Origin of the sequence: Paraburkholderia susongensis (assembly GCF_900177725.1) — a bacterium.
GTDB classification, from domain to species: Bacteria; Pseudomonadota; Gammaproteobacteria; order Burkholderiales; family Burkholderiaceae; genus Paraburkholderia; species Paraburkholderia susongensis.
On sequence record NZ_FXAT01000013.1, the window covers coordinates 1 to 114,806 of the forward strand.

103 protein-coding genes and 2 pseudogenes (1 of these 105 running past the window's edge) are annotated in these 114,806 nt (G+C 62.9%); 48 read left to right on the plus strand and 57 right to left on the minus strand.

Annotated elements, in window-relative coordinates:
* The 4 genes from dctP to garD all read right to left on the minus strand — a co-directional run.
* On the minus strand, positions 1 to 383 hold a 383-nt coding region (gene dctP, locus B9Z01_RS27860; protein WP_167387580.1), incomplete at its 3' end, for a TRAP transporter substrate-binding protein DctP.
* Between the two features lie 608 nt (positions 384 to 991).
* Positions 992 to 1,945 (minus strand): SMP-30/gluconolactonase/LRE family protein, encoded by a 954-nt coding sequence (locus B9Z01_RS27865; protein ID WP_085488791.1) that lies wholly within the window; start codon positions 1,943 to 1,945, stop codon positions 992 to 994.
* The gene (locus B9Z01_RS27870; protein ID WP_085488792.1) at positions 1,945 to 2,796 is read right to left on the minus strand and encodes an NAD-dependent epimerase/dehydratase family protein; all 852 of its coding nucleotides are present in this window, start codon (positions 2,794 to 2,796) and stop codon (positions 1,945 to 1,947) included. Before B9Z01_RS27870 ends, B9Z01_RS27865 begins: the two co-directional genes overlap by 1 nt.
* A 99-nt stretch (positions 2,797 to 2,895) precedes the next feature.
* Positions 2,896 to 4,485 (minus strand): galactarate dehydratase, encoded by a 1,590-nt coding sequence (gene garD, locus B9Z01_RS27875; protein ID WP_085488793.1) that lies wholly within the window; start codon positions 4,483 to 4,485, stop codon positions 2,896 to 2,898.
* A gap of 257 nt (positions 4,486 to 4,742) precedes the next feature.
* On the opposite strand from garD, the gene kdgD reads away from it, so the two are divergent.
* The 3 genes from kdgD (at position 4,743) to B9Z01_RS27890 (ending at position 8,226) form a co-directional block, all read left to right on the plus strand.
* Complete coding sequence (kdgD, locus tag B9Z01_RS27880; RefSeq protein ID WP_085488794.1) at positions 4,743 to 5,660, plus strand: 5-dehydro-4-deoxyglucarate dehydratase; 918 nt, start codon at positions 4,743 to 4,745, stop codon at positions 5,658 to 5,660.
* 196 nt (positions 5,661 to 5,856) lie between these two features.
* Complete coding sequence (locus B9Z01_RS27885; RefSeq protein WP_085488795.1) at positions 5,857 to 7,215, plus strand: MFS transporter; 1,359 nt, start codon at positions 5,857 to 5,859, stop codon at positions 7,213 to 7,215.
* Between the two features lie 267 nt (positions 7,216 to 7,482).
* On the plus strand, positions 7,483 to 8,226 hold the full coding sequence (locus tag B9Z01_RS27890; RefSeq protein WP_085488796.1) for a FadR/GntR family transcriptional regulator: 744 nt from the start codon (positions 7,483 to 7,485) through the stop codon (positions 8,224 to 8,226).
* Positions 8,227 to 8,397: 171 nt separating this feature from the next.
* Here B9Z01_RS27890 and B9Z01_RS27895 read toward each other — a convergent pair whose 3' ends face one another.
* Complete coding sequence (locus B9Z01_RS27895) at positions 8,398 to 9,981, minus strand: aldehyde dehydrogenase (NADP(+)) (RefSeq protein ID WP_085488797.1); 1,584 nt, start codon at positions 9,979 to 9,981, stop codon at positions 8,398 to 8,400.
* Positions 9,982 to 10,258: 277 nt separating this feature from the next.
* Here B9Z01_RS27895 and garL point away from each other — a divergent pair, with 277 nt between their 5' ends.
* The 6 genes from garL (at position 10,259) to B9Z01_RS35935 (ending at position 14,924) form a co-directional block, all read left to right on the plus strand.
* A complete protein-coding gene (gene garL, locus B9Z01_RS27900; RefSeq protein WP_085488798.1) occupies positions 10,259 to 11,059 on the plus strand; it encodes a 2-dehydro-3-deoxyglucarate aldolase in 801 nt (266 codons plus the stop codon).
* Positions 11,056 to 11,985 carry a 2-hydroxy-3-oxopropionate reductase gene (locus B9Z01_RS27905; RefSeq protein WP_275937529.1) on the plus strand — a complete coding sequence of 310 codons (930 nt, stop codon included), beginning with the start codon at positions 11,056 to 11,058 and terminating at the stop codon, positions 11,983 to 11,985. Before garL ends, B9Z01_RS27905 begins: the two co-directional genes overlap by 4 nt.
* Before the next feature lie 214 nt (positions 11,986 to 12,199).
* Complete coding sequence (gene tnpA / locus B9Z01_RS27910) at positions 12,200 to 12,550, plus strand: IS66-like element accessory protein TnpA (protein WP_085488800.1); 351 nt, start codon at positions 12,200 to 12,202, stop codon at positions 12,548 to 12,550.
* 21 nt (positions 12,551 to 12,571) lie between these two features.
* Entirely contained in the window at positions 12,572 to 12,895 is a 324-nt protein-coding gene (gene tnpB / locus B9Z01_RS27915; RefSeq protein WP_420814731.1) for an IS66 family insertion sequence element accessory protein TnpB, read from the plus strand.
* A 29-nt stretch (positions 12,896 to 12,924) separates the two neighbouring features.
* Positions 12,925 to 14,565, plus strand: coding sequence for an IS66 family transposase (tnpC, locus tag B9Z01_RS27920; protein ID WP_085488801.1), 1,641 nt, complete (start codon positions 12,925 to 12,927; stop codon positions 14,563 to 14,565).
* A complete protein-coding gene (locus tag B9Z01_RS35935) occupies positions 14,562 to 14,924 on the plus strand; it encodes a hypothetical protein (protein ID WP_208626257.1) in 363 nt (120 codons plus the stop codon). Before tnpC ends, B9Z01_RS35935 begins: the two co-directional genes overlap by 4 nt.
* A gap of 120 nt (positions 14,925 to 15,044) precedes the next feature.
* Here B9Z01_RS35935 and B9Z01_RS35720 read toward each other — a convergent pair whose 3' ends face one another.
* From B9Z01_RS35720 to B9Z01_RS27965, 9 genes and pseudogenes are all read right to left on the minus strand, one after another.
* Positions 15,045 to 15,200 (minus strand): hypothetical protein, encoded by a 156-nt coding sequence (locus tag B9Z01_RS35720; protein WP_158608233.1) that lies wholly within the window; start codon positions 15,198 to 15,200, stop codon positions 15,045 to 15,047.
* 399 nt (positions 15,201 to 15,599) lie between these two features.
* On the minus strand, positions 15,600 to 16,169 hold the full coding sequence (locus tag B9Z01_RS27930) for a transposase (protein ID WP_143809086.1): 570 nt from the start codon (positions 16,167 to 16,169) through the stop codon (positions 15,600 to 15,602).
* A 215-nt stretch (positions 16,170 to 16,384) separates the two neighbouring features.
* Positions 16,385 to 16,672, minus strand: a complete 288-nt coding sequence (locus tag B9Z01_RS27935; protein WP_085488802.1) for a contact-dependent growth inhibition system immunity protein — start codon at positions 16,670 to 16,672, stop codon at positions 16,385 to 16,387.
* Positions 16,673 to 16,703: 31 nt separating this feature from the next.
* The gene (locus B9Z01_RS27940; RefSeq protein ID WP_085488803.1) at positions 16,704 to 16,994 is read right to left on the minus strand and encodes a contact-dependent growth inhibition system immunity protein; all 291 of its coding nucleotides are present in this window, start codon (positions 16,992 to 16,994) and stop codon (positions 16,704 to 16,706) included.
* Positions 16,995 to 17,025: 31 nt separating this feature from the next.
* Positions 17,026 to 17,316 (minus strand): contact-dependent growth inhibition system immunity protein, encoded by a 291-nt coding sequence (locus B9Z01_RS27945; protein ID WP_085488804.1) that lies wholly within the window; start codon positions 17,314 to 17,316, stop codon positions 17,026 to 17,028.
* Between the two features lie 6 nt (positions 17,317 to 17,322).
* Positions 17,323 to 18,159: an RNase A-like domain-containing protein gene (locus tag B9Z01_RS27950; protein WP_085488805.1), complete on the minus strand. Its 837-nt coding sequence runs from the start codon at positions 18,157 to 18,159 to the stop codon at positions 17,323 to 17,325.
* Between the two features lie 325 nt (positions 18,160 to 18,484).
* Positions 18,485 to 18,757, minus strand: a pseudogene (locus B9Z01_RS27955) (MFS transporter); the annotation flags it as partial.
* Between the two features lie 10 nt (positions 18,758 to 18,767).
* Complete coding sequence (locus B9Z01_RS27960; protein WP_085488806.1) at positions 18,768 to 19,574, minus strand: NAD-dependent epimerase/dehydratase family protein; 807 nt, start codon at positions 19,572 to 19,574, stop codon at positions 18,768 to 18,770.
* 426 nt (positions 19,575 to 20,000) lie between these two features.
* Positions 20,001 to 20,822 (minus strand): alpha/beta fold hydrolase, encoded by an 822-nt coding sequence (locus tag B9Z01_RS27965; RefSeq protein ID WP_085488807.1) that lies wholly within the window; start codon positions 20,820 to 20,822, stop codon positions 20,001 to 20,003.
* 551 nt (positions 20,823 to 21,373) lie between these two features.
* Between B9Z01_RS27965 and B9Z01_RS27970 the strand changes: the two genes are divergently transcribed.
* The 4 genes from B9Z01_RS27970 (at position 21,374) to B9Z01_RS27985 (ending at position 25,127) form a co-directional block, all read left to right on the plus strand.
* Positions 21,374 to 22,810, plus strand: a complete 1,437-nt coding sequence (locus tag B9Z01_RS27970; RefSeq protein ID WP_085488808.1) for a cytochrome ubiquinol oxidase subunit I — start codon at positions 21,374 to 21,376, stop codon at positions 22,808 to 22,810.
* Between the two features lie 23 nt (positions 22,811 to 22,833).
* Positions 22,834 to 23,838 (plus strand): cytochrome d ubiquinol oxidase subunit II, encoded by a 1,005-nt coding sequence (cydB, locus tag B9Z01_RS27975; RefSeq protein WP_085488809.1) that lies wholly within the window; start codon positions 22,834 to 22,836, stop codon positions 23,836 to 23,838.
* Positions 23,813 to 23,992 carry a hypothetical protein gene (locus B9Z01_RS27980; protein ID WP_085488810.1) on the plus strand — a complete coding sequence of 60 codons (180 nt, stop codon included), beginning with the start codon at positions 23,813 to 23,815 and terminating at the stop codon, positions 23,990 to 23,992. Before cydB ends, B9Z01_RS27980 begins: the two co-directional genes overlap by 26 nt.
* A 334-nt stretch (positions 23,993 to 24,326) precedes the next feature.
* Positions 24,327 to 25,127 (plus strand): response regulator transcription factor, encoded by an 801-nt coding sequence (locus B9Z01_RS27985; RefSeq protein ID WP_085488811.1) that lies wholly within the window; start codon positions 24,327 to 24,329, stop codon positions 25,125 to 25,127.
* Here the strand turns inward: B9Z01_RS27985 and B9Z01_RS27990 are convergent.
* Positions 25,093 to 27,039 carry an ATP-binding response regulator gene (locus tag B9Z01_RS27990; RefSeq protein WP_085488812.1) on the minus strand — a complete coding sequence of 649 codons (1,947 nt, stop codon included), beginning with the start codon at positions 27,037 to 27,039 and terminating at the stop codon, positions 25,093 to 25,095. The two genes, B9Z01_RS27985 and B9Z01_RS27990, sit on opposite strands and share 35 nt — an antisense overlap.
* Positions 27,040 to 27,304: 265 nt before the next feature.
* On the opposite strand from B9Z01_RS27990, the gene B9Z01_RS27995 reads away from it, so the two are divergent.
* From B9Z01_RS27995 to B9Z01_RS28005, 3 genes are all read left to right on the plus strand, one after another.
* Positions 27,305 to 28,096: a hypothetical protein gene (locus B9Z01_RS27995; RefSeq protein ID WP_085488813.1), complete on the plus strand. Its 792-nt coding sequence runs from the start codon at positions 27,305 to 27,307 to the stop codon at positions 28,094 to 28,096.
* A gap of 227 nt (positions 28,097 to 28,323) precedes the next feature.
* The gene (locus B9Z01_RS28000; RefSeq protein WP_085488945.1) at positions 28,324 to 31,740 is read left to right on the plus strand and encodes an alpha/beta fold hydrolase; all 3,417 of its coding nucleotides are present in this window, start codon (positions 28,324 to 28,326) and stop codon (positions 31,738 to 31,740) included.
* A gap of 255 nt (positions 31,741 to 31,995) precedes the next feature.
* The gene (locus tag B9Z01_RS28005; RefSeq protein ID WP_085488814.1) at positions 31,996 to 32,778 is read left to right on the plus strand and encodes a substrate-binding domain-containing protein; all 783 of its coding nucleotides are present in this window, start codon (positions 31,996 to 31,998) and stop codon (positions 32,776 to 32,778) included.
* Positions 32,779 to 32,921: 143 nt separating this feature from the next.
* Here the strand turns inward: B9Z01_RS28005 and B9Z01_RS28010 are convergent, their stop codons facing one another.
* Positions 32,922 to 34,358: an FAD-binding oxidoreductase gene (locus B9Z01_RS28010; RefSeq protein WP_085488946.1), complete on the minus strand. Its 1,437-nt coding sequence runs from the start codon at positions 34,356 to 34,358 to the stop codon at positions 32,922 to 32,924.
* Positions 34,359 to 34,378: 20 nt separating this feature from the next.
* Positions 34,379 to 35,353, minus strand: coding sequence for an isopenicillin N synthase family dioxygenase (locus B9Z01_RS28015; RefSeq protein ID WP_085488815.1), 975 nt, complete (start codon positions 35,351 to 35,353; stop codon positions 34,379 to 34,381).
* 301 nt (positions 35,354 to 35,654) lie between these two features.
* Between B9Z01_RS28015 and B9Z01_RS28020 the strand changes: the two genes are divergently transcribed.
* The 5 genes from B9Z01_RS28020 (at position 35,655) to hutC (B9Z01_RS28040) (ending at position 39,629) form a co-directional block, all read left to right on the plus strand.
* Positions 35,655 to 36,482 (plus strand): transporter substrate-binding domain-containing protein, encoded by an 828-nt coding sequence (locus B9Z01_RS28020; protein ID WP_085488816.1) that lies wholly within the window; start codon positions 35,655 to 35,657, stop codon positions 36,480 to 36,482.
* A 95-nt stretch (positions 36,483 to 36,577) separates the two neighbouring features.
* Positions 36,578 to 37,228 (plus strand): amino acid ABC transporter permease, encoded by a 651-nt coding sequence (locus B9Z01_RS28025; protein ID WP_085488817.1) that lies wholly within the window; start codon positions 36,578 to 36,580, stop codon positions 37,226 to 37,228.
* Between the two features lie 25 nt (positions 37,229 to 37,253).
* On the plus strand, positions 37,254 to 37,916 hold the full coding sequence (locus B9Z01_RS28030; RefSeq protein WP_085488818.1) for an amino acid ABC transporter permease: 663 nt from the start codon (positions 37,254 to 37,256) through the stop codon (positions 37,914 to 37,916).
* Positions 37,917 to 37,929: 13 nt separating this feature from the next.
* Complete coding sequence (locus tag B9Z01_RS28035) at positions 37,930 to 38,817, plus strand: amino acid ABC transporter ATP-binding protein (RefSeq protein WP_085488819.1); 888 nt, start codon at positions 37,930 to 37,932, stop codon at positions 38,815 to 38,817.
* A complete protein-coding gene (hutC, locus tag B9Z01_RS28040; protein WP_085488820.1) occupies positions 38,814 to 39,629 on the plus strand; it encodes a histidine utilization repressor in 816 nt (271 codons plus the stop codon). The genes B9Z01_RS28035 and hutC (B9Z01_RS28040) overlap by 4 nt, the downstream gene beginning before the upstream one ends.
* A 13-nt stretch (positions 39,630 to 39,642) precedes the next feature.
* Here hutC (B9Z01_RS28040) and hutC (B9Z01_RS28045) read toward each other — a convergent pair whose 3' ends face one another.
* The 4 genes from hutC (B9Z01_RS28045) to B9Z01_RS28060 form a co-directional block, all read right to left on the minus strand.
* Positions 39,643 to 40,446, minus strand: a complete 804-nt coding sequence (gene hutC / locus B9Z01_RS28045; RefSeq protein ID WP_085488821.1) for a histidine utilization repressor — start codon at positions 40,444 to 40,446, stop codon at positions 39,643 to 39,645.
* Between the two features lie 152 nt (positions 40,447 to 40,598).
* The gene (locus B9Z01_RS28050; protein WP_085488822.1) at positions 40,599 to 41,279 is read right to left on the minus strand and encodes a methyltransferase family protein; all 681 of its coding nucleotides are present in this window, start codon (positions 41,277 to 41,279) and stop codon (positions 40,599 to 40,601) included.
* A gap of 77 nt (positions 41,280 to 41,356) precedes the next feature.
* Positions 41,357 to 42,193 (minus strand): arylamine N-acetyltransferase family protein, encoded by an 837-nt coding sequence (locus B9Z01_RS28055; protein WP_085488823.1) that lies wholly within the window; start codon positions 42,191 to 42,193, stop codon positions 41,357 to 41,359.
* A gap of 292 nt (positions 42,194 to 42,485) precedes the next feature.
* Entirely contained in the window at positions 42,486 to 43,217 is a 732-nt protein-coding gene (locus B9Z01_RS28060) for a hypothetical protein (RefSeq protein WP_085488824.1), read from the minus strand.
* Positions 43,218 to 43,550: 333 nt separating this feature from the next.
* On the opposite strand from B9Z01_RS28060, the gene B9Z01_RS28065 reads away from it, so the two are divergent.
* The 6 genes from B9Z01_RS28065 to B9Z01_RS28090 all read left to right on the plus strand — a co-directional run bounded on the left by B9Z01_RS28065 (position 43,551) and on the right by B9Z01_RS28090 (position 51,573).
* Positions 43,551 to 45,080, plus strand: coding sequence for a carbohydrate porin (locus B9Z01_RS28065; protein ID WP_085488825.1), 1,530 nt, complete (start codon positions 43,551 to 43,553; stop codon positions 45,078 to 45,080).
* A gap of 133 nt (positions 45,081 to 45,213) precedes the next feature.
* Positions 45,214 to 46,365 (plus strand): NHL repeat-containing protein, encoded by a 1,152-nt coding sequence (locus B9Z01_RS28070; protein ID WP_143809087.1) that lies wholly within the window; start codon positions 45,214 to 45,216, stop codon positions 46,363 to 46,365.
* A 51-nt stretch (positions 46,366 to 46,416) separates the two neighbouring features.
* The gene (gene efeB / locus B9Z01_RS28075) at positions 46,417 to 47,727 is read left to right on the plus strand and encodes an iron uptake transporter deferrochelatase/peroxidase subunit (protein ID WP_085488827.1); all 1,311 of its coding nucleotides are present in this window, start codon (positions 46,417 to 46,419) and stop codon (positions 47,725 to 47,727) included.
* Between the two features lie 113 nt (positions 47,728 to 47,840).
* Entirely contained in the window at positions 47,841 to 48,872 is a 1,032-nt protein-coding gene (locus tag B9Z01_RS28080; protein ID WP_085488947.1) for an iron ABC transporter substrate-binding protein, read from the plus strand.
* Positions 48,873 to 50,477: an ABC transporter permease gene (locus B9Z01_RS28085; RefSeq protein WP_085488828.1), complete on the plus strand. Its 1,605-nt coding sequence runs from the start codon at positions 48,873 to 48,875 to the stop codon at positions 50,475 to 50,477.
* Positions 50,478 to 50,517: 40 nt separating this feature from the next.
* On the plus strand, positions 50,518 to 51,573 hold the full coding sequence (locus B9Z01_RS28090; RefSeq protein WP_085488829.1) for an ABC transporter ATP-binding protein: 1,056 nt from the start codon (positions 50,518 to 50,520) through the stop codon (positions 51,571 to 51,573).
* A gap of 21 nt (positions 51,574 to 51,594) precedes the next feature.
* Here the strand turns inward: B9Z01_RS28090 and B9Z01_RS28095 are convergent, their stop codons facing one another.
* Entirely contained in the window at positions 51,595 to 52,452 is an 858-nt protein-coding gene (locus B9Z01_RS28095) for a LysR family transcriptional regulator (RefSeq protein WP_085488830.1), read from the minus strand.
* A 102-nt stretch (positions 52,453 to 52,554) separates the two neighbouring features.
* Here B9Z01_RS28095 and B9Z01_RS28100 point away from each other — a divergent pair, with 102 nt between their 5' ends.
* A complete protein-coding gene (locus tag B9Z01_RS28100) occupies positions 52,555 to 53,499 on the plus strand; it encodes a DMT family transporter (RefSeq protein ID WP_085488831.1) in 945 nt (314 codons plus the stop codon).
* A 148-nt stretch (positions 53,500 to 53,647) separates the two neighbouring features.
* Here the strand turns inward: B9Z01_RS28100 and B9Z01_RS28105 are convergent, their stop codons facing one another.
* The 12 genes from B9Z01_RS28105 to B9Z01_RS28160 form a co-directional block, all read right to left on the minus strand.
* On the minus strand, positions 53,648 to 54,235 hold the full coding sequence (locus B9Z01_RS28105) for a PqiC family protein (RefSeq protein ID WP_085488832.1): 588 nt from the start codon (positions 54,233 to 54,235) through the stop codon (positions 53,648 to 53,650).
* A complete protein-coding gene (locus B9Z01_RS28110; RefSeq protein ID WP_085488833.1) occupies positions 54,235 to 55,857 on the minus strand; it encodes a PqiB family protein in 1,623 nt (540 codons plus the stop codon). Before B9Z01_RS28110 ends, B9Z01_RS28105 begins: the two co-directional genes overlap by 1 nt.
* The gene (locus tag B9Z01_RS28115; protein ID WP_085488834.1) at positions 55,838 to 57,115 is read right to left on the minus strand and encodes a paraquat-inducible protein A; all 1,278 of its coding nucleotides are present in this window, start codon (positions 57,113 to 57,115) and stop codon (positions 55,838 to 55,840) included. The genes B9Z01_RS28110 and B9Z01_RS28115 overlap by 20 nt, the downstream gene beginning before the upstream one ends.
* Positions 57,112 to 58,596 carry an efflux transporter outer membrane subunit gene (locus B9Z01_RS28120; protein ID WP_085488835.1) on the minus strand — a complete coding sequence of 495 codons (1,485 nt, stop codon included), beginning with the start codon at positions 58,594 to 58,596 and terminating at the stop codon, positions 57,112 to 57,114. The genes B9Z01_RS28115 and B9Z01_RS28120 overlap by 4 nt, the downstream gene beginning before the upstream one ends.
* A gap of 1 nt (position 58,597) precedes the next feature.
* On the minus strand, positions 58,598 to 61,831 hold the full coding sequence (locus B9Z01_RS28125; protein ID WP_085488836.1) for an efflux RND transporter permease subunit: 3,234 nt from the start codon (positions 61,829 to 61,831) through the stop codon (positions 58,598 to 58,600).
* Between the two features lie 12 nt (positions 61,832 to 61,843).
* Positions 61,844 to 63,094, minus strand: a complete 1,251-nt coding sequence (locus B9Z01_RS28130; protein ID WP_085488837.1) for an efflux RND transporter periplasmic adaptor subunit — start codon at positions 63,092 to 63,094, stop codon at positions 61,844 to 61,846.
* 117 nt (positions 63,095 to 63,211) lie between these two features.
* Positions 63,212 to 63,685 (minus strand): glycine zipper family protein, encoded by a 474-nt coding sequence (locus tag B9Z01_RS28135; RefSeq protein WP_085488948.1) that lies wholly within the window; start codon positions 63,683 to 63,685, stop codon positions 63,212 to 63,214.
* A 400-nt stretch (positions 63,686 to 64,085) separates the two neighbouring features.
* A complete protein-coding gene (locus B9Z01_RS28140) occupies positions 64,086 to 64,466 on the minus strand; it encodes a response regulator transcription factor (RefSeq protein WP_085488838.1) in 381 nt (126 codons plus the stop codon).
* A gap of 155 nt (positions 64,467 to 64,621) precedes the next feature.
* Positions 64,622 to 65,257: a response regulator transcription factor gene (locus B9Z01_RS28145; RefSeq protein WP_085488839.1), complete on the minus strand. Its 636-nt coding sequence runs from the start codon at positions 65,255 to 65,257 to the stop codon at positions 64,622 to 64,624.
* Positions 65,258 to 65,262: 5 nt separating this feature from the next.
* Complete coding sequence (locus tag B9Z01_RS28150; protein ID WP_143809088.1) at positions 65,263 to 66,846, minus strand: sensor histidine kinase; 1,584 nt, start codon at positions 66,844 to 66,846, stop codon at positions 65,263 to 65,265.
* A 498-nt stretch (positions 66,847 to 67,344) separates the two neighbouring features.
* The gene (locus B9Z01_RS28155; RefSeq protein ID WP_085488841.1) at positions 67,345 to 67,914 is read right to left on the minus strand and encodes a cysteine dioxygenase family protein; all 570 of its coding nucleotides are present in this window, start codon (positions 67,912 to 67,914) and stop codon (positions 67,345 to 67,347) included.
* Between the two features lie 91 nt (positions 67,915 to 68,005).
* Positions 68,006 to 68,662, minus strand: a complete 657-nt coding sequence (locus tag B9Z01_RS28160) for a peroxiredoxin (protein WP_085488842.1) — start codon at positions 68,660 to 68,662, stop codon at positions 68,006 to 68,008.
* A 201-nt stretch (positions 68,663 to 68,863) separates the two neighbouring features.
* On the opposite strand from B9Z01_RS28160, the gene B9Z01_RS28165 reads away from it, so the two are divergent.
* A complete protein-coding gene (locus B9Z01_RS28165; RefSeq protein WP_085488843.1) occupies positions 68,864 to 69,481 on the plus strand; it encodes a response regulator transcription factor in 618 nt (205 codons plus the stop codon).
* Positions 69,465 to 71,207 (plus strand): ATP-binding response regulator, encoded by a 1,743-nt coding sequence (locus tag B9Z01_RS28170; protein WP_085488844.1) that lies wholly within the window; start codon positions 69,465 to 69,467, stop codon positions 71,205 to 71,207. Before B9Z01_RS28165 ends, B9Z01_RS28170 begins: the two co-directional genes overlap by 17 nt.
* A 216-nt stretch (positions 71,208 to 71,423) precedes the next feature.
* Here B9Z01_RS28170 and B9Z01_RS28175 read toward each other — a convergent pair whose 3' ends face one another.
* From B9Z01_RS28175 to B9Z01_RS28190, 4 genes are all read right to left on the minus strand, one after another.
* On the minus strand, positions 71,424 to 72,329 hold the full coding sequence (locus B9Z01_RS28175) for a sterol desaturase family protein (RefSeq protein ID WP_085488845.1): 906 nt from the start codon (positions 72,327 to 72,329) through the stop codon (positions 71,424 to 71,426).
* A gap of 109 nt (positions 72,330 to 72,438) precedes the next feature.
* Complete coding sequence (locus tag B9Z01_RS28180) at positions 72,439 to 73,143, minus strand: LytR/AlgR family response regulator transcription factor (protein WP_085488846.1); 705 nt, start codon at positions 73,141 to 73,143, stop codon at positions 72,439 to 72,441.
* Positions 73,131 to 74,213, minus strand: a complete 1,083-nt coding sequence (locus B9Z01_RS28185; protein ID WP_085488847.1) for a sensor histidine kinase — start codon at positions 74,211 to 74,213, stop codon at positions 73,131 to 73,133. Before B9Z01_RS28185 ends, B9Z01_RS28180 begins: the two co-directional genes overlap by 13 nt.
* 375 nt (positions 74,214 to 74,588) lie before the next feature.
* Positions 74,589 to 75,254, minus strand: coding sequence for an O-methyltransferase (locus tag B9Z01_RS28190; protein WP_085488848.1), 666 nt, complete (start codon positions 75,252 to 75,254; stop codon positions 74,589 to 74,591).
* Positions 75,255 to 75,553: 299 nt separating this feature from the next.
* Here B9Z01_RS28190 and B9Z01_RS28195 point away from each other — a divergent pair, with 299 nt between their 5' ends.
* Complete coding sequence (locus B9Z01_RS28195) at positions 75,554 to 75,940, plus strand: hypothetical protein (RefSeq protein WP_208626260.1); 387 nt, start codon at positions 75,554 to 75,556, stop codon at positions 75,938 to 75,940.
* Between the two features lie 153 nt (positions 75,941 to 76,093).
* Here the strand turns inward: B9Z01_RS28195 and B9Z01_RS35155 are convergent, their stop codons facing one another.
* Positions 76,094 to 76,246, minus strand: coding sequence for a hypothetical protein (locus B9Z01_RS35155; protein WP_208626262.1), 153 nt, complete (start codon positions 76,244 to 76,246; stop codon positions 76,094 to 76,096).
* A 151-nt stretch (positions 76,247 to 76,397) separates the two neighbouring features.
* Between B9Z01_RS35155 and B9Z01_RS35940 the strand changes: the two genes are divergently transcribed.
* The 4 genes from B9Z01_RS35940 to B9Z01_RS28210 all read left to right on the plus strand — a co-directional run bounded on the left by B9Z01_RS35940 (position 76,398) and on the right by B9Z01_RS28210 (position 79,346).
* Entirely contained in the window at positions 76,398 to 76,622 is a 225-nt protein-coding gene (locus B9Z01_RS35940; RefSeq protein ID WP_208626265.1) for a hypothetical protein, read from the plus strand.
* Complete coding sequence (locus B9Z01_RS28200) at positions 76,579 to 77,409, plus strand: threonine ammonia-lyase (protein ID WP_208626268.1); 831 nt, start codon at positions 76,579 to 76,581, stop codon at positions 77,407 to 77,409. The genes B9Z01_RS35940 and B9Z01_RS28200 overlap by 44 nt, the downstream gene beginning before the upstream one ends.
* A 961-nt stretch (positions 77,410 to 78,370) precedes the next feature.
* Entirely contained in the window at positions 78,371 to 78,733 is a 363-nt protein-coding gene (locus B9Z01_RS28205; protein WP_085488850.1) for a hypothetical protein, read from the plus strand.
* A gap of 196 nt (positions 78,734 to 78,929) precedes the next feature.
* The gene (locus tag B9Z01_RS28210) at positions 78,930 to 79,346 is read left to right on the plus strand and encodes a cupin domain-containing protein (protein ID WP_085488851.1); all 417 of its coding nucleotides are present in this window, start codon (positions 78,930 to 78,932) and stop codon (positions 79,344 to 79,346) included.
* Between the two features lie 692 nt (positions 79,347 to 80,038).
* Here B9Z01_RS28210 and B9Z01_RS28215 read toward each other — a convergent pair.
* A complete protein-coding gene (locus B9Z01_RS28215; RefSeq protein WP_085488852.1) occupies positions 80,039 to 81,082 on the minus strand; it encodes a GlxA family transcriptional regulator in 1,044 nt (347 codons plus the stop codon).
* A gap of 154 nt (positions 81,083 to 81,236) precedes the next feature.
* Between B9Z01_RS28215 and B9Z01_RS28220 the strand changes: the two genes are divergently transcribed.
* The 5 genes from B9Z01_RS28220 (at position 81,237) to B9Z01_RS28240 (ending at position 84,770) form a co-directional block, all read left to right on the plus strand.
* Positions 81,237 to 81,932 carry an alpha/beta fold hydrolase gene (locus B9Z01_RS28220; RefSeq protein ID WP_085488853.1) on the plus strand — a complete coding sequence of 232 codons (696 nt, stop codon included), beginning with the start codon at positions 81,237 to 81,239 and terminating at the stop codon, positions 81,930 to 81,932.
* A 79-nt stretch (positions 81,933 to 82,011) separates the two neighbouring features.
* Positions 82,012 to 82,716 carry a dienelactone hydrolase family protein gene (locus B9Z01_RS28225; RefSeq protein WP_244196175.1) on the plus strand — a complete coding sequence of 235 codons (705 nt, stop codon included), beginning with the start codon at positions 82,012 to 82,014 and terminating at the stop codon, positions 82,714 to 82,716.
* A 20-nt stretch (positions 82,717 to 82,736) separates the two neighbouring features.
* A complete protein-coding gene (locus B9Z01_RS28230; RefSeq protein ID WP_085488855.1) occupies positions 82,737 to 83,375 on the plus strand; it encodes a cysteine hydrolase family protein in 639 nt (212 codons plus the stop codon).
* Between the two features lie 5 nt (positions 83,376 to 83,380).
* Entirely contained in the window at positions 83,381 to 83,944 is a 564-nt protein-coding gene (locus B9Z01_RS28235; RefSeq protein ID WP_085488856.1) for a hypothetical protein, read from the plus strand.
* Positions 83,945 to 83,966: 22 nt separating this feature from the next.
* Positions 83,967 to 84,770: an enoyl-CoA hydratase/isomerase family protein gene (locus tag B9Z01_RS28240; protein ID WP_085488857.1), complete on the plus strand. Its 804-nt coding sequence runs from the start codon at positions 83,967 to 83,969 to the stop codon at positions 84,768 to 84,770.
* Positions 84,771 to 85,434: 664 nt separating this feature from the next.
* Here B9Z01_RS28240 and B9Z01_RS35160 read toward each other — a convergent pair.
* The 3 genes from B9Z01_RS35160 to B9Z01_RS28260 form a co-directional block, all read right to left on the minus strand.
* Positions 85,435 to 86,277, minus strand: a complete 843-nt coding sequence (locus B9Z01_RS35160) for a hypothetical protein (RefSeq protein ID WP_143809090.1) — start codon at positions 86,275 to 86,277, stop codon at positions 85,435 to 85,437.
* 1,366 nt (positions 86,278 to 87,643) lie between these two features.
* Entirely contained in the window at positions 87,644 to 87,790 is a 147-nt protein-coding gene (locus tag B9Z01_RS36710; protein ID WP_085488860.1) for a LuxR C-terminal-related transcriptional regulator, read from the minus strand.
* Between the two features lie 62 nt (positions 87,791 to 87,852).
* The gene (locus B9Z01_RS28260; RefSeq protein WP_085488861.1) at positions 87,853 to 88,854 is read right to left on the minus strand and encodes a LysR family transcriptional regulator; all 1,002 of its coding nucleotides are present in this window, start codon (positions 88,852 to 88,854) and stop codon (positions 87,853 to 87,855) included.
* A 186-nt stretch (positions 88,855 to 89,040) separates the two neighbouring features.
* Here B9Z01_RS28260 and B9Z01_RS28265 point away from each other — a divergent pair, with 186 nt between their 5' ends.
* The 5 genes and pseudogenes from B9Z01_RS28265 to B9Z01_RS28285 form a co-directional block, all read left to right on the plus strand.
* The gene (locus B9Z01_RS28265) at positions 89,041 to 90,354 is read left to right on the plus strand and encodes an MFS transporter (protein ID WP_085488862.1); all 1,314 of its coding nucleotides are present in this window, start codon (positions 89,041 to 89,043) and stop codon (positions 90,352 to 90,354) included.
* Between the two features lie 75 nt (positions 90,355 to 90,429).
* Positions 90,430 to 91,626, plus strand: coding sequence for a CaiB/BaiF CoA transferase family protein (locus B9Z01_RS28270; protein WP_085488863.1), 1,197 nt, complete (start codon positions 90,430 to 90,432; stop codon positions 91,624 to 91,626).
* Positions 91,627 to 91,639: 13 nt separating this feature from the next.
* Positions 91,640 to 92,869 carry an acyl-CoA dehydrogenase family protein gene (locus tag B9Z01_RS28275; protein WP_085488864.1) on the plus strand — a complete coding sequence of 410 codons (1,230 nt, stop codon included), beginning with the start codon at positions 91,640 to 91,642 and terminating at the stop codon, positions 92,867 to 92,869.
* Positions 92,862 to 93,956: an NAD(P)H-dependent flavin oxidoreductase gene (locus B9Z01_RS28280; protein ID WP_085488865.1), complete on the plus strand. Its 1,095-nt coding sequence runs from the start codon at positions 92,862 to 92,864 to the stop codon at positions 93,954 to 93,956. The genes B9Z01_RS28275 and B9Z01_RS28280 overlap by 8 nt, the downstream gene beginning before the upstream one ends.
* A 113-nt stretch (positions 93,957 to 94,069) precedes the next feature.
* Positions 94,070 to 94,524: pseudogene (locus tag B9Z01_RS28285) on the plus strand (IS6 family transposase); the annotation flags it as partial.
* Positions 94,525 to 94,570: 46 nt separating this feature from the next.
* On the opposite strand, the gene B9Z01_RS28290 reads toward B9Z01_RS28285, so the two are convergent.
* The 6 genes from B9Z01_RS28290 to B9Z01_RS28315 form a co-directional block, all read right to left on the minus strand.
* Positions 94,571 to 94,957, minus strand: coding sequence for a BON domain-containing protein (locus B9Z01_RS28290; RefSeq protein WP_085488866.1), 387 nt, complete (start codon positions 94,955 to 94,957; stop codon positions 94,571 to 94,573).
* A gap of 39 nt (positions 94,958 to 94,996) precedes the next feature.
* Positions 94,997 to 96,118 carry a porin gene (locus tag B9Z01_RS28295; RefSeq protein ID WP_085488867.1) on the minus strand — a complete coding sequence of 374 codons (1,122 nt, stop codon included), beginning with the start codon at positions 96,116 to 96,118 and terminating at the stop codon, positions 94,997 to 94,999.
* A 162-nt stretch (positions 96,119 to 96,280) separates the two neighbouring features.
* Complete coding sequence (locus B9Z01_RS28300; protein WP_085488868.1) at positions 96,281 to 97,570, minus strand: MFS transporter; 1,290 nt, start codon at positions 97,568 to 97,570, stop codon at positions 96,281 to 96,283.
* A gap of 118 nt (positions 97,571 to 97,688) precedes the next feature.
* Complete coding sequence (locus B9Z01_RS28305; protein ID WP_244196176.1) at positions 97,689 to 98,318, minus strand: RBBP9/YdeN family alpha/beta hydrolase; 630 nt, start codon at positions 98,316 to 98,318, stop codon at positions 97,689 to 97,691.
* A 53-nt stretch (positions 98,319 to 98,371) separates the two neighbouring features.
* Entirely contained in the window at positions 98,372 to 99,352 is a 981-nt protein-coding gene (locus B9Z01_RS28310; RefSeq protein ID WP_085488870.1) for a quinone oxidoreductase family protein, read from the minus strand.
* A gap of 103 nt (positions 99,353 to 99,455) precedes the next feature.
* Complete coding sequence (locus B9Z01_RS28315) at positions 99,456 to 100,298, minus strand: TauD/TfdA dioxygenase family protein (protein ID WP_085488871.1); 843 nt, start codon at positions 100,296 to 100,298, stop codon at positions 99,456 to 99,458.
* Between the two features lie 272 nt (positions 100,299 to 100,570).
* On the opposite strand from B9Z01_RS28315, the gene B9Z01_RS28320 reads away from it, so the two are divergent.
* Positions 100,571 to 101,605: an AraC family transcriptional regulator gene (locus B9Z01_RS28320; protein ID WP_085488872.1), complete on the plus strand. Its 1,035-nt coding sequence runs from the start codon at positions 100,571 to 100,573 to the stop codon at positions 101,603 to 101,605.
* 27 nt (positions 101,606 to 101,632) lie between these two features.
* Here B9Z01_RS28320 and B9Z01_RS28325 read toward each other — a convergent pair whose 3' ends face one another.
* The 3 genes from B9Z01_RS28325 to B9Z01_RS28335 form a co-directional block, all read right to left on the minus strand.
* Positions 101,633 to 102,847 carry a CaiB/BaiF CoA transferase family protein gene (locus B9Z01_RS28325; protein WP_085488949.1) on the minus strand — a complete coding sequence of 405 codons (1,215 nt, stop codon included), beginning with the start codon at positions 102,845 to 102,847 and terminating at the stop codon, positions 101,633 to 101,635.
* Positions 102,848 to 102,897: 50 nt separating this feature from the next.
* Positions 102,898 to 103,956, minus strand: a complete 1,059-nt coding sequence (locus tag B9Z01_RS28330) for a beta-keto acid cleavage family enzyme (protein WP_085488873.1) — start codon at positions 103,954 to 103,956, stop codon at positions 102,898 to 102,900.
* Between the two features lie 211 nt (positions 103,957 to 104,167).
* The gene (locus B9Z01_RS28335) at positions 104,168 to 105,157 is read right to left on the minus strand and encodes an AraC family transcriptional regulator (protein WP_244196177.1); all 990 of its coding nucleotides are present in this window, start codon (positions 105,155 to 105,157) and stop codon (positions 104,168 to 104,170) included.
* A gap of 129 nt (positions 105,158 to 105,286) precedes the next feature.
* On the opposite strand from B9Z01_RS28335, the gene B9Z01_RS28340 reads away from it, so the two are divergent.
* Positions 105,287 to 106,345: a beta-keto acid cleavage family enzyme gene (locus tag B9Z01_RS28340; protein ID WP_085488875.1), complete on the plus strand. Its 1,059-nt coding sequence runs from the start codon at positions 105,287 to 105,289 to the stop codon at positions 106,343 to 106,345.
* A 248-nt stretch (positions 106,346 to 106,593) separates the two neighbouring features.
* On the opposite strand, the gene B9Z01_RS28345 is transcribed toward B9Z01_RS28340, so the two are convergent.
* The 5 genes from B9Z01_RS28345 to B9Z01_RS28365 form a co-directional block, all read right to left on the minus strand.
* Positions 106,594 to 107,376, minus strand: a complete 783-nt coding sequence (locus B9Z01_RS28345) for an SDR family oxidoreductase (RefSeq protein WP_208626287.1) — start codon at positions 107,374 to 107,376, stop codon at positions 106,594 to 106,596.
* A 110-nt stretch (positions 107,377 to 107,486) separates the two neighbouring features.
* Entirely contained in the window at positions 107,487 to 108,458 is a 972-nt protein-coding gene (locus B9Z01_RS28350; RefSeq protein ID WP_085488877.1) for a quinone oxidoreductase family protein, read from the minus strand.
* Between the two features lie 153 nt (positions 108,459 to 108,611).
* The gene (locus B9Z01_RS28355) at positions 108,612 to 109,937 is read right to left on the minus strand and encodes an MFS transporter (RefSeq protein ID WP_143809092.1); all 1,326 of its coding nucleotides are present in this window, start codon (positions 109,935 to 109,937) and stop codon (positions 108,612 to 108,614) included.
* A gap of 207 nt (positions 109,938 to 110,144) precedes the next feature.
* Positions 110,145 to 110,993: a TauD/TfdA dioxygenase family protein gene (locus tag B9Z01_RS28360; protein WP_085488879.1), complete on the minus strand. Its 849-nt coding sequence runs from the start codon at positions 110,991 to 110,993 to the stop codon at positions 110,145 to 110,147.
* 18 nt (positions 110,994 to 111,011) lie between these two features.
* The gene (locus tag B9Z01_RS28365; RefSeq protein ID WP_085488880.1) at positions 111,012 to 112,076 is read right to left on the minus strand and encodes a universal stress protein; all 1,065 of its coding nucleotides are present in this window, start codon (positions 112,074 to 112,076) and stop codon (positions 111,012 to 111,014) included.
* Positions 112,077 to 112,321: 245 nt separating this feature from the next.
* On the opposite strand from B9Z01_RS28365, the gene B9Z01_RS28370 reads away from it, so the two are divergent.
* On the plus strand, positions 112,322 to 114,806 hold the 5' portion of the coding sequence (locus B9Z01_RS28370; protein WP_085488881.1) for a LuxR C-terminal-related transcriptional regulator. 218 nt of this gene lie beyond the right edge of the window; 2,485 of the gene's 2,703 nt are visible here — the first part of the coding sequence; it begins with the start codon at positions 112,322 to 112,324; its stop codon lies off the right edge, out of view.

Sequence of the window (114,806 nt, forward strand, 5' to 3'; positions counted from 1 at the left end):
CCTTCGGGGCCGTACATGACCTTGCGGAAATGGTCGATGTCGCGGAACAGGAACGGCAGCGACGGGATCATCGATTCCGGCACGATCTCGTTGAACGCCGCACCGTTGGCGCGCGCCATGTCGAGCGCGCCGATGCGCACCTGGTCGATCGTGTCGTTTTCGGAACCGAGCGAGCTGTTACCGAAAACCTTCACCGAGTCCTTGCCGTTGGTCGCCTTGCTGATTTCCTCGCCCATGTACTTCACAGCCATGTTGGTCGGATAGGTGTCGCCGTGCACGTCCGAAACGCGAAACACGCGGGCTTCAGCCGACATCGTGCTGAACGCCAGCGCCGCGGCCGCGACGATCATCGAAACACGGGAGGAGGCAAACTTCTTGTTCATCGTGACATTCCTTAAAAATTGACCATCCCATCAATTGCGGATGTGACATGGTTTTGATGCGTCTCCGGCTCCACGCTCGCCCCTTCGCAGGTTGCGGGCGCTTGCCGTACTGGCTGTGCAACCATCCCCGGCACAGGTTCTCCAGCACTCCAGTCGACAACTCGACTTCCTTACTTCAATCACGCCGGCAAACTTTCGGGCACGCATGAAGAAACGCGATGCACATCCGAAAGCCGCCGTGTTTGCACTGCAGCCCAAAATCCCTCCGAAAGCAATTTGTTTGGGCTTATATGTTGTACGACGACATATGAAGTCTATAAAAGCGGTTTTGACTTGTACAGACGGTATTTACCCGCAGACAGGAAACGACCGGTACCAATGACCGGCGCAGCATGCCGCCAAGGCCCGCGCCAGCTGGCACGGCGTCGGCATGGGAATGGAAGTATCTCGCGAGGTGTTGTTTTTTTGCAGGAGAAACACGGACGATCCATGCTCTCTACATCGCATGTTGTACGATGAGTGACAAATAAAGGGCCATAAAAATGCCCGTTAAAACAAAAGCGCCGGGAGAAAAATTTCATCCCGGCGCATGCTTCCCGCAAGCCTGATTACAGTTGGCCCGCGAATTCGGGCTCGGGCAGCCCGCTCACGCCGGGCCGCACCGCGAACACGTGGCCGTCGTGCTCGCTCGCGCCGTTGCCCGGACGGATCGACGTGACGAACAGCGTGTCGAGATGGCGGCCGCCGAATGCGCACATCGCCGGTTTCACGGCCGGCACGGCGATCTGCCGGTCGAGCTTGCCTTGCGGCGTGAAGCGCAGCAGCAGGCCGGCGTCGTTCGCGCAGATCCAGTAGCAGCCGTCGGCGTCCACCGCCGCGCCATCGGGGCGGCCCGCATAATGATGCAGATCGGCAAACACGCGCCGGTTGCGCGGCTCGCCGGACTCGACGTCGTAGTCGAACGCCCAGATCAGGCGGCGCAGTGGATGCGAGTCGGACAGATACATCGTCGTGCCGTCCGGCGACCAGCCGAGGCCGTTCTGCGTGATGAGCGCATCGACGACCGGCGCGGACAACACGCCGTTCGCGTCGAAGCGATACAGCGCGCCGTCCGCGATAGCCGCGGCCATGTCCTGCACCATCGTGCCGGCCCAGAAGCGTCCTTGCCGGTCGCAGCGACCGTCGTTGAAACGCATGCCGGCGCGCGGGAATTCGGGTGCCGCGAGCTTGCGGACCGTCGCCTTCAGCGGCTCGCCGCCCGCCGTGTCCGCAGTGTTCGCCGAGCCCGGCGCGTCGCCGAGCGTGACCGCGAAGAGCCCCGTTTCGCAACCGGCCAGCACCGTGCTGTCACGATTGAACGCGATGCAGGCGACCTGCTCCGGCAACAGCCATTCGGTGCGCTCGCCCGCTTCGACCCGCGCCCGCACGATCTTCTTCGCCGGAATGTCCACCCAGTAGAGCGCCTGCTCCGCCGCGCGCCAGACCGGGCTTTCGCCCGTCGCCGCGGGCAGCGGCCCGGCCGCTTCGAGCCGTTCCACCGTCGGGTTGGCCGTTGCGCTCATTATTTAGGCTCCCGCTTCGGCTCCATCGGCCCGGCGAGCACGAACGGGCCGCCCTGGTACAACTGGGTCGGATCGTCGAAGCGTGTGTCGGGCGCGCCGGCCGGAAACAGATGCTCGAACTGCTCGGAGCTGTCCTGCGGGCGGAAGCCGAGGAACGCGGCCTTGGTGTTGTCCACCCACGAAATGCGGTTGTTCGACACGCCGTAGACGATCGCGTGGCCGACGCGGTTGGTGAACAGCGAGCAGCGCACCAGTTCGATGAAGTCGCGATAGCTCAGGTACGTGACGAGCATGCGCGCGGACTTCGGCTGCTCGAACGACGAGCCGATCCGCAGACACACGGTCTCGAGGCCGAAGCGGTCGAAGTAGTAGCGCGACAGCGATTCGCCGAAACACTTCGTCACGCCGTACATGCCGTCCGGACGCAGCGGCGCGTCGATGCCGACGACCGAGGTCACCGGGTGGAAGCCCACCGCATGATTCGAGCTTGCGTAGATGATGCGTTTCACGCCCTGCTTCTGCGCGGCCGAGTACAGGTTGTACAGGCCGCGGATGTTCGCTTCGAGCAGATCCTCGAACGGCGCTTCGACGGAAATGCCGCCGAGATGCACCACCGCGTCCACGCCGTCGAGCAGCGCGTGCACCGCCGCTTCATCGGCGAGATTGACGACGGAGGCTTCTTCGTGCGCGGCGACTTCGCCAAGCGGCGCGATGTCGGAAACGCGCACGATATCGGCCCAGCCGGCGAGCGCACCGCGCAACTGCTTGCCGAGATTGCCCGCTGCGCCGGTGAGGAGCAGACGGTGGAAAGGTTTCTTTGCCGCGGAGCGGTCAACGTTCGAATCGGTCATGTCTTTTTTGCTTCTGTGAGTGCGATCGGATGAACTGAACAGAGATGCGCGCCGGAGCAACCGGCGCTCACCAGAACGAGGCAGAGGCCATGCGGGCGATCAGGTCACCGGGGCCGGGTTGAACAGCGTCAGCGCGTTATGCAGTTTGAGCTTCTCCGCGCAAGTCTGCCTGCGCCCGCTGGCGACTTCGAGCATCAGGCGGAACAGCTCCCAGCCCACCTCCTCGATGCTGGACTGGCCGGTCGCGATGGTGCCGGCGTTGATGTCCATCAGGTCATGCCAGCGGCGCGCGAGATCCGAGCGCGTCGCGACCTTGATGACCGGCACTTCGGCGAGGCTGTACGGCGTGCCGCGGCCGGTCGTGAACACGTGCAGCGTAATGCCCGAGGCCACCTGCAGCGTGCCGCAGATGAAATCGCTCGCCGGCGTCGCCGCGTAGATCAGGCCCTTCTGGCGCGCCTTCTCGCCCGGCGACAGCACGCCGGAGATCGCCGAGTTGCCCGACTTGATGATCGAGCCCATCGCCTTTTCGACGATGTTCGACAGGCCGCCCTTCTTGTTGCCGGGCGTCGTGTTCGCGCTGCGGTCGGCGCCGCCGCGCTTCAGGTAATCGTCGTACCACTGCATTTCGCGGATGATCGCCGCGGCGACGTCCGCATTGGCCGCGCGCGCCGTGAGCTGATCGACGCCGTCGCGCACTTCGGTGACTTCCGAGAACATCACGGTCGCGCCCGCGCGCACGAGCAGATCGGTTGCGAAGCCGACGGCCGGATTCGCGGTCAGGCCCGAGAACGCGTCGCTGCCGCCGCACTGCACGCCGATCACGAGATCGGACGCCGGGCAGGTTTCGCGGCGGCGGTTGTTCAGGCGCCTGAGATGCCCTTCGGCCATCCGCATGATCGACTCGATCATCGACTGGAAGCCGACGTGCGCTTCGTCCTGGAGCACCACGACGTCGCCGTTCTGGTCCGCCGTGACGTCGCCGATGTCGGCGACTTCGGCCACATTCGCGGCCGCCGCGATCGGAATCGTGCCCGGCGGCATCAGGCGCTCGGGCTGCAGTTTTTCGCAGCCGAGGCTCACCATCATCACCTCGCCGCCGAAGTTCGGGTTCAGCGCGATGTTGCGCACGGTGCGGATCGGCACCATCGCGTCGGGCGCGTCGATCGCGACGCCGCAGCCATACGTGTGGCCGAGGCTCACGACGTCGTCGACATTCGGGTACTTCGGCAGCAGCTCGGCCTTGATGCGCGTGACCGCATGCTGAACCACGTCTGCCACGCACTGCACGGTGGTCGTGATCGCGAGGATGTTACGCGTGCCGATCGAGCCGTCCGAGTTACGGTAGCCCTCGAACGTGTAGCCTTCGAGCGGCGGCATGTCCGGCGCTTTCGTCGTGGCGATCGGCAGATCTTCGAGCCCCGGCGGGCTCGGCATGCGGATCACGTGCTCGTTGATCCAGCTGCCCTTCGGCAGCGCCTTCAGCGCATAGCCGATCACCACGTTATAGCGGATGACCTCGTCGCCCTCGGCCAGATCGGCCAGCGCGACCTTGTGGCCCTGCGGCACACGCTCGAGCAGCCGGAGGCCATCGGCGAATACCGCGCCCTCGCCCAGGCCGCCGTCGTTGACGACGATCGCGACGTTGTCGTTGGGGTGAACGCGTATGTAGAGCGGAGTTTGTTCCATTGCATCAATCCTTAAGGCGTTATCAGCCTGCTGCACCAGCCATTCATACGTCATCCTACAACATGAAACTTTGCCTGGATGTTCCGTATTTACCCTATAGGATGCATTATGCCGTGAAAACCCCGTTGAGTTACCGGATTTGTTGTTGTACGATGACGTATAAGAAATCAATATTTCAATGAATTTCTACTTGTAGGACCTCTGGTCCTGCGAGTCGATCCGACCAATCAAAACATACTGACGCCTGGATACTCACCATGACGACACCGCAGGAACTCAAGCAGATCGTTTCCGAAGGCCTCCTCTCCTTCCCCGTTACCGACTTCGACGCACAAGGCGAATTCCGCGCCGACACCTACGCTGAGCGCCTCGAATGGCTCGCTCCGTACGGCGCCTCGGCACTGTTCGTGGCCGGCGGAACGGGCGAATTCTTCTCGCTGACGCACGACGACTACTCGAAGGTCGTGCGCACCGCCACCGAAGTCTGCAAGGGCAAGGTGCCGATTCTGGCCGGCGCGGGCGGCCCGACCCGCGTCGCGATCGCCTACGCGAAGGAAGCCGAGCGCCACGGCGCGCAAGGCATCCTGCTGATGCCGCACTATCTGACCGAAGCCAGCCAGGAAGGCATCGCCGCGCACGCTGAAGAAGTCTGCAAGGCCGTGCCGAACATGGGCGTCATCATCTACAACCGCGCGAACTCGAAGCTCAACGCCGACATGCTCGAAGGTCTGGCCGAGCGCTGCCCGAACCTGATCGGCTTCAAGGACGGCGTGGGCGAGATCGAAAATATGGTGACGATCCGCCGCCGCCTCGGCGACCGCTTCTCGTACCTCGGCGGCCTGCCGACCGCGGAAGTCTATGCAGCGGCCTACAAGGCGCTCGGCGTGCCGGTGTACTCGTCGGCGGTGTTCAACTTCATTCCGAAGACCGCGATGGACTTCTACCGCGCAATCGCGGCCGACGATCACGCCACGGTCGGCAAGCTGATCGACGAATTCTTCCTGCCGTACCTGAAGATCCGCAACCGCCGCGCGGGCTACGCAGTCAGCATCGTCAAGGCAGGCGCGAAGCTCGTCGGCCACAGCGCAGGTCCGGTGCGCGCGCCGCTCACCGATCTGACCGGCGAAGAAATGGAACAACTCGACGCGCTGATCAAGAAGCTCGGACCGCAGTAAGACTGTGGCGTCACGGTTCGCGCGAACACCGCCAGCCATACGAACGAGGACCGCATAGACGGCCCCGTTGCGAGCGCCCGGCACGGCAACGTCGCCGGGCGCTCTGCTTTTGCACGCTTTCGCATGACAGGCAGGCGGCCGATCAGCCGCCGGGCGTGCAGACCGCACGCTCGCCAGACAATTCAGGAGATGACCCATGGACATGAGCCGCCCGGCCAGTTCCGCCAAGACCGCCGACACCGCGGCACGCACCAGAGTCCGCTACGCGATCCTGCTGCTGATCTTTCTGATCACCACCCTCAACTACGCAGACCGCGCGACCCTTTCGGTCACTGGCTCCGCGATGCGCACCGCGTTCAGCCTCGACGCGATCCGCATGGGCTACATCTTCTCCGCATTCAGCTGGGCCTACGTGCTGTCGCAACTGCCGGCGGGCTGGCTGCTCGACCGCTTCGGCGCGCGGCGCGTGTACGCCGCGAGCATTTTCTCGTGGTCGCTCTTTACGCTGCTGCAAAGCTCGATCGGCCTGCTCGGCAGCGCCGGCGCGGCAGTCACCGCGCTGTTCGTACTGCGTTTCGCGATGGGCGCGGCGGAATCGCCGGCGTTCCCGGCCAATGCGAAGGTCGTCGCGAGCTGGTTCCCGACCAACGAGCGCGGCACCGCATCGGCCATTTTCAACGCTGCGCAATACTTTGCCGCGGTCGTGTTCACGCCGCTGATGGCATGGCTCACCCACGTGTTCGGCTGGCAGGCGGTCTACCTCGTGATGGGCGTGATCGGGCTGCTGCTCGCGCTCACGTGGCTGAAGTTCATGAAGAATCCCGCCGACCACCCGAGCGTGTCGCGCGCCGAACTCGACTACATCGAGCAAGGCGGCGGCCTCGTGAGCGGCGCGCGCAAGGGGCGTCCCGACGACATCGCCAGGTCCGGCGGCTGGGCGCTCGTGCGCCAGCTGCTCGGCAATCGCATGCTGCTCGGCGTCTATCTCGCGCAGTACTGCATCAACGTGCTGACCTACTTCTTCCTGACCTGGTTTCCGATCTACCTCGTGCAGGCGCGCGGCATGACGATCCTGCAGGCGGGCCTCGTCGCCTCGCTGCCGGCGATCTGCGGCTTTTCCGGCGGCGTGCTCGGCGGTGTGATCTCGGACGGGCTGATCCGGCGCGGCGCATCGCTCACGGTCGCGCGCAAGGTGCCGATCGTCGGCGGGATGCTGCTGTCGACGTGCATCATCGGCTGCAACTACGTCTCGACCGACTGGATCGTCGTCGCGCTGATGTCGCTCGCGTTTTTCGGCAAAGGTATCGGCGCGCTCGGCTGGGCCGTGGTGGCCGATACGTCGCCGCGGGAAGCGCTGGGTCTGTCGGGTGCGATCTTCAACATGTTCGGCAACGTGGCCGGCATCGTCACGCCGATCGTGATCGGCTATCTCGTCGCGCGTTCGGGCTCGTTCAACGGCGCGCTCGTGTTCGTCGGCGCCAATGCGCTGCTCACGGTGTTCAGCTACCTCGTGATCGTGAAGGACATCAAGCGCGTCGAACTGCGCGCGGCCTGAGCGGTGCAATGCGTGAACCGCATACGGTTAGCGTTGCCCGGCGTTGCGGCCGGAGTTTCGGCGATCGTTGCGGTTATCGTATTTCCGGCCGCCCGGCGCGCCGCGCACCTCGCGGTATCCGTGCCCGGAAGGCCCGTGCCGGCGGACTTCGCCGATATCTATGACTACCTCGCCGAAAACGATCCGGCGCTTATATAATCAGTCGTCAGACGACGGTATAATCAAATGCAGGGACCTCTGCAACTTTCAGATCAAGGGGCGTTTTCGATGGCTACACCACTCGCATCCGCGGCACCGCCACGACGCGCACGCAATCTTGCCGAGTTCGTCGTCAACTATGTCACCGAGCAGATTGCAGCCAACGTGCTGAAGCCCGGCGACAAACTCCCGACCGAATCGCAGCTGATGAACACGCTCAGCGTAAGCCGCACCGTGATTCGCGAGGCCATTTCACGCCTGCAGGCAGGCAAGATCATCGAGACACGGCACGGCATCGGCAGCTTCGTGCTCGAGCCGCCGCGCGAAAAGCTCGGTATCGACATGGTGCCCGCCACTACGCTGCGCGACGTGCTGTCCATTCTCGAGTTGCGCATCAGCCTCGAAACGGAATGCGCGGGTCTCGCCGCGCAACGCGCGAAGCCGGACGACCTCGCGCGCATGCGCACCGCGCTCGACGCGATCGAAGCGACGCGCCACAACGGGCTCGACAGCGTAAATGCCGACCTGCAATTCCATATCTCGGTTGCGCGCGCCACGGGCAACCGTTATTTCGTCGACATCCTCTCGCAGATGGGCAGCGCGCTGATTCCGCGCAACCGGCTCGACTCGGCCGGCATCGCGCGCGCCGACCCGGATTCGTACCTGTCGCTCGTCAATCTCGAACACGAGAGCATTCTCGAAGCGATCTCGCGGCACGACGCGGAAGGCGCACGCGCGGCGATGCGCATGCATCTGTCCAATAGCCGTGAGCGGCTGCGCCGGGCGAATGAGGCGAGCGAGGCGAATAGCTGAGTCTGCTGGGTTTGCCTGCGTTGCAGGCGAAAAAATGGCCGGGAAATCCCGGCCATTTTTTTATCCCGCTGTGATCGGCGATCGGCTGATGCCGTCTGCCCTTGCCTTGCTTCGTCTCACCTTGCTTCGTGCCCAGGCGCTCGGCCCGGGCACGGAAATCAGGCACGCAACTTAACCGCGCGTGATCTCACCATCGCGACGGCGCCACAGATCAAGCGGATTGCCATCGGCCAGCGCCTGCGGCAACAGTTCCGCCGGGAAATCCTGGTAGCACACCGGACGCAGGAAGCGGTCGATCGACGTCGTGCCGACCGAGGTCGCGCGGCTGTCCGAGGTGGCCGGGAACGGGCCGCCGTGCACCATCGCGTGACACACTTCGACGCCGGTCGGGAAGCCGTTGACCAGAATCCGGCCCGCCTTGCGCTCGAGAATCGGCACCAGCTTCTGCGCTGCCGCCACGTCGGCGCGGTCCATCTGGAGCGTGGCGGTCAGTTGGCCGGCAAAGTGCTCGGCCACCTTCAGCAGTTCCTGCTCGTCCTTGCAGCGGATGATCGTCGACGCCGGGCCGAACACTTCGTCTTCGAGCGCCGGGTTCGACAGGAATGTCTGCGCGTCGGTCACGAACAGCGCCGCGCAAGCCTGGGTCGGACCGGTTGCGGCAACGCCGCGCGCCACGACCTCGACGCCCTTCGTCGCGGCAAGCTTGCTCTCGCCGTCCTCGTACGCGCTGTAAATGCCCGCGGTCAGCATCGTCTGCGCCGGCTTCGCGGCGAGCGTTTCGGAAGCCGTGGCGACGAAGCTTTTCAGCGCATCGCTGTCGATCGCGATCGCGAGACCCGGGTTCGTGCAGAACTGGCCCGCGCCGAGCACGAGCGAGTCGACGAAACCGCGCGCGATGCTGTCGCCGCGTGCCGCCAGCGCGTTCGGCATCAGGAACACCGGGTTGATGCTGCTCATTTCGGCGTAGACCGGAATCGGCTCGGGACGCGCCGCCGCGACGCGCATCAGCGAGGTGCCGCCCGCACGCGAACCGGTGAAGCCGACTGCCTTGATCGCCGGATGCGCGACAAGCGCTTCGCCGACGGTGTTGCCCGCGCCGACGATCATCGAGAACACGCCTTCCGGCAGATCCATTTCCTGCGCGACGCGCTGGATCACGCGGCCGACCAGCTCCGACGTGCCGAGGTGCGCGCGGTGCGCCTTGACGACGACCGGGCAGCCGGCCGCGAGCGCCGCGGCGGTGTCGCCGCCCGCCACCGAAAACGCGAGCGGAAAGTTGCTCGCGCCGAACACGGCGACCGGGCCGAGCGCGATCTTCTGCATGCGCAGATCCGAGCGCGGCAGCGGCTTGCGCTCCGGCAGCGGCGAGTCGAGCGTGGCGGTGAGCCATTGGCCCGCGCGCACGACCTGCGCGAACAGCTTGAGCTGGCCTGCCGTGCGGCCGCGCTCGCCTTCCAGACGCGCCTTCGGCAGGCCCGATTCGGCCTGCGCGCGCTCGATCAGTTCGTCGCCGAGCGCGACGATGCCATCGGCGATACGCTCGAGGAATTCAGCGCGCACGGTGAGCGGCAGTTGACGATAGATGTCGAACGCCTCGCGCGCCAGTTCGCACGCCTCATCGACATTGGCAACGGTGCCGCTGCCGAACACCGGTTCGGCAATCTCGGAACCCGTGGCAGGATTGAATGCGCGCAGCGCTCTTTCGTCGCCGCGCACCGCTTTGCGGCCGATCAGCATTTCACCGGTAATAGGCATTTTTGGCTTTCCTCACATGAAGGCTTAAGATATAGGTCATCCTACAACATAGCGAGGTCCGCATGCAACCTGAAACGCTTGCCGGACAGGGATATTCGGGTTTACGTGCCCGTTACAAGAACAGGCATCGATGCTAACCTGCGACAAGACATACGACGACTTATGACTTCGCGTTTTGCCGCTTTGACGGCAGTTTTGCGGCGCTCTTACCGCGTTTTCCTGCCGTCGTCGCAGCTTTGAGCTTTTCCCGATCCATCGCAGTTCGAGGAGATACCGCATGCCCGCAGTCACGCCTTATCAGTCCCTGCCCAATAGCTTCCGCCGCGCGGTGCGCGGTGGAGAGACCCAGATCGGCTGCTGGGCGTCGCTCGCCAGCCCGATCGCCACCGAACTGCTGGGCACGGTCGGCTTCGACTGGATGCTGCTGGACGCCGAGCACGCGCCCAACGACGTGCTCACGCTGATCCCCCAGCTGATGGCGCTCAAGGACAGCGGCAGCGCGCCGGTGGTGCGGCCGCCGGCCAACGACAGCGTCGTCATCAAGCGCTTCCTCGACAGCGGCTTCTCGAATTTCCTCGTGCCGTTCGTCGACAGCGCCGACGACGCGGCTCGCGCCGTCGTCTCGACGCGTTACCCGCCGCAGGGCATCCGCGGCGTGTCGGTCGGCCATCGCGGCAACCGCTACGGCACGGTCGCCGATTACTTCGCGCTCGCCAACGAGAACATCTGCGTGATCCCGCAAATCGAAAGCCGTAAGGCGGTCGAAGCGATCGACAGTATTCTCGCGGTGGACGGCATCGACGCGGTGTTCGTCGGCCCGTCCGACCTCGCGGCCTCGTACGGCCACCTCGGCAACGCGGCGCACCCCGACGTGCAGCAGGCCATCGCGCACGTGTTCGCGCGCGCGCAGGCAGCCGGCAAATCCAGCGGCATTCTCGCGCCCGTGCAGGCGGATGCGGAGCGCTATCTGTCGATGGGCGCGCGCATCGTCGCGGTCTGCGCGGACCTCGGGCTGCTCAAGGGCGCCGCGCAATCGGTTCAGAAACACTTCATGCAGAAACAGGCGGGCGCAGCTTGAACGTCACCGCCACGACATCTCCGGAGCATTCCATGAAAAAAGCAGGCTTTATCGGACTCGGCATCATGGGCAAGCCCATGGCCGCCAACCTTCTGAAGAACGGCGTTGCGCTCGCCGCGTTCACGCGCAGCGGCGTGCCCGACGAGCTCACCCAGGCCGGCGCGCTCGCGTGCGACAGCCCTGCCGCGGTGGCCGCGCAGGCGGACGTGATCTTCGTGATGGTGCCGGACACGCCGGACGTCGAGCGCGTGCTGTTCGGCGAACAGGGGCTCGCGAGCGGACTGCGCGCGGGCCAGATCGTGGTCGACATGAGCTCGATCTCGCCGATGGCGACGCGCGATTTCGCGGCGCGCGTGCGCGAGCACGGCGCCGACTACCTCGACGCGCCGGTCTCGGGCGGCGAAGTGGGCGCGAAAGCCGGCTCCCTGACCATCATGGTCGGCGGCGAGCAGGCCACGTTCGATACCGTGAAGCCGCTCTTCGACATGATGGGCAAGAACGTCACGCTGATCGGCGCGGTCGGCGCGGGCCAGGTGTGCAAGGTCGCCAACCAGGTGATCGTCGCGGCGACCATCGAGGCGGTCGGCGAGGCGCTGCTGCTCGCGTCGAAGGCCGGCGTCGATCCGGCGCGCGTGCGTGAGGCGCTGATGGGCGGCTTCGCGTCGTCGCGCATTCTCGAAGTGCACGGCGAGCGGATGACCAAGCGCACTTTCGATCCGGGCTTCCGCATCGAGCTGCACCAGAAGGACCTGAACCTCGCGCTGTCGACCGCGCAGGCACTCGGCGTGTCGCTGCCGAACACGGCCACTTGCCAGGCGCTCTTCAACGCATGCGTCGCGCACGGCGGCAAGGCGTGGGACCACTCGGCGATGGTGCGCGCGCTCGAAGTGCTCGCGAATCACGAAATCGGGCAGAAGCCGGCGTAAATTCACGCTTCACGCGCGCTCGGGAAATTGCGCCGCTGCGTTCGCTCCTTTTTAAGGAAGGGGTGACGCAGCGGCGTTTTTGCGTGTGCGCGCGTCGCGTCGCAGATACGTATGAGCGAACGCCAGCCCCGTAAGCGTTGCTTCACCACCGTCTGTTCATAGATGCGCACAAGCGGCAACCTAGTTCCCACCAGATCAAGTGGGAATCAGAACGATGGAAACGAAGGCGGTAGGCCGACGACCTGGATCTAAGAACTACTCGAAGGCATTCCGGGCGATGGTCGTAGCGCAATCAAACGATCCGGCCCGTTCCATCGCGGATGTAGCACAGGAGCACGGTTTGAACGCCAACATGATCGCGCGCTGGCGTCGTGCTCGTGAGCCGGCTCAACCGATTCCGCAAGCTCAGCCCGCCGAGACGTTCATTCCTGTGCATTTGCCCATAGCGGCGCCGCAGACGTCGAGTATCGTCGTCGAGTGTGGCGCCGTGCGAGTCCGCTTCGATGGACCACTTGACCTGAACGCGCTCTGGACGGTACTGGCAACGTTGCGGTCGTCGTCGTGATTGGCCTGCCATCAGGCACGCGTGTCTGGCTGGCTTGCCGGTGTGACCGACATGCGGGCAGGATTCAACAGCCTCGCCGCCAAGGTGCAAACCGTGCTTGAACGGGATCCGTTCTGCGGGCACGTCTTCGTGTTTCGGGGCAAGCGCGGTGACCTGCTCAAAGTGCTGTGGTGGAGCGGCGATGGTATGTGCCTGCTGATGAAGCGGCTCGAGAAGGGGCGTTTCGTATGGCCTCAAGCCGACGGTGGCGTTATCTGCCTGAGCCCGGCGCAACTCTCGATGCTGCTGGAAGGCATCGACTGGCGGCAACCGACGAGAACGGCACGACCGACCTCGGCGTTGTAAACGTCGCCGCCGGCGCGTAAACTGCCCACATGACGCGCGCGAGCCCACTTCCCGACGATGTCGAAACGCTGAAGGCCATGCTGCTCAGCCAGGAGGCGGCGCTGCGCGAGCGCGACGCGCATGTGCTCAAACTGCAGGAAACGGTCGACTCGCAACAAGCCGCGTTGGCTTCGCGCACAGCCGAAGTCGAACACCTGAAGTTGCTCCTTGCCAAGCTCCGTCGTATGCAGTTCGGTCGCAAGTCGGAGAAGCTTGACCATCAGATCGAGCAGCTCGAGCTGCGTCTCGAAGAGCTTGAGGCCGACGAAGGCGCGGCGCCGGTCGAAATCCCGAAGACGCCGCGCGTGGCTGCGGAACAGGCACGGCGCAAGCCACTGCCTGAACATCTCCCGCGCGAGATCAGGACGCATCTGCCCGACTCTGCAGGGAAGTGCGCGCAGTGTGGTGGCCAGATGAAGTCGCTGAGCGAAGACATCGCCGAACAACTTGAGTACGTACCGGCAAGCTTCCGGGTCATCCGTCATGTGCGCCCGAAGTTCGCGTGCGTGTGTTGCGACCACATCTCCCAGGCGCCTGCGCCGAGTCGCCCTATCGAACGAGGCCTCGCTGGCCCGGGGCTGCTGGCACACGTGCTGGTCTCGAAGTTCGCAGACCACGTGCCGCTTTACCGGCAATCAGTCATATACGCGCGAGAAGGTGTCGAGCTTGATCGCTCGCTGCTGGCGAAGTGGGTCGGTCACGCGGCGACGCTGCCGCAGCCGCTCGTTGAAACACTACGTCGTCACGTGATGTCGGCGACGAAACTGCATGCCGACGACACGCCGTTTCCAGTGCTTGCACCGGGGAACGGCAAGACGAAGACCGGTCGACTGTGGGTGTACGTGCGCGATGATCGTGCGTCGGCCGATATGACGCCGCCAGCGGTGTGGTTCGCCTATACACTGGATCGCAAGGGCATCCATCCGCAGCAGCACCTCGACTCGTTCAACGGCACGCTGCAGGCAGACGCGTACGGTGGCTATCAGGCCATCTACGAAACCGGGCGCGTCACCGAAGCGGCTTGCTGGGCGCACGCTCGACGACAGTTCTACGAATTGCACGCAGCGCGCCCGAATGCGTTGAATACCGAAGCGCTCGAGCGTATCGGGGCGCTATACAGGATTGAGGAGACGATCAGGGGCAAACCGCCTGACGAGCGCCGTGCGCATCGGCAGGAGCACGCGCAGCCGCTACTCGATCAATTCCATGAGTGGCTTACAAAGATGCTGGAGACGCTCTCGCGTAAATCCGACACGAGTCGCGCAATCCTTTATGCCTTGAACCGGTGGGAAGCGCTCACACGCTATTGTGATGACGGCCAGATCGAAATCGACAACCTGCCTGTTGAGCGTGCACTGCCCGGCGTCGCAATTGGTCGCCGAAACTACCTGTTTGCCGGTGCTGATTCGGGTGGTGAACGCGCCGCTGCAATCTATAGCCTGATAGGTACAGCGAAACTCAACGGCATCGATCCCGAGACGTATCTGCGCCACGTGCTCGTGCTCATTGCGGATCACCCGATCAACCGGGTCGATGAACTATTGCCGTGGAATGTCGGCACAATGAACATATCTAACAGCCCTGCGATAGGCTTCCTGATCGACCTGTCCAACACCCGATCTGCAAGATGAAATACAAAAACATCTACTCCGCGATACACAACCTCGGGGCGAGCTTCACAAGTCTCATGAACTACATGTTGGATGGGTACGTGATCGATGATCTCGCGTCGATACATAAGCGGGGATTCGACATAGAAATTGACTGGCTATCCGGCGCACTCTCTCCTGAGTCGCTGGAATCAGCACGAATTCGGGCGTCGATTGAGACCTATCGCTCGAGCCTCGAGCGACAGTTTGCCCAACAAAACGTCAATGTCGCTTCGATTACCCAGCTTCGGTTCCACTGGCCCGTCAGTGGCCGCAAATATATGGCCGCCACGGACGACCGTGGGAAAGCCTACAAGATTTACGTGAACGAATCCAGGTAACGCATCCCACGCCGTTTCGACGACCGTCAAGACGGGGTGTGGTCACCGCTTACTTCTCTTCGAGCCAGGCGGGTTTTTCTTTGCCTGCGGGGCGCGGGCTACATACAGCGGTGGAGTCGCTCAGCCGTTCAGTTGCGACTCGACGTTCAGGACGATCCGTGCCACCGGGTTGTTGTCTGCGGATTGCGGCGCGAACTTGATCTGGGCGAAGGTGACGATACCGAGAGCGACGACCAGGAGTGCTCCAGACGCGGCGATGCGGGGAAGGTATTTCACAGGGACCTCATTTTGATGGTGTAGACAGAAACTGGGCGAAGCTGACAGGCGTGTCGAATCACCTTCAGCGGCATGTCTGTCCGCAACCCGGCAACGCCGGACGCGGTCGTCAGATCGCACTTGCCGATCGGACGGGGCTTGTGCAGTGCACTATAACACGACCGTCAGGTCGCATCTACCGATCGCACGGGCTTGTGCAGTGCACTATAAATGGTTTTTCCCCGTGCTCAGTGCGACACCCTGTCGCCAGCCGATGCTTAATTGCTTGAGCGTTTCGTGCATGAAAGCTTTCTGTAGGCCGTAACGTGCCGTCATCATATGTGGGCGATTCTCGCAGGCACGGACGATGTCGAGGTGGCCGCCTCAACAGGCACCCCGCTGGAGCCCGCTAGACCTAGGCTACATTGCGCGGCTTGGAGCTGCGCTCTGCGTCCTACTCCAGGAAGCGCTTGTAGTGCGCCTCCAGGTAGGCCGCCTTTTCTGCAGTGGGCGTTGAATCCGGCCCGCATGTCGGTGACGCCCGGCCAGCCACGCTCGGGATCCGGACGGCAGGCCAACGGCGGACGGCAGCATTAGAAGCCCCCGCACAATCTTGATCAGGGTTGCGATGGGCGTGCTAGCGCTCAGGCATAGCCGGACGTCGCCGCATTCGACCTCGTAGGTGCTGGCGCTGTCCGACGATGGGCACGCCGGCACTTCCGGTAAAGGCTCAGCTACGGCCACTGGTAGCCAGTTGAGTACAGGCGCCTCTGGCACCGGCAATTCGGGCATGCCGAAATCGCCGGCAAGATAAGGACGACGCCATTTGAACAGCAGATTGGCGTTGATGTCGTGCTCGCGAGCGATGAGCGCGGCCGACGTGCCCGGCTTGAGCGTCGCCTCGACGATCTGCCGCCTGAACTCGACAGAAAAATTGGGTCGCTTGGACCGTTTGGATTGAGGAGAGCTGTCCACTGTTGCGTCCACCATTCATTTGGTGGGCACCAAAATAGCCAAACTCAACGACGAAATCTACACGGTAATGAAGACGCGCTTACCCAGCCCCACCGCCAGCCATACCTCATGACAACAACCGGACCACAAACCAGCACGTCACCCAATTCACCAACCCCAAAAAAAGGCCGTGCGAGGCACGGCTACTTTGATACACAGGTGCACGGCCAGGTTTTGAGTAGCCGGAGAGCTTACTCGCTCAGAATGCGCTGTATCTCGTCAAGGAAAGAGGCGATGGTATAACCCCATCCCTCGGGTCGAAATCCCCGCCTGAACGGTTTGAATGCGGTATCCAGATCATTCGGGTGCTCCTGCCTGAACGCGCCTAGTTCGCGGAGCAGCTTTTCATAATGGTAAGGGCCGTCTTTCTTGTAGCACGCGACAATTTCCGGGACGGTCTCTCCAAACAGGTCAAAATCCTGGCCGAAATACGTCGTAAAAAGATGGTCCATTTCTGGATAAAGCTCGGACGAATTCATTGGTTCTCATCCAACTGAGCAGCCGGAGAGCCTACTCGCTCAGGAGGCGCTTCAATTCGTCAAAAAACGAGGCGGTTGTGTAGCCCCATAATTTGGGATCAAAATCCCGTCCATAATCCTTTTCGAACGCGGAGTCCAGGTCATTCGGATGTTCCTGCCTGAACGCGCCTAGTTCGCGGAGCAGCTTTTCATAATGGTAAGGGCTGTCTTTCTTGTAGCACGCGACAATTTCCGGGACGGTCTCTCCAAACAGGTCAAAATCCTGGCCGAAGTAAATAGCAAAAATGTGATCCATTTCTGGATAAAGCTCGGACGAATTCATCGGTTCTCATCCAACTGAGCAGCCGGAGAGCTTACTCGCTCAGGAGGCGCTTCAATTCGTCAAAAAACGAGGCGGTTGTGTAGCCCCATAATTTGGGATCAAAATCCCGCCCATAATCCTTTTCGAACGCGGAATCCAGGTCATCAGGGTGTTCGCCCCTGAACGAGTTCATTTCCTGAATCAGCTCTTGATAACGGTAAGGGCTTCCTTTCTTGTAACACGCGACAATTTCCGGGACGGTCTCTCCAAACAGGTCAAAATCCTGGCCGAAGTAAATACCAAACATACGATCCATTTCTGGATAACGCTCAGACGAATTCATTGGTTCTCATCCAACGTAGGCGGTAAGAATGTAATACGGCATGCCATTGTAGGTTTCGTATTTTAGTGTCACGAAAACCTCGTTCATCCGTGTGAGTTTGCCAGTCGCCCGCGTCACTCCGTAGCCGATATCGCCGGCAACGACTTTGTTTATTCTCACCGCCTCATCCTGATTTGGGGACTGCGCCCATGCCCTGATTTTTGCGGCATTAGCCTGCATTGTCTCCGAAATGGCGCGTTCGGCCTGCTCAAGGTTTGTAAATGAGGATACGGTTGCTCGCTTGGGTTCGCGTTCCAGCCGGTCCCTGAGCCACGCTTCGTCCTTGCCAACATGTTTCAGGAGTGTGTGTCCTCCGAGCCTTGGATTGAGCGCTTTCGCCTCATGCATTTGCAGATTGATCCGGCCCATCGTGACGCCGGCCACGCGTGCAGCCTTGACCGACCCAGCGAAGCCGAACGGCACGATCATGTCGACTGACAGGCCGATATTGTTCGCCATGTCAGGACTGACCTTCATCGCTTCGGCCAGCTTCGCTGTGCCCCGCAACGTCAACGTAGCTGTGTCATGACCCGTCCAGATCTGCCGCAAACCGGCCGCCGCCGTATCCGAACCATGCACGCCAAACGCGACACATCCCGCCTTGCTCGCCATGGTCGGTTCCGGCAACACACATAGCGCGCCCGCCCCGACCATTTCCAGCACGCCGCCGACGACCTGCAGACCGCCCCATAGCCGGTTGGAAAGCATCTCTGACTGGCTGATCGACTGGCGAGCCAGTATCGCCGCCAGTTGCGGCGCGCTCAGTGCTACACGAAATCCGTCTGACTCATTAACCTGCGCCATGCAAAATCCTCCGTATTCCTATCGAATCGGCACGCTAACAGGGAGGACACGATCGGGCTATGGGCGATGGATGAATTGTGCGAATACCTCATGAAAAGCTCTGCCTTCGGAGTGCTGCACCGACCCGACCTGGTCAATGCATCAACGCCGTCCGGTATAGGCGATGGATGAATCTCGTGCGAGTACCGTACCTGCGCCTCGACGGCGCATGTCCCGTTCTTCGACAAGCCGCTTGTCACGCGACCATGAAAAAAACGGCGCCCCAAAACGGGCGCCGCTTCTTTCCATCCACGGTTAGACTCTCCCGAGCCGACCCGCACTCGAGTTACTTCACAGCCACCGGCTCCGTGGACATCCACATCGGCTCAGGCGCCTTGTCCGAGCTTTTCGCCATCAGGCAGACCACGGCCGCGGCGATCAGGTCGAACACGGCCAGCACGACGAACAGCGGGCTGTAGCCGATCTGCGTGACGAGCACGCCGAACAGCGCAGTGAACGCCGCGGCACCCAGATAGCCGGCCATGCCCGTCGCGGTGGCGACTTCGTTCTTGCCGAACATGTCCGAGGTGATCGCGTACAGCGCGCCCGACAGTGTCTGGCACCGCCGCTCAGAGCGCCGGGTCGTCCTTGCGCGAATAGTCGATGCCGACGAAGGCGCCGCCCTGGAAGCGCTGGCCGAGCGCATCGAGAGGATTCGGGCGCGACAGGATGTCCGCGGCGTAGTCTTCGGAGTTCTGCTTCGGCTGATAGCCGAGACGCGCGGCGCCGCTGTTGTCCCACCAGCTGCGCGTGTTGGCGGACACGCCCCAGATCGTCAGGAAGCCGACGTCTTCGGCTTCGATGCAGCGGTCGAGGAAGTGCATGAAGTCCTCATGGCCGAACCACGTGCTCAGGTGGCGCTGCTCGGTCGGTCGCTCGAGGCAGCTGCCGATGCGCACGCACACGCTCTCGATGCCGTGCTTGTCCCAGTACATGCGCGCGAGCGCTTCGCCCCACACCTTGGAGAGGCCGTAGAAGCCGTCCGGGCGCAATTCGCAGTCGAGGCTCAGATGCTCGGTCACCGGGTACATGCCGATCGCGTGATTCGAGCTCGCGAACACGATGCGCTTCACGCCGTTGCGGCGCGCGCCCTCATAGACTTCGACGAGACCGCGCAGATTGTTCTCGATGATCTCGGGCAGCGGACGCTCGACGCTCGTGCCGGCGAGGTGGATCAGCACGTCCACGCCGTCGAGCAACCGATCGACGACCGCCGGGTCGCGCAGGTCGCCGTTCATCACGTCTTCGCCCGCGACGAGCGGCGTCAGCACTTTCGAGCCCGCCGCCGAACGCAACGGAACACCGCGCGCGACGAACGCAGCACGAACGACGGAGCCGAGCTGGCCGCCGGCGCCACTCAGGGCAATCTTCTTCATAGGAGTTCCTTTACTGTGCGCCGCGCGCGAGATCGAACCGGGAGACAGGGAGAACCGAGTGGAGGACGCACCGCGTCGCATAACCCACTCATGTTATACGATAACGTACTATCAACGATGGCCAAGCGGATTTCAACCAGGCATTTACCCTTAATTTCAGCGTCGCGAATTCACCGTTTCTTTATAAAACAAAGAGATACGAGTCTTATATTTATGGGATGTCGTATAACTGAAAGATGATTTTTCGTTCCATTGATGGATCTTTCGATCCGCTCACGGTGTGGGCGCACTGCAAGCAACGCGAAACAGAATTGGCAAGCCCTCGGCGTCTCGAGGTATTTCAAATGAGAAAGCGCGGGGGCGGCCGCGAGAACAGCAAGCACTCGCCGCCCTCCACCGCCCCCGCGCCGTCATTCCGCTACACCATCACGAACCGATGAATTCGAGCAGATCGGCATTGACCTTGTCGGCCTCGACCGTGCACATGCCATGCTGGCCGCCCGGATACACCTTCAGCGTCGCGTCCTTGACGATCTTCGCGGTCTGCCGGCCGGCGGCGTCGATCGGCACGATCTGATCGTCGTCGCCGTGCAGCACGAGTGTCGGCACGTCGATCTTCTTGAGGTCCTCGGTGTAGTCCACTTCGGAAAACTGCCTGATGCACTCGTAGAGTCCCTTGATCGAGCCAGCCATGCCCTGCCGCCAGAACGAATCGATCACGCCCTGCGACACCTTCGCGCCCGCCCGGTTGTAGCCGTAAAACGGCACCGCGAGATCCTTGAAGAACTGCGAGCGATCGTCGACGACGCCCTTGCGGATGCCGTCGAACACGTCGATCGGCAGGCCGAGCGGATTGTCGGCGGTCTTCAGCATCAGCGGCGGCACGGCGCCGATCAGCACGGCCTTCGCGACGCGCCCCGTGCCATGCCGGCCGATGTAATGCGCGACTTCGCCGCCGCCCGTTGAATGGCCGACGAGCGTCGCGTCCCGCAGGTCGAGATGCTCGATCAGCGCGGCGAGATCGTCGGCGTAGGTGTCCATCTCGTTGCCGTCCCACGGCTGCTCCGAGCGGCCGTGGCCGCGGCGGTCGTGCGCGATCACGCGAAAGCCCTTGCTGCCGAGAAACAGCATCTGCGCGTCCCATGCGTCGGCGGTGAGCGGCCAGCCGTGCGAAAACACGACCGGGCGGCCCTTGCCCCAGTCCTTGTAGAAAATCGCCGTACCGTCTTTCGTTTTGATCGTGCTCATCTGTGGACTCCTGTGATTGAAGTCTGCCGTCGCCGGCAGGTGGATGAAGCTGCTCCCGAAGCATGCGCGCCGTGCATGACAGAAGACCATGCGGGTACGGCCGGGTGGAGAGTGCCTGAAATGGCAAGGCGGCAACGAGCATCGTAGAAGTAAAAAAATCGCCTCGCCAGCTTATCGGCGAAGGAAGTCGGCTCGGATGGATCGATTGTCGGTTGACGATGAACGCGGCCCGCGACGAAGCCCGCCGAGCCTCGACGAAGCGTGGCGCAGCGCATTGCTGCAGCGCGGTTGATTGACGCAGATCGACGCCGCACGCGTTAAGACTCGTCGTGCGGGGCGCGCGAGGCAATTAAAAAAACTTGATGCTCATCAATAGCTTGCGATCGGAATAAACATATCCCGCATAAAACAAGGCGGTTTTTTGACGCACGTCGCATCGCAACACAATTTCTTCCGATCCCCTACTCTTGCGCCATCTGCCCAGCGCAGTGCGCACCGACACCGGTCGACGCGCGTAGTCCGCTCACGCGGCCCTCACGCACATCACGATCATGAACTCCGCAATATCGGCATTCGATCTCGCCCGCATTCAATTCGCGTTCACCGTCTCGTTTCACATCGTTTTCCCGGCGCTCAGCATCGGCCTCGCCAGTTTCATCGCCGTTCTCGAATGGCGCTGGCTGAAAACCGGCAAGGCGTACTACAAAGATCTTTGCCTGTTCTGGTCGAAGATCTTCGCAGTGGCCTTCGGCATGGGTGTCGTCTCCGGCGTCGTCATGAGCTATCAGTTCGGCACCAACTGGTCGGGCTTTTCGAGTTTCGCGGGCCCCGTCACCGGCCCGCTGCTGATGTACGAAGTGATGACCGCGTTCTTTCTCGAAGCGGGCTTTCTCGGCATCATGCTGTTCGGCTGGCAGCGCGTGAGTCCGCGCGCGCACTTCGGCGCAACGCTGATGGTCGCGATCGGCACGCTGATCTCGACCTTCTGGATTCTCGCCTCGAATAGCTGGATGCAAACGCCGCAGGGCTTCGAGGTCGTCAACGGCCGGGTCGTGCCGCTCGACTGGTTCAAGATCATCTTCAATCCGTCGTTCCCGTACCGGCTCGCGCACATGGCGCTCGCGGCGTTCATCGTCGCGGGGCTCGTGGTCGCGGCGGTCGGCGCATGGCATCTGCTGCGCGGGCGGCGCGATCCGGCCGTGAAGAAAATGTTCTCGATGGCGCTGTGGCTGCTGCTGATTCTCACGCCGATCCAGGCCTTCGTCGGCGATCAGCACGGTTTGAACACGCGCAAATATCAGCCGGCGAAGATCGCCGCGATCGAGGGTCTGTGGGACACCGAAAAAGGCGGCACCGCGCTGAACCTGTTCGGCATCCCCGACATGCAGGCGGAAACCACGCGCTATGCGGTGTCGATTCCGCACCTCGGCAGCCTGATCCTCACGCATAGCTGGGACGGCGAAATCCGCGGTCTCAAGGATTTCCCGCCGCAGGACCGCCCGAACTCGACCGTCGTGTTCTGGAGCTTCCGCATCATGGCCGGGCTCGGTGTGCTGATGATCGCGATGTCGGCCGCGGCCTGGGTGCTGCGCCGCCGCGGGCGTCTGTTCGAATCGCGGTGGTTCCAGCGCCTGTGCGTCGCAATGGGCCCGAGCGGCTTCATCACCTTGCTGGCCGGCTGGGTCACCACCGAAGCGGGCCGCCAGCCGTGGGTCGTGTACGGCGTGATGCGCACGTCGCAGGCCGTGTCGCCGCTCACCACGCAGCAGGTCGGCCTCTCGCTGATGACGTTCGTGGTCGTCTACTTCCTCGTGTTCGGCACCGGCATCTATTACATGCTCAAGCTGATGCGCGCGGGCCCCGCGCTGCCGGGCAGCACGCCGGGCGGCATGCCGCACGACAAACCGCACGGCATGCCGCAGGCGGCGCTCGCGCAGACCGCGCGCCGCCCGCTGTCCGCCGCCGATCAGATGATCGACGCCGTCTAATCCTGCAAAAAGCGAGAAAGAAAATGGACGTAACCGTCGTATGGGCCGCGATCATCGCGCTGGGCCTTTTCATGTACGTCGTGCTCGACGGCTTCGATCTGGGCATCGGCATCGTCTTCCCGTTCTTCCCCGACGAGAAGGAACGCGACCTGATGATGAACACGGTCGCGCCGGTATGGGACGGCAACGAGACCTGGCTCGTGCTCGGCGGCGCCGCGCTGTTCGCGGTGTTTCCGGTCGTCTATTCGACCGTGCTGTCGGCGCTCTATCTGCCGCTCGTCTTCATGCTCGTATGCCTGATCTTTCGCGGCGTGTCGTTCGAGATCCGCGCCAAGGCGCGCCGCACGAAGCACCTGTGGGATCTGGCGTTCATCGGCGGCTCGGCGGGCGCGGCGTTTTTCCAGGGCATCGTGCTCGGCGCGTTCCTGCAAGGCATTCCCGTCGCCGACGGCGCCTATGCCGGCGACGCGTTCGGCTGGCTCACGCCGTTCAGCCTGCTCACGGGCCTCGGGCTCGTCGCGACCTACGCGCTGCTCGGCTGCTGCTGGCTCGTCGCGAAGACCGAGGGCGATCTGCAGCGGCGCCTGCATCGCGTCGTGTGGCCGCTCACGCTCGTGCTGCTCGGCTTCATCGCGCTCGTGAGCCTGTGGACGCCGCTGATGGATGCGGGCATCGCGCAACGCTGGTTCCATGACGGGATCTTCCACCGTCTGCTGCCGGTGCCGTTCCTCGTCGCGATCTGCACGTTCTTCATGTATCGCGCGGTACGGGCGCGCCATCACAACACGCCGTTCGTGCTCGCGCTGCTGCTCGTGCTGCTCGGCTACGCGGGGCTGCTCGTGAGCCTGTGGCCGTATGCGATCCCGTCGAGCATGACGCTGTGGGAGGCCGCCGCGCCGCGCACGAGCCAGACGTTCACGCTGGCGGGCGCCGCGGTGATTCTGCCGGTCATCGTCGCGTACACGACGATGGGTTACTGGATCTTTCGAGGCAAGGTGCGCCATGACGACCCGCATCACTATCACTGAAACCGCGGGCGGCACCGCCCCGGCGCCGCGCGCGCGCAAGCTGCCGGGCTGGCTCTGGTTCGTCGCACTGTGGTGCTTTGGGGTGGCCGCGGCGATGTCGCTCGGCTTCGCCTTCAAGCTTCTGATGAATGCGACGTTGTTTGCCGTCGGATAGCGGCGCGCGTGCGCGTGTTGATCCGGCTGGCATAACCTGACGGATCGCGCGCGCGAGCGCTTCAAAAAAGGGCGGCGCGGCTCGTCTACCTAGCAAGCCGGAACCTATGCGCGGGAGACCTGCCTTAACATCACGTAGCGCATCGAACGGCGCCGGTATGCGGATCGGCCCGGCAAGCGAGATGGAAACGCGGCCCGGAATCGGTACAGAAGCGCGGCACAGAAGCGCGACACCGAAGCGCGGAATACCGGCCATGATGCGTTTCACGAGGACAGAAGCAATTCCCTGCAACAGCGGTAGCCCTCAACGGACAGGCCCGACTCGCGGAGACATCATGAAGTTTCTTGTAGCCGACGACCATGAACTGATCCGGCAAGGCGTCAAAGGCATGCTGCGCGGCTTCGATCCCGAAGCCCAGTTCGACGAAGCCGATAGCTGGGAAACGCTCGCCACCGCCGCGCGCCCCGACGCCAACCATGATCTCGCGATCGTCGACCTGCACATGCCGGGCATGAGCGGCGCGAGTTCGCTCGAAGCGCTGCTGAAGGCGAACCCGGCGCTGCCGGTCGTGGTGCTCTCCGCGGAAGAATCGCCCAACGAAATGCGCGCCGTGCTCGCGGCGGGTGCGCTCGGCTTCGTGCCGAAGCGGCAGCCGGCCAGCGTGATGCTGAAGGCGATCGAGCTGGTGCTGTCCGGCGGCGCCTATGTGCCGATGGAAGCGCTGAGTCTGCTCGGTTCGCGCGACACGCAAACGGCGGACGCATGCGCGGGGGCGGCTTCGGGTACGGCTTCGGAAGCCGCCGCGGTGGCGGGCATCGCCGCCCAGAGCGCCGCGCAAGCTACGGCTCATGCGTCAGGAGAGGGGTCCGCCGCGCGGACCGAACCGCTCACGCAGGTGCCGGCGCTGCAGCCGCATCAACAGCATCTGCTGGAGAACCTCTCGCCGCGTCAGCAGGACATCATGCGGCTCGTTCACCGCGGCTGGACCAACAAGATGATCGCGCGCGACCTCGGCGTCGCGGAAGGCACGGTCAAGGTGCATCTATCGGTGATCTTCCGGGCGCTCGGCGTGCATAACCGGTCGACGGCGATCGCGGTAATCAATGGGTGGCTCGAGGCGGGGAAGACTTTGTAGCGGCGCCACCCGTCGCAACCGTGCTGGCCGCTGCGTCCTTTTGCAGCGCTTGCATCTGGAGCGTTTGCAGCGTTTGCAGCGCGCCGCTGTCCACGCCCCCCACTAGCGCATCGTCACGCAACGCGGGCGCTCCCGCCGGCCGCCCGCGATCCAGCTCCGCCTGCTGCCACAGCATTTCCAGCGTGCGCCGCAGGCGCGCAGGCGTCACCGGCTTATGCAGCACCGGAATGCCCTGCAACGCGAGCGACGCGAGTTCCGCCGACGCCATATCGCCCGTAATCAGCAGCGTCACGACATTGCCGCGCCCTGCGCGCGCGAGCGCGCCACGCACCGCCGTCAGCGCCTGCGCGCCGGTCCGGTGATTCGCGAGCTGGTAATCGCAGAGCACCGCGTCGGGCGCGAAACCGCCTTCGAGCGCGGTGAGCGCCTCGTTCTCGTCGCGGGCGCCGCGCACGTTGCAGCCCCAGCGCGCGAGCAGAGTCGAGAGGCCTTCGAGAATCGACGGGTCGTCGTCGATGCACAGCACGTAGCGCCCCTGCGCCGCCGGCCCGCCCGCGACGGAGTCGTTCAGGCTCGCGACGATGCCGCCCGGGTCGCCTGCCTGTACCTGAAAGCGGAACACCGAGCCGCGCCCCGGCGCCGAGCGCAATTGCAGTTCGCCGCCGAGCAGGGCGACGAGCCGCTTGACGGTCGGCAGCCCGAGGCCATGCCCCTGGCGCGCGTCGCGCTGCGGATTCGCGACCTGATAGAACTCCTCGAAAATCTGCTCGTGCTCCTCCGGCGCAATGCCGATGCCCGAATCGCGCACTTCGATGAAGCCGCCCTTCGACCGCCCCGCGTGCCGCAAGCCGAGCCAGATCGCACCCTCCTCGGTGTAGCGCACCGAGTTCGACAGCAGGTTGCTCAGCACGCGCTCGAGCAGCACCGGATCGTCGTACACGACCAGCGAGGTCGGCGCGATGCGCAGCGCGAGCCCCTTCGCCGCGGCCTGCGGACGATACTGGCTGCCGACCCGCTCGAACAGCTCGGAGAGCCGGAAATGCAGCCGGATCACCTGGGTCACGCCGCTTTCGATCCGCGCGAGATCGAGCACCTGGTTGAACAACTGGTTGAGCGCCTCGACGTTGTAGACGATGTGGCCGGCCGTCTTCACATGCTGCGCGGGCGTCGCGGCCGGATCGTTGAGCGACGCCGCGAGCAGGCCGATCGCATGCAGCGGCTGGCGCAGATCGTGGCTCGCGGCCGCGAAGAAACGCGTCTTCGCGAGACTCGCCTCTTCGGCGACGTGCTTTTGCGCCGCCAGCGACTCCGCGAGGTATTGCTGATCGACGCGCGCCTGCACGACCTGGCGAAACAGCTTGCGATAACTCATCGCATAGACGTTGATCGCGCAGAAGAAGAACGCGAGGACGATCGCGAGAATCGTGCGGTCGAACGTATGCGAGCCGAAATGCAGCACGATCGACGGCAACAGCAGGAACGGAATCGAAGTGGAGAAATTCAGGAGGTCGAAGCCGTTCGACATGAAGACGCCGGCGGCGAGCGTGACGAGCATGACCGTGTGCAGCAGCGGCAGATCGGTTTGCGGACTCTGGAACGCGAACCATATCGCGAAGCCCGGCCCGCTATACAGCAAGACACCCCGCAGCGCGTGCAGATAGATCCAGTCGCGCGGCGAGACGAGCTGCGGATAGCGGCGATTGCAGATCCATAGCGCAAGGCCGGCGCAATTGGCCGCCGCATAAAAGCCGAAGCATGCGATGAAGAGCGGCGGCGACGGCACATGCGGCCAGTAGATCGCAACCAGCACCGCGATCGAAAACCAGTGCGAAAAGAACGCGATCGGGTCCTGCGCGTAAAGCACGCGCACGAGGTCTTCGTCGATGGCACGCTGGATCGGGTCGGCCCGCATTGCGCGGTCTCCTTGTCGGGCATGGCAACTTCGTTGAGGCGGCGCGGTGGGTGCGCGCCCTTCCGACCAACAGAAAGGCATCCGCCGGACGGTTTACCCGGCAGTTTACCCATCAGCTAACACTTAATCCATATAGGCGAAGGCCTTGCCGCGACCCATACTGCATTCACGTTCCAGCGCGGCATGTCACAGGTTCCATCCCACGCTTTGCGGCTCACCGCCCAAGTCCACCGCGCTCCTTGCCCCATCCATGACGGAGGTTTCCATGGGCGCAGTTCCGTGCTACGAGTTCGCCCGCCAGCTCGACGACGCCATCCTGCCCGACCTGTGGCGCAGACGCACCCGCCTGTCCGCGGACGAGATGGTGTCGATCGTCGAACTGGTCCGGCGCGCGCTGCGGACCTATCACCCGCTCGAATTGCAGGCGCTCGGCGAGGACAAGGAAGAACTGGTCGCGCAGTTCATCTACGCGAAGGTGCTGCGCCTCGCGCCCGGCCACACGGAAACGAGCGCCTGCGCCGACAGCGCGCCCTCGAACAGCTATGCAGTATGCGCGTATTTTCGCCGCTATCTGATCGACTGCCTGCGCAGCGCGGGCCATCAACGCAACGTCTCGATGGAAAACGAAGGCATGGCGCAGGAAATCGATCTGCATGCCCAGGCGCTCGAAGACCCGGTGCAAAGCGTGCTGCTGCAATACGGGCTCGACGAGCAGCGCGTGCGGCTCGCGGCTCGCGAATTCATCGACGGACTCGACGAGCCCGAGCGGATCGTGCTGGCCGGCAGCCTCGGCTGGTGCTCGGAAGGCAAAGGCGGGCTCTCGGCGGTGGCGGCTCAGCATCGGGTCCCCTCTTATCACTATCGCGCCGTCAAACTCGGCGTCACCATGAAAAAGACGGGCGGGGCCCTCGATTTTTCCAATACCAAGATCGGCCGCTGGCTGACCGATGTGCTCGGCATCGCGATCGACGTCGAGAATCGCGCGGCCATTCTGCTCGCACTGAACCTGCTCGCGGCCGAATCGAGCGATAGTGAAATGAACGAAGTGGCCGCGTGACAGGTCACCCAGGAGCGACAACCCGCGCATGAGCGGGCGGCAGGATGGACCCAAAAGCCGCCCCGACTGCCGACTCACACGTCGCACGCTACGGCTGCGCGCCCTCCACGGCGCGCTTTTTTTGCGTGCGCGCATCGCCTACGATAAAAAAGCTGCCGCCGCATGCCGTCTTTGTTCCGAAGCACGGCTTCCGTTCCCCGCATCCGATTCCAGACGAGGTGGTCCTGATGAACCGCTTATCGAGCGCGCCGACGGCGCTGCAACGGCATTACGAAGTGGTCGTGGTGGGTTCGGGCTACGGCGGCGCGATCGCCGCGAGCCGTATGGCGCGCGCGGGCCGCAGCGTATGCGTGCTCGAGCGCGGCCGCGAATTCATGGCCGGCGAATACCCGCGCACGCCGGTGCACGGCAGCGAGCAGATCCAGTACAACACCGCCGAGGCGCAGCTCGGCTCGCCGCTCGCGCTGCTCGAAGTGCACGTGAACGAGGACGTCAACGCGGTGGTCGGCTGCGGGCTCGGCGGCACCTCGCTGATCAATGCGAACGTCGCGCTCGAAGCCGACCCGCGCCTGTGGGACGACCCGCGCTGGCCGGCCGCGCTGCGCACCGACCAGGCTGGCCGCGACGCAGGCTACGCGCGCGCGCGCAAGATGTTGTCGCCGACACCGGTGCCCGACGACTTCCCAACGCTGCCGAAACTGCAGGCGCTCCAGAAATCGGCGCAGGCGCTCGGCATGGCGAACCGCTTCACCCGGCCACCGATCACGGTCACGTTTACGAAAGGTCCGAATGCGGCGGGCGTCGAGCAGCAGCCCTGCGTCGGTTGCGGCGATTGCAACTCGGGTTGCAACTACGACGCGAAGAACTCCACGCACATGAACTATCTTCCCGACGCGGTTGCGCACGGGGCACAGATTTTCACCGGCGCGGCCGTGCATTCGGTGCTGCGTGATCCGGACACGCAGCAATGGAAGGTGAACTTTCAGCTCGTGAAGCTCGGCCGCGAAAGCTACGATGCGCCCGATCTGTTCGTGCTGGCCGACATCGTCATCGTCGCGGCGGGGACGATCGGCTCCAGCGCGTTGCTGCTGCGCTCGCGCAAGGAGGGCTTGAGCACCTCGGACATGCTCGGTCAGCACTTCACCGGCAACGGCGACGTGCTCGCGTTCGCCTACAACACGAAGGACACGATCAACGGCGTCGGCTGGGGCGAGCATGTGAAAGGACAGATTCCCGAGGTTGGCCCGACCATCACCGGGCTCATCGACGTCCGCAAGAACGGTGAGAACGTCAAGGATGGCTACGTGATCGAGGAAGGCTCGCTCGCCGGGCCGGTCGGCAAAGCGCTCGTCGGCATGCTCGGCGCGGTCGCGCCCATCGAAGGCGTGGACCCGGCCGGGCCGCCCTCGCTGCGCGAGCGGCTTGCCTACGACGCGCGCGCGATCGACAGCCTGATTCGCGGCCCGTATCACGGCGCGCTCAATCACACGCAAAGCTATCTCGTGATGGCGCATGACGACGAAAGCGGCCGCGTCACGATCGACGACAAAGGCCGCGCGCGCATCGAATGGAAAAACGCGGGCCGCCAGCCGATCTTCAAGACCATCGAGAACGTGCTGATCGAGGCCACCGCGCCGCTCGGCGGCAAATACGTGCGCAATCCGATTTCAACGAAGATTCTCGGCAGACGCACCGTCACCGTGCATCCGCTCGGCGGCTGCGGCATGGGCGAGGACGCGCAGCGCGGCGTCGTCGATCATAGGGGCCGCGTATTCAGCGGCACGGCGGGCGACGCGGTACACGACGGCCTCTATGTGATGGACGGCGCCGTGATGCCGATGTCGCTCGGCGTGAATCCGCTGCTGACGATTTCCGCGCTCGCCGAGCGCAACTGCGAGCTGCTCGCGAAGGCGCACGACTGGTCGATCGATTATGCGTCGGCGGGCACGGCCGCCACGCCGCCCGCGCAGAAGATCGGCCTGCGCTTCACGGAGACGATGGTCGGCACGTACCTGCCTGCGGTGGCCGGTGAAACCGCGAAGAGCGAGATCGAATTCACGTTGACGGTGGAGTCGGACGATCTCGCCGATATGCTAAGCAATCCACAGCATCTCGCTCGCACCGCGGGCACACTGACCTGCCCCGCCCTTTCCACGCAACCGCTGACGATCACCGACGGCACGTTCAACCTGTTCATCGTCAACGCGTCGGACGTCGACGAGCGCAACATGACTTACCGCATGACGCTCAACGCGGCCGAAGGCAAGACGTACTATCTGAGCGGCAAGAAGATCATCACGCGTACGTCGCCGATCAATCTGTGGGAGCAGACCAACACGCTCTACGCGGAAATACGCGCGTCGGCCGACGACGCCGCGGCGCCGATCGGCACAGCAACGCTCGTCATCACGCCGGAGAACTTCCTCAAGCAGCAGCGCACGCTCGAAGTCACCAACACGCCCGATCTGAAAACCCGCCTCGAATGGACGCTGAAGTTCGGCAAGTTCTTCGCGGGCGTGCTGTTCACCGAATACGGCGGCGTGGCCGCGCCGCTGCAATTCTACGATCCGAACCTGCCGCCGCGCGCGAAGCGCACGCTGCGCGCGCCGCCGCCGCAGATCACGTTCTTCGACACACCCGACGGCACGACGCTCAAGCTCACGCGCTACCACGATCCGGCTTCGGGAAAAGCCGCGAGGCCGGTCCTGCTGATTCACGGCTCGGGCGTGTCGAGCCGCATCTATTCGACCGATCTGACGCCGACCAATCTCGTCGAATATCTGTGCGCATCGGGCTACGACGTCTGGCTCGTCGATCTGCGCGTGAGCATCGAGCTGCCGAGCGTGCTCGTGCCGACCAACGTCGACAAGGTCGCGCGCGAGGACATTCCCGCCGCGGTCGCGAAGATTCGCGCGCTGACCGGCGCGCCGGACATTCAGGTGCTGGGTCACTGCATGGGCGGGCTAGCGCTGAGCATGTCGCTGATGTACGAACTCGAGGGCGTGCGCTCGGCGGTTATTTCGCAGGTGTCCGCGCATCCGGTGCCGGGCACGCTGCAACGAATCAAGGCCGGGCTCCATATTCCAGACCTCATGCAGCATCTGCGCATACGCGATCTCACTGCGTATACGCAGGAGGACTCATGGCCCGAGAACCTGTACGACGAAGCGCTGCGGCTTTATCCGGTCAATCACGCGCAGGGCTGCGGCAATCCGATCTGTCATCGCGCGACGTTCCTGTACGGCCTGCTCTACGAACACGAGAAACTGGGCGAGACGCTGCATGCCAACCTGCAGGAACTGTTCGGCATTCACGACGTCGAGGTGTTCACGCATCTGGCGGCCATGGTGCGGGCCGGCAAGGTCGTCGATGCGAAAGGCCGCGACGTGTACCTGACCGGCGCCGACGGCAAGAAGGGACTGGCAGGCATGCGCCTGCCGATCGGCTTCATTCACGGCGAAAAGAACGAGACCTATCTGCCGAAGAGCACGGAGCTCACCTACGACATGCTGCGCACTGCGTTCCCCGAGCAGCCGTATGAGCGGCATCTGATTCCGGGCTACGGGCACATCGACTGCATGTTCGGCAAGAACGCGGCGGCTGATGTTTATCCGGTGATCGTGCGGTATCTGGACGCGCATTGAGGCGGTTCGCTCATTCACGGGCGCTGCGCGAACTACCGTCAATGCGCGCGCGGTGCCCGCCTTTCGCTTCGCTTCATGTCCCTTCGCTGATTGATGCGCAATGCGTCTTCCCGATGACGCGGGTTCTCCTGCCGCCGTCATTCCGGTAAGGTTCGTGTTGCGCGACACGCGGCCAGCGTCCTTGTCCACGTTCGTCACGCCTTCATTTCTCTTTCGTTCCGCCCTCATTCACTTCGCACTATCACGCTCATTCCGATGAAAAAATTCTTTCTCGCCTTGTTCGCTGCCGGACTGCTCGGCAGCACCGTCGCCGCGACGAACGTGCAGGCGGCAGAGCTTCGCGTCATGACCTCGGGCGGCTTCACGGCCGCATATAAAGAGCTCGGGCCGAAGTTCGCGGCCGCGAGCGGCAACACGCTCGATACGATACTCGGGCCGTCGATGGGTCAATCGCCCGAAGCCATTCCGAATCGGCTCGCGCGCGGCGAATCCGCGGACGTGGTAATCATGGTGGGCTACGCGCTCGACGATCTCATCAAGCAGGGCAAGGTCGTTCCCGGTTCGCGCGTGGAGCTCGCGGATTCGCGCATCGGCATGGTCGTGCGCGACGGTGCGCCGAAACCCGACATCAGCACGGTCGAAGGATTGAAAAACGCGCTGCTGCACGCGAAATCGATTGCCTACTCGGACAGCGCAAGCGGCGTCTATATTCAACGCGAGCTGTTCAAGCGGCTCGGCATCGAAGATCAGGTGAGCGCGAAAGCGAAGATGGTGCCGAAGATTCCGGTCGCCTCGGTCGTTGCGAGCGGCGAATACGAAATCGGCTTCCAGCAGGTCAGCGAACTGCTGCCGGTGAAAGGCGCGGCTTTCGTCGGCAAGATTCCCGAGTCCGTGCAATCGGTCACGCGCTTTGCCGCGGGCATTCCGGTCAACGCGCCGCATCCGCAGGAAGCGAAGGCGCTGCTCGACTATCTCGCGTCACCCGCGGTTCAGGAAACGGTTCGCTCGACCGGGCTCGATTCCGTCACCGCTCATTGATGGCTGACGTGGCGTAGATCCATGCTCAACGTCGCACTCGCAAAGTGCTAGGACGTACGCCACGTTTTCAACGCACGCGTCATTGCGCCCGGTTGGCGTATTCAGTTATCGCACCGGTTTTCGCACCGGTTGTCGCATCCGGTTCAGAACAGCTTGCCCGGATTCAGAATGCCGTGCGGATCGAGCGCGCGCTTGATCGCGGCCATCGCCGCGAGCTCGGCCGGCGAGCGCGAGATCGGCAGGAACTCGCGCTTGAGCAGGCCGATGCCATGTTCCGCCGACACCGAGCCGTGCAACGGCCCGAGCATCTCGTAGACGAACGCATAGACCGCGTGATGATCGACACCGGGAACCGAACGGCCGTCGACGGTCACGTGCAGATTCGAATCGCCGATATGCCCGAAGAAATATGACTCGTTGCCGGGCCAGCGCTGATCGAGCGCGGCGCGGCAACGCTCGACGAACGCACCGATTTCGCCGATCGGCAAGCTCACGTCGAAGTTGATCGGATCGAGCCTGACAGGAAACTCCGCCGTGCACTCGCGGATCGCCCACAGTGCACGCGCATCGGCAACCGACTGCGCGATCACCGCGTCGCGCAGCGCGCCCTCGGTGTGCGCATCGGTCAGGACTTCCGCAAAGCGTTCGCCGTCGTCGCTCGCGTCGAAGCCCGCGTGTTCGATCAGCGCATAGAGCGGATGCGCGGCATCGAACGGTGAACGCGTACCGGTCAGCTTCACGCCGAAGTCGTAGAAGTCCGGCCACATGATCTCGAATGCGCCGATATCGTTGCCGAAGCGCGTCGACAAACGGCGCAGCAAATTCACGGCCGCGTCATAGCCGTCGAGCGCGACGAGCGCCGTATGACGCGCCGCGCGCTGCGGATGCAGCCGCAACACGGCGCGCGTAATCACGCCGAGCGTGCCCTCCGAGCCGATGAACCAGTGCTTGAGGTCGTAGCCCGTGTTGTTCTTGACCATCTTGCCAAGCGACGTGAGCACGTCGCCATTCGCCAGCACCACTTCGAGCCCGAGCACCTGGTCGCGCGCGGTGCCCGACTGGATCACGCGATTGCCGCCCGCGTTGGTCGCGAGATTGCCGCCGATCTGGCACGAACCGCGCGCGCCGAGATCGAGCGCGAGTTCGAAGCCCGCGGCTGCCGCGGCTTCCTGCGCGGTTTGCAAGGTGGTGCCCGCGCGCACGGTCAGCGTGGCCGACGCGGCATCGAGTTCTTCGACGCCGGCGAGGCGTTCGAGCGACATCGCGATATCGCCGGCCCGCGCAATCGCGCCACCCGCCAGCCCGGTCATGCCGCCTTGCGGTACCACCGGCTGATGCGCCGCATGGCAGATCGCGAGCGCGCGCGACACCTCCTGCGTCGTGCGCGGCAGCAGCAGCGCGGCGGGACGCGTCGGCTCGTGACGCGTCCAGTCGGTCATTGCGCGCTCGCCGATCTGCGCGCCGACACGTACCGCGTCGTCGCCGAGCGCGGCGCGCAATGCGTCGAGTGTCGCCGCGAGCGGTGCGGTCGTGGTCGCGGTCGTGATCGTTTTATCGTCGGTGATGCCGTGATCTGTCATGCCTGTCATGCGGCGGTTCCTTACGTTGCCTTGGCGGCGAGTTTCTTCCGATAGCCCATCGAATCGTTGATGCGGCCGAGTATGTAGTCGCCCGCGGCGACCGGCTGATATTTGACGGCCGCGTCGCTCACACCGAGTTCGCGCGGATCGACGAGCGCGCCGTAGGTCGGATCGTAGAACGTCGCGATCGAATAGCGCTGGCGTCCCGACGCGTTGATGACCCGATGCAGCGTCGAGCGGAACCGGTCGTTGGTCCAGCGCGCGAGCAGATCGCCGACGTTCACGACGAAGCTGCCTTCGACCGGCGGTGCGTCGATCCACGTGTCGTTGGCGATTTCGCGCACCTGCAGGCCGCCCACCTGGTCCTGCCACAGCAGCGTGATGCAGCCGTAGTCGGTGTGCGGCGCGACGCCGAACTGATCTTCATCCGATTGCGGCGGCTGCGGCGGATAGTAGACCATCTGCGTACGCTGCATCCGCTTCGTGTAGCGCGGAGCAAAAAAATCCTCACCGACGCCAAGACTCATTGCGACCGCTCGCAACAGATCGGCGCCGCATGCGCCGATCGCCTCGTAATAGCCATACAGCGCGGGGCGCAGTTCCGGCATGAAGTCGGGCCAGTTATTCGGCCCGCGCAGCGCCTGGCCCGCGAGCACGTCGGGATCGTCTTCGGGCAGTTCGAGCCCGATGCTGAAGAACTCCTTGTAGTCGGGACGCGTGGCCTGATACATCGTCGCGTCGCCGAGCGCATTGAAACCGCGATGCCGATGATTGACCGCGGCACGCCGCTTGGTCTCGACCGGAAACGCGAAGAACCTGCGCGCGGCCTGCGCGGCTGCATCGATCGCCGCTTGCGGCACGCCGTGATTGATGACGTAGAAGAAGCCGATCGCCGTGCACGCTTCGCGAATTTCCTGTGCGACGCGCTCGAGCGCGCGCGAATCGCCCGCGCGTACGCCGGCAAGATCGATGATCGGAATGCGGGTCACGGGCATTGCTCTGCTCCCAGAAGGGCCGGTTGCACCGGATGGATCGATTGAACCCGCCGGTGCAATCGACTGGTGAAAGAGGTGGCGCGAAGCATGGCCGAAGCATCGCCGAAGTATCACGAAAGGCCGCGCATGCGCCACTTGCATTGCAGTTGTATATACCGCCAAAAGCGCGCCTGCAAGAGGCTTTTTTCGCCTCGATATAAGGGCTTTTCTCTAGCCGCGCAACTATTTATTTCTCGCCGGGAACGCGGTATATACTGCTTTGAACCGATACCCACAACACCTGTTCGCCCCGGAGAAACCCATGCGTATTCTTGCAGGCTGGAAATGTCGTCTGGTCATGCTGACGTTGTGCGCGGCAAGCGTCGCGGCCCACGCGGAAGACCAGCTCGCCAAAGTGAAGAAGGCCGGCGAACTGGTGGTCGGCACCGAAATGCAGTTCGCGCCGTTCGACTTCCTCGAAAACGGCCAGCAGTCGGGCTTCAACAAGGACCTGTTCGCGGAGGTCGGCAAGGAGCTGGGCGTGAAGGTGCGCTTCATCGACCTGCCCTGGCCGAGCGTGCTGCCCGGTCTCGAAGCGGGCAAGTTCGACATGGTGGGCGGCCCGCTGACCGTCACCAAGGCGCGCATGGAGCGCTACGCGTACACGCTGCCCGTCGCGGACGCCACCGACGCGCTGCTCAAGCGCGCGAACGATACGTCGCTCAAGCAGTCGTCGGATATCGCGGGCAAGATAGTCGGTGCGGGCAAGGGTAGCGCGCAGTTCGATCAGTTGAAGAGCTATGTGGCGACGCTGCCGAAGCCGCCTGAAATCCGCGAATACGTCGACAATAATCAGGCTTATGCGGACCTCGCCGCCGGCCGCATCGCGGCGGTCGCGAACTCGATGACCAACATCGCCTACGTCGCGAAGCAGCGCCCCGAGATGTTCGCGGTCGTGCAGCCACCGTTCGGCGCGAAGGTGTATTTCGCGTACGCGCTGCGCAAGGACGCCGACAGCAAACCGCTCGTCGATGCGTTCAATGCCGCGCTCGTGAAGATGCACAACGACGGACGCCTCGCCGCGCTGCAGAAGAAATGGTTCGGCGTGACGATGGATGCGCCGACCACGATGCCCGCGCCGAACTACTGAGCATTACCGATGCGGGCCATGCGCGCCGTGAAGGACGTCACGTCGCACGTCATGGCCTCCGCATCGCCCTTTCCGTTCCACTGACCGGGTTCGTCATGTTCAGCACGACCGTCTTCGTTCAGGGCCTGCCGCTGTTGCTGCACGCGGCGCTCGCCACCATCGCCATTTCGCTGACGGGGCTCGTGATCGGCTTCTTCGTCGCCATCGGCGTATGCTCGGCGCGGCTCTCGCAACACCGCGCCGCGCGTCTCGCGGGCGGCGCCTACGTGTTCTTCTTTCGCGGCGTGCCGATGCTCGTGCAGCTGCTGCTCGTCTACTACCTGCTGCCGTTCGCAGGCATCAACGTGTCGCCGATCGTCGCCGCGCTCAGCGCGGTGTCGCTGTGCTCGGCGTCGTATATCGCCGAGATCCTGCGCGGCGGTTTTCTGAGCATTCCGCCCGGGCATCTCGAAGCCGCGCGCATGCTCGGGCTCTCGCCGCTCGACACGCTGCGGCGCATTCTCGTGCCGCAGGCTTTCCGTTTGACGCTGCCCTCGCTCGTCAACGAAATGGTGCTGCTCATCAAGGCTTCTTCACTGATTTCGGTGGTCGGCGTCGCCGAGTTGACGCGCACCGCGCAGAACATCGCCGCGAGCACGTACCGGCCGCTCGAAGCGTATCTCGCGGCCGGGCTCATCTACTTCGTGATCTGCGGTGCGCTCGCGCTCGTCGCGCACGCCGCCGAATACCGTTTGCAGCACGCCTGAGCGCCGAACCCACACGAGCCCCGCCATGCAAGCATTCGACCCCACCGTCATCACGCACAACCTGCAGCCGATCGCCGCGGGTCTCGCGACCACGCTCGGCAGTTGGGCCGCCGGGGTCGCGATCGGTCTGCTGCTCGGCTTTCTGATCGCCGTCGCGCAACTCTTCTGCGGACGCTGGATGCGCGGTGTGCTGCGCGTCTATATCGAGCTGCTGCGCGGCACGCCGTTTCTCGTGCAACTGTTTCTGCTCTATTACGGCGGCCCCTCGATCGGCCTCACGCTCGAACCGATGACGGCCGGCGTGCTCGGCCTCGGCCTCTATGGCAGCGCGTATTTCGCCGAGGCATTCCGCTCCGGTTTCCAGTCGGTGCCGCAAGGGCACCTCGAAGCGGCGGCATGTCTCGGGCTCACGCGCTGGCAGGCGATCCTGCGCATTCAGGCGCCGCAAATGCTCGTGCTGATCGTGCCCGCGCTCACCAATCTCATCATCGTGCTGAGCAAGGAAACCGCCGTGCTGTCGATCGTCACCGTGCCCGAACTCACCTTCGTGCTGACCGGCATCGGCTCGGCCACCTTCGCTTTCGTCGAAACCCTGCTGGTGCTGTGCGTGTGCTATCTCGCGCTCGTCGAGCTGACCTCGCGCGCGGGCATGTGGGCCGAAGCCCGCCTCTCACGCTTCATGGCATGACCCCGGAGCTCCTATGAACGCCATCGCCGACATGCCCTCCTCCACGTCATCTTCATCGTCCTCTCGCGCGCCTTCGCTCGCCGCGCGGGACGCCGCGCCGCTCATCGAAGTGCGCGACCTGCGCAAACGCTTCGGCGAGGTCGAGGTGCTGCGCGGCGTCGATCTCGAGATCGCGCGCTCCGAAGTCGTCTGCATCATCGGGCCGTCGGGCTCGGGCAAAAGCACGCTGCTGCGCTGCCTCGCCGCGCTCGAAACCTACGATCAGGGCGACGTGCGCATCGAAGGCGAACTGCTCGGCTATACGGAGCGCAACGGCCGCCGCGTGCGTGCGTCGCCCGGCGAGATCAACCGCGTGCGGCGTAACGTCGGCATGGTGTTCCAGCAGTTCAACCTGTGGCCGCACATGACCGCGCTCGGCAACGTCATGGAAGCGCTCCTGCGTGTGCGGCGGCTTTCGCACGACGAAGCGCGCCGCCGCGCGGGCGCGATGCTCGAGACAGTCGGCCTCGCGCACAAGGGCGACGCCTATCCGGCGAAACTGTCGGGCGGCCAGCAGCAACGTGTCGCGATCGCCCGTGCGCTCGCGATGGAGCCGCACATCATGCTGTTCGACGAACCCACCTCGGCACTCGACCCCGAACTCGTCGGCGAAGTGCTGCAGGTGATGAAGCAGCTCGCGCGCGACGGCATGACGATGGCCGTGGTCACGCATGAAATGGGCTTTGCCGCGCAGGTCGCGGACAAGGTCGTGTTCATCGATCAGGGGCGCATCGCCGTGCAAGGCAAGCCGCGCGAAGTCTTTCACGATGCCGCGCAGCCGCGTCTGCGGCAGTTCCTGCAAAACTATTTCGACCGCAACGCGTTCTGGACGCGCGGTCCCGACGACACCGAGCCGCTATGAGTTCCATCGCGCGTCAGAAGCTACGCGGCAAGCCGTCGGCTGGAGCCACGAAGGCGATCGCGGCAGGAACCGCGCGCGCGACCGATGAGCCGCCCGCCGCGCGCTACGAACAGGTCAAGCAGCACATCCGCCAGATCATCGAATCGGGCGAGCGCCACGCGGGCGACCGCCTGCCTTCGGAACTCGATCTCGTGGCGACGCTCGGCGTATCGCGCATGACGGTCAACCGCGCGCTGCGCGAACTCGCCGATGCGGGGCTCGTCACGCGCATCTCCGGCGTCGGCACGTTCGTCGCGCAGAGCAAGCCGCAATCGACGCTGCTGATGATCGCCCATATCGGCGACGAAATCCGCTCGCGCGGTCATGCGTATCGTTGCGATATGGTGCTGTTGCAGCGCGAGTCCGCGTCGGTGACGGTGTCGAACGCGCTGGGCCTCGCGCCTGGCGCCTCGGTGTTTCACGTAATCTGCGTGCACCGTGAGAACGGCCTGCCGGTGCAGCTCGAAGATCGCTACGTGAATCCGGCTGTCGCGCCGGATTTTCTGCAACACGATTTTTCGGCGCTCAAGCCATCCGAGTATCTGCTCGAAGTCGTGCCCGCGCACAATCTCGAACACATCGTCGATGCCGCGCTGCCGACGCCCGCTGAAGCCGCGCTGCTGGAAATCCGCGTCGAGGAGCCCTGCCTCACGCTAACGCGCCGCACGTGGACGAGCGGCGTCGCGGTGACGTTCGCGCGCTTCGTGCATCCGGGCTCGCGCTATCGGCTCGGTTGCCGTTTTTCGCCGGATACGTCGCAACGGCAGGGCTGATAACAGCGCAGCGCTACACGGTCCCGGCCAGATGAAAGCGCGAGGCCGGATGCCATAGCCGCACCGAGGTCGCCACGTTCTCACCGACCCACGTGCGCCGCCACAGCAGCAGACACGGCTCGCCGATATCCATCATCAGATGCCGCCGCACGTAGGCGTCGGGTTTCTGCGCGTAGATGCGAAACTCGGCGCGCTGCACCGGGGCGAGCCGCATCATGTAGTGATTCGGCGTTTCGAGCGTGAAATCCTGCTGCAGATAATCAGGGAAGACTTTCGGATTGACGTAGCGGTCCTCGTACTGGATCGGCTCGTCCTCCTCGCTGTGCACGATGCACGAGTGATACGCGGGGCCGCTCGCGAGACCGAGCGCCTGGAGTGCATCGGCGTCGTCGCCCGGTTCGAGCGTCAGCACGCGCGCCGCATGACGATGACCGCGCGCGGCGATTTCGTCGGCGATATTGCGGATTTCCAGCACCGTCGATTCATAGCGCTGCGGCGCGACGAACGTGCCCGAGCCTTGCACGCGCGTGAGCACGCGCTCGGCGGTCAGCTCGCGCAGCGCGCGCGACACCGTCATGCGCGCGACGCCGAATTCCTTGACCAGTTCCGTTTCGGAAGGGATCAGCCCGCCCGGCTTCCAGGCGCCCTCGCTGATGCGCTCGAGCACGTAGCGCTTGATCTGCTCGTAAGCGGGCATGGCCTTGACCGGCGTGTCGCGGTCGCGCCCGGCGGGGTTCGGATTCTGGTCCAGTTTCTGATTCGGTTTCTGCCCGTCCTGTACGGCTTGTGCGCTGTGCGCCTGTGTAGTTGTTTTCACTCCAAACCTCATGGGTGGTACGCCGGTGGTACACGTTGTACACCGTGGCACGGTTCTCCGGCACCGTGCCCAATCTTATCTGGTTCGGCCGCGGGTTCGCGCGTTTTCTCGATGTGTTTCGCCCGCGCGTTGCTATCGCGAAACGCGGCGTGCTACCAGATGAACGGCACGAAGCGGAAGCGCACCCGTTCCATATAGGCCGCGTAGCCGTCGAGCTGCTCGGCGAGCAGGCGCTCCTCACGCACCGCGCGCCAGCCCATGCCGAACGCCATCAAGGGCAGCGCCGCGAGCCCCCACCATGAGCCGAGCATGAGCGGCGTGCCGATGAAGAACAGCAGCGCGGCGGCATACATCGGATGACGAACATACGCATAAGGACCGGTGTCGGCCACCTTGTGGCCGCGGCTCGCCTGAATCTTCACGACCGGCGCCGCGTAGCTGTTCGCGCGAAAGACGAAACGGCACATGAAGATGCACAAGAACACGCACAGCGAACCGAAGCTCACGAGCAGGACCGGCAGCGGCGCGGACCAGCGAAAGCGCACCGCGTCGAAGCCCATGAGGATCAGCCAGGCGCACCATACGAGCGCGACCACGGCCATGAACAGGCGATCCCAGCGGCTCTGCTGCGCCTGCACGAACGGCGCGAGCCGCTCGGCCAGCAACGCGGGATCATGACGCGCGAGCCACAGACCGAGCCATAGACTCAACACGGCCAGCTCAAGCACATACCACCACGCCGCCGGCCACGCGAGCGTGCCCGCCGCGCCGAACAGCAGCACGCCCATGCCCGCGAGCCATGCGAGCGATTGCAGGATCAGACGGGCGACCATGGCGGCACCTCCTTGGGCGGGCTGCTTATGTGGCTGCGTTACATGGCCTCATCGAGCAGTCCTGTTAAGTGGTCTCATCAAACGGCCTCGTTGCGCGTCCGCACGCGCTCGAACACGCTGGCAATGTCGAGGTCTTCGAGGTTCAAACCGAAGCGCTCGCGCAGACAGTCGGCGAGTTCGCCAGCGCTTGCGATCTGCCGCTCGATGACGATCCGGCCTTGCGCATCGCGCTCGTTCAGATGGTCGTTCAGGAGCGTGACGCGCAAGTCGGACAACACGCGACACACCATCAGGTTGTGCGCGAACACCGAATCCGGCGAGGTCGACGTGTACCAGTTCGAGGTCTCGTAATCGATCCATTCGACCGGATGCAGATCGAAGCGATAGACGCGCGCCCAGCCTTCGTCAGGCGCCTGCACTTCGAGATACAACATGTCGCGCCCGGCGTCGGCGAGGCGGAAGTTGCCGAGCGGAACCGGCTGTGCGAGGCCCGCGATCAAACGCAGCGGCGCGGTCAGCGTCACGCTGCCGAAGCCGACGTCGGCGATCCACGCGTCATCGCCGATGTCGATGCGCAGCACCATGTGCGTGCGCGGCGCAATAGTGCCGGGCTCGCGGCCCCACAGCACGCGTCCGAGCAGCGGTGTGACCTTGAAGCCGAGCTGCATCAGCACGTTCGCGAACAGCGTGTTCTGCTCGAAGCAGTAGCCGCCCCGCTTTTCGGTAACGAGCTTGCGTTCGAGCGATTCGAGGTCCAGCTTGACCGGACGGCCCGTGAGCACATTCAGGTTCTCGAACGGAATCGCCATAGGATGCAGCCGGTGAATCGCCTGCAGCACTTCCAGCGTGGCCGCGCGCGGACCCGAGTAGCCGATGCGGGAGAAGTAGTTTTCCAGATTGATGGCGTGGGACATCGGCGTGGTTCCGATAGAAAGGATGGCGGGTTCACCGCACGCGGGCCGGCGGCGCTTGCGTGCAACGCGCGAGCCCGCTTCAGCAAAACTATCTTAGCGGCTTTCGCGCGCGCCCGGCACGATGCGGCTGATCCGCAAGCAAGCCTGTTTTCGTCGCGGCGCGCAAGCTGACGGACACGGCGCCGCATGAGCGGCGGCACCTTCCTGCAGACCGCGCGACATTGCATCAACTAGCGCGGCAAATGCCACCGCGATCGCAGCGGCAATGACCGCGGCAACGACATCCCCCCAACTACATTCCCTTCAACGCCGAAGTCGCGACCGACGGCACGCTGATGCCGTGGCTCGACGCGAACTGCACGGCCGAACTCAGCGTCGACATCAGCGACTGCAACTGGCCCGGCGCCGACTGCGCGATATACGACGCGCTTTGCGCGGTCTGCGGGTTAAGGCCCGATTGCAGCAACGCGCTCGGACTCATCTGCCCCACGCTGCCGAGCCCCGACTGCAAACTCGAATACTGGCTCACGCCCTTGCCAAGCGACGACAACCCTTCGGTGAACGCTTCCTTGTTGATCGGCGTCGCCGACGCGCCGCCTCCCGCTTGACTCGAGAACGCATTGGTCAGCTTCTGCGACAACGACTGTTGCGTGCTGCCCATCTGCGTCAATTGACTCACCGACGGCGTGCCGCCGCTCAGCAGCCCAGCCGCCTGCTGCGCCTGGCCGGCCGCGCTCGTCATGCCCATCGCCGAGGCAAGGCTCGATTGACCGCTCAGCACCTGCTGGTTCGCGCCCACGTAGTTCTGCAACAACTGCGACACCCCGCCCGACGAAGCGCTCGCCGAATTGCCGCCGAGCGCATTGCTCACCGCGCCGCCGAGGCCGCCGCCTGCCGAGCCGCCGGCCGAACTGTCACCGCCGCCGATGCCGAACTGCTTCAGATTCAACTGCGCATGCGCCGCGCCGCCCGCCAACAGAGCACCGCTCGTCAGCAATGAAACCAGAAGAACGCGTCGATTCATTTCCATCTCCTTATTTTGAGCTTTCAGGTTACTCGTGCGCTTCGACATCATGCGTCCCTTTACGTTCGGTATGAGCACATTAATACAATTCATTTACACATTTATTCGTTATTAATTACAAACACATGTGTTTTAAGAGTAGTCCGTAAAGGTTGGAATTAAGGTGTCGGTAATATATATGAGAATCGTTCTTATTTTCATTGACTCTCCTGATTCGCCTGCGTACGATCTCGCCATCCGCTGCCTCGACATCCCAGGACATCACGCGAATTCGCCCGCGAGGCAGTCGCAACGTTGATTAGATCAGTCGAAACAACACCAACAAGGATCTCGATGAAGTTCGCCCAACTCAACGGACGCCGCTCTGACACGCGTCCACTTTGCGACTCCTCAACACGCGCCGGCGCAATTCATCGTACGCGTACGCGTGTGCCTTCGATGCGAAACGTCGCACTGTGCACGGCTTTCGCCTGGGCGTCGCTGACTGCCGGCGTGGCGATGGCCGAGACTAATCCCGACGCGGCCCCGGAAGCACCCGAAGCCGACCTGAAAATCCAGGCGACCCAGACCGACCAGTGGACCGGCTTCTGGAACCGCCAGCAGATGCTCGGCGACATAGGCGGTCTGCGTCCGTGGCTCGGCAAATACGGCGTGACGTTTACGCTGACCGAAACCAGCGAAGTGCTCGCGAATCTGCGCGGCGGTCTCGCACGCGGCGCTGACTACGACGGCCTCACCACCGCCACCGTACAACTCGATACGCAGAAAGCGTTCGGCCTGCCGGGCGGCCTTTTCAACGTGAGCGCGCTGCAGATTCACGGCGCGAACCTAAGCGCGAACAAGCTCGGCACGCTCAATACCGCGAGCGGCATCGAGGCCGACGACGCGACGCGTCTGTGGGAGCTCTGGTATCAGCAGTCGTTTCTCGACAAGCGTGTCGACGTGAAGATCGGCCAGCAGAGTCTCGACCAGGAATTCATCACGAGTTCGTATGCGGCGCTCTTCCTGAACACGATGTTCGGCTGGCCCGCGGTGCCTTCGTACGATCTGCCGTCCGGCGGTCCCGCCTATCCGCTCGCGGGCCTCGGCGTGCGCGTACGCGGCCAGATCACCCCTTCGTTGACCGCGCTGGCCGGCGTGTACTCGGGCGACCCGCTCGGCAACAACCCGGACAACATGAGCGGCACGAACTTCAACCTGCATAACGGCGCGTTGTGGATCGGCGAGTTGCAGTACTCGATCAACCAGCCGGCCGAGGGTCAAATGGTCGGCGCGGGCGGCGGCGGTCTGCCCGGCACCTACAAGCTCGGCCTCTGGTACAACACGAACACTTTCGCGGATCAGCGTTACGACAACACAGGCTTGTCGCTCGCGAATCCGGCGTCGACCGGGATTGCCGCGAACCATCATGGCAACTACAGCATTTACGCGGTCGCCGACCAGATGGTGTGGCGCCCGGATCCGGACGGGCCGCGCAGCCTCGGCGTGTTCGCGCGCGTGATGGGCGCGCCCGGCGACCGCAACCTCGTGAGCCTCGCGGCCAACCTCGGCATCGTGCTGAAGGCACCGTTCGCCGGCCGCGACAACGATAGCGCGGGCCTCGCGCTCACCTATATCAAGGTCGGCAATCACGTGAACGGACTCGATCAGGATACCCAGGCATTCACCGGCGGCCCGTACGGCGTGCGCACGAGCGAAACCACGCTCGAGGCGACCTATCAGTACCAGGTCAATCCGTGGTGGCAATTGCAGGCCGATGCGCAGTACACGTTCAACGCCGGCGCCGGCCAGAACCCGAGCGACCCGACGCAGCCGCTGCGCAATACGTTCGTCGTCGGCGTACGGACCAACATCAATTTCTGACGCCGTCCGCGGCTCACACATACCGCTCGCGCCTACCCAATCACACGCACTCACACGCAACCGGACCCGCACTTCCCATGCTTTCGATCCTCGCCGCAACCCCTGCTTTGTGCTCATGCACGGAGGCCCAATCGTGAACCATCCCACGCGCAAGTTTTCGCCACGCGCCGCGCGGGCTCTGATCGCCGCAGCAGCCGGCGCCGCCGCCTTCGCGACGGCCGCCAGCGCGCAGGCCGAGCCGCAAGGTTTCCTCGAAACCATCAAGCACCACACGACGCTCATCAACACCGTGCCCGAGAACGGCGACCAGAACCCGTACGCGGTCGTGGTCGCGCCGGTCAGCGCGGGCACCGTCAAGAAGGGCGACGTGCTGGTCGGCAACTTCAACAATTCGACGAATCTGCAGGGCACCGGCAGCACGATCGTCAACTATCATCCGGACACCAAACAGATGACGGTGTTCGCGACCGTGCCGCGCGACCTCAAGGAGTGTCCGGGCGGCATCGGCCTGTCCACGGCGATGACGATGCTGAAGTCGGGCTATGTGATCATCGGCAGCACGCCGAGCAACGACGGCACCACCGGCACCAAGGGCGCCGGCTGCCTGATCGTGATCGACCCGCACGGCAAGATCGCCTCGACGATCACGAGCCCGAACATCAACGACCCGTGGGGCAACATGGCGGTCGTCGACAACGGCACGAGCGCGACGCTGTTCGTCAGCAACGCGGGCTTCGGCGTGGGCGGCGCGGACGGCGATCCCCCCGTCTTCAAGCAGGCCACCGTGCTGCGGCTCGACCTCGACGTGCCGGACGGCAAACCGCCCGTCGTGAAAAAGGAAACCGTGATCGGCAGTGGCTTCGGCGCGCAGGCCGACAAGGGCGTGTTCCTCGTCGGGCCGACCGGGCTCGCGATGTCGGCCGATCAGAAACTGCTGTACGTGTCCGACGCGATCGGCAACCGCATCACCGAAATCGACGATCCGCTCACGCGCGACACGAGCGCGGGCGTCGGCCGGCAGCTGACCGCCGACGGCCTGCTGCATCGCCCGCTCGCGATGACCACCACGCCGAACGGCCACCTGCTCGTGACCAACGCGCTGAACGGCCAGGTCGTCGAAATCGATCCGGCGACCGGCAAGCAGATCTACGCGCGCTGGATCGACACCGACAAGGCGCAATCGCCGCCGGGCAACGGCGACCTCTTCGGGATCGCGATGACGCCGGAAGGCGACGGCTTCTACTACGTCGAAGACGACGTGAATACGCTCGTGCTCGCGAAGTAAGCCGCGCCGCAGCGAACCACAGCATCAACGCCTGATGAAAGTGAAGTGACCATGACAAACGATCAACCCCCACGGCCGTCCCGCCGCGGTTTTCTTAAGGCCGGAGGCGCCGCGGTCGCCGCCGGCGCGAGCCTGGGCGCCGGCCTCGCGACGTCGCAGCCCGCGCTTGCGAAGGCGCCCGCCCCCGGCACCGAGCACGATCCGCAGCTCGCCGTCGAGCCGTTCTACGGCGCGCATCAGGGCGGCATCGTCACGCCGCAGCAGAGTCACACCTACGTCGCCGCGCTCGATCTGACCACCGACAAGCGCGACGACGTGATCGCCCTCCTGCGCACGTGGACCGAGGCCGCCGCGCGCCTCACCCGGGGCGACACGGCCGCCGCGCTGCCCACGGGCGACGCCGGCGACAACCACGCCGCGCCCGATTCCGGCGACGTGCTCGGTCTCGGCCCGAACGCACTCACGATCACGTTCGGCTTCGGCCCCGGCCTCTTCACGCATGAAGGCAAGGACCGCTACGGGCTCGCCGCGCGCCGCCCCGCCGCGCTCGTCGATCTGCCGCGCTTTAACGGCGATCAGTTGATCCACGAGAAGACCGGCGGCGATCTCTTCATCCAGGCATGCGCGAACGATGCGCAGGTCGCGTTTCACGCGGTGCGGCAACTGACGCGCCGCGCCTACGGCGTCGCGACGATGCGCTGGGGCCAGGCCGGTTTCCTGTCGGGTCCGCGCGGCCAGACGCCACGCAATCTGATGGGCTTCAAGGACGGCACCAACAATCCGCCGATCGCGAATCCGCAGTCGATGAACCAGTTCGTGTGGGCTCGCGCTACCGACGACGCGCCGTGGATGGAAGGCGGCACCTACACGGTCGTGCGCCGCATCCGCATCACGCTCGAACATTGGGACAACACCGAGCTCGGCTTCCAGGAGCAGGTGTTCGGCCGACACAAGTACAGCGGCGCGCCGATCGGCAGCAAGAACGAGTTCGACGCGGTGGATCTCACCGCCGAGGACAAGGACGGCAACCCGCTGATCCCGGAGAACTCGCACGTGCGTCTGTCGAATCGGGCGAGCAACAACGGCGCGCAGATTCTGCGCCGCTCGTATTCGTACAACGAAGGCACGAACTTCTATATCGAGCGCTGGCCGCCGTGGCGTCAGGAAACCGAGTACGACGCGGGGCTCATTTTCATCGCGCACCAGAGCGACCCGCGCACCGGTTTCATTCCGATCAACGACCGGCTCGCGAAGTTCGACATGATGAACCAGTTCACGACCCATGTCGGCAGCGCGATTTTCGTGGTGCCGCCGGGTGCGAAGCCGGGTTCGTATATCGGCGCGGGGCTGTTCGAGACATGATGCAGCCGCTTATGTATCTGCCCATGCATTCGATCAGACATCCGAAGTAAATGAAATACGCCGGACGCGCACCGTCCGGCTCACTCAACGCAATCAAAACGGACTTTTGCAACATGGCTCATTCCTGGTTTGGCGCCCGCCTGCGCGCACTGAGCGGCGTGGCCGCGCTCACGTTCACCGCTTTCGCGACGATGCCGTCGGCAGCCCATGCGGCATCGATCACGCTGTACAACGCGCAACACGAGCAGGTCGTCAACCTGCTCGCGAAAGACTTCGAGAAGGAGTCGGGCATCTCGGTGAAAATCCGCAGCGGTGAAGGCCCGGCGCTCGCCGCGCAGATCGTCGCGGAAGGCGCCGCATCGCCCGCCGACGTGTACTTCACGGAGAACTCGCCGGAGCTGATGCTGCTCGAGGAAAAGGGCCTGCTCGCGAAGGTCGACGCAGCGACGCTCGGCGCAGTGCCCGCGCGCTTCAATTCGCCCAGCGGCGCGTGGGTCGCCGTGACCGCGCGTGAGAACGTGCTCGCGTACAACACGACGAAGCTGCAGCCGTCGCAACTGCCGCAGTCGCTGTTCGATCTCGCGAAGCCGGAATGGAAAGGCCGGGTCGGCATCGCGCCGAGCGACGGCGATTTCCTGCCGCTCGTGAGCGCCGTGCTCGCGCTGAAGGGCGAAGAGCAAACGCTCGCGTGGCTCAAGGGCCTCAAAGCCAACTCGCAGATTTTCGACGACGACGAAGGCGTGGTCGCCGCGGTGAATCGCGGCGCGGTCGCGACCGGCCTCATCAACAACTACTACTGGGCGCGCCTGCACGCCGAGATCGGCGATGCGAAAACCCGCAGCGCGATTTATCACTTCGGCCACGGCGATGCCGGCGCGCTCGTGAACGTATCGGGCGCGGGCGTGCTGAAGTCGGCCCACAACGCGGACGGCGCGCAGAAGTTTCTCGCGTATCTGGTCAGCGAACGCGCACAGCAGTTGATGGCGAATAGCCACGTGATGTTCGAATATCCGCTGCGCGCAGGCGTCGCGCCGGACCCGATCCTCAAGCCGTTCGCGGAACTGAGTCCGCCCGCGCTGACGATCCAGCAGCTCGGCGACGATAGCCAGGCCGGTAAGCTGCTGCGCGAGGCGGGTCTGCTGTAAATGAGCGAAACGCTGTCAGCCGGTCCGCCGGCTGTCCCCCCCGCCCCGGCGCACGCGCGTGCGCGCGCGCCGCGCGGCCTGTTCGCGGCGGCAGCACTCAGCGCCTTGCTGGTGCTGCTGCCGATTGCGTTTACGTTCTGGCGCGCCGCGAGCTTCGGTATCGGCGACGCGCTCGATCTGATCTGGCGGCCGCTCGTCGGCGAACTGCTCGTCAACACGGTGCTGATTACCGTCGCGACCACACTCGTATGCGCGGTGCTCGGCACGGCCGCCGCGTGGTTCGTCGAGCGCACAAATCTACCGGGACGCCGCGCGTGGGCCGTGCTTTGCGCCGCGCCGCTCGCGATGCCCGCCTTCATTTCGAGCTATGCGTGGGTGTCGTTGAGCGAGGACCTGCAGGACTTCAACGGCGCGCTGCTCGTGCTCACCTGCGCGTATTTCCCGCTCGTCTATCTGCCGGTCGCGGCCGCGCTGCGCGGCATGGACCCCGCGCTCGAAGAAAGTGCGCGCGCGCTCGGCTGCAACCGCTGGACGAGCTTCGTGCGCGTCGTGCTGCCGCAACTGCGCCCGGCGCTGCTCGGCGGCATGCTGCTCGTCGCGCTCAGCGTGCTGTCGGAGTTCGGCGCGTTTACGCTGCTGCGCTTTCGTACGTTCACGACGCAGATCTACGCGGAATTCCGCACCAGTTTCGACGGCGGCGGCGCATCGCTGCTCGCGTGCCTGCTGATCGTAATCTGTCTCGTCGTGCTCGCGTTCGAGTTTCGCGTGCGCGGCTCGGCGCGCTATGAGCGCGTCGATCGCGGCACCCGCCGCGCGGTGCTGCGCTACGACCTCGGCGCGTGGCGCTGGGTCGTCGTCGCGGGCTTCGCGCTGCTCGCGCTGACCACGCTCGGCGTGCCGCTCGGCATGATCGGCTTCTGGCTCACGCAGCCGGGCGCGGCCGCCGTCACACCCGCCGACGTGTCGCCCGAACTGCTACTCAATGCGACGCTTTCGTCGCTCGGCTTCGGCCTCGCCGCCGCCGCGCTGACGACGCTGCTCGTCGTGCCGCTCGCGTTTCTGCTCGTGCGCTATCCGACGCGCTTCGCGACACTCTTCGAGCGCAGCGTGTTTCTCGCGCAAGGGGTGCCGGGGCTCGTCATTGCGCTCGCGATCGTCTCGCTCGCGGTGCATGCGCTGCAGCCGCTCTATCAGAGCGCGACGCTGCTCGTCGTCGCATACGCGATCCTGTTCATGCCGGTCGCGCTCGTGAGCGTGCGCGCCGCGTTCATGCAGGCACAGCCGCGTCTCGAGGAAACCGCGCGCGCACTCGGCCTGAACTGGCCGCAGACGCTCGCGCGCGTGATCCTGCCGCTCGCCGGTCCCGGCCTCGGCGCGGCGGCGGCGATGGTGTTCATCTCGGTCGTCACGGAACTGAACGCGACGCTGCTGCTCTCGCCGCTCGATACGCAAACGCTCGCGACGCAAGTGTGGGCCGACACCTCGACGATGGCGTTCGCCGCCGCCGCGCCGTATGCGGCGCTGCTCACGGGCATCTCGCTGCTCGCGTCGGGGCTGCTGTTCGCGCTGCTCGGCCGCTCGGCATTGCTCGGCGAACGTGGTTGAGCGAGCACTGGATTTTATCTTCGGACTCCATCGGATTTTCATGAGCGAACTTCGTATCCGCGGACTGCAGAAATCGTTCGACGGCCACCCGGTGCTGCACGGCATCGATCTCTCGGTCGAGCGCGGCACACTGCTCGCGCTGCTCGGCCCCTCGGGCAGCGGCAAGACCACACTGCTGCGCCTGCTGTGCGGCTTCGAGCGCGCGGACGGCGGCAGCGTCGAGATCGACGGACGGCGCGTCGTCGGCGACAACCTGCACGTGCCCTCGGAGCAGCGCCGCATCGGCTATGTGCCGCAGGAAGGCGCGCTGTTTCCGCATCTGTCGGTCGCGGACAACATCGTGTTCGGCCTGCCGCGCACGCAGCGCCGCGCGCGGCATCGCGTCGCCGAACTGCTCGAACTGGTCGGCTTGCCCGCGCATTTCGGCGAGCGCGCGCCGCAGCAATTGTCGGGCGGACAGCAGCAGCGCGTCGCGCTCGCTCGCGCGCTCGCGCCCGCGCCGACGCTGGTGATGCTCGACGAGCCGTTCTCGTCGCTCGACGCCGCGTTGCGCGTCGAAACGCGCCAGGCGGTGGCGAGCGCGCTCGCCGCGGCCGATGCGACCGCGGTGCTGGTCACGCACGATCAGTCCGAGGCGCTGTCGCTCGGGCATGAAGTCGCGGTGCTGTGGAACGGCCGGCTGATCCAGACGGCGACGCCCGAAGCGCTGTACCGGCGGCCGGTGACGCGCGAACTCGCGTCGTTCGTCGGCGAGGCGGTGCTGTTGCCGGGCATCGCGCGGCAGGATCGCGCGAGCTGCGAACTGGGCGAACTCGCGCTCGCCGCGCCGGTCGGCAACGGTGCGGTCGACGTGATGCTGCGGCCCGAGCAGATCCGTCTGCTGCGCGCCGACGAAGCCGCGCGAGCAGATGCCGCGCATGACGCGCTCGTCACCGACGTGATCTTCCAGGGGCAAGACGCGAGCGTCGCGCTGCAATTGCAGTCCGCCACGCGGACGATGGTGCGCGCGCGCGTGCCCGGTTATCTGTGTCCGCGGCCGGGCGCGCGGGTGCGGATTGCGGTCGATGGAGAGGTGACGGCTTATCCCCGCGGTTGAGGGTTATAGCGGGGGCCGTCACTATCGCAGCGACAGATCCTGCATCATCTGCTGCGCCAGATAATCGCAGGTCGGCCGGTCCGATTTCGCGCTGCGCGCCACCACGATTTCGAGCGGCGCGATCTTCGGCAAACCCTGCGCCTCACCGAGAATCGCGAGCCGCGGCGGCACGCTGCAACGCGTGAGCGCGATCACCGACAAACCCGCATCGACGGTCGCGACGAGTCCCATCAGACTCGCGCTGCTGAACGCCGCACGATAGCGGATGCGCGCGCCATCGAGCGCGGCCAGCGTGTGCTGGCGCGCGACGCAGCCCGGTTCGTAAAGCCCCACCGGCAACGGCGACGTCTTCAGCACCGCGGTATCGACCGACGCGCCGACCCACGCCATCGGCTCGCTGCGCACGAATTCGCCACGCAGCTTGCGGTCGCGCGTGACGAACGCGAGGTCGATCTTGTTGTCGGCGAGCATCGGCGCGAGCGCGGTGCTCTGCGCGCAGACGATCTCGATCTCGACGCGCGGGTACAGATTCGCGAAGCGCCGCAACACCGGCGACAGCAGCGACGACACATAGTCGTCCGGCGCACCGAGCACGACGCGCCCGCTCACCTCGGGCCGCACGATCGCCGACCACGCCTCCTCCTGCAACGCAAGCGCGCGCCGCGCGTATTCGAGCAGCGTATTGCCGGGCCGCGTAAGCGACAGATTGCGCGTGTTGCGCACGAATAGCGTCGTGCCGAGCATCGCCTCGAGCCGCTTGATCTGCATGCTGACCGCCGCCTGCGAACGATGCACGCTCGCCGCCGCCTTCGTGAAGCTGCCCGCCTCCACGACCGCGACGAAGCTGCGCAACAGGTCGACGTCGAATTCAGGGTTCACGATTCATCAATCCAGCTTATGGAATTTCTCAATTTAATTCGTTTGTGATGAGCCCGCAAGCGGCGCAATACTCGGGCTCATTCCCTTACGGAGCCGTTTTGCATGTCCCTCAGCCAACCTCAACAAGGCGCGATCACACTCGCGAGCGGCGGATTGCTGATGGGCACGCTCGGCGTTTTCGTCGAGGAAGCGCGGCTCGACGCGCTCACGCTCGTGTTCTTTCGCTGCCTGTTCGGCTTCCTGTCGCTCGCCGCATATTGCGCGTGGAAGGGCTTCTTCACGCGCGCGCATTTCACGCGCCGCACGGTCGTGCTCGCGCTGATCTCCGGTGTGCTGATGGTCACGCAGTGGGTTGGATTCTTCGATGCGATCCATCGCACGAGCATCGCGGTCGCGACGGTCGTGTTTCATGTGCAGCCGTTCTGGGTCGTGCTGATCGGCGCGGCGCTTTTCAACGAGCGGCTCGGCGCGGACCGGCTCGGCTGGATCGCCGCCGCCTTCGTCGGGCTGGTGCTGGCGTCGGGCGTGGCCGCCAGCGGGAACCTGCAGGGTCACACGAGCTATCTGATCGGTCTTGGCGAGGCGCTGTTCGGCTCGCTGCTGTATGCGAGCGTCACGTTGATCGCGAAGAGCCTCGGCGGGTTGCGCCCGCATCTGCTGACGCTCGCGCAATGCGCGGTCGGCGTGATCTGTCTGCCGCTGATTGCACCGCTGATCGCCCCATTGACGCTCACGCATATCGGCCCGATGCAGTGGTTCTGGCTGATCGGCATGGGCGTGCTGCACACGGGGCTGGCGTATGTGCTGATTTACGGCGCGCTGCCGAAACTGAGCACGCCGGTGATCGCGGTATTGCTGTTCGTCTATCCGCTCACCGCGATCGTCGTCGATGCGCTCGTGTACGGCCGCGCGCTGTCGTTGCCGCAACTCGCGGGCATGGCGCTGATCGTCATGGCAAGTCTCGGCGTCAATCTGGGCTGGCCGCTGCTGTCGCCGCTGTTTTCGCTATTGCATCCGGGCGGCCGCGCGCGGCGTCGTGTGGAGTGAGCCTGGCACCTGCGCAACATGGGTCCGACTTGATCCATGAAGCTCACTCAGCCGCTCCTGCTGAACGCCGAACCGCAAGGCAAGCCCTATAAGCTCCGTGACCGCGATTCCATGTATCTGCGGGTGAATGCGACGCCCCCACCTCGCTTCACTTCGACAGGCTGGCCTGAATCGCCGCGGCTATATCACGGCTCACGTCTCCCAGCGCTTTGCTGTACGCCGCCGTGAGTGCCTCGTAGCCCGGGCCCGGGCTGGGCTCGCGCGCCAACGTATGGCCGTTTATCGACGGGCTGCCTTTGGGCGGGATAACTACCCAGAGCGCCTCGACCGTCGCCGCATCGCCGGGCGCCCCTTCGAACCGCTGAAGCTCGACCCGGACCCGGTACGGTGCTCCCGCATCGACTTCCTGCGGATACATGGACACGCGGGCGCCGGGCAGGAGAACCACCAGATCCGCCGCTATTACGCGCGGAATCTGGCTCTTCAACGGGTCCGCCCAGCGTGCAAACTCGTCGAGCTTCACCTGATTATCGCTGACGCGAACCACGAACTGCGGGCGGTCCACGAGATCAGGCACCGTAACCGATGTGACCACGACACCGACCGGGCGGACGGGGTAGTCGTCTTCACGCGCGGCGACCGCGCCTAACGTATAGAAGCTGGCGGTTGGCGACGTACCACAGGCGCCCAGTGCGGCGACCGTCAGCAGCAACGCCCGGGACAGGAACGTGCGCATCACTTTTTATCCTCCGGCTTGCCGCGAATCAGCGCCTCTGGATGACGCTCGAGGTAGTCAGCCAACGTACGGAAAGCCGCCGCGGTGCGTGCGAGTTCGCGCATCGTTTCGCTGGTGCTCTGGGTGAGTGGCGAGTCAGGCTGCAGCGCTGTGTTTGCGGAATTCAGTGCAGTCTGTGCCGCTGCCAGTGTGGCGCGCGCCTGGGGCAGGACCTCGGAGTCCAGCCGCTTGAGAAGCGCATCGGCGTCCAGCAGCGTCTGTTTCGTGTTGTTGCCGATCCCCTCGAACGGAATCTTGTTCAGTCTGGCCAGCAGCGACGTCACCGAATCCTGCAATGATTGCAGGCCGCCGGGCACGGTCGGAATCTCAGGCGGGGTGCCGCTCCAGTCGATTGCCGCTTTCGCTGCGTTGGGGAAGAAATCGAGCGCAACATATAACTGGCCAGTCAGGAGGTTCCCGGTCTTCAGTTGCCCACGCAAACCGTGCTCGACCAGCCAGTTCCCCAGTTCGTGGCGATCGGCGGGGGCGGCAACTCGTCCACCCTCTCCTCCATCCTTGTAGCGCGATGTGAAGCGCTCGGGGTAAAGGCGAATCTCGACCGGAATGCTGAACTTCTTTTTGACAGGATCGAAGCGCGTATAAATCGCCGCCACCTCACCCACGGTGATTCCACGGAAGTCGACGGGTGCACCGACCGACAGCCCACGCACCGATTCGGTGAAGTTAAATACATAGGTATCGACGATGCGGTCATGGCGCTTCATGGCCTCCGTGCGGTCACGGAACAGTGAGAACTCAGTACCCGCGGCGGCCTCGCTTTTCCCCGCGTTCTCCTCGGGCGTCTGGAATGCAAGCCCGCCGATGAGAATGGCCACGAGCGACTGGGTGTTGACCTTGACGCCGCTCGTATCAAGCGACACGTCGACGCCGCTCGCTTGCCAGAAGCGGGAATCATCCTTGACGTACCTGTCATAGGGCGCGTTGATGAACACGCGCAGCGTCACTCCTTTGCCATCTCCATCCAGCGCATACGACGTGACCTGTCCCACCTGCAGGCGCCTGAAAAAGATGGGAGAGCCCACATCGAGTGAGCCCATATCATCACCCTTCAATATGAATTCCCGCCCAGGCACGCCGGTGGCGATAACAGGTGGCTTCTCGAGCCCGACATAGTCGCGGCGCGACTCTTTCCCGGTTCCCACATCCATGCCGATGAAGGAACCGGACAGCAGCGTGCCAATACCTGATACCGTGCCCCCGGAAATGCGCGGGCGCACGACCCAGAAACGCGTGTCGTCGACCAGCAGGCTCGAAGCGTCCCTGGAGAGATCCGCACGCGCAATCACGCGGCTGTGGTCCGGCGACAGCACGACGCTCGTGATGGTACCGATGTCCACGTTCTTGAACTTGATCTTGGTCTTGCCTGCCTCGAGCCCTTCGCCAGTTTCGAAGCTGATCGTGATCGTCGGCCCCTTGTCGAGGACCGCCTTGACGGCAAGCCAGCCGCCGATCAGCACGGCGACGAGCGGCACCAGCCAGACCAGCTGGACGCGCCAGCGCTTGCGCGGCACGACAACGGCCTCGGGAATTTCAGGCGGAATGTTACCGGGCGGCCTGGACATGATTACTCTCCGCCCGGTCCCAGATCAGGCGCGGGTCGAACGCTAGTGCGGCAAACATGGTCAGAACGACGACCGAACCGAACGCGATGGCTGCAGGGCCTGCCTGGATGGTCGCGAGGCCCTTGAACTGCACGAGCGCGACGAGAATGGTGATGACGTAAATGTCGAGCATCGACCAGCGCCCAACCAGTTCCACCACCCGGTAGATGCGCGAGCGTTGTTGCGGTGACCAGGCCGACCCGAACTGCGTGGAGATGACGAGGAACATCAAGGCGATGATCTTGAGCATCGGCACTGCGATACTCGCGATAAACACGACCACGGCGAGCGGCCATGAGCCGGAGGTCCAGAGGTAGACCACGCCGCTCAGGATCGTATCTTTCTCGCTGCCGAACAGCGAACTGGTGTTCATGACAGGCAGCGCGTTTGCCGGGACGTACAGGACCATCGCGGCGATCAGGAACGCCCATGTGCGGCCGATACTGTTGGGCTTGCGTGCGTGAAGACGCGCGCCGCAGCGCGGGCAGGCGGCTTCGTCGCTGTGCGTGGAGGATTTCACGAGCTGCTCGCACGTGTGGCAGGTCAGCAGGCCGGAACCCATCGCTGTGGGTGCGCGTGGTGTGACTGAATCGACGGTCTCCGCGCCAGCCGCCTGCGCGGCGCGCGTGCGCTCCCAGAATTCACGCGGGTCGAACGCGCCGCTCGCCGCGGCAAGCAGCACCATGAGTGCGCCGAATGTCCACAACGCCGTGCCGGGCACGACACTGGCGATGTGGGCCAGCTTGACCAGTGCGACCAGCATGCCGAGTATCAGAACCTCGGTCATCCCCCATGGGCGGGCCAGCTGCAGAAGACGGAAGACCACGTCGAACCGGTACGGAAGCCGGCCAAAGCGAAGCGGCACCAGCAGATAAATCATCGTCGCCATCTGCAGGAGGGGCATCACGAACGTCGTGGCCAGCACGAGCCCGGCGAGCGGCCACATGCCATCGTCGTACAGCACGCGAGCGGCGCCCAGCAAGGTCGTCTGAACGAGATCGCCGTTGACATCGAGGCCGACCATCGGAAACGCGTTCCCGACGACGAACAGCACCATTGCGCTGAGCGTGAACGCCAGCGCCCGGTCGACGCTGTCCGGACGGCTGCGCGACAGCTCGGCGTTGCATCGGCGGCAGCGCAGCACGCCCCCCGGCGGCAGCGGCAGCTCGCGCTGCAACAGATCGCATTCGTGGCAGGCGATCATGGGCCTTGTCGTCATCGCGGCAGCTCCACAATAGCGTCGCCCCCCTTCCGGGAGATACTGCCCTCCTGCTGCGGAGTCTGGTGCGTCATCTGTTCTGCGGTGACCACCCAGCCGCCGCCCATCGCCTTGTAAAGCGCGATGACAGAACTGAACACTGTGCCGGTGGTCTGGGTATAGCTGAGCTGAGCGTTGAACAGACTGCGCTCGGCGTCCAGCACCTCGATGTAGCTCGTATAGCCGCCCTCATAGCGCAGCCGCGCAAACTTTGCATAGTCACGCAGAGCATCCACCTGGCGACCCAGCACCATGAGTTGCTCCCGCGATTTCTGTAATCCGACAAGCGCATCGTCGACCTCCTGAAACGCCACCTGGATCGCCTGCTGGTACTGGAACAATGCCTGTTGCTGCTGGGCTTCGGCCTGCTTGACCTGCCCGCTGATGCTGCCGGCAGTGAAGATCGGCACCGTCAGCGAGCCGGCATAGGTCCAGATCTTCGCCGGCCCTTTAAACAGATTCGAGAACTCCCCGCTTGCCGAACCAAACAGTCCAGTCAGGGAGATCGACGGAAAATAAAGCGCGCGCGCCGCACCGATCAGAGCGTTCGCGGCAACCAGGTTCTGTTCGGCCTGAAGAAGATCGGGACGCCGTTCGAGCAGATCCGAGGGCAGCCCCGCCGGCACGACAGGAATCGCGAGTTCCGACAGTTGCCGACCGCGCAGGATGTCGCCCGGGTTATGGCCCATCAGCACCGAAAGCGCGTCTTCCTGCTGGGCGATCTGCGCCTCCAGCTGCGGGATCGTCGCGGCCGATGCCTCGTATTCCGACTGGCTCTGCGCGAGCTCCATCTGCGACACGTCGCCGCCCTTGAACCGCAACGTGAACACGTTTACCGACTCCAGCCGGCTTGCGGTGGTGGCCTTTGCGATCGCAAGCTGCTGGTCGAGGCTGCGCAGATTAATGTAGGCGGTCGCCACCGACGCGACCAGAGAAAGGATCACCGCGCGGCGCCCCTCCTCGCTCGCCAGCAGGCTCGCACGCGCCGCTTCGGTTTCACGGCGCACCTTGCCGAACAGATCGATTTCCCACGACGCCGAGAGCGTCTGCTGGAAGTCGTTGAAGACCGGCGGTAGCCCCGCAGGCAGCGGTATCGGTCCAGATTGCGATTCCCGCTCGCGTCCCGCCTGGACGCCCGCGCTCACCTGCGGAAACAACCCCGCGCGGGTTGTGACGAACTGACCGAGGAACTGGTCCACACGTGCGGCCGCGATCTTGATGTCCTTGTTGTCGGCGAGCGCAGTGGCAATCAGCTCGTTCAATACGGGGTCCTGGAACTGCTCCCACCATGCGGCATTGGCAATCTCGGCGGCTTCACCGGACTCGAAACGGAACGTCGCCGGTGTCTCGACCGTCGGCCGGACGTAATTGGGACCAAGCAGACAGCCCCCCAGTCCCACAAGGACGAGTACCAGTACCGGCAGGAACACTGAGCGACGCATGTCATTCGTCCTCGCGTCTCGCGGACGGCGTGACTTTTGGCCCGCCCGGGCCCGCGTCGACACCCGCCGAAGGTCTATCGCCCGATGCACCACCGCTCGGCCCCGGGGTTTTCTTGCCGCCCGATTTCTCGGACATCGTCTCGAGCACATAGAAGAACATCGGGATGAAGAACACGGCGATCGCGGTGGCGCCGAGCATGCCGCCGATCACGCCTGTGCCGATCGAGTGCCGGCTGTTCTGCGATGCGCCGAGTGCAATCGCCAGCGGCACGCAGCCGAGAATGAACGCGAGCGACGTCATCACGATCGGGCGCAGCCGCTCCTTCGCCGCGGAGACCGCCGAGTCGTACACCGACTCGCCCGCCTCGCGGTTGATCACGGCGAACTCGAAGATCAGGATCGCGTTCTTCGCGGCGAGCGCCACCAGCATCGTCAAGCCGATCTGGAAGTACACGTCGTTTTCGAGGCCGCGCAGCATGATGGCAAGCAGCGCGCCGAACAGCGCGAAAGGCACCGCCATCAGCACGCCGATCGGCAGGCTCCACTTCTCGTATTGCGCAGCGAGAATCAGGAACACCATGACGAGACCAAATACGAACACCAGCCCCGACGTGCTGCCCGCCTTCCTCGCCTCGTACGCCTCGCCGCTCCACCCGAGGTTATAGCCCGGCGGCAACACCTCAGCGCCGAGCTCTTCGATGGTGGACAGCACCTGCCCCGAGCTGACGCCGGGCGCGCCGTTGACCGTGAGTTTCACCGCCAGGAAATTGTTGAAGCGCGTCACCAGAACGGGACCTGTGGTGTACTCCGAGGTCACCACCGACTTGAGCGGCACCATGCTGTTGGTCTGGCTGCGAACATAGATCCGGTCGAGATCCTGAGGCGTGAGCCGGTACGAGGGTTCGGCCTGCAGGATCACCTGCCACAACCGGCTCGAACGGTTGAACTGCGACACATACAGCGAGCCGAACATCGTCTGCATCGCGCTATACACGTCCTGTATCGGCACGCCCAGCGTCTCCGACTTGTCGCGGTCCACGTTGACCAGCAACTGCTGCGATGAGCCATTGAAGGTCGATGTCACGCGTTGCAGTTCAGGCCGCGTCTTGGCTTTCTCGATGAACTGGTCCACCACGCCGGCCAGTTGCGCGATCGTGGCATCACCCTGGGCCTGAATCCATACCTCCGTGCCGCCGGTCGTGCCGAGGCCTGGAATCGACGGTGGATTGACCGGGAGGATGATCCCCTCCTGGACCTTCGACAGGTTTTCATATGCGCTGATCAGCAACGCGCGCGCATTTTGCGTTCGGATGTTGGCAAACTTGTAGCGCTCATCAAAACCCTTGAGGCCGATAAAAAACGTGGCGGCGTTGTTCTTGTTCTGGCTGTCGAGCAGGCTGAACCCGTCGATGGTCGTGACGCTGCTCACGCCGTCTTGCTTCGAGAAATAGTCGATGACATGCTGGGAGACGGCCCCCGTGCGATCGAGACTCGCTGCATCCGGCATGATGACCGCGCCAAGCAGGTAGCCCTGATCCTCGGGCGGCAGAAACGACGTGGGGATCGATCTCATCATGACAACCGCAAGCGCGATCACGCCCGCAAAAAGCAGTAGCGCCACGACAAAACGTTTGATGACCAGCTGCACCATGTTCGAATAGCTGTTCGTCATCCGCTCGAACCAGCCGTCGAACCACTTGAAGAAGCCCTTCTTTTCGTGGTGTCCCGGCTTAAGCAGGATGCCGGCCAGCGCTGGCGACAGCGTGAGCGCAACCAGCCCCGAGAACACCACCGAAATAGCGATGGTGATGGCGAACTGCTTGTACAACTGTCCGGTAATGCCGCTCAGGAACGCCACCGGCACGAAAACCGCGCACATCACGAGCACGATCGCCACGACCGGCCCGGCGACTTCGTCCATCGCCCGCTTGGCTGCGTCTTTTGGACTCAGCTTGTACACGCTCATGTTCCGTTCGACGTTCTCAACCACCACAATCGCATCGTCCACTACGATGCCGATCGCCAGAACCATGCCGAACAGCGTCAGCATATTGATCGAGAAACCGAGCAGGAGCATGCCCATGAACGTGCCCATGATCGACACCGGCACCGCGAGCACCGGAATCAGCGTCGCGCGGAAGCTCTGCAGAAACACGAACACCACGATCACGACCAGCACGAGCGCTTCGAAGAAAGTGTGAACCACGTCGGAGATGGATGCGCGGGTGAAGTCCGTGGTATCCATCGCGATGTCGTAGTCGATGCCTTCCGGGAACTGCTTCTTCAACTCCGCGAGCGTGGCGCGCACCTGCTTCGACACATCGAGCGCGTTGGCGCCCGGCTGCTGGTACACCGCGAGGACCGTGGCGGGCTTGCCCTGAAACCGGCTGCGGATCGAATAATCTTTCTGGCCAAGTTCAGCCCGGCCGATGTCCTTGAGCCGCACGATCGCCGCGCCCCCGTTTTGGGCACGAATGATGATGTTGTCGAACTCCGCCGGACTGGTCAGCCGGCCCGTCGTGGTGACTGCAAACGACTGTTCGACGGGTGTGCCGGTTGGCGACTGGCCGATGCTCCCCACCGCGAACTGCTGGTTCTGGTTGGACACCGCCCTCTGCACATCCGCCGCCGTGACGCCAAGTTGCGCCATGCGATCCGGTTTCAGCCAGATGCGCATCGCGTAGTCGGGCGTGCCGAAGATACTCGACTGATTCGCGCCCGGTATGCGCTTGAGTGCATCGAGCACATAGATGTTGGTGTAGTTGGCGATATAGGTCGCGTCGAAACGGTTAGTCGGCGAATAGACGGCAATCACCATCATGAACGCCGAGGACTTCTTCTGCACCTGGATGCCCTGCGACTGCACCGAGGACGGCAATTGGGGCAAAGCCAGGTTCACGCGGTTCTGCACATCGACCTGCGCCAGCTCGGGGTTCGTGCCGATCTCGAAGAAGGCATTGAGGGTATAGTTGCCCGTCGACGAACTCGACGAGTACATGTAGATCATGTTGTCCGCGCCGTTGACCTGCTGCTCGATCGGCGCCGCCACATTGTTTGCGACCACATCCGCGCTGGCACCCGGGTAAGTAGCGGAAATCGTGATCTGCGGGGGCGTGATGTCGGGATACTGCGCGATCGGCAGACTTAGCATCGCCAATGCGCCCCCGAGCGTGATCACGATCGAGATGACCGACGCGAAAATCGGCCGGTCGATGCAGAAGCGGGAGATGTTCATATCGGCCGCCCGTCACTTCGTCACGGTCTCGCCGGACTGCCACGCTGCGAGATGCTGTGGCTCTTCTCGCGGCGCATTGGAGGCAGCCGGCTGACTGGCCGGCCTGGGCGCTCCGGTGATCTTCAGCGGCGTGTCTGCGATGACCCGGATCGCGCCATCGACCACGATGCGTTCACCGGAATGCAATCCGTCGGTGATGAACCAGTCGTCGCCATGCCACTCACCGGGTTCGACCACGCGTTGACGGGCTTTGGACTCGTTATCGACCACCCAGACGAAATGACTCTTCGCCCCCTGCAGGACCGCGCGCTGAGGCACGAGGATCGCATTCGGACGGATCGCGCCCGAGACGCGCGCCCGCACAAACTGGCCAGGACGCAGGGTACCCTGCGGGTTGGCAAACGACGCGCGCACGAGGAACGTGCCCGTCTCGGTGCTGAACGCCGGATTGGCAAAGTTGATGTGGCCGGTTGCAGGAAATACTGTGCCATCGGCCAGAACGACCGAGACCTCGAAATCGTTGTTAGGCGGAAACACGAGCTGCTTTTTTTCTATCTGGCTGCGATACCCGAGCAACTCGTTCTCGGAGACGCTGAAGTTGACCCACATCGGGTCGAGCTGATAGACAGTAGTCAGCAATCCGTTTGCGGCGGCAGTCACATAGCTGCCGTCCTGCTGTTTGGCGAAGCTCGACAGGCCGTTCAGCGGTGACTTGATTGTCGTATAGCTGAGATTGAGCTGCGCTGTCTCGACCTCGCCCTGAGCAGCGATGACGGCAGCCTCTGCCTGCTTTTCGTTGCCAGTCGCATCGTCAAGATCCTTCTGGCTCAACGCGTTCTGTTTCGCGAGCGGGATCACGCGCGCCAGATTGGCTTTCGTCACATAGAGCCTCGCCTGTTGCTGGGCAAGCTGCCCTTTTGCGGTCTGCAGCGCCGCTTCGAAGGGCTTGGGATCCATCAGAAAGAGTGTCTGCCCGGCGTGGACCAGCTGACCCTCGGTGTACACACGTCTGTCGAGAAAGCCATCGACGCGCGCACGAATCTGCACCTCCCGTGAGCTTTCCGTCTGCGCGGTGAATTCGAAGTCGACCGGCGTATCGTGCGGCTCGACTGTCATCACCGTCACTTCGACTGGTCCAGTTGACGGCAACCCGGCCGGCTTGTGACAACCAGCGCACAGCGCCAGCGTGGCACAGGCGAGCGCCAGTCCCAGATGGCCCCTTGAGAATCGTTGCAGGCAGGCATTTAGAGGCGCGCATTTCATGGCATCACCTGTCACGGCTAATTGGGCGTGCAAGCCAGACCGGACCAGCAAGGCGAGCCGGACGCGAAGCGCAGGAATTGTCTGTTCATGGGTAGCGCTCCCCGCAACGAACGATGTCTACTGGACCGTATACCCGCGGCCAGACATGCAGGCCGCCACAGCCCGGTTGAAGGTCTCCATCTGCTGGGAGACCTGCTGCTGGCCCGCCTGCTGCTGTTGGGCCGCAGCCTGGTTGTTACGGCGTTGGCGCACTCCGCCAACCATCGCCCCCGTGGCCGCGCCAATCGCCGCGCCCGTGCCCGCGTTGCCGCCTATAGCTCCACCCACGGCGCCCAGTGCGGCGCCTCCGGCAGCACCCCTAACCGTTCCTCCCTGCTGCGGCGAAGCAGCCGGTCGACCGGCCTGCTGTGCGAGTGCGGCAGGATCGACTCCTGTGTTCTGCTTTGCCCAGACCTGACACTCACCCTGGTCGGTTTGCTGACGCTGCTGACTTTGCCCCTTGGCGGGATAGAAAATCGGCTGCTGGGCGAATACCGGCCATGCCACCAGAAGGACGGCCAGTCCAGTTACGACGCGCGGCGATACTTTCATGACCCGGTCCTCCGCAAGGACACTCCGATTCAGGTGTTCACACTGATCACAGATCGAACTACCGCGCTCACTCGTGCGGATCATTCAACGTGTCAGGGGTTCATTTGCGTAATCTTCTGGCCTTGCACGCCCATGCCAGCCATCAGGCCTGACTGACCAAAAATGAACGCATAGACGTCCGACTGCATGGTGGATGGGGTCATCGTTCAGGCTGTACCCTCGTTGATGAGCTGGAGGTGCTCCGTTCAAAAATGTTCGATGCCCGGTCGCGTTGCGTCGTGGCCAGCGATGTACCTGACGCACCAATTTTTTTCCCGCGAAGTTAATATTGGTTGCCTTCTTAACCAATGACAATTGAACTTTGGTCGCATACGGCAACCGGCACGCGGGCTCCCCGTGCTTACGGCGTGCCCTGTATGGCTGCACGCACTGTCTTGATGAATAGCTCGTCGTTGAACGGCTTTGGCAGATAGGCCACCGCGCCTGCCGAGAGCGCCTGCGCCCTCATGTTTATGTCGTCATGCGCCGTGATGAATACGACAGGCAAACCGCTTCCTGCCAGACGTCGTTGCACCTCCAATCCGTTCAGACCCGGCATCTGGATGTCGAGAATCACGCAATCCGGCCGGTACGAGGGCATCGACGACAGCGTGGTCAGGAATTCCTCGCCGCTCGAGTACGACTCGGTCGTGAAACCGACGGAGCGCAACAATCGTTTGATCGCCCGGCACACCGACTCATCGTCATCGACGACGACGACAAACGGCGTGGTAGTTCCCATTTCGAATGGTCCAGAGTCGGAGATAGGCGGACACTCGCCTACCCTAAAGCACTAGACTAAGAGACGCGACCGGATCACGGTATTGGACTTTGGTCATATATGCGCGCGAGACGCGGCACCGGCCGCTTGCGCTGACAGGCAGTGCAGCCGCGGACCTAGCGGAACTGCCGGTTCTCGGCTGCGGAAAGCATGTCGATCCTGTCGAGGATGTGCACCAGCTCCGCCACCGACGTGACTTCCATCTTCGTCATGACTCGCGCACGGTGCACCTTGATCGTCTGTTCGACCGTACCGAGTTTGCCCGCTATCTGCTTGTTGAGGCGCCCTTCGGAGATCAGTGCCATGACTTCCCGTTCACGTGGTGTCAAACGATCGAAGCGGCAGCAGAGCGCATCCCGTTCGCAACGCATGGCGTAGAGCTGTCGGGCGCGCTCGAGCGCCAGCTCGATCGAACCCAGCAACTCGGCGTCGCGCACGGGTTTGGGAAGGAAATCGGACGCACCGGCCTTCATTGCGTGGACAGTCATCGAAATGTCGCCGTACCCCGTGATGAAGATGATCGGGCATGCGCCATCCAGCTCGCGTTGCAACTGAAGACCGTCGATGTCCGGCAACTGAACGTCCAGCACCAGGCACGAAGGACATGCGGCGAGGCTGGCAGTGGCCAGGAATTCGCCTGCTGAGGCAAACACCTCGACACGGTAACCTGCCGACCGTATCAATCGCGCAAGTGCGATACGTACGGAATCGTCGTCGTCGACGACGAACACCACCGGCTCAGGGTATCCCATAGCGCTTACCGCGACTCCTCGTGTCTCTGCGCGTTCCCGGTTGGCAACGTGACATAGAACGTCGCGCCTCGATCAGTATTGTTCTCGGCCCATAGCCGCCCACCGTGGAGCTCCACGATCGACCGGCTGATCGACAATCCCAGCCCGAGGCCGTGGGGCTTGGATGTATAGAACGGCTTAAAAATGTTATCCAGCTTGCCTACCGTGAGCCCATGGCCGCAGTCGCGCACGGCGATGCGCGCCATGTCGTCACGCTCCCGGCTTAGCGCAATCGATACCACACGCTCGCCCGGCGATATGGCGCTCATCGCATCGAATGCATTGAGAAGCAGGTTGAGCGTGACCTGCTGCAGCTGCACCTTGTCGGCATACACGGCGGGAAGATCGTCGCGTATATCGGTTGTCACCCGGGTCTGGCGCAGGATCGCATCGCTGTGCAGCAGGAGAACGACGTCACGGATCATGCTGGCCAGATCGAGTAACGCGAACTCCGCGTCCCCCTTCCTGACGACTGAACGAATGCGCCGGATGATCTCGCTAGCGCGATAGTCGTCCTGGACGACGTCGTCCAGGATCTCGCGGACCTCGGCCACATCGATTGGATCGGCCGACATGAACCGCAGCGCCGCCTGCACGTTACTGAGGATCGCCGTCAGCGGCTGGTTCAGTTCGTGCGCAAGCGATCCGGCGAGTTCACCCATGGTCGAAACCCGCGTCACGTGAGCGAGATCCTGCTGGTTTCGGAGCAGCGCATAGTGATCCGTCCTGTCCTCGATGAACACGAGAATCGCCCCGCTACCCTCAAAGGAAGCTCGCAGGAAACGGCATTCCCCCGGGAAGGCCGATCGGTCCTTTCGTATCCCATTGAGGCTGTGGATGGAACTGGCGGGCAGGCCATCTGACGTCGACGGAAAGCCGTCCTGATAGGCTGACTTGCCGTTGATCCACAGTTCGGGGATAAGTCGGGAAACCGGCGCTCGGATCAATTCACCGCGACCGTAGCCAAAGATTTTTTCCGAGTGCCGATTTGCCAGCAGGATCTCGCCCCGGTCGTCCAGCACCAGAATCCCGACCGGCAACCATTCCCAAAGCTCGGGAAAACAGTCCTCGAGAAACTGCTGCCCGGAGATTCCGCCTGTCAGCACGGGCCGCTGCGGCGTGCCGTCGTGGTGCTCGTGGTGCTCGTGGTGTGTATGAGACCGCTGTCGCGTGACCGTAGCCCAGTGAAAAGCCTGAACTGTGGCCACTCGGCACCTCCCCGCGAACGCCTGCCTCGCAGGTTGCCCCCGAAAGGACCGCATTTTCTCCGGACCCGGAAAGTCGTCAGGACCTCGCTCGCCATGCGAGGCGTCCGATCTACTGCGCTCCTTCAATGTTGCGAGGAAATCGGCGAACCTTGTTCTCGACCATACGGGCAACCGCCGGGCGCCGACGCCGGTCATCAAAGGCTGAGCCATCCGGGCAGGAACATCTTCCTGCCCGGATCCGCTGCCCGACGGCACAAACCGGTTCCGCCGCGCTCGCGAAGTCAGCAGCCACAGGATGATCGCTGCCTGCGCAAGGACAACTGCCGGCAAGACGATAGTCACGGCAAATATTCCGCTGGAGTGCTCAGACGGCAAGATAGCCCACTGTCACGATCCGACCTGATGTGCCAATACAAAACATACGAGAATCGTACGGTGAGCGGCTAACTGCGAAACGCTTGCTGCAACAGCGCATGACGAGCGCTGTCTGCTTCGCAGAGGATCAACAGGGTTACGCCAAACTTCGAAAAACGGTAGCCAAAAAAATACCGTTTGCGGCGACGCTATCAATTCGACAGACAATTGACCGAATCGAATCAACGCAGCGGGCTATTAACGGCGGACAGAATGAACGACAAGGTGCCGATCTATTTTCGCCAATCAAGGTCCTTCTATTCTAGGCACGCCTATCGACAAGACAACTGATTTTACTCAATTTACTCAGTCATACCGGTAAAGACGACCGGCCTCAGACTGTCCCCGGGTCTGCTCGAATCTCCATCACAATGTCTACCTGTCAGGCAAGCGAAAGGGCACTCCGACCCAACGTGGGCACTCGGGCTAGCTCTCGTTATGCGCAACGGTGATGCGGCGACGGGTGCGGGCCTCCACGTCGTACATGTTGAAGTCATTCATCGTTCTGCCATAGAGGTGCAGGCTGACTGCGCGAGAGCGCTCTTTGGGTACGCCGGTAACGTGAATGTGATCGGGATTGGGTACGAAGCTGGTCACGGAACCGCGCCGTAGCAGGACGATGCCTCCACGCACCAGGTCGATTTCTTCGTCGGCTCCGCGATCTGGTGACAGCCTTACATAGCTACGTTCCTCCAGAACGCCTTCGACCACGCCAACGACACCCCAACTTCCGTGGTCATGCACTGGCGTCCACTGACCAGGAAGCCAAACGAGCGAGTACAGCGAGAGACCTTTGTCCGGCGCCTCGTAGATGAGGTTACGGGTATAGCTCACGTCGCTGCTTCGATAGTGAAGGGGTTGCAGAAACGTACCGGCATGATCGATCAGATCGAGCATCAGCGGCGCGAGCGCGAGCACACAGTCGGCCGGGGTTGACTGTAGACGGCTTTGAGCGGTGGCCTGGCTGAAGAAGCCGTCGAGAACGTGAGAGGTCATGGTTATTTGTGGCTCCGGCCGGCTTGCGGGCGACTCGCGACGCCAGGCGGCCAACAGCGCGACCCGCGCCGTTGACTGGCCGTCATCGGCGTTATCCTGGCTGCTTCGTGGTGCGCAAGTAGGGCTTGATCGTCTTGAAACCCGGGAAAGTCTTCTCGGCTTCTTCGTTGCTGACCGCCGGTGTGATGATGACATCCTCTCCCTGCTTCCAGTTCACCGGCGTCGCCACTTTGTGCCTGGCGGTGAGCTGCATCGAATCGAGCACGCGCAGGATCTCGTCGAAATTGCGGCCGGTTGTCATCGGGTAGGTCAGCATCAGCTTGATACGCTTGTCTGGGCCAATGATGAACACCGAGCGCACCGTTGCATTGGTGGCGGCGGTGCGGCCTTCGGACGTGCCTTCTTCCTCCGCGGGCAACATGTTGTACAGCTTGGCAACGGCAAGATCGGTATCGCCGATCATCGGGTAGTTGACCTTGGCGCCCTGCGTTTCTTCGATATCGGCCACCCATTTGCCGTGGCTTTCGACTGCATCGACCGACAGGCCGATCAGCTTCGCGTTGCGGCGCGTGAACTCCGGCTCGATGCGGGCCATATAGCCCAGTTCGGTCGTGCACACCGGGGTGAAGTCCTTGGGGTGTGAGAACAGGATGGCCCATTGATCGCCGATCCAGGCGTGGAAATCAATCGTCCCCTGAGTGGTATGGGCGGTGAAGTTGGGCGCGATGTCGTTGATGCGGAGTGACATGGTAGTTTCCCCATGGAGTGCGCGGGTTTGAACGAAGCAGCCAGGCATGCGTGGTGCGGTACAGTTCAGGTGCCTGGCAGGTGCTTGCGGCAGCTGACGAAGCCTTCTCGCCAGAACCAAGGATATCGGTTACAGGCCTCTTCGGACATGGTCAAAATTGACTGATTGACTTTCTTTACACCCGGGTGGTGCAATGCCCCCATGCGTGACTTTCGTCTGTTATTAATCGATGACCATGCCTTGTTTCGGGAAGGGCTCTGCCTGGTCTTGCGCCGGCATTTTCCTGAGGCGAGCATTGTCGAAGCGATTTCCGTGACCCAGGCGATTAACCTGGTGAAGGATGCGCCTGATGTGATCCTTTTGGACATCCTGTTGCAGGGGCCGGACGGCATCGAAGGCGTAGCGATATTTCGTCAGCGCTGGCCTCGAGTGCCGGTGGTTATGTTGTCGTCGATGGCCGCTCCTGAGACTATTGCGGAAGCTCTGGAGCGCGGTGCGTTTGCATTCGTTTCGAAAGCCGACAGCAGTGGTGCAATTGTCCAGACTGTCGAGCGCGCCCTTGTGGCGACCGAACCGGGCATCGCTCGCGATAGCGCGGTTTCTTGCGCAGGCGAGAATCAGTTGATCAGGCTGACTGCCAGACAGTCGGAAGTTCTGCAGCTTTTATGCGATGGATTGCCAAACAAGGTCATTGCCAGGCGCATGTCACTATCCGAATTCACCGTGCGCGGCCATGTGCAGGCAATTTTTGGTCTGCTGGGCGTCACCAGTCGCACCCAGGCCATCGTCTCCGCGCGCAAGCATGGACTGGTCGCCTGACTTGCGAAAACTCTGGAAGTTGCCGGAGGACCGCCTGCTGGTCGAGCAGCTGCGGCTGTTGTACGGCAACGTGGGCGTGTCCGTCATCCCGGCAATCTTATTGGCGCTGTTGCTGGTTTACGCCCTGCAAAATGACGTGAACTACCGCGCCTTGATGCTCTGGTGCCCAGCCGTCATTCTTTCCAAGCTCTACGCCGCATTCGACGCTCGCAAGCGTCTGGCCGGTGTCATCGCGCCCGCTCAGGCCCGCAAGCTGGTCGTCAACCTGGTCGTCATGCATGCCGTGGATGGCGTTGCTTGGGGGGCACTGGCCTGGGTGGCCCTGGGTAGTACGACCACGACCGGAAGCATCATGGTGCTTGCGGTACTGACGGGCATATTGGGCAGTTCGATGTCCTTGCTTGCGCCGGTATTGCCCGCCTTCTTCTCATTCTCGTTGGCCGTGATACTGCTGGCGACGTCGTGGCTGTGGCTGTCGGGAGACTCGGCTTATCGGGCACTGTCACTGACAGGATTGCTATACGCGGTCAGCCTGGTTGGGCAGGCCCGTAACAGCAATGTCGCGGCGTTGGCCGCCATCAGGCTGCGCTTCGAAAATCTTGACCTGATCAGGGCCGCAGAGGACGCCAGACGCACGGCTGAATATGCAAATCTGGCCAAAACCAAGTTTCTCGCCGCCGCCAGCCACGACCTGCGCCAACCGATTCACGCGCAGGGTTTATTTCTCGATGTCCTCGCGCACAGTGGACTATCGAAGCATCAAAGTGACGTGCTGAACAGCGCCCAATCCGCCTGGCAGGCATCCAGCGACATGCTTGATGCACTGCTCGACTTTTCCCGCATCGAAGCAGGCGTGGTTCAGCCATGCCCCCTACCCTTCGATCTACAGGGCCTGTTGAACAAAGTCGAGAATGACCTGGCGCCGCTGGCCGATGCCAAAGGCCTGGTCTATCGTTCGCGCGAGACCAGCGTGACGGTGGACTCCGACGCCAGCCTGGTTGAAATGGTTTTACGCAACCTCGTCTCAAATGCGATCCGCTACACGGCGCATGGTGGCGTTCTGGTAGCGTGCCGTCGCCGGGCGCAGCATGTCCAGGTGGAGGTTTGGGACACTGGGGTGGGCATTGCCGCGGCGGATCAGCAAGATATCTTTCGCGAGTTTCATCAGCTTGGTAATCCAGAACGGGACCGCAACAAGGGGCTGGGCCTGGGCCTGGCTATCGTACAGGGCTTGTCTACCGCAATGAACCTGGAGCTCTCGCTTTCTTCGCGGCCTGGTAAAGGGAGCGTATTCAGGTTCGTCTTGCCGTTGACTGAACTGGCTTCGCCACTCCAAGCGCCAGGGCTCCTCGGTACGTTGCCCAAAGATTTGCGTGTGCTGGTGATCGACGATGACGAAGCGGTCTGTTCGGGCATGGTGCGTTTGTTGGAGAGCTGGGGATGCCAATGCCAGGCGGCAAGCTCTGTTAAGGACGCGATAGCTGCTGCACGTGTGTGTGCACCGTCGATCATCATCAGCGACTATCGACTTCGCGAACAACAGACTGGGGCACAAGTCATCAGTGCTTTGCGCGCCGCAGCAGGGATGAATCTACCGGCATTGATCATCACGGGAGATACGGCTCCCGAGCGGCTTCGCGAGGCGTCCGCAAGTGGCGACCCATTGCTGCACAAGCCTGTTAAGCCCGAACAGCTTTATCAGGCATTGATGAGACTCGTTGTTTGAATTCGGCACGCGCCTCGGCCTGGGTCAGCTTGACCAGGCGACAGGCCGCGTTGCCGGGCGTGACGTACGCGAACAGGTTGCACGGTCTGGCGGCTAGCGCGGTCTGGCAGGCGCGGTTTGCCTGGGCCGGCGAAACGCGTCCGAGGGTGGACACAGGGGCCACACGTAGTCGGCGCTCGCGAACGGCCGCTCTCAAGTAGCCAGGCGATACTATCGCTATCCCACTCCGAAGGACTGCGGGTCTGCCTGACGCCTTAGCTCTTCTGTTGTTTCTCCTTTGCCGTCTGGCTTCCAGCCGGGTGGTTTGGCTACGTAGCCGTAAATATCGCGTACAGAACGCGCGGACAGGAGGTCACGCCACAACGTGTGCCAGTGCTGGAACTCGATAGTGAGCAGGTTATAGGACGTGACTCGCCGGACCAGACCGAAGCGACATGGCACGTCGCGCATCTCTGCAATATAGGTACCAAACAGCCGATCGAACACGATCAGCACGCCGCCATAGTTTCCATCAAGGTATTCGAGGTTGGACGCATGATGCACGCGGTGTGCCGAAGGCGTGTTGAGAATCCATTCAAGCGGTCCGAGGCGTGGAATCCAGGTGACGTGCAGCCAGAACTGGTAAAGCAGGTTGAGTGAAAGCAGCAGCATCACGCTCTGGGGTGGAATGCCGAGTAGCGGCGCGGCCACGAAAAACAGCGTCGATCCAGTCAGACGGCCAGTCCAGCCGATACGGTACGCGGTGGACAGGTAGAGTTGATTCGGTGAATGGTGGACCGCGTGGGTGCACCAGAACCAACGCGTCCGGTGGGCCGCGCGGTGGTACCAGTAATAGCAGAACTCCTGAACAACGAAGCAGGCCAGCCACCCGCTCCAATGGTTCATCGGCAACGTCCAGAGCCGGTGCCGCCAGACCCAGTTCATTGCATCGCTCCAGAACACCAGTGGCAGCATCCAGCGCAACGGGTACTCACGAACGAGAAAGTCGGCCACTGACACGCTGCCTGCCTTCCAGTCATAGCCATGCCAGCCGCGTCGGACAACGAACACCAGAGCCTCGGCCATTGAAGCGACGAGGACCAGGGCATTGGCGTATTTGAGTACCGTTAGCAGCACAGGCATGGCCGGATCATCCAAAGGGTGATATCAGCCAGCGTAGTTTGGGGCTCCCGGCGTAGCAATCCGCCTGGGACGAGTTGGGTCTGCCGCGGGGCAGATTGGGTGATCCGCGCTATTGCCGCAGACGCTGCATCAGCGTTTCGCGATGCTGTCGGCTGCAGGGGACCTCGACACCACTGTGCAGCACCACTGTGGCATCGCCTTTGCCGCGCGGCCGCACAGCGAGCACTGCGGCGAGCGCCACCGCAGCGCCGCGATGCGTGCGGACAAATGCAGGGGCGAGATCATTGAGCAAAGCGGCCAGCGTGCGTCGTATCAGCAGGCTGCGTCCGGGAAGATGGATGTTGACGTAGTTGTCGGCCGCCTCCAGCCATTCGATATCCGCGCAGTGCACGACATGCGTTTGTCCCCGATCTGCGATCACCAAATGCGCCGGCATGCCAACGCTCGGACGAGCCGCACCGCGGACAGGCTCGCGCAACCGCTGCACGGTACGCGCGAGACGCTCCGGCTCGACAGGTTTCAAAAGGTAGTCGACTGCCTGGGCGTCGAAGGCCCGCAATGCATACTGATCGAACGCGGTAACAAATACCACCGCTGGAGCATTGTCCGGCAACGACGCTGCCACGTCGAAGCCGTCGATCTCAGGCATCTGTACGTCGAGGAAGATCACGTCCGGCTGCAACTGCGCAGCCAGCATCAGCGCTGTTGCACCGTCGGCGGCTTCGCCAATCACCTCGACATCGGGAGATGCCTGAAGCATACGCAGCAGCTTCCCGCGAGCAAGTGCCTCGTCGTCGACAATCAGTGCGCGCATGGCAGGCTCACCCCAACTATCAGGCCGTTTCCCGGCCGCAGTCGCAATTCAAGGCTCGCCTGCGTACCGTACAACGATTGCAGACGGCGCTCGAGGTTACCAAGACCCACACCACGCCGTTCAGGAAGACGCTGCAGATCCCCATCGTCCTCGAACTCGATCTTCAGCCGGTTCACACTACGCTTGATGCGTATTGCAATGTGCGTCAACGCGCTGCGCTTCTCGACAACATGACGGAAGCAGTTTTCCAGCAGTGGTTGAAGTCCGAGTGTGGGGACGCGGCAATCCTGTGTATTGGCGTCGACCTCCCATGAAATCCGGACGCGATCAGGGAAACGTTGAACCATGATGTCTGCATAGGCGCGCAGCAAAGTCAGCTCGTCGGCCAGTGACTGCTCTGGACGCTGACTTGCGTCGGTCGCCGCGCGCAACAGGGTCGCCAGACGGGTGAGCAGGATGTCGGCCGCGTCGGGATCAGTATGGATCAACGATGAAACGCTGTTCAGCGCGTTAAACAGAAAGTGGGGTTGCAGTTGCTGGGTCAGTTGTGCGAGTTGCGCCTGTCGCGCGAGGTTCGCCTGCTTCTCGGCGGCCAACCGCTCTTCTACCCACGCCCTGTAGGACCGGACGCCGAAAAGGATACCGCTGAACAACGCATAGAACATGACGAAACTCGTCGCTTCGTAGGCCATCACTTCGAGCCACGGTCCGTGCTGGTACCTGGAGCCCGCCAGTGCATAGATACCAAATCGCAACGCATACATTGCGGTGATATACGCGACCATTTGCAGCGGCATCGACGCCCAGGAGTGGAGAAACCATCGCAGCGGCTGGTTGAGAAGACTATCGCGCCAATCCCTACGCCTGATGTGCACTGCAATCAGCACCGTGGCAGCAAGCGCTGAGGTGCCGTTGTTGACAAGCGGCCGCCAGAACTGCAGCCTGCCTGACCACAGCGACTCCTGAATCCCAAGAGCCAGCATGAGTAGCCAGAACGTAGCCCACACCCAAAGCAGGCGTCGCCATAAGATCATCGGTTTGGGTTCGACGAAGAGATAACTAGTGTTCATTTCCCTGGCTCATTTATGCTCTGCCACGACACAGGTTTCGCCACGTGCCATATTTCGACCATGCCCAATGGCGGTTGCCTCACCCCCCCAGTCCTGGCGAACTCTGAATATGGTAATAGCAAAAACTTCTCCGGGGGCAATGCGAGACCCTGCCTCCGTGGACTATTGGCGATTGGCGATGGACAAGTATCACCGAAGTGCAATGGGTCCGGACAGACAAGTCGATCCACTGCGAAAATGCCTGTGTCAACTCTGTCGACTGTCGGATGGGATGCGGAGAAGAGACATTCGCGACGGATGACTGAGCGGCCGAAACTGACCGAACGGAGCCTGATGCGGTCGATATAGATGCCCAAACCGGTTTATCTATCTGCCTCAGACGTGGTCGTTCACGATCGCGATCATGAAGCCGTCCCACCCTTTACTGCCAACCGTTTGCAAAGCCGTGGCGGTCAGGCGAGGCTCATCGGCGATCATATCGAAGAAGCGGCGAACACCCTGCACCCGAGGGTCCACGCTGTCAGGATCAGTGATCGCTCCGTCTCGTACGACGTTGTCACCGATGATGACGGTCCCGGAACGTGACAGCCGAAGCGCCCATTCAAGATATGCAGGATTATTCTGTTTGTCCGCATCAATGAAAACGAGATCGAAGGGTTCTTCGGCAGGTAGTCTTGCCAAGCTCTCCAGCGCCGGAGCCACATGCAGTTCCACAACGTTGGCAAGCCCGGCCCCTTCAATATTTAATTGTGCCACTTTGGCGTGTGCAGCATCTGCCTCGAGCGTGACGACTTTGCCACCTTCAGGCAACGCGCGAGCGAGCCAGATGGTGCTATATCCGCCGAGTGTCCCGATTTCTAACACGCGACGCGCGCGTATCATGCGCGCGAAAATATGCAGTAGTTTCCCCTGGTTGGGCGCGACATCATGCGGCGGCAGATCGGCAGCGGTATTCGCGGAAAGTGCATTCTTCAAAGCATCATCAGAATGCACAAGCCGATCGACAATGTATTCATCGTCACTAGTCCAGGCAGCTTGCATATTTAACGCTCCCGACATGAGTTATAGAAGAAAGTCCTCTAGATTGCCGGCGCCCCCTTCAAGTGTCCCTTCATGGTCGACCCGGTCCGACAGCGAACGCATCAAACCGACCCATTAGGGACCTTCAGCTTTCTCGAGAACGGACATTCCGTCTAGATCAGCCAATGTTGTGTACTCTCACGCAGAGCAAGAGGCACATTAGTGCGCGCCCACAGGACCGACAGCGCCGCGAACGTCTGAGGCAATTGCAATCGATCGGCAACTAGGCTATCAACCCAGAAAGGAACAGTATGGGATACATGACAAGTGACGAAATTAACAAGCACGGCCGCCGCTGGGGCGTGCGAACGGATGTTCGCGATGGCACGAATTACCACTCGACCGAAAGTGAGCGTGAAAACTACATCGCAGCGCAGAATTCCAATGCACCTTTCCGCGTGGCGGCGCTCATCACCAGAGACGCGGCACTGCACAATCTGGCGCTTGATTTCATGCGCAGGGCCGACACGCTCGACGCGGCCGCCCGTGACACGTGGTTCGAAATGAACGAGCGCGGAATCAGGGAGTGCTGCGACTGGCCGATAGCCGTCGCGCATGTTCTGTCTACGCGCGAGCAAATTGAGAGTCTGGCGGAAGCCCGAGCGGCAGGCGAACGTCGGCAACGGGAACGTGAACGGAGACAGTAAGCCGACTATTGCCTGACGCGGTTGGCCGTAGCCGCCCCATCCGCGCCGCTCACTATGAAGTTTCGACCGACCGTTCCCTGGCCGGTCTCAGCCGTTCGGGTCCCAGCCTTTCGATAGCCAAACGTTGTCACCGAGACGATAGCCAGATAGCTGTCAGCCAGAGGTATAGGTCGGTTGACGACCCGACACGCCCGGTGCGTAAGGCTTTGCGCCGATAAACAGCGCCTTCAGATCGCCGTCCGGAGAATACAGGCTGAGCTGCCCGCGCTGCTTAAGGTTCTGGTTATACTCACGGGGATTGGTCACTCGGCAACCGGGTTCGCGTCGTTTGCGCGACTCGCCTGTCTTCGTTGAGGCCTTGTACGGCATGCCGTCGATTTCAACTCGTGTCCCGATTCGCCCCTTCTGCTATACCACGATTGCTCATCAAAGCCCCCTTCCGGACAAGGCCCATCTTATGCTGCCTCTCAGCGAACGATCCACAGAACACTTTAAGGCCACGCAGCCGGACACCCGACTCGATCTCGGACGCATTTTGAAAGCGAGGCAGGTGATTTCACGGGTGTTTCGCGACACGCCGCAATTCGATTGCCCCGCTCTTGGAGACCTGCTGGGCTGCGAACTCGTCATCAAACTTGATGACCGCGAACCCGATCGGATGCTTCAAGGGGCGCGGGGCTGATGTCGTGGTGTCACGTCTCGCAGGAAGCCCGGGGCCAAGGGGCGCCGTCTGCGCAAGCGCTGGCAATCTCGGGCAGGCACTCGCCTATAGTGGCCACGCACGCGGAATCGATGTCACGGTGATTGCGGGCACAAGCGCCAATGTCGCGAAAATTGACCGGATCCGTCGGCTGGGCGCGGCAGTCGAACTGGTCGAGGGAGACATCGAGAATGCGCGTGAGCGTGCCCGGGAAATCGCAGCCCATGGCGATGCGTTTCTCGTGGAGGACAGCGAAAACCTCGACACCTGTGAAGGCGCGGGCACCATCGGCCTTGAGCTCCTCGATGGGTTCGATCGCATCGATACAATCCTGCTCGCGCTTGGCGGAGGCGCTTTGGCCACCGGTGTGGGTCATGTCTTCAAGACCTTGTCACCAGCGACGGAAGTCGTATGCGTGCAGCCAATAGGTGCTCCTGCAATGGCCATGTCTTGGCGGGCACGGTCGATCGTTACCACTGAGCGCACCGATACGATCGCCGATGGCGTCGCGGGCCGGTTTCCCATTTCGGCGGTGCTTGGCGATCTGCTCGCCATCGCAGATCACGTCCCGCTGGTCAAAGAAGAGAGCATCGTAGCGGGCATGCAAATGCTCTATCGGCACGCTGCCCTTGTCGTGGAACCTTCGGCCGCCCTCGGCATCGCAGCAATCCTGGAAGACCCCTTGCGTTACCGCGGCAAGCGCGTGGCCGCAGTGATCTGCGGTTCGAATGTCCTGCCCGACTCATTTAGTGCATGGATGCAGGCTTAGGTAGTGCAACAAGGCCAAGCGGGGCGCTACTCACGCATGTCATGTTGGACTATCAGTAAGGAACATCTCCCGCAGTCTTGGGGCATTAGCACTTAGCCACTGCTCCTCCCCGGTTGTCAACGATCTACCCGCTGATGTCGAGCGGCTGAAAGTGGCCGAACACGGTCCGATAGCGACCGCCCCTGGTCGACCCATTGCCAACGATCGACTTGCTTTCGACGTAATGACCGATGCCAGGTTATTTTCAGCCGTTGGCAAGCGTGTTCTACGCAGCCGGAAGCGGGTCCCTGCCGTCACCCTTGCTCAGCAACATCCAATGCGGCAACAACAGCTGTTTCGCGCAAGGTTTGTTAAAGCCATCGCGAATGGAAGCTAAATCCAAGTTTACCGTTGGAGCGAAAACGTCAATGAAACGAGACGTTGAAGATAGTCTACGAAAAGTACCTTTGCCGCTGCCAGGCATCCTGTTTCGCGAAGCTGTCGCTTGGCAGACATCAAAGAGATATCTAAAGACTTTCGGTGAGTTCTGGTCGTAAGAATTTCAAAAGCCACGATACGATTAGCGCCGAAGAAGTGTGACTTGCCGCACAGAGAAGAAAATCGGCCGGATCATTATAGTAAGCGCGTAGCCCACCTCCCCGGACTCCTCGTGACTCGCGCCCGTGGGTCAACTACGCGGACGCCGAGTTTCAATCAACAGGACGCCCGTGCGCGTGCTCCCCATCGCGCTGCCTGTCACGCCAGCTCTTGTCGTCAATTATGCTCAAGCCGTCCCTGTGACGGCCCGAAAAAAACTATGGATTGCCGTAACACATGACCGGAGCCCTGATCGGGAGAACGACGACTGCGCAGCCATACTGAAATTTTTCGCGTATCTCGGGGTTGAGGTAACTCATGAGAAGGTGACATCTGCGATTCCATCGCGAAAGGAGACCGTTATGCTCGCCTGCAGCTGGTCCCCGTGGCTGCTGCTCTGATGTTGTCTGCGGGCGGCTTGAGCCCCGCAATGGCAGAAGACAAAGCGATGGACACGAAAGGTGACAGAGTCGAAAAGATATTGCTGGAGAACGATAAGGTGCAGGTTCGGGAGGCTACGTGGAAACCCGGACAAATCCGGGCGGTTGAAACCGTGGGCAACCGCGTCGTGCGCGTCAAGAAGGGCGGCACGCTTTTAAGAATTTACCTGTATGGCAAAACGAATGAAATCGTCTTTAAGACCGGCGACGTAAAGTGGTTTGACGAATCAAATGGATCAACCACGGCATATTCCATAAAGAATGTTGGCAAGACTGAGGTTGTGCTTTACGCGGTCGTTTTGAAATAGCTTTAAGCACGGCAGGGGTGGTTCGCAATTCGAGTAATTTTGAGTTTGGACACAGTCCCCTCGCCTCTGCCGTCGTTCGACGCCGCCAATACTCACCACGTGTCCAGGACATGTAGCGGGCACAGTCCAGAATCTCCTTTTTCAGTCTTGGCTTGGCGGCATCCGCTGGCGAGTATTATCTTGAATGGAGTAGACATTGAAAACGACTACCTGTTTGACTTTCGTAGCCCTCGCCTTGGGCTCGGCCGTCTGCCTACCTTGTGCGGCACAAGAGTCGGGAACCGTCAAGCCTCAAATACTTCTTCAGCAAATTGTCGAAGGCATGCCGAAAGGGGAAAAACAGGAGCTTCGCGTTTTGACAGCGAGTTTCAAACCCGGCGATAAAACCGTTTTTCATACGCACAGGTTTCCGGTGACTGTTTATGTGCTGGAAGGTGCCTTCACTTTAGAGATGGAAGGCATGGCGCCCGTCACCGTCACTCAAGGTCAGGCAATGGTGGAGCCGCCGCACGTTAAGATGACCGGTTATAACCGAAGCCTCAGCGAGTCCCTCCGTGTCGTTGTCTTTTACACCAGCGACCCGGACACACCGTTTCTTGATCCATTGCATTGATCTCCTCGGAAAGCACTGCGATATGTGCGGGCGCAGTCACCTCGCTTCGATTTTTCCCTTTGGCCGACCACTTGCCCGTAATCATCGACACGCGAAGGTCTACCGTTTGGGGCAGACCGGACGTTCGAATGCTCATTTAAAAGCGTGATCGGCCGATCGTTCATGGCCGAAAGCACCAGTTCCATACACGTTCCACAGATCTGACGTTGGAGTCCTCAACGGCAGCTTTCCGGCAAGGTGGGTGAACGCGTACTCCCGGCCATCGTCCGCCATTCGTCGGCGTGCGCCCAGAGACGCTCGAACGGCTATTCCGCACAGGCAGCGGACGTTCAATCCAGAGGGATGCGTTTGTATGTCAGCAGAGGATGACGAGCGAGCCCCGACTCGATCAAATTGCGATCACGACCTTTCCGATGGTCCGTCCTGATTCAACGAGTTCGTGGGCCGCCTTCATCGTTTCGACCTTCAGACCGTCCAGCCGTGTCGTCGCGATCGGCTTCACTCGCAGTCAGCGAGGCTAGCTGTTGGCCTAATGCTGGTATTGGAGCGGGATGAGCTCAGCATCCGCAATGTGAAGGAATGCTACTTCATCGATTTATATAGGCTTCCACGAGGCAAGCGCAAATTTTTGTCACTTTCTCTGTTGAAATCGATGTTGCCGGGGCCGTGCTATTGACTCGATTTTGCGGCGCCTAGGCGGTCCCAAGCGCCGCTCGACCGCCGGTTCCAAACCGGCGTCGATAATCTGTAGGTCCCAGACCGACGAATTTCTCGAAGGTTTTGCGAAAGAAGCCCGTGTCCTCATACCCCACTTTCCAGGAAATCTCCTTTATGGATAATGTCGTGAACTCCAAAAGCTCCCGCGCCTTCTGTATCTTCAGGCGTTGTGCGTATTCGGTAGGCTTGAGGCCGGTCGCCTTTTGAAAGCGGCGTAAGAAGGTTCTATGTCCCAGCTGTGCTTTGGTGGCCATTTGCTCGACCGTGACCGCTTGGGCGTGAGTCGTCTGAAGCCAGAGTTGAACGTCCAGGACAGCTTTGTCCCCATGATGCAGCGAGGGTGCGAAGTTCGCGTAGAAGCGTTGCTGGCGGCCCGCCGGGTCGGCGAGAAAAAACTGGGCGGTCTTCACCATGACCACAGGTCCAAGATAGCGATCCACCAGCCGTAGCCCTAAATCGACCCAGGCCAGGACTCCGCCGGCGGTGATGACATCCCCCAGATCGATGATGAGCTCGTCAGAATTGACGGATAGTTCTGGAAACCATTCCGCGAGTATCCGCGCATAGTTCCAATGCGTAGTAGCCGACCTGCCGTTCAACATGCCTGTGCGGGCGAGCATGAAGACTCCCCCGCATACTGCGCAGAGCAGAGTGCCTGAGGCGTGCTGCTGCGTTACCCAGTCAAGCAGATTCTCGGTTTCCTCCGTCTGGTGGTCGATATTGACGGGAGGAGCAATGATCAGGCAATCGAGTCGACTTGGCGGATCCCCGTGCGAGGAGAAAACGCACCCCGGTTGCGCCGAGTCCGGGCTTATTCTCCAATGACTAACCTCCAGCGTCGCCGGATGTCCTCCACCGAATTGTGCGCTGTAGTAGTTCCCAGCCTCGAATAGATCCGTGAGGCCGTGCGCTGCGGCGAGTCTGGCTCCCCCGTAGAGAAGTATCCCGATGCTCGTCTTTTGGGGGAGCGGCCGAATGGCAGTTTTGCCTGCCACTTTGTCACTTTTGTCTCTCGGCATTGCGGCCCTCCCTGACTATGCTGGTGGCGCCACCGTGTGATGGCTGTGAAACATCAACTTGCAAAGCAAAGTTTGCCAAGATCCTTGGGCTCCGACAAACGAATTAACGACCAGCTCAGATCAAGGCAAAAAACCGATGAGATAAGGAGGTGTCATGAAGCAGGCGGTCAGGAACGTGGTGTTGGTTCACGGTGCTTTTGCCGATGGCTCGGGCTGGGAACCTGTCTTCAACATCCTCAAGAAAGAAGGCTATACGGTCGCCATCGTTCAACATCCGGAGACGTCTTATGCCGAGGATGTGAAGTTTACGAAGGCTGTGATTGATCGGCAGCCTGGCCCTGTGGTCCTGGTGGGCCACAGCTACGGTGGAGCGGTCATCACCGAAGCCGGGAACCATCCGAAGGTGGCAGCCCTTGTCTATATCGCCGCGTTCGGTCTGGACACCGGAGAAAGCTGCGCCTCCATCGAACAGGACGTGCCGCCAGCCACTACGGGGATCAAGGCGACCGATGATGGCTACTTCTACATTGATCCAGCGGCGTTCCACGCGGACTTTGCCGCGGACCTTCCGGAAGCGCAAACCGCCTTTATGGCCGCGTCACAGGTGCTGATCTCCGCCGACTCCTTTACCCACAAGGTGACCAACCCTGCCTGGAAATCGAAGCCTGCCTGGTACATGGTGGCCACCGAGGACAGGTCCATTAACCCGGACCAGGAGCGCATGATGGCGAAGCGCATGAACGCGCAGACGATCGAAGTGAAGTCGAGTCATGTAGCTTACATGTCTCACGCCAAGGAGACCGCCCAACTCATCATCGAGGCTGCTAACAGCGTCCACGTCAACGAGTAGTTCTCGCGTTGAAGGGGATTTCAATGAACGATCGCCTCATCATCAAAGCAGGTGACGGCACACCAAAGAGGACGGTGCAATGAACAGGCAATCGATGCAGGTCGAGGTCGCCGATGGTGCCCTCAATGCCTACGTGGTGTATCCCGATCATCCGTCCGCGCCCGCGGTCGTCGTGCTTCAGGAGATCTTCGGCGTCAACGCCGATCTGCGTGCCACCTGCGAGGAGCTGGCTGGCAAGGGCTTCATCGCCGTCTCTCCGGAGCTGTTCTGGCGTGAGGCGCCAGGCCTGGACCTGCATTCCTGGAGCCCGGAAGAGTGGAAACAGGGGCTGGCGCTGTACGAACACTACGACTTCGACCGTGGCGTGCGCGATATCGCCGCTGTCGTCGCAGTGACTCGTGCCCTTCAGGGGTGTAACGGCAAGGTTGGCGTCATGGGTTTCTGCCTCGGTGGACTCATGACCTACCTGACGGCCGCGCGCAGCCACGTCGATGCCGCAGCCTGGTATTACGGCGGTCAGACCGAGCGCTTCCTGGGTGAGAGTGCCGGCCTCGCCGCGCCGATAATCATGCACGTGGGCGAAGAGGATGAGTTTGTCACCCCGGAAGCGCAGCGTAGCATCAAGGAAGCGCTCGGTAGCCGTCTCAACGTCGAATTTTTCACCTACCCCGGCTGCTACCACGCTTTCGCCCGCCATAGCGGGACGCGTTACGATGCCGCTGCCGCGTCCCTGGCCAATGGCAGAACGGAAGCATTTCTGCACCGCCATCTTGCAAACGCCTGACTCTTAACCAGGAGTGTTAAGTGACCGACCTGACGTACGCACCTGAACTGACGGGCTTACTGATCGTCGATCCTTACAACGATTTTCTATCGGAAGGCGGCAAGCTGTATCAGCTCAGCAAAGAGACGCTCATAAAGCTCGATGTTGTCGAACACATGCGCCAGATTCTGGCAGCAGCCCGGTCCCACGGCATGCAGGTATTCATCGCTCCCCACCACCGATGGCGCGAAACGGATACGTACGCGCATTGGAAAACGATGCCGCCCGTACAAGCCGACGCGGCCAATCATCGTGTATTTGCGGAGGGCACCTGGGGCGGATGCTTCCATCCGGATTTCGAACCGAAACCCGGCGACGTGGTGGCCCAGGAGCACTGGATGTCGAGTGGCTTCGCGAATACCGATCTCGACCTCCTACTGAAGAAATACGGCGTGCGTAAGGTGATCGTGGTTGGCTTGCGTGCCAATACGTGCATCGAGTCGACGGTCCGATTTGCCGCCGAACTGGGTTACGAGGTGACGCTGGTCAAGGACGCGATCGGGAGTTTCGGCTTCCCGGAAATGGACGCGTCGCTCAAATTCAACTTTCCACAGTACGCGAGCGCCATTCTTTCGACTGCGGAACTCATCGAGAAACTGACCAACGCGTCCAAGGAATAGCCGAGATGAGCGAAGCACAGAAAAGTGATGGCTTGATTGCGACGTCCGTGGTTGAAGCCACCATCCATGCGCCGATCGGAAGGATTGACCTTACCGAATGGGTGTTTACGTTGACCGATGCGGAATATCAGGCATGCTCAACGGCCCACATAGCAGGCGGATCAACCCTGCACGTAGACGGTAAACGTATGTCCGTCAATGTCGAGCACGTAGGAAATCTCATGATTCAGCACTACGTCGAGGACATTTCCGAAAGATCGCATTGCCGGCTGGTATCTGTATCCGATTCGATCGGTCCGACGATTGATGATCGGACCAAGGTGATCGTCATCTGGGAGTTCATCGCAGAAGCTGTCGATGCGATGACCACCAAGTTCATGAACCGCATCGAGCTTCATGTCGCGCCAGGTTATCTCGACGCACTCAAGAAGCGCGGAATCACGCTTGAACAGGCTCGAGCGTTCGCTGGTAAGGCGATTAGCCTGCACAACTCGGAAGAAGCTCCGCTCTACGGAAAAGATATCGAACGCAAAGCAATCGCCGGCCGATGGGATAAGTCATCAAGATGATCTGCTTATTGAAGGAGACACCATGAGCGACGTCCAAAAGAAAATCGCTGTCGACATGACAACTCAGGGACATTGGCGGGTCACGCTGAATAATCCTCCGATCAATGCCTTTACCGATGGTATGTACGACGAGTTCTACGATCTCGTCGGCGAGATCGAAACGGACCGGTCGCTCAAGGTGGTAACCATCGAGAGCGCAAATCCGGATTTCTTCATTGCCCACTACAGCACTGCCGAGCCACGCAGCCGTTTCGGAACTCCGCGCTGGATCGATGCCGCAACCCGGCTCGCGCACAGTGATGTCATCAGCATCGCCGTCATCCGCGGCAGGGCTCGCGGCGGCGGAAGCGAATTCACCTTGGCGTGCGACATTCGCTTCGCGAGCCAAGAGCGAGCTATTTTTGGTCAACCCGAGGTTGGGACTGGCCTGATCCCGGGCGGCGGCGCATTGCAACGTTTACCGCTTCTGGTCGGACGAGCGCGAGCGCTCGAAATCATTCTCGGTGCGGATGACTTCGATGCGACAACGGCAGAGCGGTACGGCTGGATCAACCGCGCCATTCCGGAAGCTCAACTCGATGCATTTGTCGACAACTTCGTCCGGCGCATTCTGTCGTTCGATAAGCAGGCGCTGAGCACCTGCAAAGCAACGATCAACCAGATTGGCTTGCCCGACGATACGCAGCTCCGGGCCACCGAAAATACTTTCTTCAAGACTTTTGGCTGGCCCGGTGCGCGCGAGCGTATGCCCAAGCTACTTGAGCGGGGTATTGGTAAGGCGGGTGAATTCGAGCTGAACCTTGGTCACCACATTGGTAATTTGTGAGTGTCGCGATCAGCCAGTGACTTTAGCCAGCAGATCGAGCAGCTGTGCCCGGTAGCGTTAGGCTTGCGGTAAAACCGGAAATTCGTGGGTGCCGTGGAGCAAAACGTCCGTGAAGCACGCTGCAGCCTGAGGTCGGCCATGGCCAACAAGCAACACTTCGCGATTGCGAATTAAATGACCGGTTCCTGAGAGGAACCGACGCCCGAGTGCCTGACCGACGGTGCGGATGAATGACTCCTTCTGGCCGACTGTGCGCGTTCAATATCCTACCCCGTAAGCCGCCGGTCAGAAACATCCGCCCGGGCCAGCGGTTGCTTTGTGGCTTCATGGCTCAGCGAGTGCAAGCGGCCAGGAACTGCCGATCGCTCATCCTAAAACCGCCATTCGAGCGGAGGGTTCGCATCTGAAGCTTGCCGGATGCCCCATGAAAGATCTCTGCAATTGCGATCGTTCGTGGTTCAACGAAAACTGATGAACACCAACGATCTCTTTCTGATTTAGCGGCTGCCGTTCTTGCGACGAAGCAGCGATCGATATGAAATGAAAAATGTTTGAAACACGACACGTGGCAAGTCGTGCGACTGGAGCGCTATACAGAGAGCTACTTGCATCGCCCAGTACTGATTCCGAGCAACGTGCTATCGAATTGTACGGAGGTCCTGTATCAAGGCAGAGGTGGACAGGATTGCACTCCGCCGATTCCGGTTGTTGATTGCTGTTGCGCCGCGTAACGTACTCTGTCGAAGTCTATTGTGCTCGGTGAGTTCTGCAATAGCGCGACCCCATCCCGATAGTGCTTCTGCGCGTCGATGCAGTCGACGGTCGCCAGTGCATTTGCCCAGCTCAATAGAGCGCTCACGCGTAACCATGTCACTGCCGCAGGCTGGGTGGAAAGGTCATATTCACGGTCAATATTGTAGGCTCGTTCGTAATAATCCTGGCCCATTTTCAACGCCGCTGGGCCCTTTCCAGAACGGATCATGTAGAAACCGAGATCGCGCAGTGCCATTGATGCATCGTTGGCCGTTTCTGCTGCCTTCAGAGCAAAATTTAGTAACTTCTCAGTCGACTCATATTGACCAAGTCCGTAAAGCCCTTCTGCGACACCGGTAAGATCCGCTGTTGTAGCACGAGTTCCAAGTTGTAGTCCGAGTTTCTCTGCCGTATGCAATGTACTGCTAATCTCATTATTTAGCAGTGCGGCGGCTTGAAATTCGTTTGCCGTGCCCTTATATTTTTCATGTATTTCCACCTGCTTAAAATTCAGATCCTGCAAAGACGCTAACGCCGAAGCCAATTGGGCCTGCTGGTCATGGATGTCGCGTATGCGGCTCTCATATGCGGAAATAATAGAAGTGGATAGTGACAAAGTAAATGCAAGCAGTGAAACGAGAAAAGGGTAATCCCGCCACCACGGTCGTTCTGGTCTGTTGGCAATTTCTTTCAGTGCAGCCCATTCTTTCTCGGTAAACGAGTTGATCTGTTGTCCAATTGGCGTCGCGGTCATCTTATGTCTCCCATCAGCCAACAAATATTGCCAAGTTTTATACAAAATTCACACACCCTGTATGCAACCGAAATTCCAAAAAATTGACGGAAACATTAAATCACTCTTATTCGAATCAGAAAGTTAACTGAAAACCACTCCTGTGGGCTTAGAATCCGCTGCATTGCATTTCCCGGCCAAGGGTCTCGTACAATTGCTGCTGCGATCTGCTGCGCTCCCAATCCATTCCTTGCCCATTGCAAACTGGTAAGCACCATCGCATGGCCCATTGAACCGATAATCAGTGGCATGTTATTCGCGAGGTCTTGGGACGCTGTGATGACATTCGCACTGTATACGTCCCCAAAGACCCTGAAAGGGTTACCTTCCGTGTCCACCCATGGACGGTTCAGGTCGGCAACGATTTGTTGAGGCTGGCCAGGTAGGTTGACTATTTCGCCCCATGTTTCTCTCACGATTTCAACTTGCGGTATGTAGTGCCCGTAATAACGGAAGACAGCCTCTATGCAGGCCGCCCAGCACCATTCGGGCATTTGCTGGATCGCTACGGGAGCGACCGACGCTGCGAGGCCCGCCTCGCACATTTGGATTCCGGGAGGCATGACCGGCCCGCAACCTACGTATGTGCGCCCAATTGTCGGCACGGCCGCTAATGATGCGCCCAACGATCTGGCCAAGAACGCTCGTCGGTTCACGGGGATTCTCCCTGATGGAAGAGAACTAACAGATACTGCAATATCACGCTCGCTTATGTGCGATTCACCACCTTCCCGGCAATTACTAGTCCTTTCCCGATCGCGCCACTACAATCAAATTCATCAGCAACAGGTGATGTCCGCGCCTCGGATTTTTCTTGATCTCAGATCAGTCGAAGTGGGTGGTCGAAAAGCAAACCCGCTCGCTCACAAACACATCCCAGAAAAGGAAGTTTGGTAGTTGGTGTCGCGAATGGGCTGCAAATAGCACCAGACTGACGAACCGCCTGACGCTATAGATTCGACTGGATGACCAAGGCAAATTCGCCGTTATATCAGAGCCACTGACGCGCGAACATGCAGTCAGTTTTGTTTGCCTCTATTCCATGAATTATTAGGCGAATGAGGAAATCACGTGCTTGCCATACGGAAATTGATATCGCGGCGATTATGATCAATGGGTATGTCACGGTTACGGAAAGCGGACACCCGGGCGAGTTGGTTCGATTGCGTCATAGCCCTCCTCTTCATATCCATGAGCGGTTGCACCGAGCAACTGCTCGACATCCGGAACCTCCCCACATCTCTGACGGCCCGATCGACGGGAACGGGTCGGTACCGGTCCCCGGCCGAGTCGCCAGTTCAGTGTTCGTGAGCGCCGACGTCGGTGATCACGTTACCCGAGAGCGACCAGAGTGGGCGTCGATCTCGCGCATCACCTCGGCGCGGCAGCTTTTTATGGTCCGCTCGCTCAGATAGAGATCAGCCGCGATTTGCTTGTTCAGTCGACCAGCAGCGAAACCACGTAACACCGCCATCCACTCGCTGAAGCTGACGGCGGCTTACAGGGTCCTTGTTCACACCACTCGACCACACCTCGTTATCGGCCAAGGCTTCGGGGGGAAGGCCGTCTTGACGCGCAGCCGAGTTGATTCACCACGCCCGGAATCAAACCTGCCACCATCTTGCTGGCAAGCGTAAAGGGCCGTTGGCTGCTGGTGGCCAACACGACATGCTGCCGGAAAGCGCGTTCCGCAAGGGGGACCGCGCTAAAGCGGCCGCTTCCGAGCTCATCCGCAATGGCATGCGGTGGCAGAACGCTCGCGCACTCGTGCTCGCGCAGCATGCTCATGACGATAGTGGACGATCCTGCCTCCAGGATCACATTGGCTGCGATTCCTTTGCCCCGGGTCTGTTCATCGAGAAGATTGCGAATCGCATTGGGTGGGATGGGAAGGACCAGCGGAATTCCAGCAACCGATTGCAATGGCAAGCTGGCGGGCCATCCGGCATCGCCATGCCGTGCCTCCTCGACTCCGAGGAAGCGGGCCAGCACCTCACGGCGTCCCACCACGCACAGTTGCGCTTCGAACAGTCGACGGTAGCTGTTGCTGCCCTCCGCACGATAACGGTTGAGCACGGCGAGATCGAGGCGTCCCTGGGTCAAGGCCGTTTCCATGTCCCCACTGTAGCCCTCCAGTATCCGCAACCGCACCTGCGGATATTGCGTTGCGACTTCGCGATACAGCGCGGAAGCAAGGAAGCCCGCTACGCCCGGCACGAGCCCCAAGGTCACGATCCCGCTCGGCATGCACGCCCTCTCACGGCTCGAGCGCGCCAATTCCTCGGCCATTTCCAGCAAGGTCTCGATACGAGGTAGTACCTCGGCTCCGAGATCAGTCGGTTGCAAGCCGCGCCCGGTCCTGTGAAACAGCGGGCCACCGAGCGCGCGTTCCATCTCGCCGACCTGCCTGCTCACCGCGGACTGAGCAAGACCCAGTTCGGCCGAAGCACGCGTGACGCTGCCCGCGCGAGCTACGGTCACGAGCGCCCGCATGGATTTGAGGGTCAATAGTTCGGCGGCTGTTTCGGGTGTCGGCATAACATCTCCATTCGAGATAGCTGGTTTGCGCTATTAGGCATTGGCGTGTCCTGGGCCGACAAGTAGAGTTTTCTCCAACGCAATGGAAACGCCCGGGTCCGCGCAATCGTTCGCGAATGCGAGGTGCCCTCGCCGCCATGTCACGCGCAAAGATGTGCAACAGGCATTGCGTCACCAGGAGGAGACATGCGGACAATCAGTGAGAGATGGCGAGCCTGGATCATCGTGGCCATGCTATTCCTGTTCATGGTCGTCAATTTCGCCGACAAGGCCGTGATCGGGCTCGCGGCCGTCCCGATCATGCACGACCTTTCGCTGACGCCGGCACAGTTCGGTCTCGTCGGCAGCAGCTTCTTTCTGTTGTTTTCGATCTCGGGAATCTGCTTCGGCTTCCTCGCCAATCGGGTGAAGACGAAATGGCTGCTGACGCTGCTTTCGCTGATCTGGGCGCTCATCCAGTTTCCGATGGTGGGCACCGTCACGCTGCCGCTGCTCGTTTTCTGTCGCATCGTGCTAGGGCTCGGCGAAGGGCCGGCTTTCCCGCTGGCGCTCCATGCCTGCTACAAATGGTTCGACGATCGCAGGCGCGGACTGCCGCACGCCATCGTCCAGCAGGGGGCGAATACCGGCATGATGATCGCCGGTCCACTGCTGACTTTCATCATCGTGCGGTATGGATGGCATCACGCGTTTCTTGCGCTCGGCGTCGTTGGTGTTGCGTGGACGGCTCTCTGGGTGCTGCTGTCCGTCGAAGGGCGTGTCGATGAAGTGCCTGCCGACGCTACCGCGTCGAACGCATTGTCCGACCGCGTGCCCTACAAGCGGCTGCTCGCGGATCGAACGTTGATCGGCAATCTGATGCTCTCCTTTGTCGGCTATGCCGCCATCTCGATCTGTTTCACGTGGTTTCCCGCCTATCTGCGTCTAGGTCTCGGGTATTCCGCGACGTCTGCCGGCTGGCTGTTCTCCCTGATCATCGCGGTACAGATCCCGGTCACGCTCGCGCTTTCGTGGTCGTCGCAGCGGATGCTCGCTCACGGAATTTCGTCGAGAGTCGCGAGGGGCTTGATCGCGAGCGTCGGCGCGCTGGTCGCGGGAATCGCGTTCTTCTCCACGGTCGTGGATGCCGCACCGGCCTTCAAGGTCGTCTGCCTCGCGATTGGCAGCGTCACGAGTCAACTGATTTTCGTCTTCGGCCCGTTGATGATCGGCGAGGTCGTCCCTGCGCCGCAACGGGGCGCGATGCTGAGCATCAACAATTCAATCGCCACGATCGCCGGGTTGATTGCGCCGGCGCTCATGGGGCATGCCGTCGGTGCCGTGCACGGTATGTCCGCCGGCTATGAGATCGGCTTCGCCGTACTCGGGAGCCTGCTGTTGATGTGCGCACTCGCCGGCTTCAGGCTGCTCGATCCGGAGCGATCGAAGCTCGGCGTGGCCCGAAACTGGACACCCGGTCGGCACGATGCTCCGTCGTCGCAGCCCGCCGTCGATGTGTAAGGACCGCACTCAATCGCCGCCGTAAGGAAGCCGTCCAGGCGGTACCGATTTTCTGATTAAAGCGAGGACGCTGATATGGCTGGACCGCTCACGGGCCTTCGGGTGCTCGACATTGCGACAATCATCGCCGGACCGTCGGCCGCCGCGCTGCTGGCCGATTACGGCGCGGACGTGGTCAAGGTCGAATTACCCGGCGCTGGCGACGGCGCGCGCGGATTCCCTCCGCACAAGGACGGCAAACCCCTCTGGTGGAAGGTGACCAATCGGGGCAAGCGCTTCATCACGCTCGATCTGCGCAAGGCGGAAGGCGTAGCCATGCTGCTGCGGATGTTGCCGAAGTTCGATGTGCTGATCGAGAACTTCCGGCCGGGCACACTCGATCGCTGGGGATTGACTAAAGAAGCGCTGTACAAAGCGCAGCCTTCGCTCGTGATCCTGCGCGCGACTGGCTTCGGCCAGACCGGCCCCTATCGCAACCGGCCGGGATTTGCCCGACTGTTCGAGGCGATGGGCGGCCTCACGCACATCAGCGGCGACGCGGATCGCGAGCCGACGCATACCGGCTATCCGGTCGCGGACAACGTGGGCGGCCTGTTCGGCGCGATCGGCGTGCTGGCGGCACTGTGGCGGCGCGCTCGCGATCCGGATGCGCCGGGCGAGGAAATCGATCTGTCGCTGACCGAAGCGACACTGAAGTTGCTGGAGTTCCTGCCGATCGAATACGAACAGCTCGGTGTGGTCCGCCAGCGCTCAGGAAATGCCAATCAGTATTCGGCGCCAGCCGCCGTGTACCGCACGCGTGACGATCACTGGGTGTCGCTGTCGGGCAGCACGAATGCGATGTTCGCGAACAACTGCCGTGCGATCGGCCGTGCGGACCTGGTCGACGATCCCAGATTCGACTGCAATATGACCCGCGTGAGCCACGCGGCGGAATTGAACGCGGTCTTCGCGGACTGGTGCGCCCGGCACACGCTCGCGGACGTGCTAGATGCGTTCGAGTCGGCGCAAGGCACGATCGCGCCGATCTACGGTATCGATCAGATCGAGCAGGATCCCCATCTGCGCGCGCGCCACGCGATCTGCGATGTGCCCGACCGGGACTTCGGCACCGTCCGCATGGCCGGCGTGGTGCCGCGGTTCACGACCGCGCCGTGCGAAATCCGCCACGCGGGAGGCGATCTCGGTAGCAGCAATGCCGCGTTCTATTCGACCGAACTAGGTCTCGACAACGACACCCTCGAACGACTGCGCGCGAGCGGCGTCATTTGAAAGGAGAGAAAGCATGCCCTTGAATGCCTGCAATCATCCGCTCGTGCAACTTGCGCCCGAAGAGGCGGAACTGCTCGCGCGCGTACGTCAGCTCGTCGCCGGACAGATCGGCCCGGATGCTGCGCGCGTCGCGCGCGAGGACGTCTTTGCGTGGGAGACGTTTCGTCTGCTTTGCGCAGAGGGTGTTGTCGCGACGGCGTTTCCTCGCGAGTACGGCGGCACGGACGCGAGCATGTTGCTGCGCGTACGGATCATCGAAGAGCTGGCGTCGGCTTGCAGCACGTCTGCATCGCTGATCACGGGAACGGATCTGTCGTCGCGCCCGATCCTCGCAGGCGGCAGCGAATCGCTGAAGCGGGAGCTCGTGCCGGATCTCGCGAACGGCACGCAGCAAGCGGCGTTCGCATTGACCGAGCCGGGCGCCGGCAGCGACGTCGCGCGGCTTGCCGCGCGTTACGCTCCGGCGGATGGCGGCGTGATCATCAATGGCCGCAAGAAATTCATCACACGCGCGAGCGTGGCGGACGTCTTTGTCGTGGTCGCGCGCGAGGACGCCGGACCGGAGGGCTCCAAGGGGCTCTCCGCGTTCGTCGTTCCGCGCGCGGCGCCCGGCGTGACGGTATCCGCGGATATTCCCAAGCTCGGCTGGCACGGTGTCCCGATCGCGATGGTCGATTTCGAGAATGTCCATGTGCCGCGAGGCGCGCTTCTCGGGCGCGAAGGGGAAGGCATGCGGTTGGCGCAGGATACGCTGCTGCGCGCCCGCATCGGCCACGCGGCGATCGCCTTGGGCCGCGCGTGCGGCGCCTTGCTCATCGCGAGTCAGTACGCCAACCAGCGCAAGGTGTTCGGCCAGTCAGTGGGCAGTCACCAAGGTATCCAATGGATGGTCGCGCAGATGGCGGCGCGGATCGAGGCTGCGCGCTGCCTCGTCTATAGCACCGCGCAGCGCTATGACCGCGGCGATGCCGATGTCGCCGCGCACGCTTCGGTCGCCAAGATGCATGTGACGGATCTGTGCATGAACATCGTGGTCGATTGCCTGCAACTGCTGGGCGGCAACGGCTATCTCAAGGCCTATCCGCTGGAGCGCTTCCTGCGCGATGCCAAGATGAACCAGATCGGAGAGGGCACGAGCGAGATCCACAAGACGCTGATCGGCCGCTACGTACTCGGCATGGCGGCCCAGATGCCGCAGCATCCCTGCCTGGACTTCGAACCGGATCTGCACTGCCATGACTGATCCGCTGACAAACAATCTCTGCACGCGGCTCGGTATCCGCGTTCCGGTCTTCGGGCTCGCCCACCGGATCGAAGTCGCGGCGGCGATTTCACGGGCCGGCGGGCTCGGCGTCTATGCCGCCGCGCGCGACGGCCCGAGCGAACTAGAGCACAAGCTGCGCGGGCTGCGCCAACTGTGTCCCGATCATCCGGTCGGGGTGGACCTGCTGCTGCCCACCGGGCTGCCCGAACACAATACGCGCGAATCGGTAGCGGCGGCGCTGCCGCAGTCGCATCGCGACTTCGTGCAGGAACTGTTTGCGCGGTACCAAGTACCGCAGGCGACGCGTGGAAACTTTTTCTCGCAATACGTGCGCTCGCAGGCACTGTTCGAAGAGCAAGTGGAGGCGGCGGTGGCGAGCGGAGTCGAAGTGTTCGCCGCAGGTGTCGGCACGCCGCCAGGTGTGCTCAGGCGTGCGCGAGATGCCGGGCAGCATACGATCGCGCTGGTCGGCAGCGTTCGTCATGCACAGAAGGCGCTCGACGCGGGAGCGGAGATTCTCGTCGCGCAGGGCTACGATGCGGGTGGTCACACCGGCCCGATCGGAACCTTCACACTCGTCCCGCAGGTTGTCGCGGCCGCGCAGGGGCAGCCGGTGATCGCAGCGGGGGGAATCGGGACGGGCGCCCAGGTCGCCGCGTCGCTTGCCCTGGGTGCACAGGGTGCATGGCTCGGAACACTCTGGCTCGGCACGCGAGAGCACGAACTGCCGCCAGCACTCGCGGCCAAACTGATCAATGCCCGAAGCGAGGACACCGTCATTACGCGGGCACATAGCGGCAAACCGTGTCGTGTCGTACGCAGTGCATTCAGCGACGAGTGGGAACGTCGTGGCGCGCCCGAGCCGCTCGAGATGCCATTCCAGCAAGCATTGACGGGTGAACTGCTCGCCGCCGTCGAAGAGCATGCCATTGAGCCACTGATGTATGAGGCCGCTGGCCAGAGCGTGGCCTGGCTGCGTGACATCGAGCCTGTAGCCAACGTCATGGAGCGGTTGTTGCGGGAAACCCGCATGGCCCTTCGATCGCTGACACGCTACACGGAGTGAGCCTCGCGACCGTATACTCCCTTTGGCTCTTGCCGTACTCCCGTTGGATCTTGAGCCTCGATACCTTCGTACGGCGCTGTCACGTTGGCGGGGTGTTCGCGTAGCATGCTGCGATGACGAAGACGAAATCGATTTATCACGGCCACCGGTTCCCGGCGACGGTCGTCAGCCATGCGGTGCGGTGGTACTTCCGGTTCCAACTCGGCCTGCGCGACATCGAAGAGTTGCTGTTCGAGCGCGGCGTGACGGTCAGCTACGAGACGATTCGCCGCTGGTGCGATAAGTTCGGCGCGAGCTTTGCCCATCGGGTGAAAGCGGCGCGCCGCAAGCCAGATAGCACCTGGCACCTCGACGAGATGTTCGTCACCCTGCGTGGCGAACCGTACCTGCTGTGAGGTGCAGTCGACGGGCACGGAGTCGAACTCGACCTCCTGCTTCAAAAGCGCCGTGACAGGCCCGCCGCCAAACGTTTCTTCAAGCATGTGCTGCGCTCCACCGGGTGCCACGCAAGATCGTCACTGATCAATTGCGCAGCTATCCAGCGGCGAAGGCCAACATCCCGGCGCTCCCAGCGCAGACCGTTCACAACCTTCAGGATCGCTGAATAACACCGGTTACTGCCCAATCGGCCGCTGCACGCTCAACCGGTTCGTCACCGACGTCACGCCCGCGACACCCTTGGCGATCTGCACGACCGTGTCGATCTGCGATGCGTCAGTCACCGTGCCGTTCAGCGTAATTGCGCCACTCCTCGCGGTGACGCTGATGTCGCCCGCGTTGATCTCCTTGTGCCCCGCGAGCGCCGCGTACACCTTGCGCCGCAGCGCGCGGTTCGCCTTGCGCTGCGTCTTTGCGCTTGTTGCACCGGATGCGGCGACCATCGTGCCGTCTGTCGCGCTCGCGGGCGCGGCCACCGTCTCGCTGGCCTCTGCCCACGCGGCGACCGATACCGCCGCGACCACGGCGCCAAGCGTCACGCGAATGCCACTGGTCATTTTCATCGTCGTTATTCTCCCTTTCACTCTCGTTTCGTCAAATCGTCAGAAGCTGTGGCGGATGCCGAGCGACACCGCCGTGGTGGAGACACCCGGTGCAACGGGTGCACCATAAGTAATCCCCTGGTTCATCGTTCCGTGGTTTGCAACATAGCCTACCTGCGCGTAGAGCATGGTGCGCTTCGATAAGTTGTACTCGCCGCCAAGCGCGTATTCCATCGAATGATTCGCCGAGTCGTTGCGATCCCTCAGATAATAGAAGCCCGAGGTCAGCCTGAAGAACGGATTGAACTGATAGCCGAGCCCGCCTGAAATGAGTTCGAAGTCGGCCGAGTTCGTGTTCGACGGATTCTTGCCGATACCATAGCCGGCCGAAACGGACAGGCCGTGAAACGTGTACTTCGCGCCGAAGTAGTAGAAACGGTTGTTGTTGAGGCCGGTGGGTGTGGCGGCGGCCAGGTTGGTGTCGTGCGCGTTGTAGTACACCGCGGCCAGGTTCAGACCGTAGTTCGAGTACCTGAGCACGGCGGATTCGCGCGTGCCACCCTGAAACTGCCCCGCTACACCGCCCGGCGCGTACTCCAGCGCGAGCCATGTACCGTAGAACTTCGGCGATTGATAGACGATCGCATTGCTGTCGTACAGGGCACCGATCGGCACGTTGGTGTTGGTCCCCGACCAGCCCGCCGCCTGGTTCATGCCGAGCCACGCCCCGAGGACGCTGCCGAAGTACTGGGCGGAGCGAACATCGGTATCGGCCAGCGCATAGATCATCGGCGCGTACTGCCGCCCGAAGTCGATCGCGCCGAACGGTCCCGACAGACCGACCGTCGACTGCATGTTGAAGATGGCGGAGGCCCCTGTCGTGTCTGCAAGACCGAACTTGCCGGTTCCGCTGTTGAATACGCCTTGCAGCCGGAAATTGACCTTGTAGCCGCCACCGATATCTTCGGTCCCTCTGATGCCCCAGAAGCTGGCATAGATGCCGGCGTCCTTCAAGGCATAGACGTGGCCCAGATTCTTCGCATTCGCCGCGTACGAGGCGGCCGACGTGCTCTGATAGAGCAGACCCGTATCGATGGCGCCGTACAGCGTCACCGACGATTGCGCATGCGCTGTACCCGCCATGACCGCAAGGACGGCCAGGGTACTCGACTTCAGCTTCATTGTGTCTCCTCCGATCTCCGGTTACAGCCGGTTCTGACCAGCCCGTTTTTTTCCCGCATGCCGAGGTGATACCAGATCTTTTCTATTTGCCTGGTTGTACTGTCTATTTCCCACCGGCACGTCGTTCCTTCAGATACGACTGGCCGCTCAGGCGCCCCGGCGTCAACCGGCCGGGCGCGCAACGTCGCGTGAATAGAGCCGCCTGCCCGCGACGAACAGGAGGGTCGAGACAACGGTCGCCAACGGAATCAGTTCGAGTGCCGCGTGCAGGCCCATGCGGTCCGCGAGCATGCCAATGATGACGGGACCCGCCGCGAGGCCGAGCAGGTTGTTGGCCAGCGCCCAGATCGCCATCGCCGTGCCATGGATCCGCGATGGCGTGAGTTCGGCCACGAGCGCCCCGGTTGGACCGCACACGCCTGATTCGACCAGCATGCCGACGCCGATCAGCGTCAGTTGCAGGTTCCCCGGCGGCAACTGGAATGCCACAGCGAACGCGGCACCGGAAATCACGCAGTACACAATGGCCATCATCCACTTGCGGGCCGGGTGGTGACGGCTGATGCGGTCAGTCAGCATGCCGCACACGACGAGGCCCACGCCCGACGTCAGCACGAAGATGGCGGCCACCACGCTCGCGCGGTCGAGCGGCATGTCATAGGCGCGCAGCAGGTAACTCGGCAGCCAGACGAACAACGCGCCTGGCAGAATCAGCTGCACGCCGCAGCCCAGATACGCGAACACGATGGATTTCGAGGCGAACAGCGCGCGCGCCAACTCGCGCGGCGCGAAGGGTGGCCGCGTGCCTGTGGCTCGCGAGCCGGTCATGTGGCCGGGCGCAATGCGCTGCTCGGTCACTACAACCCGGTAAATCAGCGCAAGCACGAAACCGAACACGGCCATCGTGACGAACGACCAGCGCCAGCCGAGATGCGCGGCCACGATGCCGCTCAGCGCCATGCCGAGCATCGAGCCGAACGAGCCTCCCGCGAGGAACGAGCCCGACAGTGTCGCTCGCAGATGGGCCGGGAACACGCTGAGCACGACGGCCAGACCGACGCTGCCGTAGGCAGCCTCACCGACGCCGATGAACAGGCGCGCCGCGAACATCTGACCATAGTTTGCCGAAACCGCGCAGCCCAGCGTGGCGAGGCTCCACAGCATCGCCATGAAGAACAGGCTCCTCACGCGTCCCCAGCGGTCGGCCAGGATCGAAAGCGGGAATGCCAGCAACCCCACCATCAGCGAGACGATGCTGCTGAGCGAGCCTAGCTGCGTGTCGGTGAGCGACCAGTGCGCCTTGAGCAACGGGAACACGGCGTTGAGCACCTGCCGCGACATATAGTCCGCGAGCAGGAGTCCGAAGGTCAGCGCAAACACACACCAGGCGTAAGCCCTGGATACAGTCGGCGTTTGCGCGTAGCGCTCGCCCATGGCGGCCGTCGCTTGCATTCCCACATTCGTCTCCTTGATTGTTCCTTTGAACAGCAAGCGCCGGGTTTCCGCCGTTTCGCCTAGTCGCATTCGTCCCCGGCCGTGCGTAGCGGACCAGGCACCGACCGGGCGCAACTCAGGCGCGCTTCGGCACAGTGCCCTCTCCTGCCGCCGTTCGCCACGCCAGCGACTCGATCAGCCCGACGGCGGCCGGCCATTCGCCGAAGCCGCTAGCCGGATTGAGATGGCCCACGTTGCCGAAGTCCACCAGTTCGCTGTGCCAGCCGCGCGCGAGCTCGATCACGCGCTCGTAACGGGCAAGCGGATCGTTGCGGCTCGCCGCGACGATCGAGGCAAACGGCAACGGCTCGCGCGGCACCGGCAACCAGCCGGTGGCGTCGAGCGTGTCGAGGTCCGGGTAACCTTCGGGCATCGGCGTTTCGAAGTCCGGCGGCGCGGCCAGCAGCGCACCCACGATCGCGCGCGGATGACGCCGGGCCCAGTGCGCCACCATGATGCAGCCAGCGCTGTGGGCGACGACGATCACGGGCGCGCCGGCATCCACCACGGCTTTTTCGATCGCCTCCACGCGCGACGCGCAATCGAGCTCGTCGCGCCCCATCGGCGGCACCGCGGCGACAGGCCGGTTCTGCGCACGCAGATGCGCTTCGAGCAGCGTCTGCCAGTGCTGTTCGACGTGATCGCGCAAGCCCGGAACGATCACGACGGTTGGCGTGTTGCCAGTCCGGTTCGTAGTCTCTCTCAAGTCAGTACTCCTGTTCATGCCGCCGGCCTCACGAGGGTGAAGCGCGCGCCGCCTCAGATCGTAAAAATGGACGAACCCGTCGTTCTGCGTGCCTCGAGGTCCCGATGCGCCTGCACGGCGTCTTCGAGCGCGTAGCGCTGGTTGATCTCAATCCTGATGCGCCCCGCGGCAACGAGGCCGAATATCTCATCGGCGAGTTCGGCTTTCTCACGCGGATCCGCAATATAGTCGGCGAGCGCCGGGCGCGTGACGAAGACCGAGCCTTTGCGGGCGAGGAGCTGCGGCTCGAACGCGGGAGCCGCGCCGGAGGCCGTGCCGAAGCAGACGAGCAGACCGCGGCGCTTGAGCGAATCGAGCGAGGCCATGAACGTGTTCTTGCCCACGCTGTCGTAGACCACGGACACACCCGCGCCACCGGTCAGCTCCCGCACGCGCCGCGCCACGTCTTCGCGCGTGTAGTCGATCACGTGATCGCAGCCGTGCTGGCTCGCGATCGCCGCTTTTTCCTCGCTCGACACGGTGCCGATCACCGTGAGTCCGAGCAGCTTCGCCCACTGGCAGAGAATCAGGCCGACGCCGCCCGCCGCGGCGTGCACGAGTATCGTTTCGCCGGCATGCAGCGGCCAGATCCGCCGCATCAGATAGGCCGACGTGAGGCCGCGCATCGTCATGGCCGCCGCCGTCTCGCACGCGATGCGTTCCGGCAGCCGGATCAGCGGGGCCGCGGAAATCAGCCGCTCGGTGCTGTACGCGCCTAGCGTGTTCACGAAGCCCGTGTAGGTCACGCGGTCGCCAGGCGTCACATGGGTCACGCCTGCGCCGACTTCCTCCACCACGCCCGCGGCTTCCACGCCCATGCCCGCTGGCAGTGGAACCGGATAGAGGCCGGTGCGGAAGTAAGTGTCGGCAAAGTTGAGGCCCACCGCCTCGTGGCGCAGCCGCGCTTCGCCGGGCCGGGGCGCGCCGACTTCCACCTCTTCCCAGCGCATAACTTCCGGCGCACCGGTTTCGTGCATCCTGATTGCGTGTGCCATTCGGCGTCTCCTGAATTCCGGCCCGATTTCGGGCCTGTTCGTGCGTGTCTGTTATGTCGTTCTTCCGGCCATGCGCTAACGCCCTCGCAGCCGCGCGTGCGCCTCAGAACGGCCGGTCGCCGATGATGCCGGCGCGTTCCATCTTGCGCGGCTCGGGCCAATAGTCATGCACGGCGTAGTGCTGCGTGGCGCGATTGTCCCAGATGGCCACGCTGTTCGGCTTCCAGCGAAAACGCACCTGGAATTCAGGGATATAGGCCTGGCTGAGCAGATAGTTGAGCAGATGGCTCGCGCCGGGCGTCTTGTCCTGCCCATAGCGCACGTTTTCGGGCGTGTGGAAGTTGGCGAAGTGCGTCGTGAAGCCGTTCACGTACAGCACCTTTTCGCCGGTCTCGGGGTGCGTGCGCACCACCGGATGTTCGACCATCGGGTTTTCTTCGGCGAGCTTCGCTCTGGCCTCGGGCGCCATCACCGCGCCGAACGAATGCTCGATGCTGTGTTTCGCGCGCAGCCCGTCGATGCGCTGCTTGATCTCATCGGGCAGATTGCGGTAGGCCGCGCCCATGTCGACCCAGATGGTGTCGCCACCGACTTCCGGACACTCGATACAGCGCAGCACCGCGCCCATCGACGGGCAAGGCCGCCAGGAACCGTCGGTGTGGTAGCTGTTTTCATAGCTTTCCTTCTTGTCGCTGCGATAGATCTGCACGAGCCCCGGATGATCCGGATCGCTGCCGGCGACAGGATGGTCTTCCAGCTCGCCGAAGCGCCGCGCGAACGCGACGTGCTCCGCCCGCGTGATGTTCTGGTCCCGCAGAAACAGCACCTTGTGCTTGAGCAGAAGTGCCTTGATTTCGGCGAACAGCGCGTCGTCGCGCGCCGCATCGCCCAGATGGACACCGGAGATTTCGGCGCCGATATTGCTGGTCAGTCGTTCGATTCGCATGGACATATTCCGGTGAACAGGGGTCTCGCACGGAGGACGGCACAGATGAGCGCGTAGGCCATCCACCCGCTTCGTTCGTTGCGTCCCTTTTGCAAATTCCGCTGGTGACGCACCGCCATGGAAATGCATTGTGGGAACTGCGCCGCCAACCCGCTTGACGCTGCGCGACACGATCTGACAACGCGCGACACGCATTACGTTCATGGTTATTCCTGACAGACGCCGCACCGCACAAACGTTACGCTTTACCACCATCGTTCGCGTGTAAAGCCATGCCTCTCCTGGTTCGAGCCGCCTCCCTGAGCAAGTTTTCGGAGATCGCCCGAAGCGTGGGCATCGATCCGGTTCGCACGTTGCGCGACGCGGGGCTCGATCCGTCCTGCCTCGCGACTCCCGATCTGCGCATTCCCGAATCGGACCTCGCGCGGGTCATCGAAAGATCGGCACACGAGGCCGGTTGCGACTCGCTCGGCTTGCGCGTCGGTGAAGCATGGCGGCTCTCCGATTTCGGGCCGCTGAGTCTCTATCTGCAGCACCAGCCGACGCTGCGCCAGGTGCTGGCGCAGATCGAAAGTTATCGTCATCTGCTGAGCGATTCGGTGGTCATTCAGGTCGAGGAAACCATCGACGTTGCAGTCGTGCACGTCGGGCTCGTGACCGGGCGGCCCGATCCCGGACCGGAAATGGTGGAACTGGCGGTCGGCGTGGTGTTCAGTCTCATGCGCTCGATACTCGGTCCGCAATACATGCCTCGCAGCGTGCACTTTTCGCATGCTGCGCCCGCGAGCCTCGCGGTGCATCGCCGCTTCTTCGGACGAAACGTCGTGTTCGACAGTGAGTTCGACAGCATCGTGCTGCCCCGGCAGGATCTCGACCGCGCTAACCCGCTGGCCGACGTGCATCTCGCGCGCCACGCGAAGGCGCTGCTCGACCTGCAGCCGCGCTACAACACGGAATCGCTCGCCGACAATGTGCGCCGCACCATCCACGTCCTGCTGCCGCGCGGGCAAGGCGCGATCGACCCCGTGAGCTTCCAGTTGGGCCGCACGCCCCGTACGCTGCAGCGCCAGCTCGAACAGTCCGGACAGCGATTCTCGGCGCTCCTGAACGAAGTGCGTGTCTCACTCGCGGTGCGATACCTGGCCCAGCCGCGTCATTCAATGTCCGATATCGGCAACCTGCTGGGCTTTTCCGAACTCAGTGCGTTCTCGCGCTGGTTCAGCGCCGAATTCGGCAAACCGCCGAGCCTGTGGCGCAACGAGCACCTGGAGCAAGCCCTAGTCTGCGCGGATCAGCGCGGACAATGAGGTAGCGCCGCCAAGCCCGCCAGCGGATCAGATAACCCCCTTCTCTTTCAACTCGGCCAACTCCCGCTCCGAAATCCCAAGCCCGACATGCAGAACGTCGTGGGTGCCTTCGCCGAGTTGCGGGGGCGGCCGGCGCACCGGCAGGCGCTCTCCGTCGAAGCGCCACGGCGGCGCGAGCACGGGCGTCGTGCCGCTTGCCGTGTGCGGATGCGCCTGCTCCGTCACGAGGCCCGCATCCTTCGCGCGTTTCGACAACAGCGCGTCGCGCAGCCCCGCCACTTCGCCGCACGGAATGCCGGCGCCAACGAGCCGTTCGAGCAGCAGCGCGCGAGGCTGCCTGGCCAATTCCCGCGTGAGTTCGGGCAGCAGCATCTCGCGGTTTTGCGAGCGCAGGATGTTGGTCCTGAAACGCGCATCGTCGGCAAGATCGGGGCGTTCGATCACTTCGCGGCAGAAGCGTTCGAACTGGCTGTTGTTGCCCACGGTGATGACGAGCGGACCATCCGCCGCGTCGAACACGCCGTAAGGCACGATCGACGGATGCGCATTGCCGTAGCGCGGCGGGTCCTCGCCCATCACGAGCGCCTCGAGCCCATAGTAGGCCGTAATCATGAGCCCGCAATCGAACAGCGCCATTTCGATGTGGCGCCCGCGCCCGCTGCGTTCGCGCTCGAACAGCGCCGCGAGCATCGCTTGCGCCGAATACATCCCCGTGAACAGGTCGACAGCCGCGACACCGAACTTCAGCGGCGGCTGGTCCGCTTCGCCGTTCAGCGCCATGAGGCCCGCTTCGCCCTGCACGACGAGGTCATAGCCGGGCCGCGCGGCCTCGGGGCCGGTACGGTCGTAGCCGGAAATCGAACAATAGATGAGGCCTGGGTTCTCCACGCTCAACTGCTCATAACCGAGCCCGAGCTTCTCCGCGCCGCCGAACTTGAAGTTCTGGATCACGACGTCGCACGTCTTCGCGAGATCACGGGCGATTCGCTGGCCTTCGGGCGTCTGCAGGTCGAGCGTGATCGAGCGCTTGTTGCGGTTCACGCTGTTGAAGTACGCGGTCTCGGTCCGGCCGATGCGCAGGCCCCAGTCGCGTGTATCGTCGCCGCGCTGCGGATGCTCGACCTTGATGACCTCCGCGCCCAGGTCGCCGAGCACCATGGCGCTCCACGGCCCGGCCAGAATCCGCGAGAGATCGAGTACGCGCACGCCTGCAAGCGGCAGGCTTCTGTTGTCGGTATGCATCAGCAAACCCTTCTGGTTCCTGGTGGATGGGAGTGGGCCGAAGGGTTCGCTCAGGCCGTCTTGCGCAGGAACCCCTGATTACCGCCGTTGCGGTTAGGCGCAAAACCGTTCGCGTGCAGCGACTCCTCCACCGTGTCGTAGAAGACGCCGATCTTCGAGATCTCGCGCGCCTCCTGCGCCGTGGCGATCTCGCGGCCGAACTCGCGCGAGATGCGCACGAGCTGCTCGATCTGCTTCACGCTGCTCATCTTCTCCGTGCGCGACTGGTTCCACAGGCAATCTTCGGTGCCGCAGCGCACGTGCAGGCCCATCGCGATCCCCATCATGTTGACCGGCAGGACATTGCGAACGTTGCTCTCCACTGTCACGACCGCGCCATCGGGCACGGCGCGAATGAAGTTGGCGAGACTGTAGACGCTCGGCGTATCCATGCCGCCGGCGATGGCCACCCAGTTCATGACCAATGGGCCTTTGTAGAAGCCGCGGCGCATCAGCCGCTCCACCGACTCGAAGCTGTTGAGGTTGTAGCACTGGAAGGCGCTCTGGATGCCTCTCGCCGTGAGGCGGCGCACGTGCTCCTCCACCCATCCCGGCTGCGCGGGCACGGTCATTTCCTTGTAGGCGTTGAAGATGGCCGGATTGGCGCGCGAGGTGCCCCGGAAATCGGCGTCCTCCGCCTGATCGGTCACGTTCATCTGCGAGGTATTGACCGTCACCGTGACCTGGTCAGGCGTGGGCTCGAGTTCGGCCAGCATGTGGCGCGTATCGTCCGACAGCCACTTCGCTGCCTGTCCCTCGTTCTCGGGCGCGAACGAGATCGAGCCGCCCACCTGGATGATCATCTCCGGCACCGCCTTGCGCACGCCGGCGATCAGTTCGTTGAATTTGGACAGGCGCTTGCTGCCCTTGCCGTCCAGTTCGCGCACGTGCAGGTGCAGCACCGTGGCGCCCGCGTTGTAGCAGTCCACCGCCTTCTGGATCTGCTGGTCCATGGTGACCGGAATATCCTCGGGAAAGTCGCCAGGCAACCAACCCGGCGCATAGGGCGCCGCCGTGATGATCAAGGGCTGCTGGTTCTCCGGAAAGAGATGGCCGTCGAGAAAGTTCATGCTGGATCTCCAAAGGGAAAGCGGCTGTCGGCGCTACCGGCTCGACTGCGATCAACCCATTGTCCTGTCCAGTCCGCTCCCCCGCTTGATAATCCACGACATCCATTTGCTTATTCGGGACAGACGTTGGCGGAACTCGCCTCGAAATAGTCCCGGGAGCGTACGCACACGCATGGAGAAAACCAGTGGGCGAGATCGATACTGACCGAGGTCAGCACGCTCGCCATTTCGAAACCGTCTTGCCAAAGTGTTTCCTGAACCAGAAAGCGAAAGCACTTGGACTGGAAAAACCGAGCAGATCCGCCAGCTCGGAAAGCGAACGGTCGCTATCGCGGATTTGCCGCGACGCGAGTTCGCACCGGACAGCCTGAAGCAGCGCGGAAAAGCTCGTTTCCTCGGCGGCCAGACGCCGATGCAAAGTACGACGATCCACGCCGAGGTGTCTCGCCACCTGGTCGGCCGTGCATCGGCCATTGGGCAACATCGCGACAATGACCTGACGGATGGTATGCGTGGCACTGTCATCAGCGCCTGATAACGCCTGATCCAGAAAGCGGCGGGCATAGAGCGCCATCTGGGAATCACTGGCGGGCCGACCCGCCGCCAGGTCCCTGGCGCGGCACACGATGCCATTGAAGTGAGAATTGAACTCCACCGCCGATCCAAAGAAGGCCTTGTGGCATGTCGCGCTGTCCGGTGGGCGGTGCTCGAAGCAGACGCTTCGCGGCCGCCAGCTCGGCCCGAGGAGCTCCTCGATGCTCCGGTAAAGTACGCCGACGGCCATCTCGATGGACTGTCGCACTGAATTCTTGTCGTCCACCAGAATGTTCTCGCGAATCAATACGGCGTCGCCATAGTCTTCAATGCTGGTCAGGAGTGAAGCATTGATCAGGCGGATGTAGCGGCACAAGCTCTCAAGGGCTTCTCGAGCCGTAGGCGCTTCACTCATGACAGCGCTGATCGGCCCCAGGTTGGAGAGCCGCCGGCGCATCGCCAGCCGTAAGCCGAAATCCTCCACCTTCGCCGCCGCCGCGCTGCTTTCCAGTAGCTCGCGCACCGCAGTCGTGCTGATGGGTGTATCGGGATCGACCAGATCGCGCGCACTCAACCCGACCCTGCGCAACATGCGCGCAGGATCCAGCCCGAGCTGGCGTGCGAGTTCCGTATAGCCGGTAAGGCTGGCGCTGCGAATCGTGAGCATGGATCGCTGCATGGCAGTGTCCCAATTTAGACATCCGATGTCCCGAATAATACATCGGGGTCTATCTTGCAGCGATATTCTTCCGTCAAGTCACCGCCCTCCCTTCTCTTTTTATCCAGGAGACACATCATGAACTTTCTCGACGGACATCTCTTTCCGGAGAACCAGCAGCCGCTCATCATCACGGCGGCACCCTATGCGCCGTCGTGGCTGCCGTCGGATTTCCCCGGGGAGATTCCGGTCACGATGGAAGAGCAGATCCAGAAGGCGGTGGACTGCTACAACGCGGGCGCCACGGTGCTGCATCTGCACGTGCGCGAACTGGACGGCAAGGGCAGCAAGCGTCTGTCGAAGTTCAATGAACTGATCGCGGGGGTGCGTGCGCGCGTGCCGGAGATGATCATCCAGGTGGGCGGCTCCATCAGCTTCGCGCCGGAAACCGAGGGCGCGGCAGCCAAGTGGCTGTCGGACGACACGCGCCACATGCTGGCCGAACTGGACCCCAAGCCCGACCAGGTGACGGTGACCGTCAACACTTCGCAGATGAATTTTCTCGAGCAATTCGATACGCGTGACATCAAGGGCACCTCGATGGAAGACCCGGTGGTGTTCAACGCCTACAAGGAAATGACGGTGCCCGCGCAACCCGGCTGGGTCGAGGAGCACGTGCGCCGCCTCACGGCCGCGGGCATCCAGAGCGCGTTCCAGTGCTACAACATCAACAGCTTCGAATCGGTGGAGCGGCTGATGCGCCGCGGCATCTACAAGGGCCCGCTGGTCATGAACTGGGTCGCCATCGGCGGCGGCATGGATGCGCCCAACCTCTACAACATGGCCAACTTTGTGCGCGCGGTGCCCGACGGCGCGGTGCTGACAGTGGAAAGCTCCGTGCTCAACGTGCTGCCGGTGAACATGATGGGTATCGCGATGGGCCTGCACGTGCGCACGGGTACCGAGGACAACCTGTGGAACCAGTCACGCACGGCCAAGATCGGCACGGCCGCGCAGGTCGAGCAACTGGTGCGCATCTCGCGCGAGTTCGGCCGGCCGATCGCCACGGCCAAAGAGGCACGTGAGATCAGCAAGATCGGCGTGTTCTACGACACCGTGGAAGAATCCCTCGCGGCAAACGGCTTCGCGCCCAACCGCAACGGCGGGCAACAAGGCTATCTGCGCAAGATCGCCTGACGGCGAGTAACGGACGATGCCGCCAGCGCGCACCGCGCCGGCGGCATGTCGGGAAGTCCAGTTTGAATTCCCGACCCGTGGCGCGAAGACCGCGCCACACTTCTCGCATCAGTGGCGTCCTCCCCCTCCCCATGGAAACCTGGATCCGCACCTGCCGGGTCCATGCCAGCCCTGCGCGCTTCAACTGACTGCCGGTTGCAAACGCGCGCCCGTCCCGACAGCCCGAGCGCGTGCTTGCCAGGCTGATCTCAGATGGCCGTCAAGCCGCCGTCCACCGCGAGTATCTGTCCGGTGATGAAAGCGCTCGCGTCCGACGCGAACAGCGCAGTCACGCCCTTCAGGTCTTCGGGACCGCCCACGCGGTTCATCGGCGCCATCGACGCGGTCTTGTCGTCGCCGAGGGCCGCATCGATCGGCGCGGTCATTCTGGTCGGGAAGTAGCCGGGAGCGATTGCATTGACTGTGATGCCGAGCGGCGCCCATTCCACGGCGAGGGTGCGCGTCATGTTGACCACCGCGCCCTTGCTCGCGTTGTAGGCGAGCGTCGGCATGCTCTCGGGATAGACGCCCGTCAGTCCCTGAATCGAAGCGATGTTGATCACCTTGCCGCGACGGCGCGGCACCATGCAGCGGCGGCCCACCTCCTGGGTCGCGACGAAGATGGCCGTCATGTTGAGCGTGATGACCTTCTGCCAGCCTTCCAGCGAATGCTCGATCGTCGGCGCGCCCCACGAAGTGCCCGCGTTGTTGACCAGAATATCGATCTGTCCGAGCGTGCCGATCACCTGCTCGACCATCGGCGCAATCGCGTCCAGATCGCCCATGTCGCAGACGATCGGTACCGCCTCGATGCCGAGTGCCCGCAGATGCCCAGTGGCGGCGTCGAGCTCGTTCTTCTTGCGGGCGGTGATCGCAACGCGGGCGCCCAGTTCGCCGAGCACTTCGGCCATCTGCAGACCCAGGCCGCGCGAACCTCCGGTGATGAGCGCGACGCGTCCATCGAGGTTTTGAAGTGAGGAAAGACTCATCAGGATTCCTTATCTGATTTCAGCTTCAGCCACGGCCGCCGGCACGGCGCTGCACCCAGCACCGTGCGCGTGCGAGCCGGCGGTGCCGCGCCCGCACGACCGGGCCGCGTGTTTTACGGAACGAGCACGGTCGAGCCGACCGTCTTGCGCGACTCGAGCGCGCGATGCGCGTCGGCCGCCTCGGCGAGCGCGAAGGTCTGGCCGGGTTCGCTCCTGATCTTGCCGGCCAGCACGAGATCGAACAGTTCCTTCGCCATCCCGAGCATGTGGGAGCGCGGCGTCGCATAGTGGATCATCGCGGGGCGCGTCACCCAGATCGATCCCTTGCCCGCGAGCATGCGCGTATCGATGAGCACCGGCCCCGAGGTCGTGCCGTTGCTCACGAGCGTGCCACGCACCCGCAGGCTGTCGAGCGACGCTTGCAACGTGTCCTTGCCCACGGAGTCGAACACCACCTCGACGCCTTTGCCGCCGGTGATCTCGCGCACTCGCTCGGCGATGTTCTCGCGCGAGGTCACGATGGTGTGCGTGCAGCCATGCGCCTTCGCCACTTCGGCCTTCTCGTCGGTGCTGACCGTGCCGATCATCGTCACGCCGAGGCTGCGTGCCCACTGACAGGCGATCAGCCCCACCCCGCCCGCGGCGGCGTGGTACAGGATGGTCTCGCCGCCGTTGAGCGGATAGACCTGGCGAAACAGGTACTGCGCCGTCATGCCTTTCATGATCAGCGTCGATGCGGTGCGATCGCTCACCCCGTCGGGTAGCGGAATCAGCACGTCGGCGGGCATCACGCGCGCCTCCGAATAGGCGCCCTGCGGCCCCAACAGATAGCCGACCCGGTCGCCTGCCTTGATGTCGGACACGCCCTCGCCCACAGCCTCGACGACGCCCACTGCATCCGAGCCCAGCCCGTTGGGTAACGCGAGCGGGTATTGCCCGGTACGGAAGTAGATGTCGATGAAGTTCACGGCCACATACGTGTGCCGCACGCGGACCTCGCCGGGGCCGGGTTCGCCCACTTCGACGTTCTCCAGCCGCAGCACCTCGGGACCACCTGTTTCGTAAAAGCGGATTGCCTGTGTCATTGCCGTCAGTCTCCTCAAGAAGATAAAAAATCACTGCCGCTCACGTCAGCCGCGCGGTATCGGTTACGTTGTCTCGCCTCGCGATGAAACTCGCTGATCGGGATCGCGGCCAGGCTTGCGGCGCTCATCAGCGAGGCTCCGTCAGGGCTTTGGTCAGGTTGCGGCTTGCGCGCGCTGTGCATTGAGCCGCTGCAGGTCGGCCGTGTAGCTCCGCTTGCCGAGCAGGAACGCGAGCGCGGAGACGAAGGTGGCGAAAGGAATGATCTGCAGCGCGCCGAGCAAACCGATTCGGTCCGCAATGAATCCGGTCAGAATCGCGGCGGGCGCAAGGCCCAGAAAATTGTTGGCGAGCGTCAGGGTAGCGAAGGCGGACGAGTGCATGTTCGGCGGCGTGAGGTTCGCGACCATCGCGCCCGAGGGTCCGCAGGCTCCCGCGCTGAAGAACATGCCGGCGCCGATCAGGGCGATCTGCGCGGTGCCCGGGGGCAGACGCAGCGCGATGCTCAGCGAAACGAAGCACAGCAGGCAATAGAGCACCGCGACGAGCCACTTGCGCTGCGGGACCTTCTTGCTGACGACGTCGGTCACGATGCCGCAGAAGATCATGCCGACGCCGGTTGCCAGCACGAAGCCCGCCGCGCTCACGGCGGCCTTGCCGGGCGCCATCGCGTAGTAGCGGTTCAGATAGCTCGGCAGCCAGGCATACATCGCACCGGGGACGAGCAGTTGCAGGCCGCTGCCGACGTAGGCGCACCGCACCGAGCGGCACGAAAAAAGCCCTTGCATCAGCGTGCGGAAGCTCACGCGCATCGCGGGCTTGCCGCGTGCGGCCGCCCCCTCGCCGGGCCGCTCGGAGGCGAGCCGCTTCTCCGACACCACGGCGGCGTAGACGAGCACCAGCAGAAAGCCGAACGCGGCCATCGCGCCGAATGACCAGCGCCAGCCGAGCTGTGCCGCCACCATGCCACCCAGCGCCATGCCCAGCACCGAGCCAAACGATCCGCCCGCCATGAACGCGGCGGTCAGGGTCGAGCGCAGATAGGCCGGAAAGATGCTCAACACGAGCGCGATCCCCACACTGCCGTAAGCCGCCTCGCCGATGCCGACCAGGGCTCGCGCGGCGAGCATCTGGTCGTAGCTGGTGGAAACGGCACAGCCGAGCGTGGCCAGACTCCAGATGGTCGCCATCAGCACAATGCTTCGGACGCGTCCCCAGCGGTCGGCCAACACCGACAACGGAAAGGTCAGTATCCCGACCATCATCGCCACCACGCTGCTCAAGGAACCGAGCCGGGTGTCCGACAGACCCCATACCTCTTTCAGCAAGGGGAATACCGCATTGAGCACCTGCCGCGACATGTAGTCGGAGATCAACAGGCCCAGTGTCAATGCGAAAACCACCCACGCGTACACGCGAACCGGCGATCGTGTGACGCCGATATCGCCGTGCGCGGAGTCGTCAACATGGTGTGCGTGCAAGATCGTCTCCTGAATGAACTGGCTCGCGGTTCTCATGCGCCGACTGCGCGCGCGGCCGCTTTTCCTGCGGAACGGAAGCCTTACGCCACCTGTCCCGCGCCAGAAAGCAAATTGATTAATCGCCATTCCCGGGGTGGCGACGCCACGCCGGATTCACCGCTGCGCGATCGTCACCGGAATGTCCTGTTGTTTGAACGAGGTGAACGATCAATACGGCACGTCGCCGATGATGCCGGCCCGCTCCATCTTGCGGTGGCACGGGGGATAGTCCATCACCGCATAGTGCTGGGTGCTGCGGTTGTCCCAGATCGCCACGCTGTTCTTTTTCCAGCGCCAGCGCACCTGGTACTCGGGGATATACGCCTGGCTCACGAGGTAGCTCAGCAGATGGGCCGCGCCAGGGCTGTGGTCTTGTCCGTAGCGTACGCGCTCGGGCGTGTGGAAATTGGTGAAGTGCGTGGTGAAGCCGCTCACGAACAGCACCTTTTCGCTGGTCTCGGGGTGGGTACGCACCACCGGGTGCTCCGCATCCGGGAACTGCGCCTTCAGCGCGAGCCGCTTCTCGATCGGCATCGCCGCGCCGAAGCTCGCCTCGATGCTGTGGCGCGCGCGCAGGTCGGCGATCTGGGCCTTGATGTGCGCCGGTAGCTTCTCGTAGGCGAGCACCATGTTCGCCCACATCGTGTCGCCGCCGATCGGCGGACACTCCACGCAGCGCAGCACGGCGCCGAACTGTGGCGCGACGCGCCAGGTGGCATCGGAATGCCATGCGTTCTCATAGCGGTCGTTGGGCTGGTCAGGTGTCTTGTAGATGCGCACGAGGCCCGGATGCTCGGGGTCGCTGCCCGCGACCGGATGGTCCTCCAGCTCGCCGAACCGGCGGGCGAAGGCGACGTGCTCGGCGCGCGTGATGTCCTGGTCGCGCAGGAACAGGACACGGTGCTTCAACAACGCTTCCCGGATGACAGCAAAGAGGCCGTCGTCATGGATGGCATCGGCGAGGTTCACGTTGGTCAGTTCCGCGCCGATGGCGTATGTCAGCGGTTCTATGTTCATTTTTCCTACAGTCTCCTGTTAAGTCCGCGGGTCGGCCCGAACGGCCGACGGCTTGCCGGGCGGCGGCACGCCGTGCGCGTGCGCGCCGGTGTCCGCCCACGTATCGTTGATAAGGGAAATCAAGCTGCCAGATTCCGCGCGGGCCCCCTGGCACATCCGCGTGGCGAGCGCCCTGTCGATCGCATGCCAGTCCGCATCGCTCAGATAGCGCCGGGCCGCGGCGAACACCACGCCCTCTTCGCGCCCGTGGTGCTCCCACGAGAACGTTGCGTAAGCGCTCACCGCCTGTTCCAGTTCCGCGACCGGGATAAGCCCGCGTGCATATTGCTCGACCAGTTCGTTCAGCTCGCGCGTCAGCCGCCTGTTGCGCCGGCGCCGCAGCACGAGCTCATCGAGTTCCGCGCTGATCGCGCCGGTGCGGCCGCGCAATCGTTCATCGAGGCAACTGGCGCCATTCCCGCCCTGCCGCAACGCTGAGGACGCGCGCCTATGCAGGTACCCGGCGCATGCGCGCAGCGGCGCGAGACCCGGGCTGCCGTCCTGCAGGCGCACATGACGCAGCATGCCCAGCCACGCATGCAAAACAGCCGCGTGCGCGCGATGCTCGTCGAGCAGCATGCGCGTCACGCGCATCGGCACGGGCCGTTGCTCTGGCGCGCACACCAGCACGGGGCGCTCGGCCGCCGCGAGCACGCTCGCGGTCCGGGTCGCGAGTCCGGTATCGGCATCGTGCATACCGCGAGACACCATCAGGATGAGGTCGCTGCCGTACTCGCGCGCGGCCGAGAGAATCGCCCGGTGCGGGACCTGATCGGCGTCGCTCGCGGTGTCGCTAACCGTGTCGCAGGTCACGCCATGCGCGCGTGCCGCGGCTTGCGCCTTGGCGAGCAGTTCCCAGGCGAGCGCGTTCGGCTCGACAGCGAAGGCGCCTCGTCGGCGAGACGTCGGAAACGCCGCCTCGCCGGTCGGCACGTGAAAGAACGTGATGCGCGCGCCGAGCAGCCAGGCGAACTCCACCGCGTGCCCGACGGCCTCGCTGGACGCATCCGAGTCATCCACGGGAACCAGAAGGTGGCGATACATGACGAGCCCTAGCGCGCGCGAAATGGCTCGGCCTTGCCGGATATTTCGAATGACACGCAAGTCTCCTCAGATAGAATGGCCTTGGAGACATGGTAGTGCGAGAACGTGGGGCCGATCCCACTCGCGGCAGGGGGGCGGTCCCTCCTCCACTCGACCCGCTCCTGCATGGAATGCATGACGGCATTCCGCTTTCGACAACCCGACACTGCCCGCAGGAACCCGCTCCAGGGTCACGAACGCACCCGATGTCCCTCTCGCCCGACGATAACGACAGGCATGTTTCCGAGCTTCTCCTGAAGACGATCCCGCCGCGTGCGCCCGCCTACCTGCTGGCACGGCCGCGGTTGAGCTCCGCCGATCCGGCTTTGAAAGACCGGCAGATCATCGCGATCCAGGCGCCCGCGGGCTTCGGCAAGACGTGTCTGCTCGCGCAATGGCGGCGCGAATACCTGATGCGCGGGACCGCGGTGGCCTGGCTCTCGGCCGAGGAGCGCGACGATGCGCACCGGCTGCTGTTCGGGCTCGTGCATGCGATCCGGGTGGGTTGCGCGCGCCCGCAGTTCGGCCGCTTCGTGCTCGAAGGCGCGATGGCGCCCGCGCGCGAACTCGACGGCCTGACCGCGTGGCTCGCCGAAATCGCCCAGCTTTCGCTCGACGTCGTGCTGATCGTCGACGAAATCGAGCGGCTGCCATCGAGCGGCATCGAGGCGCTCAGTTATCTGTTCCACAACGCGCCGCCCAATCTGCAAATCGTGGCAGCGACGCGGCGCGGACTCGACCTCGTCATGACCGATCTGCTGGCCTACGGACAGGGTGTCGCGCTCGGGCCGGAGGCGCTGCGCTTTCGCCTCGACGAGACCATTTCACTGATCGGCAGCCGCTTCGGCACGCGCGTGGACGCCGATCATTGCGCGCGGATTCACGAATGCACCGATGGCTGGCCGCTCGGCCTGCAACTGGGCCTCGCGGCAATGGACCGCGCGACCGATCCACGCGAGGTGATCGACGCGATGTCCGACCGTTCGGGCGCGCTGCGCGATCATCTGGTCGGCGGCTTGATCTCGGCGCTCTCCGAGGAGGACGGCCGCTTTCTGATGCGCGTGAGCGTCGTCGACGCGGTGCATCCGGAGTTGTGCGCCGTGCTGACGAATGATCCGCTCGCGCCCGAGCGTCTCGCCCGCCTCATGCGCGACACGCCGTGTTTCATCACAGCGGAAAACGGCGCCTGGTGCCGCCTCCATCTGCTGGTGCGAGATACCCTGCGGGGCCGCCTCGCCCATCTGCCGGCGGCCGAGCAAACCGAACTGCACGCTCGCGCGACGACGTGGCTCGCCGGGCACGGAATGCTCGAAGAAGCGGCACGCCATGCGCATGCCGCCGGGCAACATCAGATGGCCTATGAGCTGGCTGAGCAATGCCTGCACGATGCCGTCACGCAAGGGCATCTGGACGCGACGCTCAACTGGCTGCAACTGCTCCCGGAACAGGAACTGGAGCGGCGCCCGCGCCTGTGCCTTGCCGCCGCCTGGGCACTGGCGACCGGCGCGCGTCACGCGGAAGCGCAGCAGCAGGTGGCGCGGATTCTCGCGAATCCCGAGGCGGATGCCGCGTTGCGCTACGAATGCGCGCTGATTACGAGCGCGGCGGTGTTCTTCTCGGATGAAATCGATCGGTTTCTCGACATCTTCGAGCCTTGGGTCGAATCGCCGCCGGACGGTCCGCCATGGCTGGTGCAAGCGCATATGAACCGTCTCGCCACCCGTGCGATGCTGCGCGGCGAACCGGCGCAGGCAAGACGGGTCCTGCAGGCGCTCCCTCGCGGCGACCTCGAAAAGCGCATCGGCTATATCGTGCGCTGGGGTGATCTCTCCGTCGGCCAAAGCTATTTTCTGGAAGGCAAGATGCGTCTCGCCGAGGAGACGCTGCGGCCGGCGCTCGCGAGCGCCGAGGCCGATCTGGGCCGGCGCCATCCGCTCACGTGCATGTTCGCGGCGACACTCGCCGCCGTTGCCTATGACGCCGACCGCATCGACGAAGCCGCCGCGCTGCTCGCCAACCGGCTCGACGTTCTCGAGCATGCGGGCACGCCCGACACGGTCATCATCGGTTACCGGACCGCGGCGTGTGTCGCAGCCGCGCAGGACGTCGCGCATCGCGCGCTCGATCTGCTCGACACGCTCTACACGATCGGCAGCGAGAGGCATTTGCCGCGGCTGTGCATCGCCAGCCTCGGCGAACAGATCCGCATGCACGCCGGCCGCTATCGCGCCGAGACCTGCGAAGCGCTGGTGCGCCGCATGGATGAAATCGCCTCGCATCGGGATGTCGCCAAGGCGCCGCTCTGGAGCCGGCTGGTCGCACTGACGCAAACGCTCGCGCATGCCTATGCCGCAATCGCCGCGCGCCGCTGGCGTCAGGCGCTCGACACCCTGGGCGAAGCCAGCGCGCTGGCCGAGACGATGAAGCTGGGCCGCGTGCGCATCGAAGTCATGGCATTGCGCGCCCTCGTCATCGAACAAACCGAGGGAAACGGCCGCGCGCTTCTGCTCGAGGCGATGAATCTGGCCCAGACGTTCAACCTGATGCGGACCATCGTGGATGCGCATCCCGAACTCGCGAACTGGATGGCGCGCCTGAACGACGAGGAGTCGGCCGGCGCATCGGCCGCGGCGGCCGCTCAGGCGCGGCGTGTCGCGCGCATGCCGGCGCCGCGCGCGAGCGAGGGACTGC

Bases quoted from the DNA above. Each gene is read 5' to 3' on its own strand.
- B9Z01_RS27945 (WP_085488804.1), bottom strand. From the start codon at position 17,316: ATGAATTCGTCTGAGCGTTATCCAGAAATGGATCGTATGTTTGGTATT.
- B9Z01_RS28295 (WP_085488867.1), bottom strand. From the start codon at position 96,118: ATGAAGCTGAAGTCGAGTACCCTGGCCGTCCTTGCGGTCATGGCGGGT.
- B9Z01_RS28190 (WP_085488848.1), bottom strand. From the start codon at position 75,254: ATGCAAGCTGCCTGGACTAGTGACGATGAATACATTGTCGATCGGCTT.
- B9Z01_RS28220 (WP_085488853.1), top strand. From the start codon at position 81,237: ATGAAGCAGGCGGTCAGGAACGTGGTGTTGGTTCACGGTGCTTTTGCC.
- B9Z01_RS35935 (WP_208626257.1), top strand. From the start codon at position 14,562: ATGAAATACAAAAACATCTACTCCGCGATACACAACCTCGGGGCGAGC.
- B9Z01_RS28225 (WP_244196175.1), top strand. From the start codon at position 82,012: ATGAACAGGCAATCGATGCAGGTCGAGGTCGCCGATGGTGCCCTCAAT.
- B9Z01_RS27930 (WP_143809086.1), bottom strand. From the start codon at position 16,169: ATGGTGGACGCAACAGTGGACAGCTCTCCTCAATCCAAACGGTCCAAG.
- B9Z01_RS28280 (WP_085488865.1), top strand. From the start codon at position 92,862: ATGACTGATCCGCTGACAAACAATCTCTGCACGCGGCTCGGTATCCGC.
- B9Z01_RS27970 (WP_085488808.1), top strand. From the start codon at position 21,374: ATGAACTCCGCAATATCGGCATTCGATCTCGCCCGCATTCAATTCGCG.
- tnpA (WP_085488800.1), top strand. From the start codon at position 12,200: ATGGAAACGAAGGCGGTAGGCCGACGACCTGGATCTAAGAACTACTCG.
- B9Z01_RS28110 (WP_085488833.1), bottom strand. From the start codon at position 55,857: ATGTCCAGGCCGCCCGGTAACATTCCGCCTGAAATTCCCGAGGCCGTT.
- B9Z01_RS28090 (WP_085488829.1), top strand. From the start codon at position 50,518: ATGAGCGAACTTCGTATCCGCGGACTGCAGAAATCGTTCGACGGCCAC.
- B9Z01_RS28160 (WP_085488842.1), bottom strand. From the start codon at position 68,662: ATGTCACTCCGCATCAACGACATCGCGCCCAACTTCACCGCCCATACC.
- B9Z01_RS27985 (WP_085488811.1), top strand. From the start codon at position 24,327: ATGAAGTTTCTTGTAGCCGACGACCATGAACTGATCCGGCAAGGCGTC.
- B9Z01_RS28185 (WP_085488847.1), bottom strand. From the start codon at position 74,213: ATGAACACTAGTTATCTCTTCGTCGAACCCAAACCGATGATCTTATGG.
- B9Z01_RS28310 (WP_085488870.1), bottom strand. From the start codon at position 99,352: ATGGCACACGCAATCAGGATGCACGAAACCGGTGCGCCGGAAGTTATG.
- B9Z01_RS28050 (WP_085488822.1), bottom strand. From the start codon at position 41,279: ATGGTCGCCCGTCTGATCCTGCAATCGCTCGCATGGCTCGCGGGCATG.
- B9Z01_RS28315 (WP_085488871.1), bottom strand. From the start codon at position 100,298: ATGCGAATCGAACGACTGACCAGCAATATCGGCGCCGAAATCTCCGGT.
- B9Z01_RS28065 (WP_085488825.1), top strand. From the start codon at position 43,551: ATGAAGTTCGCCCAACTCAACGGACGCCGCTCTGACACGCGTCCACTT.
- kdgD (WP_085488794.1), top strand. From the start codon at position 4,743: ATGACGACACCGCAGGAACTCAAGCAGATCGTTTCCGAAGGCCTCCTC.
- B9Z01_RS27965 (WP_085488807.1), bottom strand. From the start codon at position 20,822: ATGAGCACGATCAAAACGAAAGACGGTACGGCGATTTTCTACAAGGAC.
- B9Z01_RS27990 (WP_085488812.1), bottom strand. From the start codon at position 27,039: ATGCGGGCCGACCCGATCCAGCGTGCCATCGACGAAGACCTCGTGCGC.
- B9Z01_RS28125 (WP_085488836.1), bottom strand. From the start codon at position 61,831: ATGAACATCTCCCGCTTCTGCATCGACCGGCCGATTTTCGCGTCGGTC.
- B9Z01_RS27890 (WP_085488796.1), top strand. From the start codon at position 7,483: ATGGCTACACCACTCGCATCCGCGGCACCGCCACGACGCGCACGCAAT.
- B9Z01_RS28060 (WP_085488824.1), bottom strand. From the start codon at position 43,217: ATGAATCGACGCGTTCTTCTGGTTTCATTGCTGACGAGCGGTGCTCTG.
- B9Z01_RS28275 (WP_085488864.1), top strand. From the start codon at position 91,640: ATGCCCTTGAATGCCTGCAATCATCCGCTCGTGCAACTTGCGCCCGAA.
- B9Z01_RS28340 (WP_085488875.1), top strand. From the start codon at position 105,287: ATGAACTTTCTCGACGGACATCTCTTTCCGGAGAACCAGCAGCCGCTC.
- B9Z01_RS28170 (WP_085488844.1), top strand. From the start codon at position 69,465: ATGGACTGGTCGCCTGACTTGCGAAAACTCTGGAAGTTGCCGGAGGAC.
- B9Z01_RS28335 (WP_244196177.1), bottom strand. From the start codon at position 105,157: ATGCTCACGATTCGCAGCGCCAGCCTTACCGGCTATACGGAACTCGCA.
- B9Z01_RS28235 (WP_085488856.1), top strand. From the start codon at position 83,381: ATGAGCGAAGCACAGAAAAGTGATGGCTTGATTGCGACGTCCGTGGTT.
- garD (WP_085488793.1), bottom strand. From the start codon at position 4,485: ATGGAACAAACTCCGCTCTACATACGCGTTCACCCCAACGACAACGTC.
- B9Z01_RS28300 (WP_085488868.1), bottom strand. From the start codon at position 97,570: ATGCAAGCGACGGCCGCCATGGGCGAGCGCTACGCGCAAACGCCGACT.
- cydB (WP_085488809.1), top strand. From the start codon at position 22,834: ATGGACGTAACCGTCGTATGGGCCGCGATCATCGCGCTGGGCCTTTTC.
- B9Z01_RS28215 (WP_085488852.1), bottom strand. From the start codon at position 81,082: ATGCCGAGAGACAAAAGTGACAAAGTGGCAGGCAAAACTGCCATTCGG.
- B9Z01_RS28080 (WP_085488947.1), top strand. From the start codon at position 47,841: ATGGCTCATTCCTGGTTTGGCGCCCGCCTGCGCGCACTGAGCGGCGTG.
- B9Z01_RS27885 (WP_085488795.1), top strand. From the start codon at position 5,857: ATGGACATGAGCCGCCCGGCCAGTTCCGCCAAGACCGCCGACACCGCG.
- B9Z01_RS28035 (WP_085488819.1), top strand. From the start codon at position 37,930: ATGAACGCCATCGCCGACATGCCCTCCTCCACGTCATCTTCATCGTCC.
- B9Z01_RS28330 (WP_085488873.1), bottom strand. From the start codon at position 103,956: ATGAACTTTCTCGACGGCCATCTCTTTCCGGAGAACCAGCAGCCCTTG.
- B9Z01_RS28175 (WP_085488845.1), bottom strand. From the start codon at position 72,329: ATGCCTGTGCTGCTAACGGTACTCAAATACGCCAATGCCCTGGTCCTC.
- B9Z01_RS27865 (WP_085488791.1), bottom strand. From the start codon at position 1,945: ATGAGCGCAACGGCCAACCCGACGGTGGAACGGCTCGAAGCGGCCGGG.
- B9Z01_RS28025 (WP_085488817.1), top strand. From the start codon at position 36,578: ATGTTCAGCACGACCGTCTTCGTTCAGGGCCTGCCGCTGTTGCTGCAC.
- B9Z01_RS28105 (WP_085488832.1), bottom strand. From the start codon at position 54,235: ATGCGCACGTTCCTGTCCCGGGCGTTGCTGCTGACGGTCGCCGCACTG.
- B9Z01_RS27935 (WP_085488802.1), bottom strand. From the start codon at position 16,672: ATGAATTCGTCCGAGCTTTATCCAGAAATGGACCATCTTTTTACGACG.
- B9Z01_RS28325 (WP_085488949.1), bottom strand. From the start codon at position 102,847: ATGCATACCGACAACAGAAGCCTGCCGCTTGCAGGCGTGCGCGTACTC.
- B9Z01_RS27960 (WP_085488806.1), bottom strand. From the start codon at position 19,574: ATGAAGAAGATTGCCCTGAGTGGCGCCGGCGGCCAGCTCGGCTCCGTC.
- B9Z01_RS27980 (WP_085488810.1), top strand. From the start codon at position 23,813: ATGACGACCCGCATCACTATCACTGAAACCGCGGGCGGCACCGCCCCG.
- B9Z01_RS35160 (WP_143809090.1), bottom strand. From the start codon at position 86,277: ATGACCGCGACGCCAATTGGACAACAGATCAACTCGTTTACCGAGAAA.
- B9Z01_RS27995 (WP_085488813.1), top strand. From the start codon at position 27,305: ATGGGCGCAGTTCCGTGCTACGAGTTCGCCCGCCAGCTCGACGACGCC.
- B9Z01_RS28115 (WP_085488834.1), bottom strand. From the start codon at position 57,115: ATGACGACAAGGCCCATGATCGCCTGCCACGAATGCGATCTGTTGCAG.
- B9Z01_RS28265 (WP_085488862.1), top strand. From the start codon at position 89,041: ATGCGGACAATCAGTGAGAGATGGCGAGCCTGGATCATCGTGGCCATG.
- B9Z01_RS28240 (WP_085488857.1), top strand. From the start codon at position 83,967: ATGAGCGACGTCCAAAAGAAAATCGCTGTCGACATGACAACTCAGGGA.
- B9Z01_RS27940 (WP_085488803.1), bottom strand. From the start codon at position 16,994: ATGAATTCGTCCGAGCTTTATCCAGAAATGGATCACATTTTTGCTATT.
- B9Z01_RS28260 (WP_085488861.1), bottom strand. From the start codon at position 88,854: ATGCCGACACCCGAAACAGCCGCCGAACTATTGACCCTCAAATCCATG.
- B9Z01_RS28100 (WP_085488831.1), top strand. From the start codon at position 52,555: ATGTCCCTCAGCCAACCTCAACAAGGCGCGATCACACTCGCGAGCGGC.
- garL (WP_085488798.1), top strand. From the start codon at position 10,259: ATGCCCGCAGTCACGCCTTATCAGTCCCTGCCCAATAGCTTCCGCCGC.
- B9Z01_RS28165 (WP_085488843.1), top strand. From the start codon at position 68,864: ATGCGTGACTTTCGTCTGTTATTAATCGATGACCATGCCTTGTTTCGG.
- tnpC (WP_085488801.1), top strand. From the start codon at position 12,925: ATGACGCGCGCGAGCCCACTTCCCGACGATGTCGAAACGCTGAAGGCC.
- B9Z01_RS28360 (WP_085488879.1), bottom strand. From the start codon at position 110,993: ATGAACATAGAACCGCTGACATACGCCATCGGCGCGGAACTGACCAAC.
- B9Z01_RS28180 (WP_085488846.1), bottom strand. From the start codon at position 73,143: ATGCGCGCACTGATTGTCGACGACGAGGCACTTGCTCGCGGGAAGCTG.
- B9Z01_RS28365 (WP_085488880.1), bottom strand. From the start codon at position 112,076: ATGTATCGCCACCTTCTGGTTCCCGTGGATGACTCGGATGCGTCCAGC.
- B9Z01_RS36710 (WP_085488860.1), bottom strand. From the start codon at position 87,790: ATGGCGGTGTTACGTGGTTTCGCTGCTGGTCGACTGAACAAGCAAATC.
- B9Z01_RS28155 (WP_085488841.1), bottom strand. From the start codon at position 67,914: ATGACCTCTCACGTTCTCGACGGCTTCTTCAGCCAGGCCACCGCTCAA.
- B9Z01_RS28085 (WP_085488828.1), top strand. From the start codon at position 48,873: ATGAGCGAAACGCTGTCAGCCGGTCCGCCGGCTGTCCCCCCCGCCCCG.
- B9Z01_RS28020 (WP_085488816.1), top strand. From the start codon at position 35,655: ATGCGTATTCTTGCAGGCTGGAAATGTCGTCTGGTCATGCTGACGTTG.
- B9Z01_RS28200 (WP_208626268.1), top strand. From the start codon at position 76,579: ATGACCGCGAACCCGATCGGATGCTTCAAGGGGCGCGGGGCTGATGTC.
- B9Z01_RS28195 (WP_208626260.1), top strand. From the start codon at position 75,554: ATGACAAGTGACGAAATTAACAAGCACGGCCGCCGCTGGGGCGTGCGA.
- B9Z01_RS28270 (WP_085488863.1), top strand. From the start codon at position 90,430: ATGGCTGGACCGCTCACGGGCCTTCGGGTGCTCGACATTGCGACAATC.
- efeB (WP_085488827.1), top strand. From the start codon at position 46,417: ATGACAAACGATCAACCCCCACGGCCGTCCCGCCGCGGTTTTCTTAAG.
- B9Z01_RS27950 (WP_085488805.1), bottom strand. From the start codon at position 18,159: ATGGCGCAGGTTAATGAGTCAGACGGATTTCGTGTAGCACTGAGCGCG.
- B9Z01_RS28010 (WP_085488946.1), bottom strand. From the start codon at position 34,358: ATGACAGATCACGGCATCACCGACGATAAAACGATCACGACCGCGACC.
- B9Z01_RS28120 (WP_085488835.1), bottom strand. From the start codon at position 58,596: ATGCGTCGCTCAGTGTTCCTGCCGGTACTGGTACTCGTCCTTGTGGGA.
- B9Z01_RS28145 (WP_085488839.1), bottom strand. From the start codon at position 65,257: ATGGGATACCCTGAGCCGGTGGTGTTCGTCGTCGACGACGACGATTCC.
- B9Z01_RS27895 (WP_085488797.1), bottom strand. From the start codon at position 9,981: ATGCCTATTACCGGTGAAATGCTGATCGGCCGCAAAGCGGTGCGCGGC.
- B9Z01_RS28055 (WP_085488823.1), bottom strand. From the start codon at position 42,193: ATGTCCCACGCCATCAATCTGGAAAACTACTTCTCCCGCATCGGCTAC.
- B9Z01_RS28030 (WP_085488818.1), top strand. From the start codon at position 37,254: ATGCAAGCATTCGACCCCACCGTCATCACGCACAACCTGCAGCCGATC.
- B9Z01_RS28320 (WP_085488872.1), top strand. From the start codon at position 100,571: ATGCCTCTCCTGGTTCGAGCCGCCTCCCTGAGCAAGTTTTCGGAGATC.
- B9Z01_RS28140 (WP_085488838.1), bottom strand. From the start codon at position 64,466: ATGGGAACTACCACGCCGTTTGTCGTCGTCGTCGATGACGATGAGTCG.
- B9Z01_RS28290 (WP_085488866.1), bottom strand. From the start codon at position 94,957: ATGAAAATGACCAGTGGCATTCGCGTGACGCTTGGCGCCGTGGTCGCG.
- B9Z01_RS28005 (WP_085488814.1), top strand. From the start codon at position 31,996: ATGAAAAAATTCTTTCTCGCCTTGTTCGCTGCCGGACTGCTCGGCAGC.
- B9Z01_RS35940 (WP_208626265.1), top strand. From the start codon at position 76,398: ATGCTGCCTCTCAGCGAACGATCCACAGAACACTTTAAGGCCACGCAG.
- hutC (WP_085488820.1), top strand. From the start codon at position 38,814: ATGAGTTCCATCGCGCGTCAGAAGCTACGCGGCAAGCCGTCGGCTGGA.
- B9Z01_RS28135 (WP_085488948.1), bottom strand. From the start codon at position 63,685: ATGAAAGTATCGCCGCGCGTCGTAACTGGACTGGCCGTCCTTCTGGTG.
- B9Z01_RS28130 (WP_085488837.1), bottom strand. From the start codon at position 63,094: ATGAAATGCGCGCCTCTAAATGCCTGCCTGCAACGATTCTCAAGGGGC.
- B9Z01_RS28000 (WP_085488945.1), top strand. From the start codon at position 28,324: ATGAACCGCTTATCGAGCGCGCCGACGGCGCTGCAACGGCATTACGAA.
- B9Z01_RS28015 (WP_085488815.1), bottom strand. From the start codon at position 35,353: ATGCCCGTGACCCGCATTCCGATCATCGATCTTGCCGGCGTACGCGCG.
- B9Z01_RS28350 (WP_085488877.1), bottom strand. From the start codon at position 108,458: ATGACACAGGCAATCCGCTTTTACGAAACAGGTGGTCCCGAGGTGCTG.
- B9Z01_RS27870 (WP_085488792.1), bottom strand. From the start codon at position 2,796: ATGACCGATTCGAACGTTGACCGCTCCGCGGCAAAGAAACCTTTCCAC.